Source organism: Pararhizobium polonicum (assembly GCF_001687365.1).
GTDB lineage: Bacteria > Pseudomonadota > Alphaproteobacteria > Rhizobiales > Rhizobiaceae > Pararhizobium > Pararhizobium polonicum.
Genome location: NZ_LGLV01000016.1, coordinates 114,901 through 207,787, shown reverse-complemented (window position 1 = coordinate 207,787; position 92,887 = coordinate 114,901). Strand labels below are relative to the sequence as shown.

At 61.8% G+C, this 92,887-nt stretch carries 81 protein-coding genes, 1 tRNA gene, 1 pseudogene and 1 riboswitch (1 of these 84 cut by a window edge); of the genes and pseudogenes, 34 read left to right on the top strand and 49 right to left on the bottom strand.

Features of this window, described 5'->3' with window-relative positions:
- The first annotated feature begins 508 nt into the window (after positions 1-508).
- From ADU59_RS23975 to ADU59_RS23955, 5 genes are all read left to right on the top strand, one after another.
- Positions 509-1,003, top strand: a complete 495-nt coding sequence (locus ADU59_RS23975) for a hypothetical protein (protein ID WP_068957308.1) — start codon at positions 509-511, stop codon at positions 1,001-1,003.
- Position 1,004: 1 nt separating this feature from the next.
- Entirely contained in the window at positions 1,005-1,358 is a 354-nt protein-coding gene (locus ADU59_RS23970; protein ID WP_068957306.1) for a DUF1428 domain-containing protein, read from the top strand.
- Positions 1,359-1,421: 63 nt separating this feature from the next.
- Positions 1,422-1,844: a secondary thiamine-phosphate synthase enzyme YjbQ gene (locus ADU59_RS23965; protein ID WP_068957304.1), complete on the top strand. Its 423-nt coding sequence runs from the start codon at positions 1,422-1,424 to the stop codon at positions 1,842-1,844.
- 168 nt (positions 1,845-2,012) lie between these two features.
- Positions 2,013-2,417 (top strand): nuclear transport factor 2 family protein, encoded by a 405-nt coding sequence (locus ADU59_RS23960; protein WP_068957302.1) that lies wholly within the window; start codon positions 2,013-2,015, stop codon positions 2,415-2,417.
- A 172-nt stretch (positions 2,418-2,589) separates the two neighbouring features.
- Positions 2,590-2,976 (top strand): hypothetical protein, encoded by a 387-nt coding sequence (locus ADU59_RS23955; RefSeq protein ID WP_068957300.1) that lies wholly within the window; start codon positions 2,590-2,592, stop codon positions 2,974-2,976.
- A 237-nt stretch (positions 2,977-3,213) separates the two neighbouring features.
- Here the strand turns inward: ADU59_RS23955 and ADU59_RS23950 are convergent, their stop codons facing one another.
- Positions 3,214-3,957 (bottom strand): SIMPL domain-containing protein, encoded by a 744-nt coding sequence (locus ADU59_RS23950; protein WP_068957298.1) that lies wholly within the window; start codon positions 3,955-3,957, stop codon positions 3,214-3,216.
- A 158-nt stretch (positions 3,958-4,115) separates the two neighbouring features.
- On the opposite strand from ADU59_RS23950, the gene ADU59_RS23945 reads away from it, so the two are divergent.
- Together ADU59_RS23945 and ADU59_RS23940 are read left to right on the top strand one after the other, a co-directional pair.
- Positions 4,116-4,191, top strand: a tRNA-Ile gene (locus tag ADU59_RS23945).
- 50 nt (positions 4,192-4,241) lie between these two features.
- Positions 4,242-4,679 carry a hypothetical protein gene (locus ADU59_RS23940; protein WP_139093214.1) on the top strand — a complete coding sequence of 146 codons (438 nt, stop codon included), beginning with the start codon at positions 4,242-4,244 and terminating at the stop codon, positions 4,677-4,679.
- A gap of 42 nt (positions 4,680-4,721) precedes the next feature.
- Here the strand turns inward: ADU59_RS23940 and ADU59_RS23935 are convergent, their stop codons facing one another.
- From ADU59_RS23935 to ADU59_RS23925, 3 genes are all read right to left on the bottom strand, one after another.
- Positions 4,722-5,495 (bottom strand): ABC transporter permease, encoded by a 774-nt coding sequence (locus ADU59_RS23935; protein ID WP_099050917.1) that lies wholly within the window; start codon positions 5,493-5,495, stop codon positions 4,722-4,724.
- Between the two features lie 190 nt (positions 5,496-5,685).
- Complete coding sequence (gene uxuA, locus ADU59_RS23930) at positions 5,686-6,873, bottom strand: mannonate dehydratase (protein WP_068957294.1); 1,188 nt, start codon at positions 6,871-6,873, stop codon at positions 5,686-5,688.
- Positions 6,874-6,913: 40 nt separating this feature from the next.
- Positions 6,914-7,636, bottom strand: a complete 723-nt coding sequence (locus tag ADU59_RS23925) for a GntR family transcriptional regulator (RefSeq protein WP_068957292.1) — start codon at positions 7,634-7,636, stop codon at positions 6,914-6,916.
- A gap of 90 nt (positions 7,637-7,726) precedes the next feature.
- Here ADU59_RS23925 and uxaC point away from each other — a divergent pair, with 90 nt between their 5' ends.
- The 7 genes from uxaC (at position 7,727) to ADU59_RS23890 (ending at position 17,048) form a co-directional block, all read left to right on the top strand.
- On the top strand, positions 7,727-9,127 hold the full coding sequence (gene uxaC / locus ADU59_RS23920) for a glucuronate isomerase (protein ID WP_068957290.1): 1,401 nt from the start codon (positions 7,727-7,729) through the stop codon (positions 9,125-9,127).
- A 61-nt stretch (positions 9,128-9,188) separates the two neighbouring features.
- Positions 9,189-10,364, top strand: coding sequence for an ABC transporter substrate-binding protein (locus tag ADU59_RS23915; protein ID WP_068957288.1), 1,176 nt, complete (start codon positions 9,189-9,191; stop codon positions 10,362-10,364).
- A 247-nt stretch (positions 10,365-10,611) separates the two neighbouring features.
- A complete protein-coding gene (locus ADU59_RS23910) occupies positions 10,612-11,712 on the top strand; it encodes an ABC transporter ATP-binding protein (RefSeq protein WP_068957286.1) in 1,101 nt (366 codons plus the stop codon).
- On the top strand, positions 11,709-12,587 hold the full coding sequence (locus ADU59_RS23905) for an ABC transporter permease (RefSeq protein ID WP_068957284.1): 879 nt from the start codon (positions 11,709-11,711) through the stop codon (positions 12,585-12,587). Before ADU59_RS23910 ends, ADU59_RS23905 begins: the two co-directional genes overlap by 4 nt.
- Positions 12,588-12,639: 52 nt before the next feature.
- Positions 12,640-13,482, top strand: a complete 843-nt coding sequence (locus ADU59_RS23900; protein WP_068957282.1) for an ABC transporter permease — start codon at positions 12,640-12,642, stop codon at positions 13,480-13,482.
- The gene (locus ADU59_RS23895) at positions 13,482-14,972 is read left to right on the top strand and encodes a mannitol dehydrogenase family protein (protein ID WP_068957337.1); all 1,491 of its coding nucleotides are present in this window, start codon (positions 13,482-13,484) and stop codon (positions 14,970-14,972) included. The genes ADU59_RS23900 and ADU59_RS23895 overlap by 1 nt, the downstream gene beginning before the upstream one ends.
- Before the next feature lie 174 nt (positions 14,973-15,146).
- Entirely contained in the window at positions 15,147-17,048 is a 1,902-nt protein-coding gene (locus tag ADU59_RS23890) for a DEAD/DEAH box helicase (RefSeq protein ID WP_068957281.1), read from the top strand.
- A 124-nt stretch (positions 17,049-17,172) separates the two neighbouring features.
- Here the strand turns inward: ADU59_RS23890 and ADU59_RS23885 are convergent, their stop codons facing one another.
- From ADU59_RS23885 to pcaD, 6 genes are read right to left on the bottom strand one after another with little or no spacing between them, the layout of a single operon-like run.
- The gene (locus ADU59_RS23885) at positions 17,173-17,505 is read right to left on the bottom strand and encodes a hypothetical protein (RefSeq protein ID WP_139093213.1); all 333 of its coding nucleotides are present in this window, start codon (positions 17,503-17,505) and stop codon (positions 17,173-17,175) included.
- A gap of 48 nt (positions 17,506-17,553) precedes the next feature.
- Positions 17,554-18,606, bottom strand: coding sequence for a 3-carboxy-cis,cis-muconate cycloisomerase (locus ADU59_RS23880; RefSeq protein ID WP_068957277.1), 1,053 nt, complete (start codon positions 18,604-18,606; stop codon positions 17,554-17,556).
- 20 nt (positions 18,607-18,626) lie between these two features.
- Positions 18,627-19,241: a protocatechuate 3,4-dioxygenase subunit alpha gene (gene pcaG / locus ADU59_RS23875; RefSeq protein WP_068957276.1), complete on the bottom strand. Its 615-nt coding sequence runs from the start codon at positions 19,239-19,241 to the stop codon at positions 18,627-18,629.
- The gene (pcaH, locus tag ADU59_RS23870) at positions 19,241-19,990 is read right to left on the bottom strand and encodes a protocatechuate 3,4-dioxygenase subunit beta (RefSeq protein ID WP_068957274.1); all 750 of its coding nucleotides are present in this window, start codon (positions 19,988-19,990) and stop codon (positions 19,241-19,243) included. The genes pcaG and pcaH overlap by 1 nt, the downstream gene beginning before the upstream one ends.
- Positions 19,991-20,001: 11 nt before the next feature.
- Positions 20,002-20,406, bottom strand: a complete 405-nt coding sequence (gene pcaC / locus ADU59_RS23865; RefSeq protein ID WP_068957272.1) for a 4-carboxymuconolactone decarboxylase — start codon at positions 20,404-20,406, stop codon at positions 20,002-20,004.
- Positions 20,399-21,211 (bottom strand): 3-oxoadipate enol-lactonase, encoded by an 813-nt coding sequence (pcaD, locus tag ADU59_RS23860; RefSeq protein WP_068957270.1) that lies wholly within the window; start codon positions 21,209-21,211, stop codon positions 20,399-20,401. Before pcaD ends, pcaC begins: the two co-directional genes overlap by 8 nt.
- Before the next feature lie 93 nt (positions 21,212-21,304).
- Between pcaD and pcaQ the strand changes: the two genes are divergently transcribed.
- Positions 21,305-22,252, top strand: coding sequence for a pca operon transcription factor PcaQ (gene pcaQ / locus ADU59_RS23855; RefSeq protein WP_068957268.1), 948 nt, complete (start codon positions 21,305-21,307; stop codon positions 22,250-22,252).
- Positions 22,253-22,353: 101 nt separating this feature from the next.
- Entirely contained in the window at positions 22,354-24,330 is a 1,977-nt protein-coding gene (locus ADU59_RS23850) for an adenylate/guanylate cyclase domain-containing protein (RefSeq protein ID WP_068957266.1), read from the top strand.
- A 6-nt stretch (positions 24,331-24,336) separates the two neighbouring features.
- On the opposite strand, the gene ADU59_RS23845 is transcribed toward ADU59_RS23850, so the two are convergent.
- Together ADU59_RS23845 and ADU59_RS23840 are read right to left on the bottom strand one after the other, a co-directional pair.
- Entirely contained in the window at positions 24,337-24,996 is a 660-nt protein-coding gene (locus ADU59_RS23845; RefSeq protein WP_162493791.1) for a sulfite oxidase-like oxidoreductase, read from the bottom strand.
- 203 nt (positions 24,997-25,199) lie between these two features.
- Positions 25,200-26,987: a trimethylamine N-oxide permease gene (locus ADU59_RS23840; RefSeq protein WP_068957264.1), complete on the bottom strand. Its 1,788-nt coding sequence runs from the start codon at positions 26,985-26,987 to the stop codon at positions 25,200-25,202.
- Between the two features lie 292 nt (positions 26,988-27,279).
- Here ADU59_RS23840 and ADU59_RS23835 point away from each other — a divergent pair, with 292 nt between their 5' ends.
- Complete coding sequence (locus ADU59_RS23835) at positions 27,280-29,649, top strand: trimethylamine N-oxide demethylase (RefSeq protein ID WP_068957262.1); 2,370 nt, start codon at positions 27,280-27,282, stop codon at positions 29,647-29,649.
- Positions 29,650-29,725: 76 nt separating this feature from the next.
- Here the strand turns inward: ADU59_RS23835 and ADU59_RS30935 are convergent, their stop codons facing one another.
- From ADU59_RS30935 to ADU59_RS23790, 10 genes are all read right to left on the bottom strand, one after another.
- A complete protein-coding gene (locus ADU59_RS30935; RefSeq protein ID WP_162843358.1) occupies positions 29,726-29,893 on the bottom strand; it encodes a hypothetical protein in 168 nt (55 codons plus the stop codon).
- A gap of 102 nt (positions 29,894-29,995) precedes the next feature.
- Positions 29,996-31,351 carry an ammonium transporter gene (locus tag ADU59_RS23830; protein WP_068957259.1) on the bottom strand — a complete coding sequence of 452 codons (1,356 nt, stop codon included), beginning with the start codon at positions 31,349-31,351 and terminating at the stop codon, positions 29,996-29,998.
- A 467-nt stretch (positions 31,352-31,818) separates the two neighbouring features.
- Positions 31,819-32,418, bottom strand: a complete 600-nt coding sequence (locus tag ADU59_RS23825) for a PAS domain-containing protein (protein WP_068957257.1) — start codon at positions 32,416-32,418, stop codon at positions 31,819-31,821.
- Positions 32,419-32,547: 129 nt separating this feature from the next.
- Entirely contained in the window at positions 32,548-33,885 is a 1,338-nt protein-coding gene (locus ADU59_RS23820) for an NAD(P)-binding domain-containing protein (protein ID WP_068957255.1), read from the bottom strand.
- 223 nt (positions 33,886-34,108) lie between these two features.
- Complete coding sequence (locus ADU59_RS23815) at positions 34,109-35,149, bottom strand: heme-dependent oxidative N-demethylase family protein (RefSeq protein ID WP_068957253.1); 1,041 nt, start codon at positions 35,147-35,149, stop codon at positions 34,109-34,111.
- An 18-nt stretch (positions 35,150-35,167) separates the two neighbouring features.
- On the bottom strand, positions 35,168-36,133 hold the full coding sequence (locus ADU59_RS23810; RefSeq protein WP_068957251.1) for a PDR/VanB family oxidoreductase: 966 nt from the start codon (positions 36,131-36,133) through the stop codon (positions 35,168-35,170).
- Positions 36,130-36,735: a dimethylamine monooxygenase subunit DmmA family protein gene (locus ADU59_RS23805; RefSeq protein WP_068957249.1), complete on the bottom strand. Its 606-nt coding sequence runs from the start codon at positions 36,733-36,735 to the stop codon at positions 36,130-36,132. The genes ADU59_RS23810 and ADU59_RS23805 overlap by 4 nt, the downstream gene beginning before the upstream one ends.
- 4 nt (positions 36,736-36,739) lie before the next feature.
- Complete coding sequence (locus tag ADU59_RS23800; protein ID WP_068957247.1) at positions 36,740-37,873, bottom strand: aminomethyl transferase family protein; 1,134 nt, start codon at positions 37,871-37,873, stop codon at positions 36,740-36,742.
- Positions 37,874-38,151: 278 nt separating this feature from the next.
- Positions 38,152-38,388 carry a DUF982 domain-containing protein gene (locus ADU59_RS23795; protein WP_068957246.1) on the bottom strand — a complete coding sequence of 79 codons (237 nt, stop codon included), beginning with the start codon at positions 38,386-38,388 and terminating at the stop codon, positions 38,152-38,154.
- Positions 38,389-38,553: 165 nt separating this feature from the next.
- Complete coding sequence (locus tag ADU59_RS23790; RefSeq protein ID WP_068957244.1) at positions 38,554-39,258, bottom strand: GntR family transcriptional regulator; 705 nt, start codon at positions 39,256-39,258, stop codon at positions 38,554-38,556.
- 267 nt (positions 39,259-39,525) lie between these two features.
- Between ADU59_RS23790 and ADU59_RS23785 the strand changes: the two genes are divergently transcribed.
- The 6 genes and pseudogenes from ADU59_RS23785 (at position 39,526) to ADU59_RS23760 (ending at position 46,251) form a co-directional block, all read left to right on the top strand.
- The gene (locus tag ADU59_RS23785) at positions 39,526-40,614 is read left to right on the top strand and encodes an ABC transporter ATP-binding protein (RefSeq protein WP_068957242.1); all 1,089 of its coding nucleotides are present in this window, start codon (positions 39,526-39,528) and stop codon (positions 40,612-40,614) included.
- A 36-nt stretch (positions 40,615-40,650) separates the two neighbouring features.
- A complete protein-coding gene (locus ADU59_RS23780) occupies positions 40,651-41,940 on the top strand; it encodes an ABC transporter substrate-binding protein (protein ID WP_068957240.1) in 1,290 nt (429 codons plus the stop codon).
- 247 nt (positions 41,941-42,187) lie between these two features.
- Positions 42,188-43,021 (top strand): annotated as a pseudogene (locus ADU59_RS23775) (ABC transporter permease); the annotation flags it as partial.
- Position 43,022: 1 nt separating this feature from the next.
- Positions 43,023-43,844 (top strand): ABC transporter permease, encoded by an 822-nt coding sequence (locus ADU59_RS23770; protein WP_068957238.1) that lies wholly within the window; start codon positions 43,023-43,025, stop codon positions 43,842-43,844.
- A 6-nt stretch (positions 43,845-43,850) separates the two neighbouring features.
- On the top strand, positions 43,851-44,588 hold the full coding sequence (locus tag ADU59_RS23765; protein WP_068957236.1) for an aspartate/glutamate racemase family protein: 738 nt from the start codon (positions 43,851-43,853) through the stop codon (positions 44,586-44,588).
- Positions 44,589-44,847: 259 nt separating this feature from the next.
- Positions 44,848-46,251, top strand: a complete 1,404-nt coding sequence (locus ADU59_RS23760) for a flavin monoamine oxidase family protein (RefSeq protein WP_338012949.1) — start codon at positions 44,848-44,850, stop codon at positions 46,249-46,251.
- An 81-nt stretch (positions 46,252-46,332) separates the two neighbouring features.
- On the opposite strand, the gene ADU59_RS23755 is transcribed toward ADU59_RS23760, so the two are convergent.
- On the bottom strand, positions 46,333-47,130 hold the full coding sequence (locus ADU59_RS23755) for a DUF1194 domain-containing protein (RefSeq protein ID WP_068957234.1): 798 nt from the start codon (positions 47,128-47,130) through the stop codon (positions 46,333-46,335).
- A 159-nt stretch (positions 47,131-47,289) separates the two neighbouring features.
- Here ADU59_RS23755 and ADU59_RS23750 point away from each other — a divergent pair, with 159 nt between their 5' ends.
- Both ADU59_RS23750 and ADU59_RS23745 read left to right on the top strand, forming a co-directional pair.
- Positions 47,290-48,579, top strand: coding sequence for a glucoamylase family protein (locus tag ADU59_RS23750; protein ID WP_068957232.1), 1,290 nt, complete (start codon positions 47,290-47,292; stop codon positions 48,577-48,579).
- 200 nt (positions 48,580-48,779) lie between these two features.
- Positions 48,780-49,460 carry a (2Fe-2S)-binding protein gene (locus tag ADU59_RS23745; RefSeq protein WP_244506492.1) on the top strand — a complete coding sequence of 227 codons (681 nt, stop codon included), beginning with the start codon at positions 48,780-48,782 and terminating at the stop codon, positions 49,458-49,460.
- Positions 49,461-49,505: 45 nt separating this feature from the next.
- Here the strand turns inward: ADU59_RS23745 and ADU59_RS23740 are convergent, their stop codons facing one another.
- Positions 49,506-50,279, bottom strand: coding sequence for a CbtA family protein (locus tag ADU59_RS23740; protein ID WP_068957228.1), 774 nt, complete (start codon positions 50,277-50,279; stop codon positions 49,506-49,508).
- Between the two features lie 192 nt (positions 50,280-50,471).
- On the bottom strand, positions 50,472-50,648 hold the full coding sequence (locus ADU59_RS23735; protein ID WP_068957329.1) for a CbtB domain-containing protein: 177 nt from the start codon (positions 50,646-50,648) through the stop codon (positions 50,472-50,474).
- Between the two features lie 47 nt (positions 50,649-50,695).
- Positions 50,696-50,967, bottom strand: a riboswitch (cobalamin riboswitch).
- A 252-nt stretch (positions 50,968-51,219) separates the two neighbouring features.
- Between ADU59_RS23735 and ADU59_RS23730 the strand changes: the two genes are divergently transcribed.
- Positions 51,220-52,980, top strand: a complete 1,761-nt coding sequence (locus tag ADU59_RS23730) for a putative bifunctional diguanylate cyclase/phosphodiesterase (RefSeq protein WP_068957226.1) — start codon at positions 51,220-51,222, stop codon at positions 52,978-52,980.
- Between the two features lie 14 nt (positions 52,981-52,994).
- Here ADU59_RS23730 and ADU59_RS23725 read toward each other — a convergent pair whose 3' ends face one another.
- Entirely contained in the window at positions 52,995-53,843 is an 849-nt protein-coding gene (locus ADU59_RS23725; protein WP_068957224.1) for a LysR family transcriptional regulator, read from the bottom strand.
- Between the two features lie 264 nt (positions 53,844-54,107).
- Here ADU59_RS23725 and ADU59_RS23720 point away from each other — a divergent pair, with 264 nt between their 5' ends.
- The 3 genes from ADU59_RS23720 to ADU59_RS23710 all read left to right on the top strand — a co-directional run bounded on the left by ADU59_RS23720 (position 54,108) and on the right by ADU59_RS23710 (position 60,436).
- Positions 54,108-56,555, top strand: coding sequence for a GcvT family protein (locus tag ADU59_RS23720; protein ID WP_068957222.1), 2,448 nt, complete (start codon positions 54,108-54,110; stop codon positions 56,553-56,555).
- Positions 56,552-58,999 (top strand): GcvT family protein, encoded by a 2,448-nt coding sequence (locus ADU59_RS23715; RefSeq protein WP_068957220.1) that lies wholly within the window; start codon positions 56,552-56,554, stop codon positions 58,997-58,999. Before ADU59_RS23720 ends, ADU59_RS23715 begins: the two co-directional genes overlap by 4 nt.
- A 207-nt stretch (positions 59,000-59,206) precedes the next feature.
- Positions 59,207-60,436: an aromatic ring-hydroxylating oxygenase subunit alpha gene (locus ADU59_RS23710; RefSeq protein ID WP_068957327.1), complete on the top strand. Its 1,230-nt coding sequence runs from the start codon at positions 59,207-59,209 to the stop codon at positions 60,434-60,436.
- A 15-nt stretch (positions 60,437-60,451) separates the two neighbouring features.
- On the opposite strand, the gene ADU59_RS23705 is transcribed toward ADU59_RS23710, so the two are convergent.
- Positions 60,452-60,979: a hypothetical protein gene (locus ADU59_RS23705; RefSeq protein WP_068957218.1), complete on the bottom strand. Its 528-nt coding sequence runs from the start codon at positions 60,977-60,979 to the stop codon at positions 60,452-60,454.
- Positions 60,980-61,137: 158 nt separating this feature from the next.
- Here ADU59_RS23705 and ADU59_RS23700 point away from each other — a divergent pair, with 158 nt between their 5' ends.
- Positions 61,138-61,638: a YciE/YciF ferroxidase family protein gene (locus ADU59_RS23700; RefSeq protein WP_068957216.1), complete on the top strand. Its 501-nt coding sequence runs from the start codon at positions 61,138-61,140 to the stop codon at positions 61,636-61,638.
- Between the two features lie 45 nt (positions 61,639-61,683).
- Here ADU59_RS23700 and ADU59_RS23695 read toward each other — a convergent pair whose 3' ends face one another.
- From ADU59_RS23695 to lepB, 10 genes are all read right to left on the bottom strand, one after another.
- Positions 61,684-62,790: an ABC transporter substrate-binding protein gene (locus ADU59_RS23695; RefSeq protein ID WP_068957213.1), complete on the bottom strand. Its 1,107-nt coding sequence runs from the start codon at positions 62,788-62,790 to the stop codon at positions 61,684-61,686.
- Position 62,791: 1 nt separating this feature from the next.
- A complete protein-coding gene (gene fhuF, locus ADU59_RS23690) occupies positions 62,792-63,460 on the bottom strand; it encodes a siderophore-iron reductase FhuF (RefSeq protein WP_083198404.1) in 669 nt (222 codons plus the stop codon).
- A 100-nt stretch (positions 63,461-63,560) separates the two neighbouring features.
- A complete protein-coding gene (locus ADU59_RS23685) occupies positions 63,561-65,750 on the bottom strand; it encodes a TonB-dependent siderophore receptor (RefSeq protein ID WP_068957209.1) in 2,190 nt (729 codons plus the stop codon).
- 263 nt (positions 65,751-66,013) lie between these two features.
- Positions 66,014-67,441, bottom strand: a complete 1,428-nt coding sequence (locus ADU59_RS23680) for a gamma-aminobutyraldehyde dehydrogenase (protein WP_068957206.1) — start codon at positions 67,439-67,441, stop codon at positions 66,014-66,016.
- 25 nt (positions 67,442-67,466) lie between these two features.
- Positions 67,467-68,282, bottom strand: a complete 816-nt coding sequence (locus tag ADU59_RS23675; protein ID WP_068957204.1) for an ABC transporter permease — start codon at positions 68,280-68,282, stop codon at positions 67,467-67,469.
- A complete protein-coding gene (locus tag ADU59_RS23670; protein WP_068957201.1) occupies positions 68,272-69,228 on the bottom strand; it encodes an ABC transporter permease in 957 nt (318 codons plus the stop codon). Before ADU59_RS23670 ends, ADU59_RS23675 begins: the two co-directional genes overlap by 11 nt.
- The gene (locus tag ADU59_RS23665) at positions 69,225-70,223 is read right to left on the bottom strand and encodes an ABC transporter ATP-binding protein (protein WP_068957200.1); all 999 of its coding nucleotides are present in this window, start codon (positions 70,221-70,223) and stop codon (positions 69,225-69,227) included. Before ADU59_RS23665 ends, ADU59_RS23670 begins: the two co-directional genes overlap by 4 nt.
- Before the next feature lie 156 nt (positions 70,224-70,379).
- Complete coding sequence (locus tag ADU59_RS23660) at positions 70,380-71,540, bottom strand: ABC transporter substrate-binding protein (RefSeq protein WP_068957198.1); 1,161 nt, start codon at positions 71,538-71,540, stop codon at positions 70,380-70,382.
- Positions 71,541-71,668: 128 nt separating this feature from the next.
- Entirely contained in the window at positions 71,669-72,580 is a 912-nt protein-coding gene (locus ADU59_RS23655) for a LysR family transcriptional regulator (protein WP_068957196.1), read from the bottom strand.
- Between the two features lie 48 nt (positions 72,581-72,628).
- Complete coding sequence (gene lepB, locus ADU59_RS23650; protein WP_068957194.1) at positions 72,629-73,357, bottom strand: signal peptidase I; 729 nt, start codon at positions 73,355-73,357, stop codon at positions 72,629-72,631.
- 75 nt (positions 73,358-73,432) lie between these two features.
- On the opposite strand from lepB, the gene ADU59_RS23645 reads away from it, so the two are divergent.
- Entirely contained in the window at positions 73,433-74,344 is a 912-nt protein-coding gene (locus ADU59_RS23645; RefSeq protein WP_068957192.1) for an alpha/beta hydrolase, read from the top strand.
- Here ADU59_RS23645 and msrA read toward each other — a convergent pair whose 3' ends face one another.
- Positions 74,345-74,989 carry a peptide-methionine (S)-S-oxide reductase MsrA gene (gene msrA, locus ADU59_RS23640; protein WP_425332050.1) on the bottom strand — a complete coding sequence of 215 codons (645 nt, stop codon included), beginning with the start codon at positions 74,987-74,989 and terminating at the stop codon, positions 74,345-74,347. It abuts the gene before it with no gap.
- A 305-nt stretch (positions 74,990-75,294) separates the two neighbouring features.
- Between msrA and ADU59_RS23635 the strand changes: the two genes are divergently transcribed.
- Positions 75,295-75,696, top strand: coding sequence for an ACT domain-containing protein (locus ADU59_RS23635; RefSeq protein ID WP_068957189.1), 402 nt, complete (start codon positions 75,295-75,297; stop codon positions 75,694-75,696).
- 4 nt (positions 75,697-75,700) lie between these two features.
- Here ADU59_RS23635 and ADU59_RS23630 read toward each other — a convergent pair whose 3' ends face one another.
- Together ADU59_RS23630 and ADU59_RS23625 are read right to left on the bottom strand one after the other, a co-directional pair.
- Positions 75,701-77,701 (bottom strand): CocE/NonD family hydrolase, encoded by a 2,001-nt coding sequence (locus ADU59_RS23630; protein WP_068957325.1) that lies wholly within the window; start codon positions 77,699-77,701, stop codon positions 75,701-75,703.
- 26 nt (positions 77,702-77,727) lie between these two features.
- Positions 77,728-79,317, bottom strand: coding sequence for an ABC transporter substrate-binding protein (locus tag ADU59_RS23625; protein ID WP_068957187.1), 1,590 nt, complete (start codon positions 79,315-79,317; stop codon positions 77,728-77,730).
- A gap of 134 nt (positions 79,318-79,451) precedes the next feature.
- Here ADU59_RS23625 and ADU59_RS23620 point away from each other — a divergent pair, with 134 nt between their 5' ends.
- Positions 79,452-80,237 (top strand): helix-turn-helix domain-containing protein, encoded by a 786-nt coding sequence (locus ADU59_RS23620; RefSeq protein ID WP_162493790.1) that lies wholly within the window; start codon positions 79,452-79,454, stop codon positions 80,235-80,237.
- Positions 80,238-80,320: 83 nt separating this feature from the next.
- Entirely contained in the window at positions 80,321-80,665 is a 345-nt protein-coding gene (locus tag ADU59_RS23615; protein WP_139093212.1) for a PAAR domain-containing protein, read from the top strand.
- Positions 80,666-80,733: 68 nt separating this feature from the next.
- On the opposite strand, the gene ADU59_RS23610 is transcribed toward ADU59_RS23615, so the two are convergent.
- The 9 genes from ADU59_RS23610 to bcoG all read right to left on the bottom strand — a co-directional run.
- Positions 80,734-82,383: an ABC transporter ATP-binding protein gene (locus ADU59_RS23610; protein ID WP_068957181.1), complete on the bottom strand. Its 1,650-nt coding sequence runs from the start codon at positions 82,381-82,383 to the stop codon at positions 80,734-80,736.
- Positions 82,376-83,203 (bottom strand): ABC transporter permease, encoded by an 828-nt coding sequence (locus tag ADU59_RS23605; RefSeq protein ID WP_068957178.1) that lies wholly within the window; start codon positions 83,201-83,203, stop codon positions 82,376-82,378. Before ADU59_RS23605 ends, ADU59_RS23610 begins: the two co-directional genes overlap by 8 nt.
- Positions 83,200-84,309: an ABC transporter permease gene (locus ADU59_RS23600; RefSeq protein ID WP_068957176.1), complete on the bottom strand. Its 1,110-nt coding sequence runs from the start codon at positions 84,307-84,309 to the stop codon at positions 83,200-83,202. The genes ADU59_RS23605 and ADU59_RS23600 overlap by 4 nt, the downstream gene beginning before the upstream one ends.
- Positions 84,309-85,898, bottom strand: coding sequence for an ABC transporter substrate-binding protein (locus tag ADU59_RS23595; RefSeq protein ID WP_068957174.1), 1,590 nt, complete (start codon positions 85,896-85,898; stop codon positions 84,309-84,311). Before ADU59_RS23595 ends, ADU59_RS23600 begins: the two co-directional genes overlap by 1 nt.
- Before the next feature lie 305 nt (positions 85,899-86,203).
- Positions 86,204-86,986, bottom strand: a complete 783-nt coding sequence (locus ADU59_RS23590) for a carnitinyl-CoA dehydratase (protein WP_068957168.1) — start codon at positions 86,984-86,986, stop codon at positions 86,204-86,206.
- 5 nt (positions 86,987-86,991) lie between these two features.
- Positions 86,992-89,046, bottom strand: coding sequence for an acetate--CoA ligase family protein (locus ADU59_RS23585; RefSeq protein WP_068957166.1), 2,055 nt, complete (start codon positions 89,044-89,046; stop codon positions 86,992-86,994).
- Positions 89,047-89,048: 2 nt separating this feature from the next.
- A complete protein-coding gene (locus tag ADU59_RS23580) occupies positions 89,049-90,209 on the bottom strand; it encodes an acyl-CoA dehydrogenase family protein (protein WP_068957164.1) in 1,161 nt (386 codons plus the stop codon).
- 130 nt (positions 90,210-90,339) lie between these two features.
- Entirely contained in the window at positions 90,340-91,830 is a 1,491-nt protein-coding gene (locus tag ADU59_RS23575) for a carnitine 3-dehydrogenase (RefSeq protein ID WP_068957323.1), read from the bottom strand.
- Between the two features lie 282 nt (positions 91,831-92,112).
- A protein-coding gene (bcoG, locus tag ADU59_RS23570) for a 3-dehydrocarnitine:acetyl-CoA trimethylamine transferase BcoG (RefSeq protein WP_068957162.1) crosses the window boundary here: on the bottom strand, positions 92,113-92,887 show its 3' portion. Its footprint extends 128 nt past the window's final position; the window shows 775 of its 903 coding nt (coding positions 129-903); its start codon lies off the right edge, out of view — the gene reads right to left on this strand; its stop codon occupies positions 92,113-92,115.

The following is a 92,887-nucleotide window of genomic DNA, read 5'->3' as shown; positions in this document are numbered from 1 at the left end:
GCGTTGCCGGCGAGGCGGGGCCGGTGCCCGGACGATTTGGCGAAACGCGCGTCAGATCCCCGGGGCTGCGTGAAAGGCGGTTCTCCTCCGGTTCGTGAAAGCGGGCCGGGCGTGCCGGGTAGCCACACCACGGGCGGTTCACCCCGCCGGACGGCTTTGCCGTCCATGGGTCCAGGGCTAAACCCCGCCGCATTGAAAGGCCTGGCGGATAAGCGGCCGGGCTGGGGCATTGGAGGCTTTTTCCTTCACAGGAGGCAAAAGCGTAGAAGAACCTGAGAAGCGCGGCAAAAGACACCGAAACGGGGCACAGCGTGTGTCACCTACTACTTTACTCTGAGGCATACGTTGTGCCCCGGCCACTTGCCGCGCTTTTTGAAAGCCGGCGCACTGAGACCAGTTCAAGCCACGGGCGGAAAAGCCGCCGCGTGAACGGGAACCCGTGCCGTTCGTCCTGATCCCCTGATTGTACCCCCTGATCTTTATCCCTGTTTTTGAAAAGGAGAAAACCATGCCATCGATCTGCGGACCTGAAAAACTGCCACTCGATCCCGCTCTGTTCGAGATCCTGTGCCGCGCTGCCGTGGGCAGGATGGGCATTCCGTCCTTCTGCCGGCACCGCCGCTGCGGCCGGGAAGAGGAATGCGTCGGCAAGCTCAAGCCGCGCGAAATCCCACCCTGCTTTCGCGGTCTCCAGGATGTCGATGCGATGCTGCCGATGTGCATCGCCCAGGCCGACGACACCTGGTTCCGGGAATTCGTCCTTCAGTGGATCCTGTGCCGGGAAGATTATTTCGATCGCGTCCGGCCGCCGGAAACGGTTCGCAGCCTGCTTGCCCTTGACGAGCAGTGGCCGGTTTCCATCTATGTGGAGGAGGAAGAGGAAGCACCGGCGACCGGCCGCCGCTTCAACGAGGGCTGGAATTTGATCGATGCGCCGCGGGCATCCCTGGAAGAGAGGCCTGTGCGCAGCGATGACGGAAACGCATCTGCGAAGGGAGGCTGACATGCCCTATGTCGATGGATTTATCGTCGCGGTGCCCAAGGGCAATCTCGACGCCTACAAGGACCTTGCCCGCATTGCGGGCAGCGTCTGGAAGGAATATGGCGCGCTCTCCTATGTGGAGTGTATCGGCGACGACGTGCCCTATGGCGAGCTCACCTCCTTTCCCCGCGCCGTGCAGGCGACGGACGACGAGGTGGTGGTGTTTTCCTGGATCACCTATCCCTCGCGCGAGGAGCGCGATGCAATCAACAAGAAGGTCATGGCCGATCCGCGGCTGAGCATGGACAACTGGACCATGCCGTTCGACGGCAAGCGGATGATCTATGGTGGTTTCCAGAGCTTTCTGGAGCTATGACATCGTCGCCAGCCTAGCCCGATGGATGGCCTATGGACTGCCCGCCTGGACTGAAAGGATGCCATGCCCCAGACGATCATCAGCCTGTCCACGCGCGGCTCCGGCCTCTACGAATTCACCGGCGAGGCTGCGGCCTTCGTGCGGCGAACAGGCGTGGAGGAGGGGCTGCTCACCGTCTTCGTGCGCCACACATCCTGCTCGCTGCTGATCCAGGAAAATGCCGATCCCGACGTCAAGCGCGATCTCGACCGGTTCTTCAAGCGGCTGGTGCCGCGCTCCGACGATCCATCGATGGGCTGGATCGTCCACACGGCGGAAGGCCCGGACGACATGCCTGCCCATATCAAGGCGGCGCTGACGCAGGTCTCGATCGGCATTCCGGTCGCAGACGGCCGCCCGATGCTCGGCACCTGGCAGGGCCTCTACCTGTTCGAACATCGCGACCGCCCGCACCGCCGCGAGATCGTGCTGCATCTGGGAGGCTGAGACGGACGGCCGGATGCGTTTGTTCTGGACAAGCCGATACCGCCGGGTGCACCATGGATCATACACCCGTTCATCCATTTCCATTCCCGGAACAAAATCAGGGCTTTGGCGTTATGTCCCGCCGGTGTGCCCGAAGGTGTCCGGTTCGACAGGCAGGGGGGAAGATCAGTGACCGACGCGCAGACCATTGCCAGCCGCTTCATGCAGGCCCTGAACGAGCGGGATTTCGAGACGATCGGCACCTTTCTCGATGAGGACGTGGCGCTTGATTCGCTCACCGGCCTGCGCACGATCGGCGCCGATCCCCTGCGCATGGGGGTGATGAACTATTTCCGCCACTTCGACGAGACCTTCAGCGACATGGTGCTGATGCACGATGCCTTCGGCCAGCGCGTCGCCGTCGATGTCACCGCGCGCGGCATTTACCGCGAAACCATGCCGGGCTTTGCGGCGGCCAGCGGCCAGTCCTATTCGATCCCCAGCGTCTTCGTCTTCGAATTCGAAAACGGCGCGGTCACCCGGCTCAGCCACTACCGCAATATCCGCGTCTTCGAAGAGGCGCTGGCCCGCTGATCTTATAGGCCATCCCTCGCTGCGATTCGTTCCCGTGCCGGCCGCCTGAACGGCGGATGAACGGTGGATTCTGATTTCGTTCAGCCACGCCGCCATAGTTTGATCTCAACGCCCGGCAAGAAAAGAGACGGGCCGAGTTTCGAAGTTCCGGACCCACCAAGGAGACACAGTCATGAAACGGATTTTTGCAAAACTGGCGCTGGCCGGCTTTATCGGCCTGACCGGCCTTGGCGCAACGGTCGCACCGGCCGCTGCCGATACGCTGGCCTTCGGCCTTCATTCCGGCGGGATCGTCGATGTGCAGTACCGCGATCGTGGCGGCTATGGCGACGAGCGCGACTGGGGCGGCGACCGCCGTCACCGTCCGGGCTGGGGCCATGAGCGCCGCGGCCGCTGCGATCCCTGGCTTGCCACCGAAAAGGCCCGCGATTTCGGCCTGCGCCGCGCCCGTGTCGTCGATGTTTCGCCGCGCCGCGTCGTCGTCGAAGGCCGCCGCCACGGCGATTACCGCAGCATCGTGTTCGCCAATGTCCGCGGTTGCCCGATTATCGGCCGTTAAATAACCGGCCAGTCGCGGACCGACCGCCGGCCGGTCCGGCGGATAGCCCCCATTCTTTCCGCCTTGTCTCCCCCGGCCGGCGGAAAGTTTCGCCCCTCGCGGCTTGCCGCGGGGGGTGTTTTTGTTCGGGCCTCTGACGGAGAGGCTTGCCTTTCCACAGCCCAAACAAAAACCCCGCCGAAGCGGGGTTCATATTTTTGACAGGCCGGATCATCCCCGGGGGATGGCGGTCTGCTATTATTGCTTGATTGCGAAGGTGACGTTGACGGTGACGTTGTAGCTGTTCTCTCCCGTGGCGATCGGTACGGCATCGGCGGCATATTCCTTTGCCATGCTGCGCATCATCGGCATCGGTTCGGGGCGCGAGGCGTTTTCGGCGATTTCGACGATACGGCCGAGCGAAACGCCGGCGGCCTCGGAAAGCACCTTGGCCTTGGCAACGGCATCGGCCACGGCCGCCTTGCGGGCCTCGGTGATAACAGCTTCCGGCTTGTCGTTGGAGAACTGGATCGAGCCGCCCTGGTTGACGCCGAGCGTCACCGACTGGTCGATGATCGCGCCGAGCTTGGCCAGGTCGCGCACCTTGATGGTCAGCGAATTGGCGACCTGGTAGCCGGTCAGAACCGGCTGGCGGTTGCCGCCGTCGCTGTTGTCAGGATACTGGTACTGCGGGTTGACGGCGAAGCCCGAGGTCTGCAGGTCGCGTTCGGCGATGCCGCCGGTCTTCAGGGCGTTGAGGACATCGGCCATCGTCTTGTTGTTGGCGTCGAGCGCTTCCCTGGCGGTCTTGGCATCGGTGACGACGCTGAACGACAGGATCGCCATGTCGGGCGCCACGCTCGAGCGGCCTTCGCCCGATACGGTGATCACGGCCTCGCGCGGCGTGTTATCCTGCGCAAAAGCCGAGGCGCCGGCAACGCCCGCAAAAGCGGCCGCCAGAAGCACGGTTTTCAGACGGCGGGGAAGGGTGATCGATGTCATGGATGGTTCTCTCCGGTTGTGTTTCGTCCCTATACCCTTTTTGATCATTGATTGTGTAGGGATTGCGGCAACGTCTTGTGGGAAAACCAGTTTTCCGCTAGAGCCAGTCCCACCCGCGGTCTGCCATTGGTCCGCGGGATCCGGACCGCTCCGGGGCAGGGCCTGTAGCTCAATGGTTAGAGCCGGCGGCTCATAACCGCTTGGTTGGGGGTTCGAGTCCCTCCGGGCCCACCAAATAATTTGACTGGCGACACGTGAACGGCAGATGGATCCAGCGAGGATCGATGAGCGAAAACAGGCAAATGACGCCACGGGAATTGATCCATCGGCTGGGGACCTTGTCGAAGCCCGATCGTACTCTCGACGGTGAACTCGGCAAACTGATCGGCTACACCCGCCGCTTCAAGGTCGATATCGATCCCGCGACCGGGGAGCAGCGTCACACGCCCGTCTGGGATGCCCCGAATGGTGGCGAAGCCAGGATGCCGCAGTTTACAAAACTGATCCATGACGCGCATCTGCTGGCGCAGGCACTTTTCCCCGATAGCATCGGTGGAGCCAGTTGGGATGAGGTGGGCGGTGCGGCGCGCATTGATGCTGGGCGCTACGTAACGGCTGCCAACCCTGCGATCGCGATCTGCATCGCGGCTCTGGAGCAGATGGATGACATCGATGCTGGTGATGAGGGCGACGACGAAAGCCAGGAGGATGCGCCGGATTAACGGCGCGGCACTCCACTCGCCAACGTCACCATTCTGGCGCCGTTAGATGCGATCCTCGCGGAGCGTCTTGGAGGCGGTGAAAAGGCAGAGACCGATCATCAGGAGCACGGACGTGCACTCGATAGCATAGAGTTTATCAAGTCCTGTCGGAGTGTATTCCGGATAGATCGCTTCACGGAACCACATGACGATGTGAACGAGCGGGTTCCACATCAGCATGTCGTATATCGGGCCCGGCATGCTCTCCGGGACGAGTAGGACGCCCGACAGCAGATATAGTGGCCGATTGATCAGCGAGAACACTTTTTCATACAACGGGTAGTCGGCAAACAGGGAAATGTTGGCCATGCCCATGCCAAATCCCATCAGCGACGCGACCGTCACGGCCTCGACGGCAAGTCCCAGATTCAGCTGATTGAGATGTGTGCTCTCGCTGGTGGACAGAAGCATGACGACGATCGTAACCAGGACCGACGTGATGAGCTGTAGGATATAGCGGGCGACGGCCGCATCGAAGGGCGACACGATCGGATAGGAAAACAGGTTCTTGTTGGAGCGAACAGCGCCGGCAACGAAGGTGGACATGCCTTGATAGAAGATAAATGGCAGGTAGCCGGACGCGAAAAACAGGGCGAAATCGCTTCCGATCGCCGGTACGCGGGCAAGGGCTGAGAAAATCGTCGTCATGATGGTGACATGCGCCAAGGGATCGACGATCGCCCAGATATAGCCGCCGGGTTTGCTGCCGAATCGGGCCTGCATTTCGCGAATGACGAGAGCAGCCACCACACGGACATGTTGAGTGATATTGTACAAAACCGGTTTCCGACAATGCTTACGTTTCGGCGTCTTTATGCGATATCCGTGTGCGGCACAATCATGTTGAAAATACGCGTTGTTGTGGCGGCTTTCAATTTTGCCCTGAACAGCGCCGATTTCGCCGTATCGGCGCCGTGATCGCGGAAAGGACGGCGGACGACCGTGCTGTCGGACGTCCATGTCTTGCTCAGTCGGGCCGCGCGTCCAGCGCATGCAGGATGCCGCGCAATTCTGCGAGGCCGCGCAGGCGGCCGATAGCGGGGTAGCCGGGGGTGACTGTCTTTGCCAGATCGTCGAGCATGCGGTGGCCGTGGTCGGAGCGGAAGACGATGGTGTTTTCAGGCGAGCGGCGGCGATCCTCGGTGACGAGTTCCTTGAGCACCGCCACCATGTCCACGTCGCCGTCGAGATGGGCGCTTTCGTGGAAGCTGCGGCCGTCGCCTTCGCGGCGGGTGGCGCGCAGATGGGCGAAATGGATGCGCGCTGCAAAGCGGCGGGCGATGGCAGGCAGGTCATTGTCGGCGCGGACACCGAGGCTGCCGGTGCAAAAGCACATGCCGTTCGCTTCTGACGGTACGGCGTCAAACAGGGCGGCGTAGTCGTCGGCCGTTGATGCGATGCGCGGCAGGCCGAACAGCGGGCGCGGCGGGTCGTCGGGGTGGAGGGTCAGCTTGACGCCGCGGGCTTGCGCGGCCGGAGTGACGGCTTCGAGAAATTCGATCAGGTGCCGGCGAAGACGCTTGGCATCGATGCCGTCATAGGCGGCGAGCTTTTCGCGAAAGCCGGGAACGGTCATCGGCTCGGTGGTCGAGCCGGGCAGGGCGGAGGTGATGATGCGGGTGATTTCCGCCATTTCGGCTTCGGGCATCGCCTCGAAAACGGTCTTTGCCCGAGCCCGGTCTTCATCCGAATAGCCGTTTTCCGCCCCCGGCCGCCTCAGTACGAAAAGATCGAAGGCGGCGAAGCGTTCGTGATCGAAACGCATGGCGGTCGCACCCGTCGGCGTGACGAAGTCCAGCTCCGTGCGGGTCCAGTCGACCACCGGCATGAAATTGTAGCAGATGATGTTGATGCCGCAGGCGGCGACGGCCTCAAGGCTGGCGATCCAGGCTTCGATCTCCGCCTTGGCCTTGCCGCCGGTGCGCTTGACGGCATCGGGGATGGGAATGCTTTCGATAACGGACCATGTAAGCTTCGAGCGGCCCGGCGGGGTGGTTTCGATCAGGGCCTGTCGCTCCCGGACCTCACTTTCCGTCCAGGCGCGGCCGATCGGCACGTGATGCAGCGCCGAAACGATATTGGTCGCTCCGGTCTGGCGCACGTCATCCAGCGTTACCGGCGCATCCGGCCCGAACCATCTCCATCCCTGACGCATGCCTGTCTCGTCCTCCCGTTGTTTTCGTTCTTCTTGCCGTTCAGCAGAAATAGTCCGGATGCATGAGACGCAATTCGGCGACGTCGGGGATGACGGCACTCAGATGGCGCATCATCGCGGCGCGGGCGCTTTCGATGTCGTGGGCGGCGATGGCATCGCGGATCGTCACATGTTCCTCGATCACCGTATCCATGCGGCCGAGCCCCGGCAGGGTCAGCCGCCGGGCCCGGTCGATCTGCACCTTGACGGTCTTCAGGATGGTCCAGATGCCGGGGTAGCCGGCAATGCCGGCGATCGCCTCGTGAAAGGCCTCGTCCTGCTCGTGGAACAGCGAGGTCTCGTTATGGGCGGCGTGGACGCGCTGGCGGGCGATGATGGCGTCGAGCCGGGCAATATCGGCTGCTGTGGCGTTCACGGTCGCCGTCTCCACCGTCGTGCCCTCTAGCGCTTTGCGGATGACCACGGCCTCGGGGATGGCGGCGACAGGAACCGGCGACACGAAGGTACCCGACTGGGGGAAGATATCGACAAGGCCCGCCTCCGCCAGCCGCAGCAGGGCTTCGCGTACCGGCGTGCGGCTGACGCCGAACTCTTCCGCGATCCGCTTTTCCTGCAGCGGCATGCCGGGCGGCATCTGCAGCGAGACGATGGCCGAATGCAGCCGTTCATAGATTGCAGACCCGGCCGTCACGCGGCGAAGTCTCGTGCCGGCCGGTTCCGCCAGGAAGGGAACGGCGACGGTGCTGCGGGGGGATGGGGGCATGGATATTCTCGAAGCGTTGACACTGTTGTGAATATTAGTATATCAGTTGCGCCACGTTGCCAAGACATGACGCAGGAGGAGCGAAACGGAATGGCATTGCACCCCGACAGGCTATTTCCGGCCGAGCCCGGTACAAGGGCGATCGCACGGCGCCTTTATGAAGCCGTTGCCGGATTGCCGATCGTATCGCCGCATGGCCATACGGATCCATCCTGGTATGCACAGGACAAGCCGTTTCCGGATCCGGCGGCATTGTTCATCACCCCGGATCACTATGCCACGCGCATGCTCTATTCGCAGGGCGTGAAGCTGCAGGATCTGGGTGTGGCCCGGCGCAGCGGCGAGGCTGTCGAGACGAACCCGCGCACGATATGGCGGCTGTTCGCCAAGCATTTTCATCTGTTTGCCGGCACGCCGACGCGGCTCTGGTTCGAGCATTCGCTGGAAACGGTGTTCGGCATTACGCAGAGGCTGTCGCCGGAGACGGCGGATGTACTGTTCGATCGGATCGAGGCTGCCATCGCCACGCCGGAGATGCGGCCGCGTGCGCTGTTCGACCGTTTCGGCATCGAAGTCATTGCCACCACCGATAGCGCGCTGGACGATCTGGCCCATCATGATGCCGTTCGCGCGTCCGGATGGCATGGCCGGGTGGTGCCGACCTATCGGCCGGATGCCGTGGTCGATCCGCAAGTCTCCGGTTTTGCGGGGAATCTTGAGCGCCTGCTTGCCATGACCGGCGAGGCGGCGACCTGGGCCGGCTATCTCAATGCGCACCGGGCGCGGCGGGCTTTCTTCCAGCAGCGCGGCGCGACGGCGACGGATCATGGCCACGCCACGGCGCGGACGGAAAACCTGTCGCAAGCCGATGCGGCGGCGCTGTTTGCCAAGGTGCTGGCGGGCCGCGCCGATGCAGCGGAGGCGGATGCCTTCCGTGGCCAGATGCTGACGGAGATGGCGCGTATGAGCCAGGACGACGGGCTGGTGATGCAGATTCATCCGGGCTCCTATCGCAATCACAACCCGTCGCTGTTTGCGGATTTCGGGCCTGACAAGGGTGCCGATATCCCGAAGGTGACCGACTACGTGCTGGCGCTGAAGCCGTTGCTCGATGCCGTTGGCAACGATCCGAAGCTGACGGTCATTCTCTTCACGCTCGACGAAACCGCCTATTCGCGCGAACTCGCACCGCTTGCGGGGCACTATCCGGCGCTGAAGCTTGGGCCGGCCTGGTGGTTCTTCGACAGTCCCGAGGGCATGCGGCGGTTCCGCGAGACGACCACCGAGACCGCCGGTTTCTACAATACCGTGGGCTTCAACGACGATACCCGCGCCTATCTGTCGATCCCGGCTCGCCATGACATGGCGCGGCGGGTGGACTGCGCCTATCTGGCCCGGCTCGTGGCCGATCACCGCCTTGATGAGGAAGAGGCGTTCGGTCTGGCGGGCGAACTCGCCTACGGGCTTGCGAAGAGGGCCTATCGATTGTGAGGCAATACGGCGGCCGGGTGGCGCAGGAGGTGCCCGCCGCACAACAAGGGAGGAGAACGATATGAACATCACACGCAGGACATTCGTCGGCGGGGTTGCCGGCATGACGGGGCTGGGAATGATGCCTGGCCGTCTTTTCGCACAGCTGAAGGCGCCGGCAAGCCCGGTGACCATCACCGTGGTCGATGTGGCCGGCAATCTGGCCCTGACCCAGGGCATGTTCGAGAACTATGCGGCGGCAAAGCCGGAATGGGTCTCGAGCTTTGCCTTCACCAAGGCACCGGCACCGGAATTGCCGTCGAAGCTCAAGGCGCAGCAGGCGGCCGGCAAGGTCGACATCGATCTCGTGCTGACCGGCACGGACGCTCTGGCTGCCGGGCTCGATCAGGGCCTGTGGGTGGATCTTGCCCAGCACAAGGCCGAGCTGCCCAATCTCGAAAGCATCCTGCTGCCGCAGGCCTTCAAGATGCAGGCGCTGGCCAAGGATCAGGGCGTCGTCGTCACCTATTATCCGTCCGGTCCGCTGATCGAATATATTCCCGACCGCGTTCCGACACCACCGACGACGGCTGCCGAACTGCTCGAATGGACCAAGGCCAATCCGAAGAAGTTCATGTATGCGCGTCCGGCCAATTCCGGTCCGGGCCGCACCTTCCTGATGGGGCTTCCCTATATTCTCGGCGACAGCGATCCGCACGATCCGGTCAACGGCTGGGCCAAGACCTGGGAATACCTGAAGGCGCTGGGCGAGAACATCGAATATTACGGCACCGGCACGACGCAGGTGATGAAGGAACTGGGCGAGGGCACCCGCGACATCGTTGTCTCGACCACCGGCTGGGACATCAACCCGCGGGCGCTCGGCATCGTTCCGGCCGAGGCAAAAGTCGGCAAGCTCGACGGGTTCCATTGGGTGACCGATGCGCATTACGCGGTCATTCCGAAGGGCGTGTCCGACGAAAAGATCGCCGTCTTGCTCGATATCATCAACTTCATCCTGCAGCCGCAGCAGCAGGCAATTGCCTATGACCAGGGCTATTTCTATCCGGGTCCGGCGGTGAAGGACGTGACGCTCGAGATGGCGCCGCAGGAAAGCCAGGACGCCATCAAGGAATTCGGCCGTCCGGAATATGCGGACTGGATTGCCAACAATCCGCTGGAAGTGCCGCTCGATCCAGCCCGCATCGTCGATGCGTTCCGGATCTGGGACGAACAGATCGGCGCGTCGAAGGGCTGAGTCTCGGCTCCTTCGATACGAACTCGGACGATTGGGCGATCGAGGTGGATTACCCCCTCTGTCGGCGGCGCCGACATCTCCCCCACAAGGGGGGAGATCAGCCGCAAGCCTTCGAGCGCATAAGCGAAAGAATGATCTCCCCCCTTGTGGGGGAGATGTCACGCAGTGACAGAGGGGGGAACCTCCCAACCTCTGAACCATCCGAGCCCGCTAATTGCCGAATGCACGAGACTTGAAGGAGACACCCTTGAATTTGCCGGTTCAGAACGGAGCGACAGCGCTTTCGCCGAAACAGACCACCCGTCTTGAACTGGATGGTCTGCGCCGCTCGTTCGGTGCTTACACCGCGCTCGACGGCATCGATCTCTCCATCGAGCCGGGCGAATTCATCGCGCTTCTCGGACCTTCGGGTTGCGGCAAGTCGACGGCGCTGAATTGCGTGGCGGGGCTTCTGGCCCTTTCAGGTGGCGAAATCCGGCTGGGCGGCAATCGGATCGACCAGCTGGAGCCGGAAAAGCGCGGCTTCGGCATGGTGTTCCAGAGCTACGCGCTGTTTCCGCATATGAGCGTGCGCCGCAATGTCGGTTTCGGACTGACCATGCAGGGCATTCGCGGCAGCGAGGCGGACCGGCGTATCGAGCAGGCCTTGGCGCTGGTCAGGCTGGAAAGCCAGATCGACAAGCTGCCGGGGCAACTCTCCGGCGGCCAGCAGCAGCGCGTGGCGATTGCGCGCGCCATCGTCATCCGTCCGCCGGTCGTGCTGATGGATGAGCCGCTGTCCAATCTCGATGCCAAGCTGCGTCTTGAGATGCGCGCCGAAATCCGCGGCATTCACGACCAGATCGGCTCGACGACCATTTACGTCACGCACGACCAGGACGAAGCGCTGTCGCTGGCCGACCGGATCGTCGTCATGAGTCAGGGGCGGATCATGCAGATCGGCTCACCGCAGGATCTCTATCAGCGCCCGGTCCATATCGAGGTCGCCGATTTCATGGGCTTTCGCACCCGTATTGCCGGCCGGGTGACCGGTGTTTCCGGGGATGAGGCTCAGATCGAGGTGGCCGGCGCCCGGCTGACCGGCACGATGCGCGAGCCGCTTCAGGTGGGCGATGCTGCAGTTCTGTCGGTGCGGCCCGAAGACCTCGTCGCGGTCGATGACGGCAATGGCATTCCTGCCACCGTGGTCAGCATGGAATATCGCGGCCGCGCGTTTTTCGGCATGGCAAGGTCCGCCGATGGTTCCGATCTTTATTTCCGCGCCGAACAGGCCCTGCCGCGTGGCGCGTCCGCCCTGTTGCAACCGGCAGCCGGCCGGGCATTGGTGTTCAAGGGGGCAGGCGCATGAGCACGCCGTCGCTTCGCGCCCGGCTTGCGGCTCGCGGGTTCGATGGAACGACGCTGCTGGTCCTGCCGGGGCTTGCCGTCATGCTCGGGCTGTTCATCTATCCCTTTTTCTACGGGCTCGCCGATTCGCTGATGCCGAAGGAAGGGGCGTGGTATGCGAACTACGCGACTTTCTTCAGCGATCCGTTCCAGTACCGCACCATCGCCGCCACCCTCTGGCTGGCGCTGCCCGTGACGATCGTCAATCTGGCCTTCGCCGTGCCGATTGCCTTTCGCGTCCGGCTGATGACGCGGCAGCGGTTGCTGACGACGATCCTCGTCCTGCCGATCACGCTCGGTACCGTCTTCGTGGCCGACGGGCTTCTCACCTTCCTCGGGCCGCAGGGCTGGTTCAACCGGGTGCTGATCCTCGTCGGTCTGCTGGATGGACCGGTGAAGCTTACCAACAATTACTGGGGCGTGTTTGCCTCGCTGGTGATCACCGGTTTTCCCTTCGCTTTCCTTTTGACGCTGTCCTACGTGACCGGCATTGATCCGGCGATCGAGCAGGCGGCGGCCACTCTCGGCGCCAGTCCGCGCCAGCGGTTTCTCAGGGTGTTCCTGCCGCTGCTGGTGCCGGGGCTTGCCGTGACCTTCTGCCTCGCCTTCGTGCAGGCGTTCGCGGTCTTTCCCTCCGCCGTCCTGCTCGGTGCGCCGGCGGGGCCGACGCGGGTGATTTCGATCGCGGCCTATCAGGCGGCCTTCGAGCAGTATGACCATTCGCTGGGCTCGGCGATCGCCATGATCATGGGGGCGGTGGAACTCATCGTCGTGCTGATCGTGCTCGGCGGCCGCTCGCTGTTCTATCGCGGTCCGACCGGCGGAACGAAGGGGTGATGACGATGAGAGATCCCATCCTCGCTATCAAGCTATACAGGGAGATTGAGCGATGATCCGCGATCAGGGCCTTGTCTCGAAGATCTGGCGTTTCGCCGTCTGGGCGGTTGCCGGGCTGTTCGTCCTCAATCTTATCGGCGTCATCGCCGCCGTGGTGGTCAATTCCTTTGCCACCCGCTGGCTCGGCACCTGGCTGCCGGTCGGGCTGACGACGAAATGGTATTTCAGCGCCTGGAAGGAATTCCAGCTGTCGAGCGTCGTGCTCGTCACCTTCCAGGTGGTGTTCACCGTGGTGATCATTTCCGGCCTTCTGGGCGTCACAACGGCCTATGCGCTGGCGCGGCGGGATTTTCCGGGCAAGCGTATCGTCGTGCTGCTCTTCCTCTTGCCGCTGCTCATTCCGCCGCTGACCTACGGCATTCCCTTGGCAACAGTGCTGTATCAGCTTGGCCTTGGCGGCTCCTTCTGGGGCGTGGTGCTGATCAATCTCGTGCCGTCGCTGCCCTTCGTGGTTCTGGTGATGATCCCGTTCATCGAGCAGATCGATCCGCGCATCGAGGCGGCGGCGCGTGTCTTCGGCGCCGGGACGGGCAGCCTGTTCCTGCGCATTCTCCTGCCGCTGCTGCTGCCGGGCATGCTGGCGGCGCTGCTGCTGGTGCTGGTGCGCACCATCGCCATGTTCGAACTGACCTTCCTGATCGCCGGGCCGACCAGCCAGACGCTGGTGGTATCGCTGTACTACGCCGTCTTTGCCTCCGGCGTTCGCGCCGGCCAATCGATCGATGCCATGGCGGTGATCTATATGGTAACGACACTGTTCTGGCTGATCCTCGCCCTGCAGTTCGTCAACCCCTCGCAGATCGTTGCCCGCGCCAAACAGCAACCCGCCACATGATGAGCCCAATGATGAGACTGTCCAGCCAGACATTGCCGCAACTGCCGGAAACGATCGAAAAGCCCGGTTACGACCGGACGAAGGTGACCATTGGCATCGTCCATCTCGGCATCGGGGCCTTCCACCGGGCGCATCAGGCCGTGTTTACCGACGACGTTCTGGCGCGGGACCTCTCCTGGGGCATCTGCGGCGTGTCGCTGCGCAGCGCCGAGACCCGCGATGCGCTGGCGCCGCAGGATGGGCTTTACACGCTGAAGGTTCAGGACGGGCAGGGCGCGCATCTGCGCGTCATCGGCAGCGTTGTGGAAACCCTCGTTGCGCCGGAAAATCCGCAAGCCGTGCTGGCGCGGATGTCTGACCCGGCGACGCGCATCGTCTCTCTGACGGTGACGGAGAAAGGCTATTGCCATAATCCGGCGACCGGCGCGCTGGATGAAAACCATCCGGATGTTCTGCACGATCTGGAAAACCCGGCGGCGCCGAAATCGGCCGTCGGCTTCCTTGTCGAGGCGCTGGCCCGCAGGAGGGCGGCAGGCGTGCCCGCATTCACGCTTCTGTCCTGCGACAATCTCCCATCGAACGGCCATGTGCTGAAGCGCGTCGTCACCCGTTTTGCCGAAATGCGCGATCCGGGCCTTGCCGCCTTCGTTGCGGATGTTGCTTCGCCGTCGACCATGATCGACCGCATCGTTCCGGCGACGACCGATGCCGACCGCACGGCGATTGCTGCTGCTCTCGGCGTGGAAGATGCCTGGCCGGTGGTGACCGAACCGTTCCGACAATGGGTGGTGGAGGACGATTTTCCACTCGGCCGTCCCGCGTGGGAAGCGGCGGGTGTCGTGTTCGTCGCGGACGTTTCCGCCTTCGAGACGATGAAGCTGCGGCTGCTGAACGGCAGCCATTCGACGCTCGCTTATCTCGGTTTCCTTGCTGGCGCCGAGACGGTGGCGGAGGCGATGGCCTTGCCCGGCATGGAAGAGTTGATCGAGGGGCTGATGCGCGAGGAGGTTTCCCCGACGCTGCCTTCGCTTGCCGGCTTCGATCTGCCTGCCTATCGCCAGGCGCTGATCGATCGTTTCAGGAACCCGGCGCTGCGGCATCGCACGTGGCAGATCGCCATGGACGGATCGCAGAAACTGCCGCAGCGGCTGCTCGGAACCATCCGCGACCGCATCGCGGCAGGGGCGTCGCATGACCGTCTGGTGCTCGGCGTTGCCGCCTGGATGCGGTACGCGCGCGGCATCGACGAGGCTGGAAAGCCGATCGATGTCCGCGATCCGCTGGCGGCGCGCATCGCGGTTGCGACGCAACAGCTGAACGATCCGGAAAAGATCGTTGCGGCCTTTCTGGGGTTTGCGGAGGTGTTCGGCGAGGATCTTCGCGCCGACGCTCCCTTCCGGGGCCGGCTTGTCGATACGCTTTCGCGGTTGCTTTCGGATGGCTCCGCTGCCGTGCTGCAAGCCTGGAGGGACAGGGGCGGCAGCCGGTAACTGCCGATGTTCGCGCGGCGTTTTTAGCGGCAGCAGCGTTGCGCTCTGTACAATTCCCCTCAGGCACAGTAAGAGGGCGCGCATGTATTGGCTGGCGACGTGCCGGCCGCGGGGACTGCGCTTACCCTCATCGACCGAGGAGCGCACGACATCCGAATTCCGAAAGATAAACATATGGTAGAGTTAGACGGCATCGCTCCGGCGATCGCTCAGGCATTGAGCAAGCGCGGTTATTCAGAGTTGACGCCGGTTCAGAAGGCTGTTCTCGGCCCTGAACTCGAAGGACGGGACGCATTGGTCTCGGCGCAGACCGGATCGGGAAAGACCGTGGCCTTCGGCCTGGCGCTCGCCTCGACGCTGCTGGAAGGCAAGGACCGCTTCGGCCAGGCAGGAGCGCCGCTGGCGCTCGCCGTCGCGCCGACCCGTGAACTGGCGCTTCAGGTCAAGCGCGAGCTGGAATGGCTCTATGAGCTGACCGGCGCGACCGTCGCTTCCTGCGTCGGTGGCATGGACATGCGCAGCGAGCGGCGCGCGCTCGATCGCGGCGCTCACATCGTCGTCGGAACACCCGGCCGCCTCTGCGACCATATCCGCCGCAACGGCCTCGACATGTCGTCGCTGAAGGCCGTCGTTCTCGACGAGGCCGACGAGATGCTCGACCTCGGCTTCCGCGAAGACCTCGAATTCATTCTCGAGGCTGCACCGGCCGAGCGGCGCACGCTGATGTTTTCAGCCACCGTGCCGCGCTCGATCGCCAATCTGGCCAAGAGCTACCAGCGCGACGCCGTCCGCATCACCACGCAGGCCGAGCAGAAGCAGCATCTCGACATCGAATACCGGGCACTGACCGTTGCCCCGTCCGATCGCGAAAATGCGATTATCAACGTGCTGCGCTTCTATGAAGCCAAGAACGCGCTGGTGTTCTGCTCGACCCGTGCGGCCGTCAATCACCTGACCGCGCGCTTCAACAATCGCGGCTTCTCGGTCGTCGCCATGTCCGGCGAACTCAGCCAGAACGAGCGCACGCACGCGCTGCAGGCGATGCGCGACGGACGCGCCCGCGTCTGCATCGCGACCGACGTCGCGGCGCGCGGTATCGACTTGCCGGGCCTCGAACTGGTCATCCACGCCGATCTGCCGACCAATCCCGATACGCTGCTGCACAGAAGCGGGCGCACCGGCCGTGCCGGCCGCAAGGGCGTCAGCGCGCTCATCGTACCGAACAGCGCGCGGCGCAAGGCCGAGCGCCTGCTGCGCGACGCCAATATCAATGCCGACTGGGCACGGCCGCCATCGGCCGACGACGTCAGCCGCCGCGATGACGAGCGGGTTCTGGCCGATCCGGCGCTGACCGAAACGATCACGCCCGACGAGGCCGATTTCATCCGCGAACTTCTGGAGAAGCATGGGGCCGAGCAGGTGGCTGCCGCTTTCCTGCGGCAGGCCCGTGCCGGACGCTCCGCTCCGGAAGACCTGATGGATACGCCGAACTACACGCCGTCCGGTGACCGCCCGGACCGTGGCGACCGTCCGGAACGCAGCGAACCGCGTGCGCCGCGTGGCGATTTCGGCGACAGCGTCTGGTTTTCGCTTTCGGCCGGCCGCAAGCAGAATGTCGAGCCGCGCTGGCTGATCCCGATGCTCTGCCGCATCGGCAAGATTACCAAGCAGGAAATCGGCGCCATCAAGATGCAGACCGAGGAAACCTATGTCGAGATCGCCCGCGAATGGGTGGATCGCTTCGTCGAGGCCATCGGCCCGAAGCGCTCGCTCGAAAAGGGCATCGTCGTGACGCAGCTCGACGGCATGCCGAACCTCTCCGGCGGCTTTGCCGGCAAGAAGCCCTATCCGGCCAAAACTGCCGACTGGAACGGCGAGAAGCCCAAGCGCAAGTTCGAGGGCAAACCCGATTTTGCGAAGGCCGATCACCGCCCGGCTGAAAAGACCGACAGCAAGCCCTGGGTGAAGAAGGCCGGCAAGCCCGGTTTCGACAAGCCGAAATTCGATAAGCCCAAGTTCGACAAGCCGGGTGCTGATGGCGCCAAGCGCAAGCCGTTCAAGAACAAGTCGAACTGAGGGGCTAAAAGCCGAGATAGATCGGGGCCAGTTGAGCCCCGATCTGATGCAACTGGCTCCACTTCGATATTAAGGCGAGGGGCCGCTGCTGGCCTGAAGTGGTCGTCGATGACCTGATGGCAGGCTATTGTATCAATGGGAACCAAACGCCTCTTGCAGCAGGGTTTCCCATGTTCGGACGGACATGGTTTTCCTCCAAACTCCGCACGTCGATATCCTCGACAATTTTTTCGATTTCTCTTTCGCCGAAAAGAGGAAAGACCAGGGCATGGATCATCTGTTCGGCGTCACTGGTACTATACGCCGTCACTCCGCATCCCAAGTTTAACACCGAGGCTTCTTCTGAGGGAAGAAAACGAAACCAATATCTGTGAAGCATCAGACCTCCTGCCTTCGATACCATCTGGCGCAGGCTTGCAATCGTAGTTTGCAAGAGGATGCATTGCAATTGACGCAAGCTGCCGTCTCCCAACGGTGAGATGAAGGCGGTCTCCGCAGTTCGGGGCTAACCGCCCAACCGCTCGATCTGCCCGGCGAGCGCTAAACCCACGCGCGTACTCGCACCGCATGCCATCACCATCTGCGGCAGGGTCATCCATTCCAGCGTCCATGCGGCGCCCGAGCGTTCCTGTTCGTGGACTATCGACTGGTGGATGCCGGAGAGCTGCACGGCATTGAAGCGGGCGAGGGAGACGAGTGTTTCGGCCGCCACCGGATTTTGCTTGTGCGCCATGGCTGAGGAGCCACCGCCGCCGGAGAGTTGGATTTCGTTGCCGGCCTGGGCAAGGAGGGCGATGTCCTGGCCGAATTTGCCGAGGCTTCCGGTGATCAGGGACAGGATATGGGCTATGTCGGCGATGGCGGTGCGCTGGCTCTGCCATTGCGGGCGGTCGGCGAGGCCGAGGGTTTCGGCGAGCGTTGCCCGAACGGCGGCGGCTTTGTTGCCCAGCTTGTCGAGCGTGCCGGCTGCCCCGCCGAACTGCAGCGGAAATGCGGTTGCCTGCATATGCACCAGCCGGTCGCGATAATCCGCCAACGGCGAGGACCATGTTGCAAGGCGATCGGCGACCGTGATCGGGATCGCAGCCTGCATCCGCGTGTGTCCCATCAGCCGGTTGGAGCCAAAGCGGTGGGTGAGCGCGTCGAAAAGGCCGAGCAGGGTCGATAGCCTGCCTGATAGCACCATGTCGATATCCTTCAGGCGCAGCATCAGGCTGGTGTCGATCACGTCCTGGCTGGTGGCGCCGACATGGATGTTTTCTGCCGCTTGCCCGCCAACCGCCTTGCGCAGCTGGCGCACGAGTTCCGGGACGACCACGCCATCGGTTCCGACACCGCGCCGCAGCGCCAACATATCCGGTCGAAACGTGCCGCAGGCAGCGGCGATCTCAATTGCCGTCGCGTCCGGTATGATGCCGTGCCGGGCCTCGGCCTTCGCCAGCGCTGCCTCGAAACGCAGCATGGCGCGGATATCGGCGTCTGCCGAGAAGAATGCGGCAATGTCCTCGTCGCCCAGAAGGCCCGAGAGGTAGGGATGATCGAAAGCCGACGCGGTCATAGGTTTCCTTGAGGCAGTCCCTAGATGTCGAGGAATACGGTTTCTTTTTCCCCCTGCAGGTGGATGTCGAACGTATAGACCGATCCCTCGCGCGGCGCGACCAGCGTGGCAACCCGGTGGCGATGCTCGATGCGGGCAAGCAGCGGGTCCTCGGCGTTCGCCTCCGCCTCGTCGGCGAAATACATGCGGGTGTGCAGGCCGATATTGATGCCGCGCGCAGCGATCCAGAACGTGATGTGCGGCGCCATTTTCCGGCCGTCCCTGTAGGGCGCGCGGCCGGGTTTCACCGTTTCGAATGTGAAGATGCCGTCCTCAGTGCTGGTCGGGCAGCGGCCCCAGCCGGCGAAATTCGGATCAGCCGTGCCGCGCAGTTCGGACGGGCTGTTGTAGAGGCCGGCCGCATCCGCCTGCCAGATCTCGACCAGCGCATCCTTCAGCGGTGTGCCGGCACCATCGAAGACACGGCCGCGCACGGTGATGCGTTCGCCGAGCGTCTTGTCGTTGACCATGACGGTGCCGAGATCGGCCTCGTAGACACCGGTGATACCGGCGAAATTCGGGGTGCAGCCGATATGGACGTAGGGACCGGCGGTTTGCGATGGGGATTCCTTGAGGTAGCCCAGATCCTGGGTCATCAGTTGCCCTCCAGCCGGTTTTCAAACAGCGTCGAGCGGCGGCCTCTGAGCACGATGTCGAACTTGTAGGCGCGGGCATCCATCGGAATGGTGTTGGCCCAGTCGAGCGGGGCGATCAGCTGTTCGATGGCGGCACGATCCGGAATGGTCGTGACGATCGGACATTTCCAGATCATCGGATCACCTTCGAAATACATCTGGGTGATCAGCCGTTGGGCGAAGCCGTGGCCGAAGACGGAGAAATGGATATGCGCCGGGCGCCAGTCGTTGACGCCGTTCGGCCAGGGATAGGGGCCGGGCTTGACGGTGCGGAAGCGGTAGGTGCCGTCCTCGCCGGTGATGGTGCGGCCGCAGCCACCGAAATTCGGATCGAGCGGCGCGAGATAGGTTTCCTTCTTGTGGCGATAACGCCCGCCGGCATTGGCCTGCCAGAATTCCAGCAGCGCGCCGGGAACCGGCTTGCCGCGCTCGTCCAGCACCCGGCCATGGACGATGATGCGCTCGCCGATGGCGCTTTCGCCGGGCTTGGCAAAATTGTGGATGAGGTCGTTGTCGAGCTCGCCGAGGATGGAATGGCCGAAGACCGGGCCGGTGATTTCCGAAATGGTACCATCAAGCGACAGCAGCGCCTTTTGCGGCGAGCGCAGCACCGAGGTCTTGTAGCCGGGTGTCAGTGCTGGGGCATGCCAGGCGCGGTCGCGCTGGAAGAAGGCGCCGGTCTCGGGTTTGCCATTGGAAAAATCGGACATGTTTGTTTGCCTCAAGCCGCCTGTTCGGCGTCCATCTGTTCGAAAACCTGTTTGGCGATCTTGATGGCGCGGTTGGCGGCGGGAACGCCGGCATAGATCGCCACATGTAGCAGCGCCTCGCCGATATCGTCGCGGCTGGCACCGGTATTGGCGGTGGCGCGCACATGCATGGCCACCTCCTCGTCATGGCCGAGCGCTGCCAGCAGCGCGATCGTCACCATCGAACGCTCGCGCTTCGTCCAGGTGGGCCGCGACCAGACATTGCCCCAGGCCGTCTCGGTGATCAGTTCCTGAAACGGCCGGTCGAAATCGGTGGTCGTGGATTGCGCCCGGTCGACATGGCGGTCGCCCAGCACGGCGCGGCGGGTGACGATCCCCTGGCTGTAGCGTTGGGATGGCGCAGCGGCATCACTCATGGGCTGTTTCTCCAGTCAGGACGATATCGATGAAGGCGCGCATCACGGCCGTCAGCGCCTCCGGCTGTTCGACGCAAGGGATGTGGCCGGCATCCTTGATGACTTCGTAGCGCGCACCGGGGATGAGCTTTGCGGTCGACAGGACGAGATCGGGCGGCGTCGAACCGTCCTGATCGCCGACGATGCAGATCGCCGGGACGGCGATGCGTTTTGCCGCCTCGGTGAAGTCGGCATCGCGGATCGCGGCGCAGGTCCCGGCATAGCCGGTGACCGGCTGGCGGGTCAGCATGTTGCGGTAGCCGTGATAGGCGTTGTTTTCCGGGCGGCGGAAGGCGGGTGTAAACCACTTTTCGAGCACGGCATCGGCAATGCTGGCGATGCCGTTCTGCTCGACCGTGGCGATGCGCGCGTTCCATGATTCGGCGGTACCGATCTTGTGGGCGGTGTCGCAGAGGATGAGCGCGCGCACCAGATCTGGCCGGGTGGCATAAAGCCCCTGCGCGATCAGGCCGCCGACCGAAAGGCCGCAGATGATTGCCTGCTTGACCGCCAGAAGATCGAGCAGGCCGGCGAGATCGGCCACATGCAGGTCCATTGAGCCGGGGATATCGCCGACATCGGAGAGGCCGTGGCCGCGCTTGTCGTAGAGGACGATGGCGAAATCGCCGGCGAACCGCACGATCACGTCGCGCCAGATGCGGAAATCCGTGCCGAGCGAATTGGCAAAGACCAGCACCGGCTTGTCATTGGATGCGCCGATGATCTGATAGTGAAGCGTGATGTCGTTGATGCGGGCAAACTGCACTGAAATTCTCCTCCATCCCAGATTGGAACTTTCATCTGGTTTGGTAAAATGACATTTTATCGCCTATCATTAACTCATGAGTTATGAATTCCGATGATAGACGCACGCGTGAAATTCCGCCATTTGCAGACCTTTGTCGAGGTTGCCCGGCAGAAGAGTGTCATGAAGGCGGCCGGACTGCTGCATGTCAGCCAGCCGGCGGTGACCAAGACCATCCGCGAACTGGAAGAGGTTCTGGGTGTCGCTGTGTTCGAGCGCGACGGCCGCGGCATCCGGATCACCCGCTATGGCGAGGTTTTCCTGCGGCATGCGGGTGCGGCGCTGACAGCGTTGCGGCAAGGGCTCGATTCCGTCTCGCAGGAGCGTTCCGGCGATGGCCCGCCGGTCAGGATCGGTGCGCTTCCGACCGTTTCGGCACGCATCATGCCGCGGGCCATGGCGCATTTCCTGAAGGAGGAAACCGGCAGCCGCATCAAGATCGTCACCGGCGAGAATGCGGTTTTGCTGGAGCAGTTGCGGGTCGGCGATCTCGATCTGGTGGTGGGGCGGTTGGCGGCGCCCGAGCAGATGACCGGTTTTTCCTTCGAGCATCTCTATTCCGAACAGGTCGTCTTCGTCGTGCGCACGGGGCATCCCCTGCTTTCGGCCCAGCAATCGGTGTTCGACAATCTCGGTGTCTACCCCGTGCTGATGCCGACGCGCGCCTCGATTATCCGCCCCTTCGTCGAGCGCTATCTGATCGCCAACGGCATTGCCAGCCTGCCGAACCAGATCGAGACAGTCTCCGATTCCTTCGGACGGGCCTTCGTGCGGGCGAGCGATGCCATCTGGATCATTTCAACCGGGGTCGTTGCCGGTGACATCGAGGACGGGACGCTTACGGCGCTGCCGATCGATACCAGCGAGACCAGGGGACCGGTGGGGCTGACGATGCGGGCGGGCGCCATCCCTTCGATGCCGCTTGCCATCCTGATGCAGACGATCCGCGAGGCGGCTGCCGAGGTCTCTGCCGCGGCGGGCAATAGCGCGGAACGGCGTTAGCAGGGCAGCGGTTTTCCTGTACGGAACGGCCACCGGCTGATAACTTCCATTCAACTCCAAGGTTTGGATTTCATTGGTCTATTCGGGGCAGAGGCAATAGCATGTCGGAAACAACGGTTGCACCTGCCGCAAACGGCCAGCCTCCTGTCTGGACGCGGCCCTTGCGGTCGCTGCTGGGCCTTGCGATGGCGGCCCTGCTGATCGCCGTATCGGGAACGCTGGTCGGTTTCGGCTATGTGCGGGCTCGCGACGCGGCGCTTGTCAATGCCGAGGCCGAGATGCGCGCCTTTTCCGATCGGCTGGTCGACCGTCTCGGTATTCTTTCCGGGCGCACCACGGCGCTGGTGGGGTTCACCGCGTCGATCGCCAATGCTTTTCTGGTGCCGCCGCCGGAGCGCATCAGCGACAAGATCAAGCTGTTGCGCGAGATCATCGCCCAGTCGGCCAATCTGGACGGCATCTATGCCGGTTATCCCGATGGTGATTTCATCCAGGCTGTCGACCTTGGCGCGCAGGCGTGGCGCACCGCTCTTAACGCGCCGGACGGAGCGGCAATCGCGGTCCGTTCGATGCAGCTGGAAGAGACGGGCGAGCGCAGCAACCGGCTGATCTTCCTCGACAAGGACGGCAATCAGATGCTGGAGCGCCGTCTGCTTTCCATCGGCTTCGATCCGCGCAACCGCCCCTGGTATCAGGCAGCGGTCAATGGCGCGATGCCGGTGGTGACCGGCCCCTATTCGATGGTGACGACCGGTGCTCTCGGCATGAGCATTTCGCAGGCGCATCGCGGCAATGGCGGCATCGTCATCGGCGCGGATATTGACCTCGGCACGATCACCGATTTCATGGCGCGCGAGCGACTGACTGCCGACACCGTGGCTTTCGTGATCGATGCGGCGGGAAAACCGATCATGCATTCCGATCGCGGGCTGATGGCCCGCATGACGGCGCCGAAGGAAAAGGGGGAGCTGGATGTTTCAAAGCCCGTCGATCCGCTGTTCACCGGCCTCAAGGCCAACCTGCCGACGGGCAACGGGATAAGCTTCGCCGATATCGGCGGCCGCACCTACATCATCATGGCGACTTCGGTGAAGTCGGTTCTGCTGCTGTCCGGGCATCGCACCGTGGTGGCAGCCCCGCTGGATGAACTGACGGCTGCTGCCAATCGCAACCTGTATCAGGGGCTCGCCATTGCCGGTGCGATCGTCATCCTCGGGCTGCTGGCGGCCCTGTTCATGGCCCGGCTGATCACCCAGTCGCTCGGTCAGCTGACCGCCAGCGCCAACCGGCTGCAGGATCTCGATTTTACCGCGCCGCGCGAAGTCGCCTCGCATGTCACCGAAATCTCGACGCTCGGCCGGGCGATGAGCCGGGCGCGCGATGCGATCTTCACCTTCGCGCTCTATGTGCCGAAGGAGTTGGTGCGCAAGGGCATCGAATCCGGCCAGTTCGCCGGGCGCGGCGCACGGCGGCAGGAGGTGACGGCGTGGTTTACCGATATCTACGATTTCACCACGCTCAGCGAGCAGCGCACGCCGGAGGAAGTCGTTGCGCTGCTGTCGGATTATTTCGACATCTTCAACGAGACCGTCAGCGCCCATGGCGGCGAGATCATCCAGTTTCTCGGCGATTCCGTCTTTGCCATGTGGAATGCGCCGGTCGCCGACGCCCGCCATGCGGAAAACGCCTGCCGTTGCGCGCTGGCCGTCGAGAGGAAGCTTGGTGTTTTCAACGCCGGCCTGAAAGCGCGGGGCCTGCCGGAATTGCGTACCCGGTTCGGTATCCATACCGGCACGGCGGTGGTCGGCAGCGTCGGGGCCAAGGACCGGCTGCAATATACCGCCATGGGCGACACGGTGAATGTCGCTTCGCGGCTGGAAGGCATGAACAAGGTCTATGGCACGGGGATCCTGGCGAGTGCCGCCGTGGTGGCGCAATGCGGCGGCGCGATTGCCTTTCGGCCGCTCGGGGAGGCGCAGGTCAAGGGCAGGGCGACGGCGCTGGAACTTTTCGAGGTGGTTGGCGAGAAGACGCAACCGGACTGTCCGGAAGGGCAGGTCGCCGCGGAGCGAGGCTAGTAGCGCTCAGTCGTCGGAATATCGCTGTTCGCGCCAGGGGTCGCCAAGCATGTGATAGCCGTTCCTCTCCCAGAAGCCGGCCTGGTCCCCGACGAGGAATTCGATGCGGCGCAGCCATTTGGCGCTCTTCCAGAAATAGAGATGCGGGATGACCAGGCGCATCGGGCCGCCATGATCGCGCGTCAGCGGCTCGCCTTCCCAGGCGGTGGCCAGAATGCCGTCCTCGGACGCGAAATCGGTAAGCGGCAGATTGGTGGTGTAGCCGTCATAGCTGGTCAGCATGACGAAACTGGCTTGCGGCCTCGGCATCACCAGATCGAGCAGATCATGGGTGGAGACGCCCTGCCAGCGGTTGTCGTAGCGCGACCATGTCGTCACGCAATGGATATCGGAGAGTTTGCCGCTTTGTGGCAGCTGGTGGAAGGCGTTCCAGTCGAGCTTCACCGGGTTTTCGACGGCGCCGACGATCTGCAGTGTCCATTCAGCGAGAGAGATCAGCGGCTGCTGGCCGAGATCGAGCACCGGCCAGTTTTTCACCAGATGCTGGCCGGGCGGCAGGCGGTCGGTTTCGGCGCGGGTGATCCTGCCGGTCAGGAACTTGCCCTCCTCGGCCCAGCGCCGCTTGGACAGGGTCAGTTTTGTTTCCGGGGTTTCATCGGTCATGATCGGAACTCGCTGCTGGCCGTGCATCGGCGGACGGGGAGCGGAATTACAGGTTCAAACCATGGACATGTCAAGCGCAGCGAACGGGGCAGGAGGTTTGCCACCTTGCCAGCGGAGCGGCCGTACTGGCTGAAGTTGCAGTGTAAAAACGGAGAGGGCCGCGCACCCTTCGATGCGCGGCCCTGCTTGGTGTCGCTCAGATCCAATCAGACCGGCAGCTGGAAATACCAGTTTGCCGCTAGCACCACGGCGAGACCGCCGGCCAGTGCCACATAAGGCAGGATGCCGGCTTTCTTGATGCCGAGATCCTGGCCGACGAGGCCGAGGTCTTCCATGGCGCCTGCCGGGAACTTGCCGCCGTCACGCACATAATGGCGATAGGCAAAGACCGGCAGGATGAGGGCGGCGAAGATGAAGCCGACCCAGAGCGCGTTGGAATAGCCCCAGACCTTGGCGCCGGCGCCGAGGAACAGCGCGTTGACGAAGGCGAGAACGGTGTTGAGGCCGATCAGCCAGGTCGGTGCCTTCCACGGGCGTTGGATATGGCTGGAATCCATCCGGTGGATCCAGCCGGCATTGAGGTTGAGGAAGTTGAAGACGATGTAGCCGACGTTGGAGACGGCCAGCACGAAGAAGTAGCCGGCCACATCCGAGGCGATGGCAAGGAGGATGAGGTTGAAGGCGAAGTCCGTCCACATGGCGCGGGTCGGCGCACCATGCTCGTTGACATGATCGAGATATTTCGGCAGCCAACCGTCCTTCGAGCCCTGATAGAGGGTACGCGAGGAACCGGCCATGGCCGTCATGATGGCGAGGAACAGGGCCATGATCATCAGGATGACGAGCAGCTGGGTGACGATGCGGCCGCCATGGACGAGGCCCGCCAGTGCTTCGGCAACACCGGTTCCGTCGACGATGCCGGGTGCGAGCATGCCCGCATGGCCGAGAACGCCCTGGAAGGCGAACGGGATGAGGAAGAAGAACAGGCAGCAGAGAAGGCCCGAATAGAAGATGGCCTTGAACGTGTCGGTCTTCGGGTTCTTCAGTTCGCGGGTATAGCAGACCGCCGTCTCGAAGCCGTAGGTCGACCAGGCGGCGATATAGAGGCCACCGAGGAACAGCGTCCACCCGCCGTTGCTCCAGAGGCCGTCAACACCGGAATAGCCGGCTGTCGGCGGCACGAGGTTGGTGATGTTGGCGCTGTCGATCTGGCCGGAGAAGATCGGATAGAGGCCGATGATCAGCAGTGGTACGAGAACGATGATGGCAAGCCATTTCTGGACGCTGGCCGTTCCCTGAATGCCGCGATGCTGGATGGCGAAGATTACCAGCATCAGGAAGGCGCCGATGAAGAAGGTGGCGTTGAGGTTGGCGTTGGCAAGGAACGGGATATCGAAGCTGACGAGCGACCAGCTGCGGACCGCCGGGGTCAGCGCTGCGATGCCGTCGGTGGACAGCAGGGCCGAGATGGCATCCTGAGAAGTCTTGCCGGCATGGGCCGCCAGCCATTCCGCCACACGCGGGCTATCGGCCGTCAGCGATGCCATGTTGGCGTTGATCCATTCCATGACGGCCGGAGATTCGGCGCCGGGGATGGGGAACAGGGCATTGAGGATATAGCCTGCCGCAATGGCGCAGCCGAGCGACAGCACCGGCGACCAGGCAAACCAGTTGCACCACACCGACAACGGCGCGATGAATTTCGAATAACGCAGCCAGGCGGTGGCGCCGTAGATCGACGCGCCGCCGGACTTGTTGCCGAACATGCCGGCGATTTCGGCGTAGGTGAAGGATTGCAGGAAGCCCATGATCATGGAAATGATCCAGACGACGAAGGCGAGCTTGCCCGTCGTGCCTGCGATGCCGCCGATGGAGAAGAGCACCAGCGGCGGTACGCCGGCGGCGACCCAGAAAGCTCCTTTCCAGTCCAGCGCACGAATCAACCCGCTGCTCGAGGCAGCGGTCGACCCCTCGGTCTCAACGATAGATGCCATAAACAGTCTCCTCGACCAGTTTTGTCTTGGCGCGCCACGGCGCGTTCCCTTGATTGATGGTTGGGTTTCGGTCCTGATTGCCGAGTGGCGCCCGCATTCCGCAGTGTCGTCACTCTGTTCCCGCTCTAAAATTCGGGGCCGAAACTTATCCTCATAGTGAATTTTTTTTCTTCTGGGTCAAGTCTCTCTTTACTTCCCGGGGCCTCCCGTAGGATAGTTTGGCCATATTACCGGTGCATAAGGCGGTGCTTATCTATCGCTGAAACGACGGTGCCATCGGGTGGGAGCTGAGATGACCAATTCCGGACGATTTGCAGGCACATTGGTGCCGCCACGGCCGAGCACGATTCTGCGGCCCGGCATGCCCGCGCTGCCTGCCGGTGTCGAGCGTTACCGTGTCAAGGGGCGCGGAACGACGGTCGTCAAGGTGGCGGCCGGCGACCGCATGATCGTCAAGGATGTCGAAGGCGGGCAGCTCTGCGAGGTCAGTTTCATCGATGCTGCAGGCCGGTTCAACGCGGCCGGGCTCGGCGTCGGGTTTTCAAGGCCGGCAACGGGCCTTCAGGATATTCTTGGCCGGGACGATGACAGCGCCAGGCGGACGCTGGGCGCATTGAAACGCCGGAATGTCGATCTGGCCGGTGCGCAGGCACTGGTGCTGTTCGGCGAAGGCGGGTCGCCGGGCGCCAGCGCCGAATTGACGATCGCGCTCGACGGACTGCTGATCGTCGCAGCGCCGGCGCCGCCAATGGACGCGGAGCTGCAGAACACCGCAACAGCGCTCGAGCTGCGCGTCGTCCGCGCCCGGATCGATCGCAGTTACGAGGAAATGCTGCCCGAGCCGATGGCCGATCCGGTGCAGGATCTGCGTATCCAGGCGGCGAGGGCGTCTGCCTATTTTGTCCGGGCTGGCGAGTTCATCCAGATCATCGACGTGGCTGGGCGGCAATGCACGGACTTTCAGGCCTTTTCCGCCCGCAAGGTCGACAAGGGGCTGGATCTGGCGCTGGACGCGACGGTGACGCGCACGCTGCTTGGACGCAGTTATCCGATGCCGGGGCTGCCGTCCAAGGCGTTCGATCGCGATTTCGAGCCGCTGGTGGAGATCGTGCAGGATACGGTCGGGCGGCACGATGCCTTCGCCACTGCCTGCAATTCACGCTACTATGACGACATGGGCTATCCCGGCCATGTCAATTGCACCGACAATTTCAACCACGCCTTGGCGCCCTACGGCATTGCGCCGCGCAAGGGCTGGGAAGCGCTCAACTATTTCTACAACACCAATGTTGATCACCATAACCAGCTCTATCTCGACGAGCCCTGGTCGCGGCCGGGCGACTACGTATTGATGCGGGCGCTGACCGATCTGGTCTGCGTCTCCTCCTCCTGTCCCGACGATATCGATGCTGCCAATGCATGGAACCCGACCGACATCCATGTGCGCACCTACTCGGACAAGCAAAAATTCTCGCGCGCCGTCGCCATCCGAATGACCCCCGATGCAGAGCCCGAAATGACCCAGGAAACATCCTTCCATCCGCGCTTCTCGGCGCTCACCCGCAATCACACGGAGTATCGCGGCTATTGGCTACCGAACCGCTTCAACAATGACGGGCCGATCGAGGAATACTGGGCTTGCCGCGAAAAGGCGGTGGTGATGGATCTGTCGCCGCTCAGGAAATTCGAGGTGACGGGGCCGGACGCCGAGGCGCTGCTGCAATATTGCTGTACCCGCGATATCCGCAAGCTGTCGCCGGGGCAGGTGGTCTATACGGCCATGTGCTACGAGAATGGCGGCATGATCGACGACGGCACGGTGTTCCGGCTGGCGGAAAACAATTTCCGCTGGATCGGCGGCGATGACGTCAGCGGCATCTGGCTGCGCGAGCAGGCCGAGAAGATGGGTTACAAGGCCTGGGTGCGCTCCTCCACCGACCAGATGCACAATCTGGCGGTTCAGGGGCCGAACAGCCGCGAGATCATCAAGGAAATCATCTGGACAGCACCGTCGCAGCCGGCGATCGGCGAACTCGAATGGTTCCGCTTCGCCGTCGGCCGCATCGGTCATTTCGAGGGACCGCCGGTCGTCGTGTCACGCACGGGCTATACCGGCGAACTCGGCTATGAGATCTTCTGTCATCCGAAGGACGCGCTTGCGGTGTTCGATGCAGTCTGGGAGGCGGGGCAGAAACACGGGCTGAAGCCGATGGGGCTGGAAGCGCTCGACATGGTGCGCATCGAGGCGGGTCTGGTCTTTGCCCATTACGACTTTTCCGATCAGACCGATCCGTTCGAGGCGGGCATCGGCTTCACCGTGCCGCTGAAATCGAAGACCGAGGATTTCATCGGCCGCGAGGCCTTGATCAAGCGCAAGGAGAATCCGCGCTACAAGCTCGTCGGGCTGGATATCGATGCCAATGATGCTGTCGGCCATGGCGACACCGTGCATATCGGCCGGGCGCAGGTTGGCGTCGTCACCAGTGCCACCCGCTCGCCGCTCCTGAAGAAGACCATCGCGCTGGCGCGGATGGATGTGCTGCATTCGGAACTCGGGACCGAGGTTGAAATCGGCAAGCTCGATGGCCAGCAGAAGCGCCTGCCGGCGAAGATCGTGGCGTTTGCGCATTACGATCCGCAGAAGCTGAAGCCGCGGTCGTGACGTCTGGCCGTCATAGACCAGGGATGCAATATGGTGGCTGGAGCGCCGGGATGGTTTCATCCCGGCGCCCTTCGGCCTAATCGAGTTCGCTGCGCTCGTAGGCCTCGGATTCGTGTTTCGAGCCATAGACGATCGCGCCGATCGTGAATGCAATCGCGGCAATCAGGAAGAATGCCGGCGTATAACCGCCAAAGCCGGTGAAATATGCTTCGGCGCCGTCCCAGGATGCGATTGGCGAGCCCATGTTCCTATCCTTCTCATATGTGCCTGCTGCCCTGTCGTGCAGCTTTCGGCGTTGTTGATCCTGCGCGCCGGGCCCGATCGGCCGGCGCGCATCTTTCCTTGTTCATTCGGCCGGAACGGCGATCTCGGGAATATCTTTCGATGGTGTTCCGAAATAGCCTTCCGGGTACGCTTTGACCGGGACCTTGGCCTTGTCCATTCCCATCAGTTCGGCCTTCTCGGGGATGCGCAGCTTGCCAAGGGATTTCAGCAGCAGCGATACTAGAAATCCGGGTACGAAGCCGACGAGGGCCATTGTCGTGGCGCCAATCAGCTGTGCCATGAAGTTTGTATCCGGCGCACCTTCCACGGTTTGCGGATAGCCGGCGGCGAAGATACCGAAAGCCAGCACGCCCCAGAGTCCACCAATACCGTGAACCGACACGGCGCCGACGGCATCGTCGATGCCCATTTTCTGCAGCATGCGATCGGCAAGCGGTGTGATCAGGCCGCCGCCGACGCCGAGCAGGAAGGCCAGCGGCGGGTAATAGACGTCGAGGCCGGGGGCCGCGGCAAAGATACCTGCCAGTCCACCGGACATCATCCAGAAGGGATCGCGCGTCATCAGCCATGCACCGATGATGCCGCCGGCAAAGCACATCAGCACGTTGAAGGCAACGGCCGACAAGGTCGTCGGATTGCCGAAAATACTCGTCCATTGTCCGTCGCCGGCATAGATCATGCAGCCGCCGAGGAAGCCGAAGAAACCGACGATGATCAGCATCAGGCCGAAGATGGAGAATGGCAGGTTGTGGGGGCTCAGATCGTTGATCTGCACGTTCGGGCCGAATTTGCCGATGCGCGGGCCGAGGTTGATCAGGACACCGAGCGCGAAGAACCCGGCGACCATATGTACGCACCCGGCTGCGCCGAAATCATGCCAGCCGAACCGTGTCAGCAGCCAGCCGCTGCCATGCCATGCCCAGGATGCGGCCAGAATCCAGGCGCCGCCGCCCAGTACGATTGCAAGAATGATGAAGGCGGAAAGGCGAATACGCTCGATCACCGCGCCGGAGAGGATGGAAGCGGTCGTTGCCGCAAAAAGAGCGAAGGCACCCCAGAAAATGCCGGAAGCGCTATCGGTGAGGTTCGGTCCCATCGATGCCGACCATGGCAAGCCCGCCGCGCCGGCCTCAAAATCGGGGGTGAGGCCCGCCGGAAAAGACAGGTAAATCCACCATCCGACGAAGAAAAACACGGGAATGACGAAGGCCACCGCCAGTATGTTCTTGATGCCGGAGGCAAGCACGTTCTTGCTGCGTGAGGCGCCCATTTCATAGGCGAGAAAACCGGCATGGATCGCAAACATCAAGGCGATGCACCACCAGTAGAATATCTCCATGTCGATTTTTTTCATCCAGCCGGCGCTGGCCTCCAGCGTTGCCACCTTTGCGGCAAGCTCGGTTAGTTGCTGTTCCATCTTTTCCCCTTTCTTGAGTCGGCCTCTGTTGTGTGCTTCCAGGCAGGAACAGCGCTTCAATCCGGGTCCACGGTAAATCGCCTGGCAAAATGCCAAGTTCAAGAATATTCTAATGTTATTACATATATTACCGTATTTCCGGCGAGAATCTGTGCGGTTTCTACATGGAAAACTCGACCGTACTTGATTTTATATTGATTAATAATAGTTTCAAGGCGTTATATTGAAATATATATGCCTATATTGTTGGCCGCATTACCTATTTTTGAGCATTTTGGTTGAAAAATAGCCATTGGGTTTGGCTTTATTACGGTTCGGAACATGCGCGCAACAACCCGCGCCCTGTCTGTCTGACGGGAAACCCACATGCTGCATGATAGAGGGACGGTCGACATGGCAAGGCCGCCGCCGCAGGCGTCATCGGCGTTACAGAGAGATGCCGGCGTATTTGCCCGTGCCGAGCCGGCTCAGTTCGACTTGCGCTGGGCGCTGGCGATCTGGCGGGCGACGGCTTCGGAATCGTTGGCAAGCGTGCGCATCTCGGAGGCGAGCACGGCAAAGCCGGCGCCGGCCGTTCCGGCGCGGGCTGCTTCGATGCCGGCGTTGACGGCGAGCAGTTTCAGGTAGCGCAGCGAATGCAGGATTTCGGCGGTGCGCGAGGCTGTGGCGCGCATGTCGGCGGTCTGTTCGTCGATGCGCTGGTAGAGCGATTCGATATTGACGATGCTGCCTTCGAGATAGAGCAGTTCGCCGTTCTCGTCCCAGACGCCGCCGCCGGTTTCTGTCACCCAGATGAAATGGCCGCTGGCGTGGCGGATGCGGTATTCGAGCGTCCAGTCGGTACGGCTTTCCAGCGCCTTGCCGACAACCTCGTCCATGAGCGGCACGTCTTCCTCGCACAGGATCGAGGTAAAGGTGCGGACGCGATTGCCGACGATCTCGTCGGTGGGATAGCCGAAAACCCGTTGGATGCCGTCGGTCATGTCGAGCATCGTATAATGCTCGTCGGCCCGGCAGCGGTAGAGGAAACCATTCATGCGGCCGAGAACGCTGCTCAGAAAATCCATGGCTGACCCGGTAATGGCTGGAGGGCGGAGAGGCGGAGTATCGATTGTCTTGGATAATATTCCGTTATTTCAAATGGCTGTGCCGAAGGCCATTGTATCGGCCTCCGGCGCATCGCGCTGAAAACGCGATCAGTTCTTCAGATAGACTTCCAGTGTGTCGTCCATCGCTTCGAGCCAGGGCGTGTGATGCTTGGGTGCCATCGTGCCGGTCATCAGCGACTTGTAGGCATTGTCGCGGAAGCCCATGATGTTTTCGGCCTTGTGGTGTTCCCATTCCATGAAGGTCTGGTTGGTGCCTTCGACATCGAACTTCGGATAGTCGGTGTCCTCCAGCAATTCGATGACGTAATCGCCCTGGAACCAGATCATCTGCTCGGCATCCTCAAGCGTTTCCTCGCGGGCGCGCCATGTGGCGAAATGCGCCTTCATCTCGTCCTTGGAGGGCAGCTTGATCCTGTCCATGATCACATCGCGGGCAAACCAGGCCTGGGCGTCGAACATGTTGAAGGTGTAGAACTGGTCCTGCATGCCGATATACATCAGCTGTGGATTGGGTTCGTAGACGACGCCCTTGTAGAGATCGTCGGCCCACAGGCGGTTGGCGGTTTTCAGGCGCAGGTCGTCCGGCAGGAACGGGAAGTGGTGGAGGTAGCCGGTGCACAGGATCAGCGCATCGACTTCCTTGGTCGAACCGTCGGCGAAATGGGCGGTCTTGTTGACGAGCTTCTGCAGCAGCGGCCGCTCCTCGAAGCGTTCCGGCCATTTGAAGCCCATCGGCTTGGAACGGTAGCTGGTGGTCACGGATTTCGCGCCGTATTTCCAGCATTGCGAGCCGATATCCTCGGCCGAATAGCTGCGGCCGACGATCAGCACGTCCTTGTCCTTGAATTCCAGCGCATCGCGGAAATCATGGGCATGCAGCACCCGGCCGCCGAAGGTCTTGACGCCTTCGAAGTAGGGGACGTTGGGGGTGGAGAAGTGGCCGGAGGCGACGACGACATAGTCGAAGATCTCGTCATACATGACGTCGTTGACACGATCATGGGCGGTGACCGTGAAGGTCTTGGATTCTTCATCGAAGCGGACCATGCGCACCGGCGTCGAGAAGCGCACCCATTTGCGCACATCAGCCTTTTCGACGCGGCCCTTGATGTAGTCCCATAGCACGGCGCGGGGCGGATAGGAGCCGATCGGCTTGCCGAAATGTTCCTCGAAGGAGTAGTCGGCGAATTCGAGGCACTCCTTCGGTCCGTTCGACCAGAGATAGCGGTACATGCTGCCATGGACCGGCTCGCCATATTCGTCGAGGCCGGTGCGCCAGGTGTAGTTCCACAGGCCGCCCCAGTCGGCCTGTTTTTCGAAGCAGACCACTTCGGGAATGTCGGCACCCTTCTGGGCGGCGGACTGGAAGGCTCTCAGTTGGGCCAGGCCCGAGGGCCCCGCGCCGATGACGGCAACTCTGGTCATGTCTGTCAGTTCCCTTTTTAGTTTTTGTTCGTATCTGCGATATTTGTGGAGAAGACCCCTCCCAACCCTCCCCACAAGGGGGAGGGCTTAACCCGTTGGCCCCTCTCGCCAGCGCATTCGGCGACGCAAGTTCCATGTGGCTGCCGGAAAGAATTCCGGAGGATCTACAGGAAGAGGTCGCTCCCTCCCCCTTGTGGGGAGGGTTGGGGAGGGGTTTGAACTCTCAATCCGGATAAATCCCCGGGCTCGTCACTGCCCCGTCGTCATATTTCGCCAGCCAGTCGATCATGATCGGCCGGTTGCGGGTCAGGCCCTTGTAGTCGATGATCTCCGGAGGCAGGCTTTTCAGCACACGCGGCAGGCGCCGGCCCCATTTGGGCACGGTCACCAGTTCATTAAGGCTGATCAGGTAGCAGCGGATGACGAAAAGGATGGCGTTGGAGCGCGGCAGGCGCCAGAGGCTCTGCAGTTCGACGCGCAGGTGCATCTTTTCCCCGACATTGTCAGGCGTCACCGTCATCCTGTCGGGTCCCCATTTGGGGTAGTTTTCCGGTGAGGTATCAAGCCGCGGGTTGACGGTCGTCGTCCAGTTCAGCCGGCGGGTCGGTTTGCCCTGCTGCAGGTTGAGCAGGAATTTCAGCGCCCGGTCGAAGACGCCGATCTGGTGGGCGAGCGGCACCGGGCCGTGCCATTCCATGAAGTTCATGCCGATGTCGAAATCGAGCGACCAGTCGGCCTGGGTGGTGACCATGCCGGCATCCATCCAGAGATTGTTGTCGCGCTGGTCGACGATGCAGAAATCGCCCTGGGCCTGCCGGGTGATGTATTCCATCGGCGGATAGGGCAGGGTGGCGGGATCGCCGAAGGTGAAGGTGTCGTCGATGCCCATCGGCCGGTTGATCCAGCGCCAGCGGTCACCGTTCTTTTCGAGCGTGAAGTGTTCGGGATAATCCTGTGCCTGATGCTCCATCAGCAGTTCGAGCGTATCCCATTGCGCCGCCATCATATGCGGCAGGGCCTGGCAGCGCAGCGGGTCTTCCTTCAAGACCATCGCCCGGTCCTGCATCTCGGCGACATAATGCTCGTCGACGTCGATCAGGTTTTCGAAAACGCTGTCCTTTTTCCCCCGGACATGCGGCTCCATGTTGACCGAATACATGTACTCGTCGCGGTCGAAGGGGAAGGGAAAGCGCCTGATATTGTAGAGGCTGTTGCGGAAGGTGAAGTCGTCGCGGAACGTCTCGTTCCTGAACGTGATGGTCATCTGTCCGGCCCTCCCGGGTTAGAGTTGAAGAACGAGTTGCTGGCCCTTGAACCGCGAGACGCAGATCATGACCTTTCTGCCGGAGGCTTTTTCCTCGTCCGACAGGTAGATATCGTTGTGCTCCAGCGTGCCGTCGCAGGATGAGACCTCGGTCTCGCACTGGCCGCAGGCACCGCCGCGGCACATGTAGGGGGCGTCGCAGCCATGGGCTTCGGCGGCTTCCAGAATGCTCTGGTGTTCGCCCACCGTCATGTGGATGTTGGACTTTTCGAGGAACACCTGGAACGGCAGGCCGGCGGGCGGCGCAAGGAAGCGTTCCGAATGCAGGTTTTCCTTCGGCCATCCGGCCTTCAGCGCCGTCATCAGCACGCCGTCGATCATCCCGGCCGGGCCGCAAACATAGAGATGCGTGCCGAGCGGCTGGTTGTCGGCGATTTCGGCGACGGGGATGTACGATTTTTCCTCGTCGACATAGATCTTGATCCGGCGCGGGCCGTAGCGGTCGAGCAATTGCTGCCAGTAGGCACCATGTGAGCGCGAGCGGATGGCGTAGTGGAGTTCGAAGGCGATGTTGTCGCGGCTGAACTGTTCCATCATGGCGATGAACGGGGTGATGCCGATGCCGCCGGCAAACAGGATGTGCTTGCGGCCGCGATGGTCCGGCGCGAACAGATTGACCGGCTGGCTGACCGTCAACTGATCGCCGGGGCGGACCTGTTCGTGCATGAAGATCGAGCCGCCGCGGGAATTCGGAACCCTGAGCACGCTGATCTCATAGGCGCTGTTGTCGTCGGGATTGGACATCAGCGAATACGGGTTACGGCGTAAAAGGCCGTTGTCGTTCATCGAGACGACGACGTGGGCGCCGCCGGAGAAGAACGGCATCGGGTGGCCGTCGATCCGCTCGAAGCGGAAGCGTTTGACCAGATCGGTCACCTGCGTCACCGCTGCGACCCGGACAGACATGTCGGTATTGAGGCTCACGGGAACATCTCCTCTGGAGCAGGCGCAGTCCCCGGTTCTTCCGCATCGATATTGACGCCCTGAAAGGCGCCGAGGCGTCTCGAATAATGGTCACGCACCAAGAGCGGCAGGCCGCAGTGGGAACAGGCAAACGGGCTCGTCGTCACATGGTCGGTAATGCCCTTGCAGTGAACGCATTGGACGCGCCGCGCCGTCGAGCCGCGATGCTCGGTGTGGATCGAGTTGAAATCGATGCTGAATTCCAGCGCTACCTGCATGATCTGGCCGATGATGCCCTCGGTGCCGGCGATATAGAGACGGGTTCCCATGCGGGCCTGCTCAAGACAGGCACGCAGGCGAAACAGCAGAGGCTGCAGCGTCGGCGCCTGCCAGAAGATATCCGGCGACAGTGCCGTCAGCGTTGCGTCATAGGCTTTCGGCGCCGCGCCGCCAGCGAGATAGAGGATTTCCGATTTTGCGAGGAAATCCTTTCCCTTGGCCTCGACCTGATCAGTCAGGGCCTGTGCCCCTTCGCCCTCAAGGACGAAGAGGTGGCGTTTGGCATGGGGATCGATATCGAGCCCCTTGTATTCCGGCCTGCTTTTGATCCCTTGAACGAGCATGCCGTCAGCCCTGCGCCGTCCGCTTCGTCTTCTTCGGATCGTCGAAGGTGATCGTGTGGGCGATCGCCGGGGCGTTGACGGTCTTGCCCTTCACTTCGAGCTTGGTGCCCTGAACGGCATAGGGCACGTCGACGCGCATGATTGCCATCGAGCGGTTGGTGAGCTTGGAATAGGACGGGCAGGTGATGACGCCAACCTTTTTGTCGCCGGCCCAGACTTCATCGCCGAGATCGGTCGGACCGTCGGCCTCAACCAGTAGGCCGAAGATCTTGAAGCGTTCCTTGCCCTTGAGGCGGGCATGTTCTTCCGCGCCGCGGAAGCCGGTCTTGCCGGGGCTGACGGTGAAATCCAGGCCAAGTTCCCACAGGCTGTCGCCGGGCTGCTCGTTGGCAAACGGATACATTTGCGAATTGTCATAGGGGTAGAACAAAAGGTAGCTTTCGACCCGCAGCATGTCGAGAACGCTGAAGCAGACCGGGATGATGCCCATGTCCTTGCCTTCGGCAACGATGCGGTCCCAGACCATGCCGGCATCCTGGCCGCGCACGAAGATTTCATAGCCGCGCTCGCCGGTATAGCCGGTGCGCGAGATCATCACCGGGGCGCCGAACAATGTCGTCTGCATGTGATGGAAATATTTGAGATCGCGGATGCCGGGCACGTATTTTTCAAGATAATCGACGGCGAGCGGTCCCTGTAGCGACAGGTCGTGCAGATCGTCATCGAACAATACGGCGCAGTTGCGCCCCTGCGCCTGCTTGACGATTTCTTCGAAGCCGGAGCCTGAACCATGCACGAGCATCCAGGAGTTCGGGCCAGTGCGGTAGACGATGCAGTCATCGGTGAAATGGCCGCGATCGTTGAGCATGCAGGCGTAGACCGACTTGCCGGGGTAGACCTTGGTCATGTCGCGCGTGGTGATGTATTCCAGAACGGCAATCGCGTGCGGGCCGACGAGATGGACCTTCTTCAGGCCGGACACATCCATGATGCCGGCCTTGGTGCGCACGGCGATGTGTTCTTCGTAGATATCCTTGTCGTAGGTCCAGGCGGTTCCCATGCCGCTCCAGTCTTCGAGGTTGGAGCCGAGTGCCCGATGTCTGTCGCCCAAGGCGGAGAAACGCCAGCTTAGTGCCATGATCTGTTCCCTTATTTATTTCACTCTGTGGAAATAATTATTCCTGAGTATATTCGCGTTTTTGGGAACGGCAAGCCCGGGATTGGGTTTTCTCTCCGGAAAATGTGGCGTCGTGAACGGACGAAAACCATGGCGATTTTTCTCCGGGACGTGTTGTGCTGGTGCTATTCAACGCCGTGTGGGGCGCATTTTCAAGCTGCAGCCGGTTGGCGTGGCCGGAAAATAAAAATGCCCGGAGCAACGGTCCGGGCATCGGGGGCGGGGCAATCGTCGGGGAATCAGGCGAGCAGGCCCTCTTCCTTCATGGCCGCGATAAACGAAGCCCAGGCCTTCTTCGGACTGCGAATGCCGTCGAGCGCATCCAGGCAATGCTGGAGGGCGCGGCGATAGGCGATGCCGCGCTTGCCGGGCCAGCGGCGAAGGAACTCGACAGCGTCCCAGGCGCTGGCGATGATGTTTTCCTGGCTCTGTTTGAGTATCACTCTGACGGGGGTGGGAAAGCGTTTGTCGTTCAACGTCGTCCTCATGCTGCTTTACGAAATTGCAGCACTGGAACGCGCGGCTTTGACGAAGGTTCCGGCCGGGAATTCATTTCGGAACATGCTTGAGAAATGAAGTTCTGAACAGCAGCTGGCGATCGTGCGGTGCCAGAGCGGGCGCGCGGGTCTGCCGGAGCCAGCTTAAAGCTTGAAAGCTTCCTTGAGGTCGCTGCCCTTGTTCTCGCGCATGTCGAGGTCGGCCTCGATATGGTCGATATGGTGCACCATCTGATGGCAGGCATGGTCGAGATCGCCGCGCTCGATGGCGGTGACGATATCCTGATGTTCCTGGTGTCCGCAGCTGGATATGGCAGACTGGCCGTAGAGCGCGATGACCAGCGACGAGCGGGCGACCAGCTCGTCCATGAAGCGCTGCATGACGGCGTTGCCGGTCATGGAGGCGAGCATCAGGTGGAAATCTCCCGACGCCTTGATCTCCGCGCGCCGCGCCGTCTGGCCGCGCTCGCCCATCAGCCGCCCTTCCTCCATCAGCAATTGCCGCAGATGCTGGAAATGCGATGGCCCCATGTGCTTTGCGGCTTCCCGCAGGATGCCTGGTTCGATCATCCTGCGCGTAGCAAAAATCTGGCGTGCTTCTTCCGGTGAGGGATAGGCAACGAAGGCGCCGCGATTCTTCTCGACGTTGACGAGGCCTTCATAGGAGAGCGCCTGCAGGGCGCCGCGCACCAGCGTGCGGCTGACATTGAACAGCGCGCCGACATCGGCTTCCGAAAGCTTGGTGCCGGGCGCAAGCCGGCGATCGACGATCGCATCGCGGATGGAGTCGCGGATATAGTGTGTGCTGACGTCGATCTGGTCTTCGGCGGGACGTGCTGCGGTTTTCATCAAGGCTCATTCCGGATTCTTGCCGTTATTCTAGCGTGCTTTGAGCGCGAAGTGAATCGGAATTTGTCGCCATATTGCTGATCAAATTGTATACGATCGCGCGAACGCATTGCGGACAAACGGCTATATTTTAAGCAAGACCAACACGGTGCGAAATCGCGGCGACTTTGAAATCGAGAAAATAAGTAAATTATTTCATATGTTTGTCAGCACCACACCGGTTTGGCACGCTTGATGCATTGTCGTTCCCGTCACAGGGGAGACATGATGTCCAAAGCGGCTGAAATCGATATCGTATCCGTTTCCAAGGTTTATGGCAGCACCACCGCCGTCCATTCCATCAGCCTGAAAATACCTTCCGGCAGCTATTGCTGCTTCCTTGGCCCGTCCGGCTGCGGCAAGACGTCGACGCTTCGGATGATCGCCGGCCACGAGAGCATCTCGTCGGGGGACGTCCGGCTCGGCAATGTCGTCGTCACCGATCTACCGCCGGCCAAGCGCGGTACGGCGATGATGTTCCAGTCCTATGCGCTGTTTCCCCATCTCGACCTGATCGATAATGTCGCCTTCAGCCTGAAGATGAAGGGTGTGGACAAGGAAGAGCGCCGTGCCAAGGCGCTCGAGATGCTGAAGCTGATGCAGATGGAGCCCTATGCCACCCGGCGCCCGGCCCAGCTTTCCGGCGGCCAGCAGCAGCGTGTGGCACTGGCGCGGGCGCTGATCACCGATCCGGAAGCGCTGCTTCTCGATGAGCCGCTGTCGGCGCTCGATCCCTTCCTGAAAATCCGCATGCGGGCCGAGCTGAAGAAGCTGCAGAAGAGCCTCGGCATCACCTTTGTCCATGTCACCCATAGCCAGGAAGAGGCGATGGCGCTGGCCGACATCATCGTCATCATGAATGACGGCCGGATCGAGCAGGCGGCACACCCGCGCGAAGTGTTCGAGCGCCCGGCCACCGCCTTCGTTGCCCGCTTCATGGGCGATCACAACGTTCTTTCCGGTCGCGTGGTCGAAAGCGGCAACGGCACCGTGACGCTGGAAGTGACCGAGGGGCAGACGTTCACCGTTGCAGGCCCCGATCAGGAGCCCGGTTCGCCCATCGATATCGGCGTTCGCACCGACCGGGTGCGGCTTGCCACGCCATCGGAAAAGACACTCGGGTTCAACGGTATCGTCTCCAATGTCGAATATCGCGGGGCCTCGGTGAAGATCACCGTCATCGGTGCCGGCAGCGACGATTTCACCGTCATCGCCACCGACGCCGATTATTTCGAAAAACCCGTATCGGTCGGCGATGCGGTGCCGCTCAGCTGGGGCCTTGAGGACGCCGTCCTGCTTGGCCGCATTGCCGCCTGATCCTTTCCATCACCATCAAAAAAAGAGGGAACTGACATGACCAATGACACCAAGACACCCAAGGGAATTTCAAGGCGCGGTCTGCTGAAGACCGGTGCTGCGGCAACCGGCGCGATCATCGGCTCCGGCCTGATCACCGGCTTCCCGACCATCTGGGCGCAGAACCCGATCACGCTGCGCCAGTTCGGCACCGGTGTTTCGAACATCAATGCCATTGCCGAGAAGTGCAAGGCCGACCTCGGCATCACGCTCGAAATGACGGCAACCGATAGCGATGCCGCTGCCCAGCGTGCCGTCACCCAGCCGGATAGCTACGACATCGCCGATATCGAATACTGGATTCTCAAGAAGGTGTTCCCGGCCGGCGTCATCCAGCCGATGGATATCAAGAAGCTGAAATATTACGACAAGATCGTCCCGCTGTTCAAAACCGGCAAGCTGAAGCCCGACAGCGTCATTGCGCAGGGTACTGCGCCGCATACGGTCGGTTATGTCGAAAAGGTCGGCGACAAGACCTTCGCCAAGGGCGAAACCCAGTTCTTCACCATGGTTCCGACCATCTACAACGCCGATACGCTCGGCATTCGGCCGGACCTCGTCGGCCGCGACATCACCTCCTGGGCCGATATCATGGACCCGGCGTTCAAGGGCAAGACCTCGATCCTCAACATCCCGTCGATCGGCATCATGGATGCGGCGATGATCATGGAAGCGCTCGGCAACATCAAATATGCCGACAAAGGCAACATGACCAAGGAAGAGATCGACGCGACGATCGAATTCCTGATCAAGGCCAAGCAGGACGGCCAGTTCCGCGCCTTCTGGAAGTCGTTCGACGAGAGCGTCAACCTGATGGCCTCGGGCGAAGTCGTCATCCAGTCGATGTGGTCGCCGGCCGTTGCCGCCGTCCGCTCGAAGGGCATCGCCTGCAAGTATCAGCCGCTCAAGGAAGGCTATCGCTCATGGGGCGGCGGTCTCGGCCTTGCTGCCCATCTCGAAGGCGCGCAGCTCGACGCGGCTTATGAGTATATCAACTGGTACACGTCCGGCTGGGTCGGCGGCTATCTCAACCGTCAGGGCTACTATTCCGCCGCCATGGACACCGCCAAGGAATTCATGTCGGCCGACGAGTGGGGCTACTGGATCGAGGGCAAGCCTGCGGCCGGCGATATCATGTCTCCGGAAGGCAAGGTCATGGAGAAGGCCGGTGCCGTGCGTGACGGCGGTTCGTTCGAGGAACGCATGGGCGCAGTCGCGTGCTGGAACTCGGTGATGGACGAGGACCGCTACATGGTCCGACGCTGGAACGAATTCATCGCTGCCTGATGATCTTTACCCTCCCCTTGAGGGGGAGGGTCGGACCAAAGGTCCGGGGTGGGGTGACCTCCTGCGATACCCGATGGATCACCCCCACCCGCAGCTTCGCTGCGACCTCCCCCCTCAAGGGGGAGGTACAGAAGACAAACCGGAGACCCAAGACGTGACAGCAGCCATCACGGAAGAAGCCACACAGATCGCGGCGCCCGCCAAGCCGCCCATCATTGCGCGCATCGGCAAAATCGCGTCGCGTGTCGCTTCCTATCTGCAGGCGGTGCCGCTGGCGCTGATCCTCGGCTTCTTCTTCCTGCTGCCGATCCTGATGATCGCCGTCGTCAGCTTCTGGGACTATGATTTCGCCGGGCTCTATCCCGATTTCCTGACCATGAACTATACCGACACGCTCGGTTCCTGGGTCACCTGGAAGACCTATCTCAACACGCTGAAATATACCGCGATGGTCTGGGGGCTGACGCTGCTGATCGGTTTCTGGGTCGCCTATTTCCTGGCGTTTCACATTCGCACGACGACCATGCAGATGGTGCTGTTTCTCGTCTGCACCGTGCCGTTTCTCACATCCAACATCATCCGGATGATTTCGTGGATACCCGTGCTCGGGCGCAACGGTCTCGTCAACACGACGCTGATCGAGATGGGGATCATTCCCAAGCCGATCGAATGGCTGCTTTATTCCGATTTTGCCGTGGTGCTGGCCATGGTGCATTTGAACACGCTGTTCATGGTGACGCCGATCTTCAACACGCTGATGCGCATCGACCGCTCGCTGATCGAGGCGGCGCGTGACGCCGGGGCGAACGGCTGGCAGATCCTGTGGAATGTCATCATTCCGCTCGCCAAGCCCGGGATCGCCATCGGTTCGATCTTTGTCGTGACGCTTGTCATGGCGGATTTTTCAACAGTGCAGGTGATGTCGGGCGGGCAGAGCGCGTCGGTGGCGCTGATGATGAAGAACCAGATGTCGCTGCTGCAATATCCGGCCGCCGCCGCCAATGCCGTGGTGCTTTTGATCGTCGTGCTTCTGATGGTCGCCGCGATCCTGCGCGTCGTCGATATCCGCAAGGAGCTTTGAGATGAGCCATGAGAAACGCACTCTCGAGTTTTATGTGCTTGCCGCCTTCTTCGCGCTGTTCGTCTTCTTTCTCTACGGGCCGCTGTCGGCTGTGTTCATCCTCTCCTTCCAGGGGCCGGATGGCGGCCTGACCTTTCCGCTCAACGGCGTTTCGGTGCACTGGTTCTTCAACCTGTTCGAACAGCAGGCCGTCGGCGATTTCGGGGCGTCGTTCAAGCGCTCCTTCTCTCTTGGCCTGATGGTGATGATCGTCAACGTCGTCGTGTCGCTGCTGGCCGGTCTCGCCTTCCGCCGCAAGTTCCGTGGCTCGACAGTGCTGTTCTATCTGACGGTCGCCAGCCTCGTGGTGCCGTCGATCATCATCTCGCTCGGCATCGGCGTGGTCTTCCAGCAGTTCGGTCTGAAGCCCGCATGGTATTCCTCCGCCTTCGGCGCGCACTTGACCTGGACGCTGCCGTTCGGCGTGCTGATCATGTTCGCCGTCTTCAATCGCTTCTCGCCGGCCTATGAGGAGGCGGCACGCGATCTCGGGGCCTCGTCCTGGCAGACCTTCGCCCATGTCGTGCTGCCGATGATCGCGCCCAGCCTGATCGGCGTCGGCCTGTTCGGCTTCACGCTGTCCTATGACGAATTCGCCCGCACGCTGATGACATCCGGCACCTACAACACGCTGCCGCTGGAAATCTACGGCATGACGACCAACGTGACGACGCCGGTGCTCTATGCGCTCGGTACCGTCACAACCCTGTTCTCCTTCTCCATCATCCTGCTTGCGCTCGCGATCATTCTGGTGATGCGCCGCCGGCAGGCGAAAGTGGTCTGATCCCGCATGCGCATCCTCGTCGTCAATCCGAACACCACCCAATCCATGACGGAAAAGGCGGCCGAGGCCGCCCGCGCCGTCGCTGGCCCCGGAACCGAAATCATCGCAGCGACCTCGCAGATGGGGCCGGTTTCGATCGAGGGGCATTATGACGGCGCGCTGGCCTTGCCTGGCCTGCTCGCCGAAATCAGGAAGGCGGAAGCGGCAGGCGTGCAAGCGGCGGTCATTGCCTGCTTCGATGATACCGGGCTCGATGCGGCCCGGTCGCTGGCCGGCTTCCCGGTTCTGGGGCTCTGCGAATCCGCGTTGATCACCGCGGGTTTGCTGGCCCAGCGCTTTACCGTGGTGACGACGCTGGAGCGCTCGCGGGTGCTGCTCGAAAATCTGTCACGGCATTACGGCTTTGGCGGCCGGGCAAAAGTCCGTGCCGCCGATATCCCGGTGTTGGAACTGGAAGATCCCGCGTCCGGCGCTCTGGACAAACTGCGCCGCCAGATCGAGCTGGCGCTGGAGGAGGACGGCGCCGAAGCCATCGTGCTTGGCTGCGCCGGCATGGCCGATCTCGCCTATGCACTGCAGCAGGACTATGGCGTGCCGGTGATCGATGGCGTGTCGGCCGCGGTCAAGCAGGCGGAGGCGCTGATTGCGCAGCGGCTGACGACCAGCAAACGCGGCTCCTACGCAACGCCGCTGGCGAAAGTCTACACGGGGGGCATGGCGGAGTTTGCGCCGAGCGAGGGGTGATCCCTGCCACCCGGCGGAAACATCCGGTTGGCCATATCCCTTCAATTTCAAGGCCGAAGCGCATGTGCTTCAGAATATGATTCCGCCGTGCTTCAACCATCGCTTTATGGTTGTTCGCGTTCGGCTTCCCGATACCGATCGTTCGGCCGACCGGCCGGTGTCGTGGATATCCGCAGCTGGAAGACCTGTGGAAGGCCTTGACAGCAGTTTGCATTCTCCACTCATCTGCGCGGCGGCACAAAGCGGGCGGAAGCGCTCGATGACCATCGTTCGCAGCCTGAAGGGCAAGAAGGCAATGGTGAGAGTGAAGGCGGATGAGGGTGTGGAAATGGACCACGTAGCGGCAAAGATGCCATCGGGCAATGATCATGCGGATGTGGTTGTCGTCGGCGCCGGTTTTACGGGCCTTTCGGCAGCGGATGCGCTGGTTTCCGCCGGGCTCGATGTCATCCTGCTTGAGGCGAGGGACCGTGTTGGCGGACGGGTGGAGCCGGCGGTGTTTTCGAACGATGTGCGGGTCGACATGGGCGGCCAGTTCATTTGCGACGAGATGCCGGAAGTTATGGCGCTGACGCGGCGGTTTGGCTTTCCTCTGGTGGAGACGCCGATGGAGGGTGCCTTGCTGATGCAGCCCGATGCTGGCTTGACGGAGGCCGGCTACAGTTTTGCCGAATCCAGCCGTATCCGGGCGCGCGCCAACAGGATCGACCCGCGCGATCCGGATATTGCCGGCCTGACGGCGGAAACATGGCTGGCCCGGCAGAGCGATTCTCCGGCAGCCAAGGCCGGCTATCAGGCGATGGTCGAGGGGCTCTGGTGCCGCCCGATCCACGAGATGCCGCTCTGGTACATGATCGACACCGACCGGCGCACGCTCAGCAATGGCAACGAGCTGCAGTATTTCGTCGAAGGCTCGACGCATGCCGTTGCAGGGGCTCTCGCGGCGACGCTTGGCTCTCGCCTGCGGCTGAATACGCCCGTTGCGCATATTGCGCGAACGAGCGGTGCGGTGGCGGTGAGCGATGCCAACGGTGATGTCTTCACGGCACGGCAGGTCGTCGTGGCCGTGCCGCCGGTGATGGCGTCGCGCATTGCTTATGAGCCTGCTCTGCCCGAGCCGCTGATCGATGCATTCGGTGCCTGGAAGAGCGGGGCGGTCATCAAGGTGCTGGTGCGCTACGAGCGGCCTTTCTGGCGCGATGGCGGATTGAGCGGCATGGTCATGTGGCGCGATGTTCTCGGGCTTTTCGCCTGCGATGTCAGCAGCGAGCGGGCGGCGGCACTGGTGCTGTTTGCCGGAGGTTCGCTGGCTGCGGACTGGAGCGGCAAGGGGGCCGAATTCATTCAATCCGAAATCATCCGCCGTCTCGTCGCGGCATTTGGCAACGAGGCCGGGGCGTATATGGATTTCCGGATGCGTGACTGGGTTGACGATGCCTGGAGTGGCGGAGGCTACAGCGACGTCATCACCGGCCTGTCGGCCTATGACGCGGAGGCGATCATCCGGGCCGGCGCGCCGCCCGTGCATTTTGCCGCATCGGAACTGGCCTCGTCATTCCCGGCTTATATCGAAGGCGCGATTGTTGCTGGACGTGAAGCCGCTACGCGGGTGATGGAATCGCTGCAGGCGTCAGATCGGTCGGCCAGCGCATCCGGATCGTAACGCCGCAGGATCTGCACGATGTCGGTTGTACTGAAACTGTTCGTCTTCAGGAGCAGGGCAGGCCGATGATCATCGGGGAGCTTATTTTTCCAGCTCGGGATAGACCCGGTCGAGAAAGCCGGGGCGCAGCTTTTCGCCGATCATGCAGTCGGTAGGCGGGGTGATCTGGATTGGAATGATGCGTTCGGGCGGTTCCCGGCTGCTGACCTCCATCACCAGCTTCTGCCGGATGGCAACGGCAAAATCCTCCGGCTGATGGACCGGTAGCACGAATGAACCGGGGCCGCCGATGACGCAGTCGGCATAGTAGCGGTCGAGCGAGCCTTGCGTGCCGGACGGGCGGATGAGGATGGCAAGGCCGTTGATGACGATGCCGCTGGCGACGGCGGCGTTGCGGGCGGGATCGACGGGCGGGCCGAGATTGTTCGGCCCGTCGCCGGATATGTCGATCACCCGGCGCATTGCATCGTGCGGATTGGCGGCGATGAGTTTCGTCGCAAAGGAGATTGCGTTGGAAATGGATGTGCCCCGGCGCGTGTAGACGGGCCGGGAGGCAAGCTGTTCCGCGAAGGCTGCGGCATCCTGAGCCTCGTCGATCACCTGCCAGCCGATGACCGAGGTCTCGTTGACGCTGCCTGCCCATTCGAAATAGCTGATGGCGATCCGGCCGTTGAGGCCTGCGGTCACTGCGTTGATGAAATCGGGATGGCGCAGAGCCTCGACATAGCCCATGCGCTGCACCCGCGCCTCCTCGAGATCCATCGAGCCCGACATGTCGACGGCAAGCACCAGTGCGACATCGACCTGGGCCATGTCGTTTGCCGGGGTCACGATGGCGTTGCCGGAGAGGCTTAAAAGCATCGCAAGTGTTGTGAACATCATGTCATCCAATCACCGCTGCTGGTCGTAGAAGCAAAAAGTGTAGCACAGCTCCCCGGTCAGGCGATGGTTTCGGATGTGGGCGAGTTCAACAATCGGTGATTTGCCGATGCAACTGCACTATGGTGAAACTTATGGTTGATGGGAGTGCCTGATGCAATGCTGCTGAAAAACGATACCGACATGGTCCTCCTCGACCGGCTCCAGAAAGCGGCCTTCAGCTATTTCCTTGAATTTTCCAATCCGGACAATGGTTTGATTGCCGATACCTCGCTCGCGGGTGCTCCTTCCAGCATTGCTGCGACGGGGTTCGGGCTTTCCGTCTATCCCGTGGGTGTAGAAAGAGGCTGGATGAGCCGGCAGGATGCGGCTGCCAGAACGCTAGCAACACTGCGCTTCTTTACCCAGGCCCCGCAGAACCGCGACAAGGATGCGACGGGATACAAGGGGCTCTACTACCATTTTCTCGATATGAAGACCGGTCAGCGGACATGGCGCAGTGAGTTGTCGCTGATCGACAGCGCGCTCCTCATCGCCGGCATGCTGACGGCGGCTGCCTATTTCGATCAGGACGATGCGGTGGAGGCGGAGATCCGGTCCTCTACCGCCATGCTCTACGCGCGGGTCAACTGGGCCTGGGCACTCGACGGCAAGGGGGCCTTGTGGCTCGGCTGGAAACCACGGACGGGGTTTCTGCCCTACCGCTGGGAATCCTACAGCGAAGCGATCATCCTCTATGTTCTGGCGCTTGCCTCTCCGTCCTATCCGATCGGCAAGGAGAGCTATGACGCTTTTGCCGCCAAGTTCGACTGGATGACGGTGAAGGACAAGCCGTTCCTCTATGCCGGCCCGTTGTTCATCCACCTGTTTTCGCATGCATGGATCGATTTTCGCGGCATCCGCGATGCGGCCGTTGCGGCGCACGATACGGATTATTTCGAAAACACCCGCCGTGCGATCGCCGTCCAGCGGACCTATGCCGTCGACAATCCCGGCGGCTTTGCCGGTTACGGCGCCGATACTTGGGGGCTGACATCCTGCGACGGACCGCAGCGCCCCCGCCGTTTGCAGGACGGGCGCCGGCAGCAGTTTGCCGGGTATGCCGCGCGCGGCGCTCCCCTTGGCCCGGACGACGGCACGCTTGCGCCTTGGGCGCCGCTCGCCTGCCTGCCGTTCGAGCCGAAAGCCGCGATGGCCGCCACCCGGCACATTCTTTCGAGCTATCCCGGCGTGATCGAAGCGGGGCGCTTTGTCGGCAGCTTCAACCCCAGTGTTCCCGGCAGGACACCGGAGGGCTGGCTCAACGATCGCAGCGTCGGTCTTGACCAGGGGCTTCTGGTGATGATGATCGAAAACCATCGTAGCGGCCTGTTCTGGGACATGCTGCGCCAATCGCCGGTCATTCGGCGTGGCCTGGGACGTGCAGGCTTTTCCGGCGGCTGGCTTTGAGATAAAGCGCCGCCAAGAGACAACGGGCGGCGCCTTTGGACGAGAACCGAGTTTGCGGCAGTGGGCCGGATGTCGACGGCAGGCAGGTCGAATCTGCCTTGGCTTGGCAGGCGGAGCGTTTTCCGCAGGCCGCTGCATCGCTGGGCCCTGCGCCCGTTGATTTTCTGACCGTGACCGATGCATGGCGCCGGGACGGCAGCATGATCGCGTGGCTGCTGGACTATCAGGCCCGGTTTGCCGCCGGCATGGATGAGCGCACCAAGGGTGCGCATCTCATCTCCTTCTATAGCCACCATCTCGGCATTGCGGCCGGGATAATCTATTTGCGGACGGGTCTGGTTGCCGATCTCGATCCCGACAGCCTGGCGATCCGGTTCGAGCCTTTTGGAGAGAATGACGCGGAGGTTTTTCCCGCCGATGCCCGGCGCTTTCATTTTCGCTTCGCCCGCTGTTTTCGCGGTGACGACGGTGCCTCGCTGTTTCACGACGCTTTTGTTGCAAGCCTCACGCCGGTGATCGAAACGCTGCAGGCCCGCACGGGCCTGTCGCCGGTCGCGCAATGGCGGCTGGCCGCCGATGGCATTGCCGGGGCCTTTCTGGAGATCGGTATGGCTTCCGGTGAGGCGGAGCGGGCGATGGCCGCGGCGCTTGCTATCGTCAAGAGGGACGGTTCGCCGTTTTCCTCCGCCGCGTTGCGCTACGAGCGGATCGAGGCTGTCTGTGACGGTGTTGCTATCGAGCGCAGCTTTCGCCTCCGAGGCGGTTGCTGTCTTTACTACCGGACGGAGGGCGGCGATTTTTGCGATGTCTGCGTGCTTCTCGACGAGCAGACGCAAAAAAGCCGCCTGCGCGCCCATATGGAGCGCACGGGCGGCCTCTGATGTCGGTTACGGCGCAAGACAGGTCCGCGCCGTAGCGATGCCGGTTCAGGCGGATTTCAGAAACCGGTCGTTCAGGTAACCGGAGACCAGACCGAGCACGATCCAGAACGCCAGTGTCGTTGCCAGTGCCGCAACCGCAAATTCCGCACCGAGAACGGCTGGAACGGGGCTTGAAATGTCGGACGGCTGCGGCGCTCCGTAGGCATGCGGCGCGGCGATCAGCACGAGGCCGATGATTTTTGCCGCGATTTCACCGCGCAGAACGATGAGATAGAGACCTGCAACAGACAGGACGATCGTTGCGATCCACCAGATTTGCCGGTCGTGCAGATCAGCGGCCGGGAAGCCCGGCAGTTCCGGCGGCAGGCCGACGGCGGGCAGAAGGTGAACGGCAAGCCAGCCGCAGGCCCCCCAGAGCGCGCCGTTGCGCAGGGTGATCGGATAGTTGAAGACAAGGCTTGCGCCGGCAAGCAGCAGGCCGAAACCGGCGCCGGCCACGAGATTGGCCAGCAGGGTGCCGGAGAACCGGCTCATGCCGAACATGATGCCGCCTTCGTCTTCATGCTCGCCTTCGTGGGCATAGGCCGGCGTGATCGGAGAGAATGCCGACAGCATGTCGCCTATGATCGAGGACCGGCCGAGCGAGGAGTGCTGCTGCTGGCCTTCGTTCCCGGCCGGTGGCTCGGTTGCGGGTTCCTTGCCTTCAAATTCCTCTGCGTGAAGGATGAGCGGAACCACGCGCAATTCCTGTGCTGCGGTCATGAAAATGCCCGCGATCAATCCGGCCACCAGCGCGGCCAGAAGTGTTTTGACAATCATTTCGATACCCCCAAGATTCAAGCGGAGCGGATGCTTCTCAACGTCTCCGGCTTGCACTGTTTGAATTCCCCATGGCAAATGCCGCCCGATGCCGAGACATGGACGTGCAGTGCCGTCGCACGTCTTCCACGGAAGACGGCGATCCTGTGTGCCGATCGTTGTGAAAAGCGCAGGGCTTTCCACGATCTCACATCAATGGCAGGGGAAGCCGTAGGCGTGGCGAACGTCGTGCGCGGTATCGTGCAGCACGGCGGAATTGGCGAGGCCGGCACCGAACACCAGGAATCCGCCGATCAGAAGGGCGAGAATACCGGCGGTGATGCGGTCGTTGAGGGAAAGCGGAACGCTCGAAACTGTAGTCGTAGCCATGACAACCTCCGTGATGGCGCGTGGAATCTCTTCCACCAATTGGGCACCATGCCCTTCATCAACCGGCAGGTTTCCTGGCTCGCGGCGTCAGGTGCTTTCACACCAAGGAGCCTGTCTCGCCTTCCCAGGGCAGGGACGCAAGGCCCGCCGCCACAGTGGCTTTTACCGGTTGAACAAAACCGGCATGACAAAACTCTGACCGCTCTACAGTCGCGGGGTCGGCCGTGATTGAGATGCCCAGAATGGGTCCATCCGTCACGTTCCCATTTACTCCCCGAAAGCGCCTCGCTCCCAGGGAACCAATTGATCCTTGATGATTATGCCGTCGCTCCGGTCCTGTCAATTCGGGGTTGCGACGCGCCCTGCCGCATTGGCGCGGTGTTCGCGCGCAATTTCTCCTTCAGAAATTCCGTATAGATCCCATGAATGCAACTGTTTCCCTAAAAATAACACCGAATGGTTGCTTGTATTTCACAGTACAATCGGCGTTCAACAGAAAAATAGTTCTTTAGGAACCTTGGTGTAGAATGCGCTCGCGCTGAGGCGTGCAGAATCTTTCGCAGAGAAAACGATGAAGTCGGCGAGATCCGAACAGGAATTCCAGAATATTCTTCGCCGGTTGGAGCTTGCGCTTGACGCTTCTCAAATCGGCGTGTGGGAACACGATACGCGAAAAGACGAAGTTGTCTGGGATTTGCAGATGCACCGCCTGTATGGGACGGGGCGTGCGGAGACGCGCGTCAAGGCGCAGGTCTGGGTGAGCGCGATCCATCCCGACGACCGCGAGCAGGCCCAGGCCGATTTCGATGAGGCGATTGCCCGCAAGGGGGCCTATTCGTCGGAATACCGGATCATCCTGCCGGATGGCGCAATCCGCTATCTGCGGTCGCGGGCGCATTGTTTCGAGGAAGACGGCAGCCTCACTTTCATCGGCGCCGAATGGGACGTAACGACGGATGTGCTGCTCAATCGGGAACTGCAGCAGCAGAAGGCGATCGCCGAGGCGCGGGCGGTCGCACTTGAGGCGAGCACGCGGCGGATCGAATATGCCGCCGAACACGACTACCTGACCGGCCTTCCCAACCGCCGCTTCTTCGACCGGCGATTGGCGGAGCTTGCCGAACATGCCGGCCTTGAAAAGCTGGCGATCCTTCATATCGGCCTCGACCGGTTCAAGCAGGTCAACGACACGGCCGGCCATGCCGTGGGCGATGGCGTGCTGAAATCGTCTGCCAGGCGGATTGCGGCGGCCGTGCCGGCGAACTCGTTCATTGCCCGCGTCAGCGGCGACGAATTCGCGGTGCTGATTGCAAATTTTGCCTCGCTGGAGGACCTGAAGGCCCGTGCCGAGCGGCTGGCGCAGCAGCTGAAGCAGTCCGTCTGGCACAATGACGAAGTGCTGCGCACCGGCGCGTCGATCGGACTTGCGGCTGCCAGCGGCCGCAACGTCGCCAATCTGCTGGCCGAGTCCGACATTGCTTTACACCGGGCCAAAAAGCTCGGCCGGGGCCGGGTGGAAGTGTTTTCCGCGCAGATGAAGGCGCAGCTCAACAACGAGCGGCGTTTTGGCAAGCAATGTGCCCGCGGGCTGGAGAAGGGGGAGTTCATTCCCTATTATCAGGCTCAGGTCGACGCCCGCACCCGCCGCATCGTCGGTATCGAGGTTCTGGCGCGCTGGCATCACCCGAAACGGGGATTGTTGCAGCCGGCCGAATTTATCGAGATCGCCGGCAACCTCGGCATGCTCGACGACCTCGATGCGGCCATCCTGAAAGCGGCTCTGAAAGACCGGCGGGCCTGGATACGGCAGGGCGTGCGGGTTCCGCGGATCGCGGTGAACGTATCGGCGGCGCGGCTATCCGATCCGCTTCTGGTCGATGAACTTCAACGGCTGGATATCGAGCCGGATACGCTGTCCTTCGAACTGCTGGAAACCATCTTCCTGGATAACAGCGAGGATGGTGTGCTGGCCAATGTCGCAGGGCTGAAGGCGATGGGAATCGATATCGAGATCGACGACTTCGGCTCCGGCCACGCCTCGATCATCGGATTGATGAAGCTGAAGCCGCGACGGATGAAGATCGACCGGCAACTGGTTTTGCCGATCACGACATCGCGCGAGCAGAAACGGCTGATGCGCTCGATCGTCGACATCGCCAAGGCGCTCGATATCGAGGTCATTGCCGAAGGCGTCGAGACGCTGGAACATGCAAAGCTCCTGACGCGCCTTGGCTGCGATATCCTGCAGGGCTACGCAATCGCCTATCCGGTGCCCGCCGCCGACATGCTGGCGCGGCTGACGCAAACGCAGGAACTGGCCGGGCAGTATTGAAGGCCCCATACCAGCTATCGGGACAGCAAGTCCTGCATGACGCCGATGATGCGGCGATGCTGATGGGCGTGACGCGTGCGGATGCTGGTGGCGGCATAGACGGCCTGCGCAATCGGCGGGGCGTCTGTCACGGGAAAGGCAAAGCCGTCCCGCTCAAGCCCTATCGCCGTGATGTTGGTGACATAGGCCGCCCCGCTCAGTGTCTTGAGCAAGCCTGTAATGGCAATGTTCTGGCCTGACGCAAGCGGTGCCGCCGACAGATGCGGCAGGGCCAGGCGATGGGCCCTGTCGAATGCCGGAGAATAGACCGCCTGGATATAGGTTTCGGGAACAACGTCCGCGACCGTCCGTGCGGACGTGCTGACCAGCCTGTAGGTCAGCTCGCCGATCCGCTCGTAATGCAGGTCGGGCAGGTAATGCGGCGTGTAGAGAATGGCGAGGTCGAGGTCGCCGGCGGCAAGGTCGCGGTTCATCTGGCTGGAATAGTCGGCTTCCATGTAGATCGACGTTGCTGGCAGGTCTGCGCGGATAGCGGATAGCCAACGGCCGGCAAAGATTTCGGCCAGATCGTGCTGGATGCCGAGCCGCATGGAGCGCTCATAGGCTCCGGCATTTTCCACGGCCCGCGTTGCCTCATGCCACTGGTGCTGCAGCGCCTTGGCATGATCGAGAAAACGCAGGCCGGACGCGGTCGGTGCCGTGCCACCCTTGTTGCGGGTAAAGAGCTTGCGGTTGAACTGCGCTTCCAGCGCCTTGACGCGGTGGGAGACGGTCGACTGGGTGATGTTCAGCCGTTCCGCCGTCCGGTTGAAGCTGCGGGTTTCCATCAGGTCGAGGAAGGTTTCGATGAGGTCGATCTGCATAGTGCCTCTGTGCGTCGATGGAAAACCCCTCCCCAACCCTCCCCACAAGGGGGAGGGAGCCCCACTGCGCAAGCCTCACCTTCGTGGTCCCGCGACGTGAGGTGCGGCATATGCGGTAAACTCCCTCCCCCTTGTGGGGAGGGTTGGGGAGGGGTCTTCATCCCGATTCAATCTAATCGAATTCCTCGATCAATAAAGCGAAATCTGACCGCTTGATGCCAGCCGTCTTCATTGCCAAAACTGGTCCCAAACAAGGGAACAGACATGTCGAATTTGCCGTCTTACGCACGCGTCGTGATCATCGGGGGAGGCGCTGTCGGGGCGTCTGCGCTCTACCATCTGGCCAAGGCCGGATGGAGCGACTGCATGCTTCTGGAAAAGAACGAGTTGACGGCGGGCTCGACCTGGCATGCGGCGGGCAATGTGCCGACATTTTCGTCGTCCTGGTCGATCATGAACATGCAGCGCTATTCGGCCTCGCTCTACCGCGAACTCGGTGGGCTGGTCGATTATCCGATGAACTATCACGTCACGGGCTCGATCCGGCTCGGTCATTCGAAGGAGCGGTTGCAGGAATTCAAGCGCGTCGTCGGCATGGGCCGCTATCAGGGCATGGATCTCGACATCCTGTCGCCCGATCAGATCAAGTCGAAATATCCGTTTCTCGAAACCCATGATCTGACCGGCGCACTTTACGATCCCTATGACGGCGATATCGATCCGGCCCAGTTGACGCAGGCGCTTGCAAAGGGTGCCCGCGACATGGGCGCGAAAATCTTCCGCTTCTGTCCCGCCACCGGCGCCCGCCGGGAAAACGGCGAATGGATCATTTCCACGCCGCAGGGCGAAATCCGCTGCGAATATGTCGTCAATGCCGCCGGTTATTATGCTCGCGAGGTCGGCAAATGGTTCGGCCGCGACGTGCCGATGATGGTGATGAGCCATCAGTACATGCTGTTCGAGGAAATTCCGGAACTGGCGGCATGGTCGAAGGAAGCCGGGCACAAACTGCCGCTGTTGCGTGATGTGGACAGCTCCTATTACCTGCGGCAGGAAAAGACCGGCATGAACCTCGGTCCCTACGAGAAAAACTGCAAGGCGCACTGGATCACGCCCGACGACCCGATGCCGGAGGACTTTTCGTTCCAGCTGTTTCCCGACGATCTCGAGCGGCTGGAATGGTATCTCAATGACGCCGTCGAGCGCGTGCCGATCCTCGGCACCGCCGGCCTGTCGCGGATGATCAACGGTCCGATCCCTTATGCGCCGGACGGCAACCCGCTGATAGGGCCGATGCCGGGCGTGCCGAACGCCTTCGAGGCCTGCGTCTTCACCTTCGGCATCTGCCAGGCGGGCGGCGCGGGCAAGGTGCTGGCCGAATGGGTGACCGAAGGGCAGACCGAGTGGGACATGTGGTCCTGCGATCCGCGCCGCTTCACCAGCTTCACGGATCAGAACTATTGCATCGCCAAGGGCATGGAAATCTACGGCCACGAATATGCCATGCATTTCCCGAAACATGCCTGGCCAGCCGGCCGCAACAAGAAGCTGTCGCCGATCCACGACCGGATTGCGGAACTCGGCGCGCAGTTCAAACCCTACAACGGCTGGGAACGCGCCAACTGGTACGCCAAGCCGGGTGACGACGCGTCCGAAGAATCGACGCAGACCTGGAATCGGGCGGGGCCTTGGCAGAAGCGCATCGAGGAGGAATGCCTTGCGGTGCGTGATGCCGCCGGCATTCTCGATCTTCCGGGCTTTTCCCGTTTCCGCTTGAAGGGCGAGGGTGCGCGCGACTGGCTGCTCGGCCTCATCACCGGCAAGGTGCCGAAGCCGGGGCGTATCGGCCTTGCCTATTTCTCCGACGACAAGGGGCGCATCGTCACCGAAATGTCCGTCATGGCGCTGGAGGAGGATTTCTTCTTCCTGATCACGGCAGCGACGGCGCAATGGCATGATTTCGAATGGCTGAAGAAGCATATGCCTGATGACGCCGTGTTTACGCTGGACGACGTGACGGACAGTTTCGCCTGCCAGATTCTGTCGGGGCCGAAATCCCGTGAGATCCTTGCCGAGGTCTGCGGTGCCGATCTCGCCAAAGGCTGGCTGACGCACCAGTCGGTGCCGATCGCCGGGCGCTGGTGCCAGCTGGTGCGGGTGTCCTTTGCCGGGGAACTCGGCTGGGAAATCCATACCAAGATCGACGATACCGCTGCGATCTTCGACGCCGTCTGGGCGGCGGGGCAAAAACATGGCCTGAAGCCCTTCGGCATGGAGGCGCTGGATAGTCTGCGTATCGAGAAGGGCTATCGCGCCTGGAAAGGCGATCTCTCGACCGACTATACCATCCTGCAGGGCGGCTTGGAGCGTTTCGTCGATTGGGCAAAGCCGGACTTCAAGGGCAAGACTGCGCTGGAACAGGAGAAGCAGCAAGGCGTGACCAAGCGTTTCGTGACGCTGGTGGTCGATGCCGGAGACTGCGATGCACCCTATATGTCAACGCTCTGGCATGACGGCACGGTGGTCGGCGAGACGACATCGGGCAACTGGGGTTACCGGATCGGCAAATCGGTGGCGCTCGGCATGCTGCGTGCCGATCTCGCCGAACCCGGAACCGAAGTTGAGGTCGAGATTTACGGCGACCGTTTCAAGGCAATCGTGCAGGCTGATGAGCCGCTGTTTGATCCCAAGAATGAAAGACTGCGCGCATGAGCAAGGCTATCCCCACAAAGGCCCGCGCGGTCATCATCGGTGGCGGTGTATCGGGCTGTTCGGTTGCCTATCATCTGGCCAAGCTCGGCTGGACCGATGTCGTGCTGCTGGAGCGCAAACAGCTGACGTCGGGCACCACCTGGCATGCGGCGGGCCTCATCGGCCAGCTGCGCGCCTCGCAGAACATGACCCGGCTCGCCAAATATTCGGCCGATCTCTACACCAAGCTCGAGGCCGAGACCGGCATCGGTACGGGCATGCGCCAATGCGGCTCGATCACGGTGGCGCTGACGGAGGAGCGCAAGCAGGAGATCTACCGACAGGCTTCGCTTGCCCGTGCCTTCGATGTCGATGTGCGGGAAATTTCGCCGGATGAGGTCAAGGCGATGTATCCCCATCTGAATATTTCGGATGTCACGGCCGCCGTGCATCTGCCGCTCGATGGCCAGTGCGATCCGGCTAATATCGCCATGGCCTTGGCCAAGGGTGCGCGGCAGAACGGCGCGACCATTCTCGAAGGCGTCAAGGTGACGGCTGTCCACAAGAAGGATGGCCGGGTCTCCGGCGTCACCTGCGAGCAGAACGGCGAGACGTTCACGATCGAGACCGAGAACGTCGTCAATGCGGCCGGTATGTGGGGCAGGGAACTCGCCAATATGTCCGGCGTCACCGTGCCGCTGCATGCCTGCGAGCATTTCTACATCGTCACCGAGCCGGTCGCCGGGCTGCAACGCCTGCCGGTGCTGCGTGTGCCGGACGAATGCACCTATTACAAGGAGGATGCCGGCAAGATGCTGGTCGGGGCCTTCGAACTCAAGGCCAAGCCCTGGGGTATGGACGGCATCAGCGAGGATTTCTGTTTCGACCAATTGCCGGAGGATTTCGACCATTTCGCGCCGATCCTCGAACAGGCGGTCAACCGCATGCCGATGCTGGAAACGGCGGGGATCCACACTTTCTTCAACGGCCCGGAGAGCTTTACGCCGGACGATCGCTACTATCTTGGCGAGGCGCCGGAGCTGAAGGGCTACTGGGTCGCGGCCGGTTACAATTCCATCGGCATCGTCTCCTCCGGCGGTGCCGGCATGGCACTGGCGCAGTGGATGAACGACGGCGAGCCGCCTTTCGATCTCTGGGAAGTCGATATCCGCCGGGCGCAGCCGTTCCAGAAGAACCGGACCTATCTCAAGGAACGCGTCACCGAGACGCTCGGCTTGCTCTATGCCGACCATTTCCCCTATCGCCAGATGGCCACCGCGCGTGGCGTTCGCCGTTCGCCGATCCATGAGCATCTGAAGGCACGCGGCGCGGTGTTTGGCGAAGTGGCCGGTTGGGAGCGGGCCAACTGGTTTGCGAAAGAAGGCCAGGCGCGCGAATACCGATACAGCTGGAAGCGGCAGAACTGGTTCGATAATCAGCGCGACGAACATCTGGCTGTGCGCAACGGCGTCGGTCTGTTCGACATGACCTCGTTCGGCAAGATCCGCGTCGAGGGCCGCGACGCACTGGCCTTTCTTCAGAAGCTCTGTGCCAACCAGATGGATGTTGCGGCGGGCCGCATCGTCTATACGCAGATGCTCAATGCCCGCGGCGGTATCGAGAGCGATCTGACGGTGACGCGGCTTTCGGAAACGGCTTTCCTGCTGGTCGTGCCCGGCGCAACCTTGCAGCGTGACCTCGCCTGGCTGCGCAAGCATGTCACTGATGAATTCGTCGTCATCACCGATATGACGGCATCGGAATCGGTGCTTTGCGTCATGGGGCCGAAGGCGCGCGAGCTGATGCAAAAGGTCAGCCCCAACGACTTCTCCAATGCGGCCCATCCGTTCGGCACTGCCCGGGAAATCGAGATCGGCATGGGTCTCGCCCGGGCTCACCGGGTCACCTATGTCGGCGAACTCGGCTGGGAGCTTTACGTTTCCACCGACCAGACGGCGCATGTGTTCGAGGCGCTGGAGGCGGCGGGGGCGGATGTCGGCCTGAAGCTCTGCGGGCTTCATACGCTGGATTCGTGCCGCATCGAAAAGGCCTTCCGCCATTTCGGCCATGACATCACCGATGAGGATCATGTGCTGGAAGCCGGCCTCGGCTTTGCCGTTCGGGCTGGCAAGGGCGATTTCATCGGCCGCGAGGCGGTGCTGAAGAAGCAGGAGGCTGGACTGTCGCGGAGATTGGTCCAGTTCCGGCTGGCCGATGCGGAGCCGCTCTTGTTCCACAACGAAGCGGTGGTCCGCGACGGCAGGATCGTCGGCACGATCACATCCGGCAATTACGGCCACCATCTCGGCGGTGCGATCGGGCTCGGTTATGTGCCGTGCAAGGGTGAAAGCGAGACGGATGTGCTGGGCTCGGCTTATGAGATTGAGATTGCCGGGACGCGGGTGAAGGCGGAGGCGTCGCTTGCGCCGATGTATGATCCGAAGGCGGAGCGGGTGCGGATGTAGGTCCTTCGGTCTGGGACGAGAATTGCCCCTCATCCGCCCTGTCGGGCACCTTCTCCCCGTAAACGGGGAGAAGGGATAGGCGGCAGCCTCCGTCGTCCCCTCTCCCCGTTTACGGGGAGAGGGCTAGGGTGAGGGGCTCTTCCCGCCAGTATTGAGTGCGCGCGCCGGAACGCGATTTTTCCGGATGTTTTCAAGGAGATGAAAGCCATGCTCGCGCCAGACACAAAGACGACCGAAAAGCCGATGGACCGTATCGACCAGCTCGTCGCCGCCCACAGGCCCGGCCATGGCCTCACCCGGCCGTTCTACATGGACCCGGACATCTACGAGCGCGATCTGGAGCGCGTCTTCCGCCGCCACTGGCACTGCGTCGCGCATGAAAGCGTCATCCCCAAGCCGAACGATTTCGAGGTTTTTCGGATGGCGTCGGAGCAGGTGATCCTGACCCGGCATGCGGATGGCACGATCCACGCCATTCTCAACGTCTGCCGCCATCGTGGCGCCGAGGTCTGCACAAAGGACAAGGGTAATGCCCGCGTCTTCGTCTGTCCCTACCATGCCTGGACCTATGGTAATGACGGGGCGTTGAAGGCTGCCCGGCTGATGCCGAAGGATTTCAAGCGGGAAGACCATGGGCTGAAGACGCTGCATGTCCGCGTCGTCGAGGGGCTGGTGTTCATTTCCTTCGCCGACAACCCGCTCGATTTCACCGAGGTCGAGAACCTGCTGCATGCCACCTGCGGGCAATATGGCTGGGCACAGGCCAAGGTGGCGCATCGTCAGAGCTATCCGGTCGATGCCAACTGGAAGCTGGCGGTCGAAAACTATGTCGAGTGCTATCATTGCGGCCCGGCGCATCCGGAATATTCGCAGACCCACGCGCTGGAACAGCCGTTGCATATGATCGAGGCGCTGAATGCGGCGATGGAGGAGCGGACCTGCGCGCTCGGTATCCAGATCGGTTCCGGCGATCACTGGCAGACATCGGCAAACGGCAAGGAGACCATCCATGCCTTCCGCTATGCGCTCTATGATGGTGTGAAGACCGGCAGCCAGGACGGCTCGGCGCTCGCACCTCTGATGGGGCGGTTCACCGAATTCGACGGCGGCGTCACCTCCGTCCATCTCGGCGGCACGTCGTTCCTCGTCTGCTATCCCGATCACGGCATGATCTACCGTTTCATTCCCAAGGGCCCCGAGGCCTGTGAGATGGAACTGATCTGGCTGGTCAACGGCGAGGCGCAAGAGGGCGTCGACTACGACCTCGAAAAGCTGAAATGGCTGTGGACGGTGACCACCGACGAGGACAAGTCGATCATCGAGCATACCTCACGCGGCGTGCGTTCGCATTATTTCGTACCGGGTCCGATCGCGCCGATGGAGCAGAACGAACTGCGTTACATCAACTGGTATCTGGACGAGATCAGCCGGGCCTGACGCACCGGCGATCCGTTATGGGGCGGCGATGCCCTGGACGTTGGAAACCCGCGTCGACCATTTCGGCGCCGTCGGCTCGATGCCGAAACGGTTGGGGAAGGTAAAGAAGGTTTCGAATGTCTGGCTTGCACCAGCCGGCACGCGCGCCAGAATGAGCGCGGTGTCTTCACCGATCGTCTTGCACGCATTATCCGGGCAATCTTCGAGCGTCACCGTCAGATTGAAATTGGTGAGATTGGCCGGGCTATTGTTGAGAACCGTACCGGTGACGCGGTAGCTGGTATCGGGCCGGTTGCGGGTGAATTGCAAGCCGTCGAGCACGATCTCCTCCGGCTGAATAACTGGGCGGCTCTGGGTCAGCGGCGGCTGGGTGTCGGCGGCGTCCTGCGATCCGCCGTCTCGCAGCCAGATCACGAAGGCGGATAGAAGCCCCAGTGCCACAAGGACGCTCAAAACCGGTTCGGCAAAGCGCCGGAAACGCGACGAGCGCATGGCGAAATAAACAATCAAAAGGCCTGCAAGCGCAGGAAATATCCAAATCATCAAGATCCTCCCATCCCTATATAGGCGGGGCGTCGCCGTGAGGGAAGCGTTTCGCGGCACGATCCAGTGATTGTTCCGTGAAGTGGAACAAAGCCCGTTGCAACCCGTTTCCCGCAGGTCGCCGACGACATGTGTTCATCATGAAAAGGAAGAGACCAATGGCCGGAAAAGCCCTGGAAGACCTGTTTCACGACATGCTCAAGGATGTCTATTACGCCGAACGGAAAATTCTGAAGACCTTGCCGAAAATGGCAAAGGGCGCGCAGAGCCCGCAGCTGAAGGCCGCTTTCGAAAAGCATCGCGACGAAACCGAAGGGCAGATCGAGCGCCTGCAGCAGGTGTTTGAAATCTTCGGCAAGCGTGCCACCGGCAAGACCTGCCCGGCCATCGACGGGATCATCGAGGAAGGCGAGGAGATCCTCGACGAATTCAAGAATTCGCCGGCGCTCGATGCCGGTCTTCTGGCCACGGCGCAGGCGGTCGAACATTACGAGATGGCCCGCTACGGCACCTTGAAAACCTGGGCTGCGATGCTCGGCCTCAAGGATGCGGTCAAGCTGCTCGACGAGACGCTGCAGCAGGAGGGCAAGACCGACCACGCCCTGACGAAGCTGGCCGAGGCTTCGGTCAATGCAACGGCCCTCAAGAAGGCCGCGTAGCGAAGATCATCACATTGGCCGGATATCCCCATATCCGGCCATTCTCTATTTCAGGCTGATCCAGTAGGAGCCCCTGAACGGAACGGCGGCAAAGCGTTCGTTGATTTCCGCGAGCGATGCGTCCGGATCGACATCGGCAAACAGCTCCGGCCGCAGCCAGTGCGCAAAAGCCTCCGCTGCGAGAATGTTCAGCGGCACGGCATTGAAGAAATTCCACAATCCGTGCACGCGCCCTTTCTGCACACCGGACAGGTTGGCCAGAACCGGGTTCTTCACCGCTTCACCGAGCGTCCTGCGGGCCTCTTCGGCGGGAACGCCGGGGCCGACCGAAAACACGCTGTAGGTTCCGCCCGGCGAGGCGGTGGCGATGTAGACCTCCGGGTCGGCTGATATCAGGTATTCGCTGCTGACCATGCCGCCCTGCCGCGGCAGGTTCTTGTCGGCGATATTGCGGCTGCCGGTGATGCCGATGAATTCGCCAAGGCCGCCGGTTCCATAGGCGTAGCAGCATCGATCCGGATTGGGAAAGGCATCCATCACCACGGTGGGGCCGGGTTCCGGATTGGCCGCGACGCGATCGGTGATGCGCTTCAGGTGGTCCTCGTAGAAGGTGGCAAAGGCGTTTGCCTGTTCTTCCCGCTCCAGAATCCTGCCGAGCAGCCGCATGTTGTCCGGCGTGTTCTTGAGCGGATCGCTGTTGAAATCGACGACAAAGACCGGAACGCCGATGGTTTCCAGATAGTCGATCGCCCGTTTGCCAAGCTCGGTATCGGCCTGCCAGTTCGCCAGGATCGCAAGGTCGGCCTTCAGCGACAGGATGGTTTCGAACGACAAGCCGTCGCCGGTGCCGTTGCCAATGATCGGTACGTCGGCGAGCTTTGGAAATTTCGTGACAAAATCCTGGTAGATTTCCGGATTGTCACCCTTCATGTCGCCGGACCAGCCGGCCAGCAGGCTGACGGGATCCGGATGGATCAGCGACAGCGCCACCAGATTGAAGCCGCTGCCGAGCAGGATCGCCTTCGGCTTTGCCTTGATCGTCACCTGCCGGCCAACCGAGTCAGTCAGTGTCATCGGCCAGCGGTCTTGTGCATTCACGATCGGGGCAAAGGCCAAGAGCAGGCCGAGTGTCAGAAGAAAAAGGCGTTTCACGTCATTGCTTTCTTTGGGCGGGCAGGGCGCAGAGATTGCCGCAACTGGGAATACCGGGCAGCAGGTAACGCAGGCAACAGATCTTGCGGCGGCAGACGGTCTCTTCTCCGTCGATCTCGTGGCGCAGGCAGCCGAGGAAGGGGTTGGCCGAACCATCCGGCAAATGCGGCGCTGAAAACAGCGAGCGCGAAGCCCAGGCGTCGCCGTCTGCCGGGCGCTTCCGTTCGGTGGCGTTGAAGGCGTAGTCGATATAGACGGCCGCGTTGTTCCAGGCGAGCTTCGGGGCAATGCCGCCCTGCGTCTTCAGGTGTGCGACGATTTCGGCAAGGTTCTGGCTGACCAGAGGCATCACGAAGGAGAGCAGATCGCCCTCTTCGCTGTCGCTCCAGTCGCCTTCATCGGCAAGGCCCAGCGCACGCGGCAGCCCGTCCTCGGCCAGCGCGATCGTCATGCTGCGGGCGGCGACCGGCAGCGCATGATGGGCCCGGCGGGCAACGATATAGGGGATGGTCAGAAGCGAGAAATAATAGAGCGACCACATGGAGGCGACCGCGCGCCTGTCGGTGCCGCCCCGGCTCGCCGCATAGGTATCGAGGGCAGCGGAAAAACCGCCGGAGCCGAAGAAATCCGAAATCGGGACGGCGCCTTCGATGTCCGAAGACAGCATCATCTTCTCGCCGCACCAGGCATGCTCACCGGCAAAGACTGCCTTCAGGCTGGAGGCCCCGAAGGCAGTCTTTGCGTCGTGGTTGGCGTTGACGGTCAAAGTCTCACCAGCTGTATTTCAGCGAACCGATAACGGCACGGCCCTGGTCGCGATAGCAGAAGCCGGCCGAGCAGACTGCGTCACGCCGGTCAAAGACATTGGTGGCGTTCACCTGCAGGCGCAGGCCTTCGTACTTCTTGTCGATCGCCGCGAAATCATAGTGGGCAGCGGCGTCGAACAGGGCACGCGACGAATTGCGCATTGTATTCTGGTCGTTGCCATAGCTGGATCCGAGGAAGCGGACACCTGCTCCAAAGCCGAGGCCGGCGCCCGGGCCATCTTCGGGCAGGGTGTAGTCCGCCCACAGAGAGGCCATGTGGCGCGGCACGGAAGAAACGGAATTGCCAACCGTATCCGCAGGGCCCTCGGTGATCTTGATGTCGGTATAGGTATAGGAGGCCACCAGCGACAGGCCGTTGTCGAGGCTGGTATTCGCCTCGATCTCGAAGCCGCGTGAGCGCACCTTGCCGCGTTGTACCTGGATATTTGCAGGGCCGGTCGGCAGGTCAACAACTTCGTAATAGAGGCTGTTCTTCTGGTCGATATTGAAGAGAGCGGCAGTAATCAGAGTGTTGCTGTTCGGCAGGAGATACTTGACGCCGATTTCTTCCTGCTGGCTCTCGGTCGGCTTGAACGGCTGGCTCGTTTCTTTGTTGACGCCGGCGTTGGGGGAGAACGCGTTGGAGTAGCTGATATAGGGCGCAAGGCCGAAATCGGTCTCATAGGTCAGGCCGATGCGGCCGGAAAATGCCTTGTCCTTCTGGGACACAGCGTCCACCGCGCCAGTGGCGAGAGTGGTCGTGTCAGTATCGGTGGAGACCCAATCATACCGCCCACCAGCCGTCAGCGTCCAGGCATCGTAACGGATCTGGTCCTGCAGGTAGGTGCCGAGCTGCCACTGATCCTGCACGACGCGCTCGCTGAAAGCGATCGGATCGGTCGGACGGCCTTTCGTCGGATTGCTGGTGTCGAGTGGCGGCGTGTAACCATACCCATTCAGGGAACGGAACCGCAGCTTGGTATAGTCGATACCTACGAGGAGCGTATGATCGAGCGCGCCAGTATCGAACTTCGCTTCCAGCTGGTTGTCGATGGTGATCGCTGTCATGCGTTCGTCGAACGTACCGGCACTGCTGTCGAGCAGCGTGGGATCGACCGCGTTTGGTCCGTAGGCGAAGGCCCAGTCGGTGTCGATGTTCAGCGTCGAGACGCGCATGTTCTGGCGGAAGGTGAAGACGTCGTTCAGCCGATGCTCGAACTCGTAGCCGACGCGGGCCTGGGTCTGTACGGAATCGTTGAAATCCGGATTGCCAGCGAAGATATCGGTGACTTTGCCGGTCAATGGATCATTATAGTAGGCAGCAGAACCGCCCGTCTTGGTGCGGGAGTATTCACCGAGGATGGTGAGCTTGGTATCTTCGTCCGGCTTCCAGGTGAACGCGGGAGCGATGTAAGCACGATCGTCGGGAACGCTCACCTGCTCCGTATCGGAGCTGCGTAGAAGGCCCGTCATTCGGTAGTAAAGCGGGTCGGTTTCGTTGATCGGGCCGGAGAAGTCGAATTGTCCCTGATAACGATTGTCGGTGCCGTATTGCAGCTGCAACTCGTGGAGCGGCTCTTCCGTTGGCCGTTTGGTGATCAGATTGAAAAGACCGCCGGCACCGGATGCTCCGTACAGCGCCGATGAGGGACCACGCAGGATTGAAACGCCTTCGAGACCATAGGGCTCGGTTTTGAACAGGGAGGAGCTGGCGCCGGGCTGGCGCAAATTGTCCCGGAAGACGCCGGTATACGTGACGTCGAAGCCGCGCACCGTGAAGGAATCGAAACGGGGATCAAAGCCGTACCCGCCAACGCGGGCGCCGGGCGTATAGGCGACGGTATCGAGGAGAGTCTGCGGATTGCGATCCTTCAGTTGCTGCTCCGTAACGGAGGAAATCGATTGCGGCGTCTGCAGGAAGGGTGTGTCGGTTTTGGCGCCGGTGGCACTGCTGGTGCCGACATAACCGTCAGCAGTAATGACGCCGCCACTACCGCCGGTGACGGTCAGCGTCTCAAGCGTCGTCGTACCATCGCTTGCCGTCGTGGACTGCGCCGCGTCCTGCGCAAAGGCTGTCAGCGACAGCGCCAGCAGCGAGGTGCCGGCAAGGGCGAAGCGGATGGTGGAACGGGTGGCGGAGCGAAGATAGGGCATGTCATGCACTTTCCGGATAGGCAAGATCAATAAGATGACTCGTTCTATCAAGATTAGCTTCGCGGAGAAGTGAAATCTATGAGTTAAGTACTCATGTTTATAGGGGTGTGGGATTTGCGCAACATTTCAGCAATCCTGTTGGGTTTTCCATTGGTTAGCGTAAAAATTGCAAAGACCGCGTTCTTTGAGGGCGCGGTCTTTGTTGCGAAGAGGGCAATGGCGGGAACCGAGGCGCTTTCCTGGGGTGGGTACTGAAACAACCCTTACCCGTGGTTGATCATCACGTGGCGCACGGCGGTGTAATCCTCCAGCGCATAGATCGACATGTCCTTGCCGTAGCCTGACTGCTTGACGCCGCCGTGGGGCATTTCATTGGTCAGCATGAAGTGGGTGTTGATCCAGGTGCAGCCATATTGCAGGCGGGAGGCGGCCTTCATTGCCTTGGAGATATCCTTGGTCCAGACGGAGGAGGCAAGGCCGTAGTCGCTGTCGTTTGCCCAGGTGACGGCCTGGTCGTTGTCGGTGAAGCGGGTAACGGAGACGACGGGGCCGAAGACTTCGCGCCGGACGATCTCGTCTTCCTGGGTGGCGCCGGCAACGACGGTCGGCTGGAAGAAGAAGCCGTCCTTGCTGCCGAGGGCGCCACCGGTGGTGATCTCGATATGCTTCTGCTCCGTCGCACGCTCGACGAAGCTTGCCACCCGGTCGCGCTGGCGCTTGGAGATCAGCGGACCGATCTCGTTTTCAGTGTCATCAGTGAGATTGTACTTGATGGTCGAGACGGCGGAGGTGAGGTCGGCGACCAGCTTCTCGTAGATGCCGTCCTGCGCGTAGATGCGGCAGGCGGCGGTGCAATCCTGGCCGGCATTGTAATAGCCGAAGGTGCGGATGCCGCTCACGACGGCTTCGAGGTCGGCGTCGTCATAGACGATGACCGGTGCCTTGCCGCCGAGTTCGAGATGGGTGCGCTTGACGGTTTTTGCAGCCGCCTGCAGCACCTTCTTACCGGTGGCGATATCACCGGTGATCGAGACCATGCCGATCTTCGGGTGGTTGATCAGCGTGTTTCCCACCGTGTCGCCACGGCCGAGAATGACGTTGACGACGCCTTCCGGCAGGATATCGGCGAGCAGCCTCGCCATTTTCAGCGCGGTCAGCGGCGTCTGCTCGGACGGCTTGAAGACGACGGTGTTGCCGCCGGCAATGGCCGGTGCCAGCTTCCAGGCCATCATCATCAGCGGATAGTTCCACGGCGCGATCGAGCCGATGATACCCACCGGATCGCGGCGGATCATCGAGGTATGGCCGGGCAGGTATTCGCCGGCCACCGTTGCATGCAGCGAGCGGATGGCGCCGGCAAAGAAGCGCCAGCAGTCGACGATAGCAGGCAGTTCGTCATTGCGCACGGCATTGATCGGCTTGCCGCAGTTCAGCGCTTCGAGGGCTGCGAATGCGTCGGCATCCTTCTCGATCGCATCGGCGATCTTCAGGAGATAGCCGGAGCGTTCGCCAGGTGTCGTCATCGACCAGGTGGCGAAGGCCCTTTCGGCGGCCTCGACGGCGCGCTCGATCTGCGCTTGCGAGGCCTCGGCGAGATCGATGATCCGGGCGCCGGTGCGCGGATTGAGGATCAGCTCCTCGGCCTCGGTGCCGGCCTCGAATGTCGATCCGATCAGCAATTGCGTGTCCATAGAAGTTCTCCCTTGATGTCCGGATTTATTTGCCGGCGCCGGCGATCTGGTCGCCGTCACGCGTGAGGTAATAGGCCGCCAGGATCGGCAGGAAGGTGACCAGAACCACCACCATGGCGACGACGTTGGTGACCGGCCGCTGGCGCGGGCGGATGAGCTCTTGCAGCATCCAGATCGGCAGGGTTGACTGCTGGCCGCCGGTAAAGGTGGTAACGATGACCTCGTCGAAGGACAGTGCGAAGGCGAGCATGCCGCCGGCCAGAAGTGCTGTGCCGATATTGGGCAAGATGATGTGGCGGAAGGTCTGGAAACCATCGGCGCCGAGATCCATCGAGGCCTCGATCAGCGAGCCGGAAACGCGGCGGAAGCGGGCGACGGCGTTGTTGTAGACGACGACGATGCAGAAGGTGGCGTGGCCGAGCACGATAGTCCAGAACGAGAAGGGGATATCCGCCATCGAGAAGGCCGAGCGCAGCGCAATGCCGGTGATGATGCCGGGAAGCGCAATCGGCAGGATGACCAGCAGCGAGATGGTCTCGCGGCCGAAGAATCGCGTCTGGCTGACGGCGGCGGCGCAGAGCGTGCCGAGCACCAGCGCGATGGCGGTGGCAATGCTTGCGACCTTGACTGAAAGCGTGAGGGCCGCCCAGACATCCGGCCGGTTCCAGGTGACGGCAAACCATTGCAGCGTCAGGCCGGGCGGCGGGAACTGGTAGCTCTTTTCCTCCGTCGTGAAGGCATAGAGAAAGATCAGCAGGATCGGGATATGCAGGAAGGCAAGGCCACCGATGGCGGCGATCTTCAAGGACAGCGGCGCGGAGGTGGAGCGGTCAGAGCGCATCGAAAGCCCCCATGCGTTTGGCGATCCAGAGGTAGAGGCCCATGATGACGATCGGCACGACGGTGAAGGCAGCGGCAAGCGGGATGTTGCCGGCCGTGCCCTGCTGCGCATAGACGGCCTGGCCGATGAACAGCCGCGACGAGCCGACGATCTGCGGGATGATGTAGTCGCCGAGCGTCAGCGAAAACGTGAAGATCGAACCGGCGACGATGCCGGGCAGGGCGAGTGGGAAGAGCACGTGGCGGAATGTCTGCTGCGGCGTGCCGCCGAGATCGGAGGAGGCTTCGATCAGATTGCCGGGCACGCGCTCCAAGGCTGCCTGGATCGGCAGGATCATGAACGGCATCCAGACATAGACGAAGACGAGGAAGGTGCCGGTATAGCTGACCGAGAGCGAATTGCCGCCGATAATGGGCAGCGACAGCCAGGCATTGAGCAGCCAGAGCAGATGCAGCTTGGTAAAGATCCAGGTGAGGATGCCTTCCTTGGCGAGGATCAGCTTCCAGGCATAGATCTTGACGAGATAGCTTGACCACAGTGGCAGCATGATGCCGAGATAGAACACGGCCTTCCATTTACCCTTGGCATAGCGCGCCGCGTAATAGGCGATCGGGAAGGCGATCAACGCCGAAAACAGCGTGACCACGGCCGCCATCGTGACTGTGCGCACGATGATGTCGAAATTGGCGTCCGACAGCAGCTGCCTGTAGGTGGCGAACGTGAACTCGTAACTGATCAGGCCGGAGAAATCGTCGATCGAGAAGAAGCTTTGCAGCAAGAGCGCAAACAGCGAGCCGAGATAGATGATGCCGAGCCAGAGCACCGGTGGGCCGAGCAGCGCGGCGAGCAAAACATGCGGATGCTTCCAGAGGAAATCCGAAATCCGTCCCGTCAGGCCGGGTTTGTTCGGCAGGATCGGTGCCTGCGTGGTGGCGAGCGCGCTCATGCATCCTCCATCAGATGAAGGTCGGTGCGCGAGAAAGCGAGCTGGACCTCGGCGCCGATCTCGGGAACCGGCATGGCGGCCGGGCTGGAGACGATGATCTTTTCACCGGCGCAATCGACGCTGACGCGATTGGTCGCGCCGAGGAAACTGCGGGCGGTGACGGTGCCGGGCAGGCTCAACTGTTCGGCCCAGGAGGAGCCGATGACGATGGCTTCCGGGCGCAGGCTGGCCGCGGCGGCGGGAACCCCGAGCCTGGCGCAGGTGGCGCCCGACAGGACATTGGACGAGCCGACGAAATCGGCGACGAAGCGGGTCTGTGGCCGCTTGTAGATATCTTCCGGCGTGCCGAGCTGCTGGATCTTGCCATCGTTGAAGACGGCGATCCGGTCGGCCATCGACAGGGCCTCGCCCTGATCGTGGGTGACGAAGACGAAGGTGATGCCGAGCGATTTCTGCAGGGTCTTCAGTTCCTCCTGCATCTGTTCGCGCAATTTTAGATCCAGCGCGCCGAGCGGCTCGTCGAGCAGCAGCACCTTGGGTTTGTTGACCAGCGCCCGGGCGAGCGCCACGCGCTGGCGCTGGCCGCCGGAGAGCTGGCCCGGCCGGCGCTGGCCGTAGCCCGGCAGCTTGACCATGGCGAGCGCATCTTCGGCTGCCCTGCGCCGTTCCTGCTTGCCGACACCCTTGACCATCAGGCCATAGGCGACATTGTCGAGAATGGAGAGGTGCGGAAAGAGCGCGTAGTCCTGAAACACCGTGTTGACGCTGCGCCGATAGGGCGGCACGCCTTCGGCCGTCTCGCCAAAGATCTCGATATGGCCGCCGGTCGGCTGCTCGAAGCCGGCCATCAGTCTGAGACATGTTGTTTTGCCGGAACCGGAAGGGCCGAGCATCGCAAAGAACTCGCCGGCGGCGATTTCAAGATCGACCGCATCGACGGCTTTGACCGGGCCGAAATGGCGCGAGACGTTTTGAAACAGGACGGCGGCGGTCATGGGGTACTCCGGAATTGTGGAAACGGCCCCTCATCCGGCCTGTCGGCCACCTTCTCCCCGTAAACGGGGCGAAGGGGCAGGCGGCAACCTCCGTCGTCCCCTCTCCCCGCGTGCGGGGAGAGGGTGAGGGTGAGGGGCTTTTCAGTTTTCTAAGGCTTACCGCCCGCCGATGACGCCGATATAGTCCGACACCCAGCGGTGATAGGGCACGCACTCGCTCTGGCTTTCGCATTTCGAGGTCGGGGTCTTCCAGAACTTAACCTTGTCGAAATCGTCATAGCCGTTGGCCTTGCAGCCGCCGTCGGTCAACAGCTCGTTGCCCTTGCAGGCAGCCCCGACCGACGGGTTGGCGCCGAACCAGGCGGAGACATCGCCCTGCACCTTGGGCGACAGCGAGTGTTCCATCCACATATAGGCGCAGTTCGGGTGGGCGCTTTCGGCATGCAGCATGGTGGTGTCGGCCCAGCCGGTGACGCCTTCTTCCGGAATGGTCGAGGCGATCGGCAGCTTTTCGGCCTGCAGCAGGTTGACCTGGAAGGGCCACGAGCCGGAGGCGACGACGCCTTCGTTCTTGAAATCGTCGATCTGGATCATCGCGTCGTGCCAGTAGCGGCTGGCCAGCGTGCGCTGGACGCGCAAGACGTCGAGCGCTGCCTTGTACTGGTCTTCGTTGAGCTCGTAGGGGTCCTTGATACCGAGCTCCTTGTTGTGGAACATCAGGTAGTTGGCGGCATCCGCCACGTGGATCGGGCCATCATAGGCCTGAACGCGGCCCTTGTTGGACTTGCCATCCGGCAGGGTCATTTCCTTGAAGACGACATCCCAGCTCTTCGGCGTTTCGCCCTTGAAGGCCTCGGTGTTGTACATCAGCACGTTCGGACCCCAGACATAGGGCACGCCGTAGTGGACGCCGTTGACGGTGTACCATGGCGACGACTGCATGCGCGCGTCGACGGTCTTGAAGCTTGGGATCAGATCAGTGTTGATCGGCTGGACACGCTTGCCGGCGACGAGGCGCAGCGAGGCATCGCCGGATGCGGTGACGAGGTCGAAGCCGCCTTCGTTCATCAGTGCGACCATTTCGTCTGAGGTTGCCGCCGTCTTGACGCTGACCTTGCAGCCGGTTTCCTTTTCGAAGGACGTGACCCAGTCATAGGCCTTGTCGGTTTCGCCGCGCTCGATATAGCCGGCCCAGGCGACGATCGACAGTTCGCCTTCGCCCTTGCCGAGTGTTTTCAGGGGCTCCTGGGCAAAAGCATGGGTGGAAAAGGCCAGAGAAAGGGTAAGCGCGGTGCAGGATTTCAGAATCTGCTTCATCGTCAGTCTCCCGGTTTGGTGTCCGAATTTTCGGTCTTGTTCCCGGAATGAAAGGTGCCTCGATTTCGCCGCTTTCGCAAATTCATTAATCAGAATGGTGTTATCGATTTTTCCGATATCGAATGGATTTATCGAGCCCTGCCGCTGCGCAATGCCTCGGCAACTCCGATAAAATCCTTGGCCGATTGCGGCAATCCCGACCCCTTGCGCCAGACCATGCCGACCTGAACGACGGGCAGGGCGCCGGAGACGTCACGGCTTTCGATGCGGTCGCCTTCCAGAGACCAAGGGCGGTAGACGAGATCGGGCAGCAGCGCGATGCCCGCGCCGGTGGCGACGAGGCTGCGCACGGCTTCAACGGAGCGGGTGCGGAAGGCGACATGCGGGCGGGCGCCAAGGGCTGTCAAAAGCTTGCCGGTGTTCTCCTCGATTTCATCCACGGTCAGCATGATCAGCGGTTCCTTGGCAATATCGGCGACCGAGATGATATCGGCCGAGACCAGCGGATGGCCGAGCGGCAGCCAGAGGCGATAGGGCGAGGTCTCGATGATCTCGGCCTGCAGAGCCATGCGGTCGCGCAGGTTGGAGATGACCATGACGGCAACATCGAGTTCGCCGCCAACAAGCAGATGTTCGAGATAGGAGCCATTATCCTCGATGGCGCTGACCTCGACGCCGGGGCAGGCGCGGCGGTAGCGGGCGAGCAGATCGGAGAGTACATAGCCGGCAACCAGCGAGGTAACCCCGAGATTGAGCTTGCCGCCGGTGCGGGACTCCCGTTCCTGCGAAAACGACCGGCGCGCATCTGACACGCCGGCCAGAATCTTGGTGGCATGGCGCAGGAACTGGTGGCCATTGTGGGTGATGTGTAGCCCGCGCGGATGGCGCTCGAACAGCTCGACGCCGAGGTCGCTCTCCAGTTCCTTGACGGCCTCGGTGATCGAGGATTGCGAGATCGACAGGTTCTGCGCCGCCCGGGTGACGGAGCCCTGTTCGGCGACGGCGATAAAATACTGGAGCTGACGGAGAGTGAAGGCCATGGTCGATAGTCAAATGCGATGTCGTAGGATCGCGCAAGCATTCGCTGCTCAGTTGACCCAATTTCTTCGATCAGGGGCGGTTTCATTGGTGAGAACGAATGATGCTTTTGCGTAAATATTTTCCTCCGGTACGAAACCGACGTCAAAACGACTGTCTGCGCTGTTATCGCGGTTGTCGCCCATCATAAAATAGTGTCCCGCTGGTACGAGGAATTCTCGGGTGTTGTCACCGCGCTCATCGTCGGAGAATTCGACGATGACATGGGTTTTCCCGCCAGGCAGCGTTTCAAGATATTCGATCAAATAGCCTTCGGTATTCCCGGGTATCGGAGTCGTACCCTGCCGTTCGCGTGGCACAATCACGTCATTTATGTACAGCCGTCCAGCTGTCACGCGGATACGATCACCTGCTTCTCCGATGATGCGTTTGACATAGTTGATGGATGGATCGGGCGGAAAACGGAAAATCACAACCTCTCCGCGTTTCGGAGCGTTATCGAAAAGGTTTATCTCAGGTCCCGAGTTGAAGAAGTAGGAAAATCGCTTGTATCCATAGGCAAATTTATTCGCCAACAACAAGTCGCCGTTCTGCAGCGTCGGGAACATAGAGTTCGCGGGAATGTGGAAGGGCTGGACGATAAAAGTTCGAATGATGACCGCAAGAAACATCGGCGCGGCGGCAACAGCTGCTAGCCCTGTGACAAATAGCGGTGGCGTCAGCAAAATGATGATAGCAAAGGTTGAGGCGGCACGAATATTTTTTAATTTTGAAAGCATCACAGCCCAATTCACAAATCTAGCAATTTATCGGATTCGAGATAACAAACGAATGTGCAACTGCATAGGGAAACAATGAGCAATCCAATTCCCACCGAACCCGGCATTCTCGCCTTCCACAAGCGCTGCGAGGAATTCTACCCCGCCGATGCCGTCGATGCGCCGATTACCCAGCAGCGCCAATGGTATGACGCCCTCTGTGCCGAATTCGATGCGCCGTCGCCGGAAGGGCTGATGCGGCGGGACGAGACGGTTGGTGGCCGCATTCCCGTGCGCCGGTACCGGCCAGCCGAAATCGCCACGCAGACCCGTGTCTTCTATATCCATGGCGGCGGCTTCGTTGTCGGCTCGCTGGAAAGCCATGATGCCATCTGCGCTGAGATTGCCCATGCGGCAAGGGCCGAGCTGGTCTCGGTGGATTACCGGCTGGCGCCCGAGCATGTCTGGCCGGCGGCGTTCGACGATTGTTTCGAGGTGCTGTTATGGCTGCTGGCCGATGGCCGGCCGCTGGTGATCGCCGGTGACAGCGCCGGCGGCAATCTGGCGGCGGGTGTGGTGCTGAAGGCCAAGGCGGAATTGCTGACCGGCATCGCCGGGCAGGTGCTGATCTATCCGGGGCTGGGCGGCGATCTGGTGTCAGGCTCCTATGCCGAAATGGCGGAGGCGCCGGGTCTGTCGACGGCCGATGTCGCCTATTACCGGGAGGTGCTGAAGGCGCCGGCGGAGAGTGCCTTTGCGCATCCGTTGAAGGCGGACGACCTCTTTGGCCTGCCGCCCGCCTATATCACTTCGGCGCATTTCGATCCCCTGCGCGACGATGCGGCGCTCTATGCGCAGCGGCTGATCGCGGCGGGCATTGATGTCACCTATCGCGACGAGCCGCAGATGATCCATGCCTGGCTGCGCGCCCGGCACATGAGCGCGGGCGCGCGCGACGGTTTCCTGCATCTCTGCCGCGGCGTCAGCTGTCTTGTGAGAACGCTGTGATCAGCCCTTGGCTTTGAGGACAAGAACCGGATTGGCGCTGAACTTCTTCGGGAAAAGCGCCTTGAGATTGTCGATCTTCGGCATGTCGTTATAGACGATGTAGGGATAGGTCGGGTTCAGCGTCAGGAAGTCCTGGTGATAGGCCTCGGCCGGATAGAAGGCCGTCATGTCCGACACCTTGGTGACGACTGGACCGCCATAGACCTTCGCCTTGTCGAGTTGGGCGATATAGCTTTGCGCAATCTTTTTCTGTTCGCCATTGGTGGTGAAAATCTCGGACCGGTATTGCGTGCCGTGGTCGGGGCCTTGAAAATTCAGCTGCGTCGGATTGTGTGCGACCGAGAAGTAGATCTGCAGCAATTGGCCGTAGGTCACCTCCTGGGGATTGTAGGTCACTTCGACCGACTCCGCATGGCCCGTATCGCCGCCGCTGACGGTTTCATAGGTGGCGGTCTCCCTGGTGCCGCCGGAATAGCCGGAAACGGCGTTCTTGACGCCCTTCACATGCTGGAAGACGCCTTGCACACCCCAGAAGCAGCCGCCGGCAAAGACGGCCTTTTCCGTTGTCGTGCTGGCCGTTTCATCGATGGCGGGAGGCGGGATGACGACGGCATCCTCAGCGGCCTTGCCCGATGTCGAAGACATCACAAAGAGGGCGGCGGCGATCGCGGTCACCGCGGCCAGCCCGAAGGCGAGGGGGCGCGTAGCCTTTTGCGCAAGCGTGCCTTTTTTGAAATCCGGCATGGTTTCCTCCTCGGATGATTGTCGGTCCGGTGCAGGACGCTCTGCCGGACGATTGCAACGATATGCGTCTTTGCTTTATCAGCAAACTGTGGCCTGACGCACGTTCACGGGTCAAATCGCAAATGCGTGCGTCACGCCAAAGTGAGAGGCGGCTGGAAATACGGCACGCGTTCGTGATGGCGTACCGGTCGAGAGGAATGGAACCTATGACGGCGATTACCGACCTTGACGTGCTGTTGCGCGAGATGCGCCCGGATTTGCGGCCCGGTAACTATGTCTATTGCACGGTTACGGCCGATGGCGATGTCGATTGGCGGTCGCTGTCGCCGCTCGGTTTCTTCCGCGAAGAGGAGGGGGTGACGCTGATCCTCGAGCGCGAAGCTGCCGACAGGGCCGGGCTCGCCTATGGGCCGGTGATGCGCTGCATCACGCTGACCGTGCATTCCGCGCTTGAAGCCGTCGGGCTGACGGCGGCGGTGGCTGCGGCGCTGACACGGCATGGCATCAGCGCCAATGTGGTCGCGGCCTATCACCACGACCACATCTTTGTGCCTGCTCAGGATGCAGAGCGGGCGCTTGTGGCCCTGGCAGAGGCCACGCCCGTCTGATCCGTCACATGAAGTCGCGCGGGGTACGCTTCTCGAAGGTCTTTTCGAAGATCTGCGTCTCGCCTTCGAAAGCCGACACCGAAGCCGAGGTCAGCCACTCCGTCGCCGTGCAGCCGATTCGTGAGACCGATACGGTTTTGACGGACCAGCCTTCACGCCTGGCGATGCAGGTCCAGGTCGAAACACCGGTCATCGACAACGGATCGTCGGTGGCGATGGTCCAGACCTCTTCGCGAATATCCTGGGTCGCCAGACCCGTATCCGGATGTTCGGTCAGACCGGTATCCTCGTGGATATGGTAGTGCGTCTTGCCCGTCGTCATGTCGCGCTCGACACGGCGGCTGGTCTTGCCCGGCGCAAGCTCGTTATATTTGGGCAGCGGATCGGGATTTTCAGGCTCCGGCAGGGTGATCGACCGGTGCTCGCCAAGCTTCGGCAAGGCAAGATCGATCGAGGCGAGGTCCAGCGTCAGGCCGGGATCGGAGGGCGCCGGCAGAACCATCGGCCAGTAGGAGGTGGACAACGACAGCCGGATGCGGTGACCGGCGCCGAAGCGATAGCCACAAGCGTCCAGCACCAGCCGGATTTTTGTCTTTTCTCCCTTCACCAGCGGCTTCGGCTCGGCATTGCCGTCGCGATGCGCCAGATTGAGCACGCCGAAGGTGACGCGGGTGGCGCTGCCGTCCGGATGGATATCGACGAGGCGGGCGACCAGATTGGCCCAATCGGCGTCACAGGCAAGCTCGACGGTCAGGACCGGCTGGCCGAGATAATCGGCGGCTTGCGTCAACGGCGCGGTTTCGAAGGTGAGCGAACCGGCATCGTCGATACGCTGGTCGCCGGCCATTTCGGCATCGGGCTTCAGCGTGAACCATTCACCGGAGGCGGTGCCGGTATCGAGCGGCGATTTCAGGTAGGCGGTATGGGCGTGGGCGCCGGCGATCGGCGAACCGTCGTTGAGGCTGCCGGACGGGTCGACGTGGAACGCCTGCATTTCCGGTGGCCGCCACTCATCCTGTGCCACCCAGAAACCGGGTTCGACATTGCGGCGCAGGGCCGGCTTTGGTCCATCGAGGATGAAGGCGCGCATCTGCGGCAGTGCCTCGACGCCGGTTTCCTCGTCGCGCAGCCAATGGTTCCACCAGGCGATCGCCTCGCCATGGAAGTCGGCTCGGGGTTTCGGCCACGCAAAATGCGGATATTTGTGTACCCAGGGGCCGATCAGGGCTTTCACCTTGCTGCCGAGACCTTCGGCCGCCTTCATCGGCGTGTTGCGATAGCCATCGGCCCAACCGGCGATGACCATGGCGGGGACCGGAAAACCGCCGAAATCCTCGCAGATCGAGCCGTGTTCCCAGAAGGCATCGCGGCGCTGATGCTCGAGCCATTCCTCCATGAAGAAGGGCTCGTTTTTCAGCCGCTCCAGCCACATGTCCTTCCATGCGTCGCCGACCAGCGCCGGATCCGGCGAGCGCGACTGATAGGCAAGCATGGTCGCGGCCCAGGAGAGCTGGGCGGAAAGATGCGTGCCGTTCTTGTAGTGGATGTCGTCGTTGTAGCGATCGACGGTGGAGGCGATGGAGATGACGGCCTTCAAAGCGGGCGGCTTGAGGGCTGCCACCTGCAGGCAATTAAAGCCGCCCCAGGAGATGCCCATCATGCCGACCTTGCCGTTCGACCAGGGCTGGGCGGCGATCCAGGCGATCAGTTCACAGCCGTCGCTGAGTTCGCGGGGGGTATATTCGCCGTCGATGACGCCGTCACTTTCGCCCGAGCCGCGAATATCGACGCGCACGCCGGCGATGCCGGCTTCGGCAAACACCGGATAGGTGGATTCGTCGCGGGCGTTCGTTCCACCGCGCTTGCGATAGGGCAGGTATTCGAGCACCGCCGGCACAGGGCTGTCGCTGGCGCCGTCCGGCATCCAGATGCGGGCGGAAAGCCGGGTGCCGTCGGCGAGAACGATCCACTCGTTCTCGATCAGGGTGAAACTGCGTTTGGACATGGTATCCATCTTGGTCATTCCGTTTTTCAATTGTCGAACCAGACGCGGCTTGCCACATATCCGTTCGAAAGATCGTTGCCGATATCGTCGACGAAGCCCTTCAGCGATGCCGAGGCGGCGTTCACATAGTCGTTGAACACCGGCAGGATCAGTCCGCCTTCGTCGCGAACCGTCAGTGCCATGGTGCGATAGAGGTCCTTGCGCTTGGTCTCGTCAAGCTCGGAGCGGGCCAGAAGAAGAAGCTTGTCGAAATCCGCGCGCTTGAAGCGGGTGTCGTTCCATTCGGCCGTCGACAGGTAGGATGTCGAGTAGCGCGAATCCTGCGTCGGGCGGCCACCCCAATAGGATGCGCAGAAGGGCTGGACGTTCCAGACATTGGTCCAGTAGCCGTCTTCGGGCTCGCGCTGGACCTCGATCTGGATGCCGGCCTTTTTCGCGCTCTCCTGAAACAGCACGGCGGCATCGACAGCGCCGGCAAAGGCAGCGTCCGAGGTGCGCAGCGGGATCGGCCGGTCGTGGCCGGATTTCTTGTAGTGAAATGCCGCCTTGTCCGGATCATAGGCGCGCTGCTCGATGCCTTCGGGCGCCAGCGCATAGTTTTCGTTGACCGGATAGTCGTTGCCGATCTTGCCGAAACCACCGAGAATCCGATCGAGAATGGCCTGGCGGTCGATGGCATATTTCAGTGCCAGCCGCAGGTCGTTGTTGTCGAAGGGGGCTGTGTCGCAATGCATGAGGAAGCTGTAGAAGCCCTTGCCGGCGGTTTTCAGGATCTCGACCTTCGGCGCACGCTTGAGCATCGGGACCGTCTTCGGATCGATGTTGTTGATGAAATGCACCTGGCCGGAGACAAGCGCTGCGACGCGTGCCGTGTTGTCGTTCATCACGATGATCTCGACACTGTCGACGAAACCGCGATCCGAGCGCCAGTCGGCAGTGTTCTTTTCGAAGGTGGAGCGCAGGCCGGCTTCATAGCTTGCAAGCTTGTAGGGGCCGGTACCGATCGTCGAGGTGGGATTGCCGACGCCGCCGCCCGGCTGGATGATCAGATGGTAGTCGGTCAGGATCAGCGGCAGGTCGGCGTTGCCTTCGGTCAGCGTCAGGACGAGCTCGCCGGCCTTGTCCTCGATCGTCTTGATCGAACGCATCAGGCCGAGTGCGCCGGACTTGGAGCTTTCGTCGGAATGCCGTTTCAGGGTCGCGATGACATCGGCCATGGTCAGCGGGCTGCCATCGTGGAACGTCACGCCGCTGCGCAGCTTGAATGTCCACACCGACGCATCGGGAGAAGGCGTCCAGGATTCGGCGAGGGAAGGCAGGGCAGCACCTGTCTTCGGATCGGACTCCACCAGCGTATCGCCCCACAGATGGCCGATGGTGAACAGGACGGAGCCGCTATAGGTGGCGGGATCGAGTGAATCGGTCGTGGCGCCGCCCTTGAGGCCGAGCTTGAGGTGACCGCCGCGCTTGGGATCTTCGGCGCGGGCCTTGCCGGCGATCAATGTGCCGGAGAAACCGGCAGCCAGACCGAGCGCGACCGTACCGCCGAGGAAGGTGCGGCGGTTGACCTCGCTGCCGGCAATCAGACTGTCCTGTCCCTTGGTGAAATCACGCATTCCGATGTTCCCTTTATGACTTGTTTCGCCGGAAACCGTAGCGGTAAACGCATGCCGCACAATTTCGCGACTTGACGCGGATTGACGCGACTTTACGCTGTGTCGGAATACAGAAGGAACGCCCCGTGCCCGACATCGATGCTTTTACCGAAAATCTGCGCTTTGCCTGCGCCACGCGGCCGTCGATCTCGCAGATTTGCCGCGAGATCGGTATCAACCGGCAGCAGTTCAACCGGTATATTTCCGGCGTGGCTCGACCGTCTGCGCATAACCTTTCCCGTATAGCCAATTTCTTCGCGCTGGCGTCCGTGGATTTCGATCTTGCCTCATCGGCATTCCAGGCGCGGCTGACGCGGCCGGATCGGCGCATGGTGGATGGCGGGCAGCTTCTGGAGGGGCTGCCAGGGGATCTGCCCGCACTGCGGCGGCATCTCGGATATTTCCAGACCTATCATCTTTCGCCGTCGTGGCCGGGGCTCATCGTCTGCTCCTGCGCCCGGCTATTGGAGGAAAATGGCTCGGTGCACATCAAGTCGATCGAACGCATCCACGATGCGTCCCGGGAAATCCGCCAGTATTCGAAATATGTCGGGCTGGCCGCCTTCTGGCGAAACCGGATCTTCATCACCGAGCGCAGCATCAGCCGGCAGCCGATGATGTCGCAGACGATCCTGATCCCGTTCGAGGTTCATCAGCGTGTCTATCTGCGCGGCGTGACGATGGGCGTCTCCTGGCGCAAGGAAAACCTGCCCTATGCCTCGCGGGTGATCTGGCGCCATCTCGGCACCAATCCCGACAAGCGGCAGGTTCTCTCACGTTGCGGCGTGCTGCCGGTGAACGCGCGGCAATTGCCGGCAACGGTGCGCAGCTATCTGGAAGCGCCGCCCTTCAACATCCTGTCCGTTCCGGAGAATTTCTGATCGGGTCTATGCGAATTGATACATAAAACCGGTCGCACCTGCGCGTATTCCGTCCTAATGTGTACCCGATAGGGGAGGTAATCATGATAATGCGGATCGCTGTTTCCGGGTGCGCCCTGTTCGGGTTTTCCGCACTGGCGGTTTCCGCCGACGATGCCTTGCCATCGCCGCTTGCCGGCTGCGCGATGTCCGGTGCCTCGAGTGTCTTTATCGGTGGCGCCCCGGCGCTGAGATTGTCGGATGTGGTCCATTGCCCGGCCGATCTCTATGAAATCGTTCCGGGGATCATGATCGAGGGGCAGCCATTGGTTCGCGTGCGTTCCGGATCATCAGAGAAAGCCGACTGCGCCACCAAGGGCGAAACGACGGTCACTGCCAACAGTCAGCCGATACAGCGGCTGGGCGACGTGAGCTGCACCACCAAGTGAATGGCTGTCCGTAACGGCCGTTCCTTCCCTTCGGCGGTCTGCATGAAGGGAAGGATGTTTTCGGCCGGTCAGTTGCCGGCGCTTTCCATCTTGCGCGTTGTCAGCACCTTTTCCAGCCAGCCGATTTCCATTTCCGGTACCGACTTCAAAAGCAGGTCGGTATAGTCGTCGAACGGCGGCGACAGCACCTTGGATTTCGGCCCGAAACGTACCAGCTTGCCCCTGTGCATGACGGCGACCGAGTCTGCTATGGCGCGGACGATGGCGATGTCGTGGGTGATAAAGACATAGGAAACAGCAGTTTCCTCCTGAAGCTTCAGAAGCAGATTCAGGATGCCTTCCGCCACCAGCGGGTCAAGCGCCGAGGTCGGTTCGTCGCACAGGATCAGCTCCGGCTTTGCGGCAAGAGCCCTTGCAATCGCCACGCGCTGCTTCTGGCCGCCGGACAGCTCGGCGGGATAGCGATCGAGGAAGCGGTCGCCCATTTCGATCTGGTCGAGCAGCTGCTTGACGCGTTCTGTCTTCTGGGCGCCGTGCAGGCCGTAGTAGAAGGAGATCGGTCGGCCGATGATGTCGCGCACCGTCTGGCGAGGGTTCATCGCGGTGTCTGCCATCTGGTAGATCATCTGCACGCGGCGCAGCTCTTCCTTGCTGCGCGAACGCAGTGCCTTTGGCAGCTCTTTGCCATCGAAGGTGATCGTGCCTTCGGACGGCGGCAAAAGGCCGGTGATGACGCGCGCCAGCGTCGATTTTCCGGAGCCGCTTTCGCCGACGATCGCCAGCGTCTGGCCCTTCGGCAGATGCATGGAGACATCGTGCAGCACCTTGAAGCCGTTGGCATAGCCGGCGCTGATATGCTCGATGTTGAGCAGGGTATTGCTCTGATCTGCGGCTTCCTCACGCTTGGTCTGGCGGACGCTGACCAGCGCCCGTGTATAATCCTCGTTCGGCGCTTCGATGATCTGCTGGGTCGTTCCGTATTCGACGGTCTTGCCGTGGCGCAGCACCATGATGTCGTCCGAGATCTGGGCGACGACGGCAAGGTCATGGGTGATGTAGAGCGCTGCGGTATGCGTCTCTTCGATCGCATGTTTGATCGCCGCCAGCACGTCGATCTGGGTGGTGACGTCGAGCGCCGTGGTCGGCTCGTCGAAGACGATCAGTTCGGGGTTGGGGCAGAGCGCCATGGCGGTCATGGCGCGTTGCAGCTGGCCGCCGGAGACCTGATGCGGGTAGCGGTCGCCGAAGGTTTCCGGATTGGGCAGGCCAAGCACCTTGAAGAGATAGAGCGCCCGCTTTTCCGCTTCCGGCCGGGTCATGATCTTGTGGCGAAGCGATGCTTCGATCACCTGTTCACCCAGCTTGTGGGCCGGATTGAAGGCGGCTGCCGCCGATTGAGCGACATAACACACCTTGCAGCCGCGAACGGAGCGGATGCCGTTTCGGCCCAGCGTCAGGATATCCTTGCCGTTGAGCAGCACCTGACCGCCGGTGATCGATGCGCCGCCGCGGCCATAGGCCAGCGCCGAGAGGCCGATGGTCGATTTGCCGGCGCCACTTTCGCCGATCAGTCCCAGCACCTTGCCCTTCTGGACATCGAAGGAGACGTTTTCGACCAGCGTCACGGTTTTCGGCGGCTCGCCCGGCGGATAGCTGGTGGCCTCGATTTTCAGGTTCCGGACGGAAAGCAGATCGTTCTTGGGCAAAGACTCAGGCATCGCCGCGCCCTCCCTTGAGGCTCGAGGTTCGCTTCATCAGCCAGTCGACGACGAGGTTGACGCAGATGGCAAGACCGGCGATCGCGCCGCCCGGGATGAGCGCTGCGGAAATGCCGAAGATGATGCCGTCCTTGTTGTCCTTGACCATACCGCCCCAGTCGGCTGCCGGCGGCTGGATGCCGAGGCCGAGGAAGGAGAGGGTGGAGAGGAACAGGATCGAGAAGGCAAAGCGCAGGCCGAATTCGGCCAACAGCGGCGACAGCGTGTTGGGCAGGATCTCGCGGAAGATGATCCAGCGGGTGCCTTCGCCGCGCAGACGCGCCGCCTCGACGAATTCCATGACGGCCACATCGAGGGCAACCGCCCGCCCGATGCGGAAGACGCGGGTACTGTCGAGGATGGCCATGACGAGGATCAGGATCCACAGCTGCTGCGGCAGGACGGCCAGCACGACGAGGGCGAAGATCAGTGTCGGGATCGCCATCATCAGATCGTTGAACCGCGAAAACAGCTGGTCGATGAAGCCGCCGGTGACAGCCGCCGTAAACGACAGCAGCATGCCGAGCGAGAAGGAAACGACCGTCGCGGCAAGGGCAACGAAGATCGTCGTTCTCGCTCCGAAGATGAGGCGCGAAAGCAGGTCGCGGCCCAGATTGTCGGTGCCGAGCAGGAAGTCACCGCCCATCGGCAGCCAGATATCGCCGACCACGTCGCGCTCGCCGAACGGCGCGATCCACGGCGCGAAGATGGCACAGAACAGGGCAAGGACGATACCGGCGATACCGACCCAGGCGCTGATAGGAATGGAGCTCAATCTCATCGCGGATGCCTCAATCTCGGATTGGCGAGGATGGCGAGAATATCCGCGGCCATGTTGAGGAAAATGTAGAAGGCGGCGAAGATCAGGCCGCAGGCCTGCACCACCGGCATGTCGCGCACCGTGACCGCATCGACCATGTACTGGCCCATGCCCGGATAGACGAACACCACTTCCACGACGACGACGCCGACGACGAGATAGGCGAGATTGAGCGCGATGACGTTGATGACCGGAGCCACGGCGTTGGGAGCGGCGTGCCGGGCGATGATGCGGAAGGCGCCAAGGCCTTTCAGTTCCGCCGTCTCGACATAGGCTGACGACATGACGTTGAGAATGGCGGCGCGGGTCATGCGCATCATATGGGCGAGAACGACCAGCACCAGCGTTGCAACGGGCAGGGCGATGGCGGACAGCCGGTCGCCGAAGCTCATATCGTCATAGACTGTGGCAGGGAAGGTCGCGACGCCCATCTTGACGGCGAAGAACAGGATCAGCAGGTAACCGACGAAGAACTCGGGCAGCGAGATCGCCGCCAGCGATACCACGTTGATGATCTTGTCCGGTAATCGGTTTCGATACTGGACGGCGAGCATGCCAAGCGCCACGGCCAGCGGGACCGAGACGATCGCGGCGAAGAAGGCAAGGAACAGGGAGTTTCCGAGCCGCTTGCCGATCTGCTCGCTGACCGAATTCTTGCTGGCCCAGGACTTGCCGAAATCGCCCTTGACCGCTCCACTCAGCCAGGTGACGTAGCGTTCGGCCAATGGCCTGTCGAGGCCGAGATCCTTGCGGATGTTTTCAACCGCCTGTGGCGTTGCCGACTGTCCGAGATAGGTGGTGGCGAAATCGCCGGGCAGCGCTTCCACGCCGCCGAAGATCATCAGCGAGACAGCAAAAAGGAGACCAACGCTCAAGCCGAGGCGCTGGATGATGAGGGCCGCCAGGGGGCGGCGCAGGGTGAAACGGCGCCAGAACGTACCGGTGACCACACCCGTCGGGGGCGTCACCATTGCTCCGGAAACAGGCGTGGACTGCGAGAGGCCTTCGTCCCCCGCAGCCGGACCCGTTGTCAGCGCCGGACCCTTGGTCGGTCCGTCAATCGTCATCAGGCGTCAAGCCAGACGCGAGTTGCGACGTAACCGTTCGACATGTCATTGCCGATATCGTGGACGTAGCCCTTCACCTGCTTGGTGGAGGCGTTCACGAAGTCGTTGAACATCGGCAGGATCAGGCCGCCTTCGTCCCGGACCGTCATCGCCATCGAGCGATACATTTCCTTGCGCTTGGCCTCATCGAGCTCCGAGCGGGCTTCGAGCAGGATCTTGTCGAAATCGGGACGCAGGAAGCGCGTGTCGTTCCAGTCGGCAGTCGACAGGTAGGCGGTCGAATACATCTGGTCCTGGGTCGGACGGCCGCCCCAGTAGGAGGTCGAGAAGGGCTGGACGTTCCAGACGTTCGACCAGTAGCCATCGCCGGGTTCGCGCTTCACTTCGATCTCGATGCCGGCCTTCTTGGCGCTGGCCTGGTAGAGTACCGCCGCATCGACGGCGTTCGGGAACGCGACGTCGGAGGTGCGCAGCAGAACCGGGCCGCTATGGCCGGACTTCTTGTAGTGGAAGGCTGCCTTGTCCGGATCGTAGGCGCGCTGCTCGATCCCTTCCGGGAAGAGCGCGTAGGTCGAGTTGATCGGGAAGTCGTTGCCGACCTTGCCGTAGCCGCCGAGGATGGTCTTGACCATGTTCTCGCGGTCCATCGAATATTTCAACGCCATGCGCAGGTCGTTGTTGTCGAACGGCGCCGTGTTGCAATGCATGATGAAGACATAGTGGCCGCGGCCGGAGGTCGACAGGATTTCGACATTCGGCGCGCGCTTGAGAAGGTCCACCGTCTTCGGAGCGACGCGGTTGATATAGTGAACCTGGCCGGACGAGAGCGCCGCGATACGGGCCGTCGCGTCGTTCATGTTGATGATTTCGATGCTGTCGACATAGCCGCGATCGGTGCGCCAGTCATCCGTGTTCTTCTCGAACGTGGCGCGCACGCCCGGCTCGAAGCTCTTCATCTTGTAGGGGCCGGTGCCGATCGAGGCCAGCGGATCGGCGTAGCCGCCGCCCGGCTGGATCACCAGATGGTAGTCGGTCAGCAGCAGCGGCAGGTCCGCATTGCCTTCGGTCAGCGTCAGAACGAGGTCGCCGCCCTTTTCCTCGATCGTCTTGATCGATTTCATGACGCCGAGCGCGCCGGATTCGGACTTCTCGTCCGTGTGGCGCTGCAATGTCTTGACGACGTCGTCGATGGTCAGTTCCTTGCCGTCGTGGAACTTGACGCCCTTGCGGATCTTGAAGGTCCAGACAGCGGCGTCCGGCGACGGTTCCCAGCTTTCGGCAAGGGCCGGAACGGGTGCACCCGTCAAAGGCTCGGATTCGACCAGCATGTCGCCCCAGCAACGGCCGATGCAGAACATCACCTGCGACAGGAATTTCGCCGGGTCCTTGCTGTCGGTGGCAGAGCCGCCTTCGAGACCGAGCTTCAGGTGTCCGCCTCTTTTCGGCTCCTGTGCCGCTGCGCTGGTGGCAAACAATGTGCCGGCACTCGACAGCGCGACCCCGGCGGCCAGAGTGCGGCCCATGAATTCGCGCCGGTTCATCTTGCCCAGCATGACCTGATTGGCGAGGTAGTTCTTGTAATCGCTCATTCCCCTGTTCCCTTTGTTGATGGCTTTTCGCCGTTTTTGATTATTGTTTTCGATCGTTATCGACCGGGTTGTTCCTAGAATGCATACCGGGGGCATATAGGCCAGTCACATTTGCGGCTTTGTCTGTCGCCTTCATACCTTTTATGACGTTGGCCCTCCCTATCGAAGGCCCGTTAAAATTCATGGTATCGTCCAAATGACGACCTGTATTCATACAAAAATTCCGCAGTTTTCATAAGGTGGATTTATGGAATCTCGCTGAAGAAAACAGGCGGCAGTGCGTTGCGGTGTGGATCTCTGCCGGGTTATTTTCCTTTCCAGACCGGGTTGCGTTTTTCCGAAAATGCCCGTGCGCCCTCCAGCTGGTCGTCGCTGGAGTAGAGAATATCGACCGTCTTGAACTGACGCTTGGTGATCTTGTTCATCGTCGTCTGAAAATCCTCGCCTTCGGCGGCGCGAACCACTTCCTTGATGGCGGCATAGACCAGCGGCGGACCGCTTTCGAGCAGACGGGCGAGCTCCCAGACACGCTCCATCAGCTTGGCCGCGGGCAGGATCTCGTTGACAAAGCCCCAGCGATGCGCCTCGGCTGCATCCAGCCAGCGGCCGGTCAACAGCATGTCCATGGCGATGTGATAGGGGATGCGCTTCGGCAGCTTGATCGAGGCGGCGTCGGCGACCGTTCCAGAGCGGATTTCCGGCAGGGCGAAGGTCGCGTGTTCAGCGGCAAGAATCATGTCGGCCGACAATGCGACCTCCAGCCCGCCACCGCAGCAGATGCCGTTGATGGCCGCGATGACCGGCTTGTTGAGATCGCGCAGTTCCTGCATGCCGCCGAAACCGCCGATACCGTAATCGCCATCGACGGCGTCACCATCGGCAGCGGCTTTCAGATCCCATCCGGGACAGAAGAATTTCTCGCCTGCACCGGTGATGATCGCGACGCGCAAGGTTTCGTCATCGCGAAAATCGCGAAAGATTTCGCCCATGATCCGGCTGGTCACCAGATCGATCGCATTGGCTTTCGGCCGGTCGATGGTGACTTCGAGAATGCCGCCTTCGCGGCGTGTCTTGATAGGTCCGGTCATAGGTGTCATTTCCTTCGACGGATCAGGGCATCGGCCGCAACGGTTCCAGAACCTTCGGGTAACACCATGATAGGATTGATATCCAGTTCTTCGAGCTTTGAAGCGTTTGCTGCGACATAGGATGCCACGGCAGCGACAGCGGCTTTGAGCGCCTCGATGTCAGCTTTCGGGCCGCCGCGATAGCCATCCAGCATTTTTTTGATTTTCAGGGCGGAAATCGCCCCGGCGATGGCTCCCGGTGTCGTCGGCAGGGTCAAAATCGCCGAATCGTCCAGCAATTCCACCAGAATCCCGCCTGCGCCGATGGTCAGCACAAGACCGGCGACGGGATCGCGCAGCGCGCCGACGATGATTTCGGCAACGGGTTTTGCGATCATTTTTTCCACAAGATAGCCGCTCGCGACGCTTTTCATGGCTTCGGCCGCCTGGAGGACGGATTGACGATCAGCGAGATTGAGCTTGACGGCCCCGGCCTCGGTCTTGTGGGCGACGCCCAGCCCCTTCAGCACGACCGGAAAGCCGAGCATTTCGGCCGCATCGGCGGCCTCTGCCGCAGTGGTGGCGGTTTTGCCCATGGGGACGACAAGGCCAAAGCGCGCCAATTCGGCTTTCGCGTCACTCTCGCTGATGGTGAGGATATCGCCGTCCTCCGATGCCACGGACAGCAGCGGTTCGGGCGCGGGTTGAACCCAGGCAGTACCGATCCCCGCGGAAATTTCGGCGGCGGCCAGCGCTTCATCGATACCGGAAAAGGCAGCGACGCCCGAAGCCATCAAGGACAGGGCCGTTTCCTCGGGCATGTTCTCGCCGAGGCTGGCGACGATGCCGGCGACGGCACCGGTCGCCTTTGATGCAGCGATGACGGCGTCGCAGGTGGTGTTCCAGTCGGCCGCGTCGCAGCGGTCCTGGCGCGGGAAATCGAGCACGACGAGGTTGAGCGCATATTCGCCCTTCATCATCGCGGTAAAGGCGGTCGTCTGCTTTTCGAGGTTGCCCCAGACGAAGGTGTGATAGTCGAGCGGATTGGCAATGGTGACCATCTCGCCGAGGCTTTCGCGCAGTGGCCGGCGCTGTTCGTCCTTGAGTGCCCGGAACACGGTTTTGCGTTTCACGCCGGCATCTGCCATCAGCGAGGCTTCACCGCCGGAGCAGCTCATCGAGGAGACGTCATAGTTTTTCAGCGGCGGATGCAGGTGAAGCAGCTTCAGCGTCTCCAGCAATTCCGGCAGGGTATCGACACGGCCGATGCCGAGGCGCTCGAGCAGGGCGCTGGAAACGGCGTCGTTGCCGGCCAGCGATGCCGTATGTGAGACGGTGGCGAGTTGGGCGGCCTCCGATTTCCCCACCTTCAGGGTGACGACCGGTTTCTTCAGTTCGCGCGCGCGCGCGGCCAGCCGCTGCAGGGCCTCGATGCTGTCGAAGCCCTCGATATGCAGGCCGACGGCGGTGACGCGCGGATCTTCGAGAGCGGCAATGGCCAGCTCAGAGAGGCCGGTCTGCGCCTGATTGCCGGCGGTCATGATATAGGCGAGCGGCAGGCCGCGCATCTGCATGGAGATATTGCAGGCGATGTTCGACGACTGGGTAAGAACCGCGACGCCCTTGTCGACGCGCTGCATGCCGTGCTGGTCGGGCCAGAGCAGGGCGCCGTCGAGCGCATTGATGAAGCCGTAGCAATTGGGGCCGACGATCGGCATGCTTCCTGCGGCTGTGACCAGCGCCTCCTGCAGGTCGTTGCCGTCGGCAAGCTCGCTCACGGCCTCGCGGAAGCCGGAGGCGTAGCAGATGGCGCCACCGGCGCCGCGCGCGGAAAGATCGCGGATGATCTCGATGGTCAGCTGACGGTTGACGCCGACGAAGGATGCATCGGGTGCACGCGGCAGTTCGGCCACCGAGCGATAGCACCGGCGGCCGAGAATTTCGTCCTCTCTGGGATGCACAGGCCAGATGTCACCCGTAAAACCCATCTTGTCGCATTGTTCGATGACCCGGCGCGCCTCCTTGCCGCCGAAGACGGCGATGGATTTGGGCCGGATCAGGCGGTCAAGGGTGCGGGTCATGATCACGCTCCCAACGGCCGGAGCAGGTCGCGGCTGATAATATGCCGCTGAATTTCCGACGTGCCATCCCAGATGCGTTCGACGCGGGCGTCACGCCAGAAGCGGGCAAGCGGCAGGTCGTCCATCAGGCCCATGCCGCCATAGATCTGGATCGCTTGGTCGGTGACACGGGCGAGCATTTCGGAGGCATAGAGCTTGGCGGAGGCGATCTCGCGGTTGGCCGGAAGCTTCTGGTCGAGCCGCCAGGCGGCAGCCAGCGTCAGGTAGTCGGCGGCGTCGATCTCGGTGATCATATCGGCGAGCTTGAAGGACACGCCCTGATTGGCCCCGATCGGCTTACCGAACTGTTTGCGCTCGGCCGCATAGGGCAGGGCGTAATCGAACACCCGGCGGGCGCGGCCGACGCAGGTGGCGGCAACGGTGATGCGGGTGGCATAGAGCCAGTCATTGGCGATGTCGAAACCCTTGTGCACTTCGCCGAGAATGGCGGACGAGGGCAGGCGGCAATCGTCAAAACTGAGGATGCAATTCTTGTAGCCACGATGGGACACCGAGTCGTAACCGTTGCGGATCTCAAAGCCCGGCGTGCCGCGATCGACGAGGAAGCAAGTGATCTTCTTCTTCGGTCCGCGCGGCGTCTCTTCCTCGCCGGTGGCGATGAAGACGATGACGAAATCGGCGATATTGGCATGGCTGATGAAATGCTTGGTGCCATTGACGATCCAGTCGTCGCCATCGGGCTTGGCGAAACACTTCATGCCCCGCACGTCGGAACCGGCATCCGGCTCGGTCATGGCGAGTGCATCGAACTTCTCGCCCTTGACCGCCGGGATCAGGTATTTCTGGCGCTGTTCTTCATTGCAGGCCATCAGGATGCCCGACGGGCGGCCGAAGAAGACGGTGAGGCCCATCGAGCCACGTCCGAGTTCGCGCTCGACCAGTGTGAAGGTCTGGTGGTCGAGACCGGCACCGCCGACTTCTTCCGGCATATTGCAGGCAAAGAAGCCGAGATCCTTGCATTTTTGCGCGATCTCCTGGCCCAGTTCCTTCGGCACGATACCGGTCCGTTCGACCTCGTTTTCATGCGGATAGATCTCGGTCTCGACGAAGCCGCGAACGGTGTCGACGATCATCTGCTGTTCTTCGGTCAGTGCGAAATCCATGATGTGTTCCCTCGTATTTATTTATCTCGGGTTCGGCCTCTCCCCAGGCCTGCCCCTCACCCTAGCCTTCTCCCCGCTTGCGGGGAGAAGGTGCCCGACAGGGCGGATGAGGGGCAAACGTCCCGCGAAATTACCGCTTCTGCCCAACACTCCGCCCCACACCCTCGGGCTTGGCCAATCCCGCATGCGCTTGCGCAATCGCCTCGACCCTGGCGATCACTTCCGGCAGTGCCGGAACGGCCTTGCTCGCCTTGCTGTCCACATGCAGCAGCATCTGCTCGGCTGTGGCGACCGGCTCGTTGCTTGCCGCATTGTAGATCGTCGAGAAGATATGCAGGCGCTTCTCGTCATGGGACAGGATCTGGCAGGTCGAATAGAGCGCGTCGCCGAGCTTGGCTTCGCCGAGATTGCGGATATGCGTCTCGACCGTGTAGTAGCTGTGGCCGTTCTTGACGTAGTCGAGATCGACGCCGATCAGGCGCAGGAGGCCGTCGGAGGTGTCGCCGAACACCTGCAGGTAGCGGTGCTCGGTCATGTGGCCGTTGTAGTCGACCCAGGCGGCGTTGACCTTGGTGTCGAGGATACGGATCGGCTGGGCGTCACCCAGATCGGTCTTCGGCTTTTCCGCATTTGCCCAGAGGCTCTGCTCGAAATCGGCCAGCAGCTTGCCGGCCCCCCAGCCCTTGCCGCCGTCGCCGCTTTTCAGCGCGTGCATGATGCCGACGAGGTTTTCGTCGCGGATGCGCTCCAGCTCGCGGATGCCGCGGGCGCCGGACTGGGCATCCGACTGGCCGGCGATCTTGTCGACCAGTTCGTCATCCAGATCGACGACATCCATCAGCTTGGTCCAGGGCCAGGACAGGCAAGGGCCGAACTGGGCGAGGAAGTGGCGCATGCCGGCTTCGCCGCCGGCGATGCGGTAAGTCTCGAACATGCCCATCTGCGCCCATCGCATGCCGAACGAATAGCGGATCACATCGTCGAGCGTTTCGGTATCGCAAATGTCGTCCTTGATCAGCCACAGGCCTTCGCGCCAGACGGCCTCAAGCAAACGGTCGCCAACAAAGGCCTCGATCTCCTTGTTGATGATCACGCCCTTCATGCCGATGGGTGCAAGCTTTGCCTTGGCCTCCTGCAGCGTTGCTTTGGCGGTCTTTTCGCCGCCAACGAGTTCTGCAAGCGGAAGCAAGTAAACCGGGTTGTAGGGGTGGGCGACGAACATGCGCTCGGGATGTTTCATGTCGCGCTGCAGGTCTGTCGGCATGATGCCTGACGTGGATGAGCCGATCAGCGCGGTCGGCGAAGCGGCCGCATCGATCTGGGTGATGACATTACGCTTCAGCTCCACCCGCTCGGGCACGCTTTCCTGAATCCAGTCAGCGCCTTGTACGGCCTCTTCAATGCTCTTGACGAAGGTGAGCTTGCCCTTCGGAGGCAGCGGCGCCATGGTCAGCATGGCATAGGCGCGCTCGGCATTGGCCAGCACTTCGCCGACGATGCGTGTCGCTTCCGGATGCGGATCGAACATGTTGACGTCGATGCCGGCCAGAAGGAAGCGTGCCGCCCAGGCCCCGCCGATAACGCCGCCGCCGATACAGGCCGCCTTGGTGATTTTGGTCATGTGCATTCTACCTCTTCAATCATTCGGTCTGTCATCGGTCGGTGCGCGAGTTACCCCTCACCAAGCGCGCCCAGGCACTCAGCTTCGCTTCGTGCGGGCTTGCTATCCTCTCCCGCAAGGGGAGAGGTAAACTCGCGGCACCTGCCTTACATCACGGTAAAGCGAGCGCTTGTGGCACCCCCTACCTCTCCCCTTGTGGGAGAGGATAGTTCATCCCCGAGAGGCGCAGCCGATCGGCTGGATGAACTTGGTGAGGGGTAATTTGCCCCGAAACGCAGTTCCTTACCGCTTCACCAGCTTCAGCTTTTCGCGCACCTCGGCCGGGCCGATGATCCGCGCGCCCATGCCTTCGATGACGCCGACGGCTTTTTCGACCAGCTGCGCATTGGTGGCGAGCTGGCCCTTGCCGACATAGAGATTGTCTTCCAGCCCGACGCGGACATTGCCGCCGGCAAGGATTGCCGCTGCCGGATAGGCCATGGCATTGCGGCCGATGGAGAAGGCGGAGAAGGTCCAGTTCTTCGGCACGTTGTTGACCATCGCCATGAAGGTGTTGAGGTCGTCGGGCGCGCCCCATGGAATGCCCATGCAGAGCTGGATGAGGACTGGGTCCTCGATCAGGCCTTCCTCGACCAGCTGCTTGGCGAACCAGAGATGGCCGGTATCGAAGGCCTCGATTTCGGGGCGCACGCCAAGATCGGTCATCATCTTGGCCATGGCGCGCAGCATCGACGGCGTGTTGGTCATGACGTAATCGCCGAGCGAAAAATTCATGGTGCCGCAGTCGAGCGTGCAGATTTCTGGCAGGCATTCGGCGACATGGCTGACGCGCTCGGTGGCGCCAACCATGTCGGTGCCGTCGGGGTTGAGCGGCAGCGGCTTTTCGACATTGCCGAAGATCATGTCGCCGCCCATGCCGGCCGTCAGGTTCAGGACCACATCGACATCGGCGGAACGGATGAGATCGGTCACTTCTTTGTAAAGGTCGTTGCGGCGGCTGGGTGCTCCGGTCTCAGGATCGCGCACGTGACAATGCACGATGGCAGCCCCCGCCTTG

Excerpts from the sequence above, each read along its gene's own strand:
- ADU59_RS23955 (WP_068957300.1), top strand. The coding sequence starts at position 2,590 with ATGAAACGGATTTTTGCAAAACTGGCGCTGGCCGGCTTTATCGGCCTG.
- ADU59_RS23765 (WP_068957236.1), top strand. The coding sequence starts at position 43,851 with ATGCGCATCCTCGTCGTCAATCCGAACACCACCCAATCCATGACGGAA.
- ADU59_RS23685 (WP_068957209.1), bottom strand. The coding sequence starts at position 65,750 with ATGCCCTATCTTCGCTCCGCCACCCGTTCCACCATCCGCTTCGCCCTT.
- ADU59_RS23890 (WP_068957281.1), top strand. The coding sequence starts at position 15,147 with ATGGTAGAGTTAGACGGCATCGCTCCGGCGATCGCTCAGGCATTGAGC.
- ADU59_RS23595 (WP_068957174.1), bottom strand. The coding sequence starts at position 85,898 with ATGAGCGATTACAAGAACTACCTCGCCAATCAGGTCATGCTGGGCAAG.
- ADU59_RS23880 (WP_068957277.1), bottom strand. The coding sequence starts at position 18,606 with ATGACCGCGTCGGCTTTCGATCATCCCTACCTCTCGGGCCTTCTGGGC.
- ADU59_RS23805 (WP_068957249.1), bottom strand. The coding sequence starts at position 36,735 with ATGCTCGTTCAAGGGATCAAAAGCAGGCCGGAATACAAGGGGCTCGAT.
- ADU59_RS23670 (WP_068957201.1), bottom strand. The coding sequence starts at position 69,228 with ATGAGCGCGCTCGCCACCACGCAGGCACCGATCCTGCCGAACAAACCC.
- pcaQ (WP_068957268.1), top strand. The coding sequence starts at position 21,305 with ATGATAGACGCACGCGTGAAATTCCGCCATTTGCAGACCTTTGTCGAG.
- ADU59_RS23615 (WP_139093212.1), top strand. The coding sequence starts at position 80,321 with ATGATAATGCGGATCGCTGTTTCCGGGTGCGCCCTGTTCGGGTTTTCC.
- ADU59_RS23655 (WP_068957196.1), bottom strand. The coding sequence starts at position 72,580 with ATGGCCTTCACTCTCCGTCAGCTCCAGTATTTTATCGCCGTCGCCGAA.
- ADU59_RS23835 (WP_068957262.1), top strand. The coding sequence starts at position 27,280 with ATGACCAATTCCGGACGATTTGCAGGCACATTGGTGCCGCCACGGCCG.
- ADU59_RS23705 (WP_068957218.1), bottom strand. The coding sequence starts at position 60,979 with ATGATTTGGATATTTCCTGCGCTTGCAGGCCTTTTGATTGTTTATTTC.
- ADU59_RS23635 (WP_068957189.1), top strand. The coding sequence starts at position 75,295 with ATGACGGCGATTACCGACCTTGACGTGCTGTTGCGCGAGATGCGCCCG.
- ADU59_RS23665 (WP_068957200.1), bottom strand. The coding sequence starts at position 70,223 with ATGACCGCCGCCGTCCTGTTTCAAAACGTCTCGCGCCATTTCGGCCCG.
- lepB (WP_068957194.1), bottom strand. The coding sequence starts at position 73,357 with ATGCTTTCAAAATTAAAAAATATTCGTGCCGCCTCAACCTTTGCTATC.
- ADU59_RS23770 (WP_068957238.1), top strand. The coding sequence starts at position 43,023 with ATGAGCCATGAGAAACGCACTCTCGAGTTTTATGTGCTTGCCGCCTTC.
- ADU59_RS23925 (WP_068957292.1), bottom strand. The coding sequence starts at position 7,636 with ATGCCCCCATCCCCCCGCAGCACCGTCGCCGTTCCCTTCCTGGCGGAA.
- ADU59_RS23625 (WP_068957187.1), bottom strand. The coding sequence starts at position 79,317 with ATGCGTGATTTCACCAAGGGACAGGACAGTCTGATTGCCGGCAGCGAG.
- ADU59_RS23900 (WP_068957282.1), top strand. The coding sequence starts at position 12,640 with ATGATCCGCGATCAGGGCCTTGTCTCGAAGATCTGGCGTTTCGCCGTC.
- ADU59_RS23630 (WP_068957325.1), bottom strand. The coding sequence starts at position 77,701 with ATGTCCAAACGCAGTTTCACCCTGATCGAGAACGAGTGGATCGTTCTC.
- uxaC (WP_068957290.1), top strand. The coding sequence starts at position 7,727 with ATGGCATTGCACCCCGACAGGCTATTTCCGGCCGAGCCCGGTACAAGG.
- ADU59_RS23720 (WP_068957222.1), top strand. The coding sequence starts at position 54,108 with ATGTCGAATTTGCCGTCTTACGCACGCGTCGTGATCATCGGGGGAGGC.
- ADU59_RS23575 (WP_068957323.1), bottom strand. The coding sequence starts at position 91,830 with ATGACCAAAATCACCAAGGCGGCCTGTATCGGCGGCGGCGTTATCGGC.
- ADU59_RS23680 (WP_068957206.1), bottom strand. The coding sequence starts at position 67,441 with ATGGACACGCAATTGCTGATCGGATCGACATTCGAGGCCGGCACCGAG.
- ADU59_RS23600 (WP_068957176.1), bottom strand. The coding sequence starts at position 84,309 with ATGACGATTGACGGACCGACCAAGGGTCCGGCGCTGACAACGGGTCCG.
- pcaH (WP_068957274.1), bottom strand. The coding sequence starts at position 19,990 with ATGTCCGATTTTTCCAATGGCAAACCCGAGACCGGCGCCTTCTTCCAG.
- ADU59_RS23580 (WP_068957164.1), bottom strand. The coding sequence starts at position 90,209 with ATGGATTTCGCACTGACCGAAGAACAGCAGATGATCGTCGACACCGTT.
- ADU59_RS30935 (WP_162843358.1), bottom strand. The coding sequence starts at position 29,893 with ATGGGCTCGCCAATCGCATCCTGGGACGGCGCCGAAGCATATTTCACC.
- ADU59_RS23790 (WP_068957244.1), bottom strand. The coding sequence starts at position 39,258 with ATGAAAACCGCAGCACGTCCCGCCGAAGACCAGATCGACGTCAGCACA.
- ADU59_RS23740 (WP_068957228.1), bottom strand. The coding sequence starts at position 50,279 with ATGATTGTCAAAACACTTCTGGCCGCGCTGGTGGCCGGATTGATCGCG.
- ADU59_RS23745 (WP_244506492.1), top strand. The coding sequence starts at position 48,780 with ATGATCGCGTGGCTGCTGGACTATCAGGCCCGGTTTGCCGCCGGCATG.
- ADU59_RS23760 (WP_338012949.1), top strand. The coding sequence starts at position 44,848 with ATGACCATCGTTCGCAGCCTGAAGGGCAAGAAGGCAATGGTGAGAGTG.
- ADU59_RS23585 (WP_068957166.1), bottom strand. The coding sequence starts at position 89,046 with ATGACCCGCACCCTTGACCGCCTGATCCGGCCCAAATCCATCGCCGTC.
- ADU59_RS23605 (WP_068957178.1), bottom strand. The coding sequence starts at position 83,203 with ATGAGATTGAGCTCCATTCCTATCAGCGCCTGGGTCGGTATCGCCGGT.
- ADU59_RS23975 (WP_068957308.1), top strand. The coding sequence starts at position 509 with ATGCCATCGATCTGCGGACCTGAAAAACTGCCACTCGATCCCGCTCTG.
- ADU59_RS23710 (WP_068957327.1), top strand. The coding sequence starts at position 59,207 with ATGCTCGCGCCAGACACAAAGACGACCGAAAAGCCGATGGACCGTATC.
- ADU59_RS23830 (WP_068957259.1), bottom strand. The coding sequence starts at position 31,351 with ATGGAACAGCAACTAACCGAGCTTGCCGCAAAGGTGGCAACGCTGGAG.
- ADU59_RS23645 (WP_068957192.1), top strand. The coding sequence starts at position 73,433 with ATGAGCAATCCAATTCCCACCGAACCCGGCATTCTCGCCTTCCACAAG.
- ADU59_RS23895 (WP_068957337.1), top strand. The coding sequence starts at position 13,482 with ATGAGCCCAATGATGAGACTGTCCAGCCAGACATTGCCGCAACTGCCG.
- ADU59_RS23785 (WP_068957242.1), top strand. The coding sequence starts at position 39,526 with ATGTCCAAAGCGGCTGAAATCGATATCGTATCCGTTTCCAAGGTTTAT.
- ADU59_RS23840 (WP_068957264.1), bottom strand. The coding sequence starts at position 26,987 with ATGGCATCTATCGTTGAGACCGAGGGGTCGACCGCTGCCTCGAGCAGC.
- ADU59_RS23950 (WP_068957298.1), bottom strand. The coding sequence starts at position 3,957 with ATGACATCGATCACCCTTCCCCGCCGTCTGAAAACCGTGCTTCTGGCG.
- uxuA (WP_068957294.1), bottom strand. The coding sequence starts at position 6,873 with ATGCGTCAGGGATGGAGATGGTTCGGGCCGGATGCGCCGGTAACGCTG.
- ADU59_RS23700 (WP_068957216.1), top strand. The coding sequence starts at position 61,138 with ATGGCCGGAAAAGCCCTGGAAGACCTGTTTCACGACATGCTCAAGGAT.
- ADU59_RS23850 (WP_068957266.1), top strand. The coding sequence starts at position 22,354 with ATGTCGGAAACAACGGTTGCACCTGCCGCAAACGGCCAGCCTCCTGTC.
- pcaC (WP_068957272.1), bottom strand. The coding sequence starts at position 20,406 with ATGAGTGATGCCGCTGCGCCATCCCAACGCTACAGCCAGGGGATCGTC.
- ADU59_RS23800 (WP_068957247.1), bottom strand. The coding sequence starts at position 37,873 with ATGGCACTAAGCTGGCGTTTCTCCGCCTTGGGCGACAGACATCGGGCA.
- ADU59_RS23590 (WP_068957168.1), bottom strand. The coding sequence starts at position 86,986 with ATGACCGGACCTATCAAGACACGCCGCGAAGGCGGCATTCTCGAAGTC.
- ADU59_RS23915 (WP_068957288.1), top strand. The coding sequence starts at position 9,189 with ATGAACATCACACGCAGGACATTCGTCGGCGGGGTTGCCGGCATGACG.
- ADU59_RS23735 (WP_068957329.1), bottom strand. The coding sequence starts at position 50,648 with ATGGCTACGACTACAGTTTCGAGCGTTCCGCTTTCCCTCAACGACCGC.
- ADU59_RS23660 (WP_068957198.1), bottom strand. The coding sequence starts at position 71,540 with ATGAAGCAGATTCTGAAATCCTGCACCGCGCTTACCCTTTCTCTGGCC.
- ADU59_RS23815 (WP_068957253.1), bottom strand. The coding sequence starts at position 35,149 with ATGACCATCACGTTCAGGAACGAGACGTTCCGCGACGACTTCACCTTC.
- fhuF (WP_083198404.1), bottom strand. The coding sequence starts at position 63,460 with ATGATGCTGTCTTCGGACATCGAAGGCGCCGTCCCGATTTCGGATTTC.
- ADU59_RS23755 (WP_068957234.1), bottom strand. The coding sequence starts at position 47,130 with ATGTTCACAACACTTGCGATGCTTTTAAGCCTCTCCGGCAACGCCATC.
- ADU59_RS23715 (WP_068957220.1), top strand. The coding sequence starts at position 56,552 with ATGAGCAAGGCTATCCCCACAAAGGCCCGCGCGGTCATCATCGGTGGC.
- ADU59_RS23905 (WP_068957284.1), top strand. The coding sequence starts at position 11,709 with ATGAGCACGCCGTCGCTTCGCGCCCGGCTTGCGGCTCGCGGGTTCGAT.
- pcaG (WP_068957276.1), bottom strand. The coding sequence starts at position 19,241 with ATGACCCAGGATCTGGGCTACCTCAAGGAATCCCCATCGCAAACCGCC.
- ADU59_RS23965 (WP_068957304.1), top strand. The coding sequence starts at position 1,422 with ATGCCCCAGACGATCATCAGCCTGTCCACGCGCGGCTCCGGCCTCTAC.
- ADU59_RS23610 (WP_068957181.1), bottom strand. The coding sequence starts at position 82,383 with ATGCCTGAGTCTTTGCCCAAGAACGATCTGCTTTCCGTCCGGAACCTG.
- msrA (WP_425332050.1), bottom strand. The coding sequence starts at position 74,989 with ATGTCTTCGACATCGGGCAAGGCCGCTGAGGATGCCGTCGTCATCCCG.
- ADU59_RS23825 (WP_068957257.1), bottom strand. The coding sequence starts at position 32,418 with ATGGATTTTCTGAGCAGCGTTCTCGGCCGCATGAATGGTTTCCTCTAC.
- ADU59_RS23675 (WP_068957204.1), bottom strand. The coding sequence starts at position 68,282 with ATGCGCTCTGACCGCTCCACCTCCGCGCCGCTGTCCTTGAAGATCGCC.
- ADU59_RS23970 (WP_068957306.1), top strand. The coding sequence starts at position 1,005 with ATGCCCTATGTCGATGGATTTATCGTCGCGGTGCCCAAGGGCAATCTC.
- ADU59_RS23820 (WP_068957255.1), bottom strand. The coding sequence starts at position 33,885 with ATGACCAGAGTTGCCGTCATCGGCGCGGGGCCCTCGGGCCTGGCCCAA.
- ADU59_RS23725 (WP_068957224.1), bottom strand. The coding sequence starts at position 53,843 with ATGCAGATCGACCTCATCGAAACCTTCCTCGACCTGATGGAAACCCGC.
- ADU59_RS23750 (WP_068957232.1), top strand. The coding sequence starts at position 47,290 with ATGCTGCTGAAAAACGATACCGACATGGTCCTCCTCGACCGGCTCCAG.
- ADU59_RS23940 (WP_139093214.1), top strand. The coding sequence starts at position 4,242 with ATGAGCGAAAACAGGCAAATGACGCCACGGGAATTGATCCATCGGCTG.
- ADU59_RS23730 (WP_068957226.1), top strand. The coding sequence starts at position 51,220 with ATGAAGTCGGCGAGATCCGAACAGGAATTCCAGAATATTCTTCGCCGG.
- ADU59_RS23780 (WP_068957240.1), top strand. The coding sequence starts at position 40,651 with ATGACCAATGACACCAAGACACCCAAGGGAATTTCAAGGCGCGGTCTG.